Source organism: Chitinophaga eiseniae, assembly GCF_900167135.1.
Taxonomy (GTDB): Bacteria; Bacteroidota; Bacteroidia; order Chitinophagales; family Chitinophagaceae; genus Chitinophaga; species Chitinophaga eiseniae.
Genome location: NZ_FUWZ01000006.1, coordinates 345,029 through 460,371, shown reverse-complemented (window position 1 = coordinate 460,371; position 115,343 = coordinate 345,029). Strand labels below are relative to the sequence as shown.

General features: G+C 51.2%; 99 protein-coding genes and 1 pseudogene (2 of these 100 running past the window's edge). 51 read left to right on the top strand and 49 right to left on the bottom strand.

Annotation, left to right across the window (positions count from 1 at the left end):
- Nucleotides 1–632 carry the 5' portion of a hypothetical protein gene (locus tag B5D63_RS30930; RefSeq protein ID WP_078672742.1) on the bottom strand. Its footprint begins 637 nt before the window's first position, so 632 of the gene's 1,269 nt are visible here — the first part of the coding sequence; its start codon is at nucleotides 630–632; the stop codon falls past the left edge of the window.
- Nucleotides 633–847: 215 nt separating this feature from the next.
- Nucleotides 848–1,216 carry a hypothetical protein gene (locus B5D63_RS30925; protein WP_078672741.1) on the bottom strand — a complete coding sequence of 123 codons (369 nt, stop codon included), beginning with the start codon at nucleotides 1,214–1,216 and terminating at the stop codon, nucleotides 848–850.
- 253 nt (nucleotides 1,217–1,469) lie between these two features.
- Between B5D63_RS30925 and B5D63_RS30920 the strand changes: the two genes are divergently transcribed.
- The 5 genes from B5D63_RS30920 to B5D63_RS30900 all read left to right on the top strand — a co-directional run bounded on the left by B5D63_RS30920 (nucleotide 1,470) and on the right by B5D63_RS30900 (nucleotide 9,712).
- A complete protein-coding gene (locus B5D63_RS30920; RefSeq protein WP_159456236.1) occupies nucleotides 1,470–2,021 on the top strand; it encodes an RNA polymerase sigma-70 factor in 552 nt (183 codons plus the stop codon).
- 90 nt (nucleotides 2,022–2,111) lie between these two features.
- A complete protein-coding gene (locus B5D63_RS30915) occupies nucleotides 2,112–3,368 on the top strand; it encodes a FecR family protein (protein WP_078672739.1) in 1,257 nt (418 codons plus the stop codon).
- Nucleotides 3,369–3,484: 116 nt separating this feature from the next.
- Complete coding sequence (locus B5D63_RS30910; protein WP_078672738.1) at nucleotides 3,485–7,051, top strand: SusC/RagA family TonB-linked outer membrane protein; 3,567 nt, start codon at nucleotides 3,485–3,487, stop codon at nucleotides 7,049–7,051.
- Between the two features lie 10 nt (nucleotides 7,052–7,061).
- Entirely contained in the window at nucleotides 7,062–8,582 is a 1,521-nt protein-coding gene (locus B5D63_RS30905) for a RagB/SusD family nutrient uptake outer membrane protein (RefSeq protein WP_078672737.1), read from the top strand.
- 17 nt (nucleotides 8,583–8,599) lie between these two features.
- Nucleotides 8,600–9,712, top strand: a complete 1,113-nt coding sequence (locus tag B5D63_RS30900; protein WP_159456235.1) for a TlpA disulfide reductase family protein — start codon at nucleotides 8,600–8,602, stop codon at nucleotides 9,710–9,712.
- A gap of 99 nt (nucleotides 9,713–9,811) precedes the next feature.
- Here B5D63_RS30900 and B5D63_RS30895 read toward each other — a convergent pair whose 3' ends face one another.
- On the bottom strand, nucleotides 9,812–10,246 hold the full coding sequence (locus B5D63_RS30895) for a hypothetical protein (protein WP_078672735.1): 435 nt from the start codon (nucleotides 10,244–10,246) through the stop codon (nucleotides 9,812–9,814).
- A gap of 190 nt (nucleotides 10,247–10,436) precedes the next feature.
- Here B5D63_RS30895 and B5D63_RS30890 point away from each other — a divergent pair, with 190 nt between their 5' ends.
- Together B5D63_RS30890 and B5D63_RS30885 are read left to right on the top strand one after the other, a co-directional pair.
- Nucleotides 10,437–11,399 carry an ornithine cyclodeaminase family protein gene (locus B5D63_RS30890; protein WP_078672734.1) on the top strand — a complete coding sequence of 321 codons (963 nt, stop codon included), beginning with the start codon at nucleotides 10,437–10,439 and terminating at the stop codon, nucleotides 11,397–11,399.
- 40 nt (nucleotides 11,400–11,439) lie between these two features.
- Nucleotides 11,440–12,477: a proline racemase family protein gene (locus B5D63_RS30885; RefSeq protein WP_078672733.1), complete on the top strand. Its 1,038-nt coding sequence runs from the start codon at nucleotides 11,440–11,442 to the stop codon at nucleotides 12,475–12,477.
- Nucleotides 12,478–12,603: 126 nt separating this feature from the next.
- Here the strand turns inward: B5D63_RS30885 and B5D63_RS35860 are convergent, their stop codons facing one another.
- From B5D63_RS35860 to B5D63_RS30860, 8 genes are all read right to left on the bottom strand, one after another.
- On the bottom strand, nucleotides 12,604–12,789 hold the full coding sequence (locus B5D63_RS35860; RefSeq protein ID WP_200817131.1) for a class I lanthipeptide: 186 nt from the start codon (nucleotides 12,787–12,789) through the stop codon (nucleotides 12,604–12,606).
- A gap of 58 nt (nucleotides 12,790–12,847) precedes the next feature.
- Nucleotides 12,848–13,024: a class I lanthipeptide gene (locus tag B5D63_RS35195; protein ID WP_159456234.1), complete on the bottom strand. Its 177-nt coding sequence runs from the start codon at nucleotides 13,022–13,024 to the stop codon at nucleotides 12,848–12,850.
- Between the two features lie 285 nt (nucleotides 13,025–13,309).
- Complete coding sequence (locus tag B5D63_RS30880; RefSeq protein WP_078672732.1) at nucleotides 13,310–14,143, bottom strand: SDR family oxidoreductase; 834 nt, start codon at nucleotides 14,141–14,143, stop codon at nucleotides 13,310–13,312.
- Nucleotides 14,144–14,216: 73 nt separating this feature from the next.
- On the bottom strand, nucleotides 14,217–15,122 hold the full coding sequence (locus tag B5D63_RS30875) for a helix-turn-helix domain-containing protein (RefSeq protein ID WP_078672731.1): 906 nt from the start codon (nucleotides 15,120–15,122) through the stop codon (nucleotides 14,217–14,219).
- Between the two features lie 107 nt (nucleotides 15,123–15,229).
- A complete protein-coding gene (locus B5D63_RS30870) occupies nucleotides 15,230–16,813 on the bottom strand; it encodes a discoidin domain-containing protein (RefSeq protein WP_078672730.1) in 1,584 nt (527 codons plus the stop codon).
- Nucleotides 16,814–17,086: 273 nt separating this feature from the next.
- Complete coding sequence (locus B5D63_RS35190) at nucleotides 17,087–17,260, bottom strand: hypothetical protein (protein ID WP_159456233.1); 174 nt, start codon at nucleotides 17,258–17,260, stop codon at nucleotides 17,087–17,089.
- Between the two features lie 163 nt (nucleotides 17,261–17,423).
- Nucleotides 17,424–18,902, bottom strand: a complete 1,479-nt coding sequence (locus B5D63_RS30865) for a SusD/RagB family nutrient-binding outer membrane lipoprotein (protein WP_078672729.1) — start codon at nucleotides 18,900–18,902, stop codon at nucleotides 17,424–17,426.
- Nucleotides 18,903–18,912: 10 nt separating this feature from the next.
- Nucleotides 18,913–22,167: a SusC/RagA family TonB-linked outer membrane protein gene (locus tag B5D63_RS30860; RefSeq protein ID WP_078672728.1), complete on the bottom strand. Its 3,255-nt coding sequence runs from the start codon at nucleotides 22,165–22,167 to the stop codon at nucleotides 18,913–18,915.
- Between the two features lie 330 nt (nucleotides 22,168–22,497).
- On the opposite strand from B5D63_RS30860, the gene B5D63_RS30855 reads away from it, so the two are divergent.
- A complete protein-coding gene (locus B5D63_RS30855) occupies nucleotides 22,498–23,136 on the top strand; it encodes a class I SAM-dependent methyltransferase (protein ID WP_078672727.1) in 639 nt (212 codons plus the stop codon).
- A gap of 545 nt (nucleotides 23,137–23,681) precedes the next feature.
- Here B5D63_RS30855 and B5D63_RS34840 read toward each other — a convergent pair.
- The 7 genes from B5D63_RS34840 to B5D63_RS30820 form a co-directional block, all read right to left on the bottom strand.
- On the bottom strand, nucleotides 23,682–23,903 hold the full coding sequence (locus B5D63_RS34840; RefSeq protein WP_143313209.1) for a hypothetical protein: 222 nt from the start codon (nucleotides 23,901–23,903) through the stop codon (nucleotides 23,682–23,684).
- 338 nt (nucleotides 23,904–24,241) lie between these two features.
- The gene (locus B5D63_RS30845; protein WP_078672725.1) at nucleotides 24,242–26,398 is read right to left on the bottom strand and encodes a c-type cytochrome domain-containing protein; all 2,157 of its coding nucleotides are present in this window, start codon (nucleotides 26,396–26,398) and stop codon (nucleotides 24,242–24,244) included.
- Entirely contained in the window at nucleotides 26,398–27,423 is a 1,026-nt protein-coding gene (locus tag B5D63_RS30840) for an NHL repeat-containing protein (protein ID WP_078672724.1), read from the bottom strand. Before B5D63_RS30840 ends, B5D63_RS30845 begins: the two co-directional genes overlap by 1 nt.
- A gap of 13 nt (nucleotides 27,424–27,436) precedes the next feature.
- Nucleotides 27,437–28,891 (bottom strand): DUF1501 domain-containing protein, encoded by a 1,455-nt coding sequence (locus B5D63_RS30835; protein ID WP_078672723.1) that lies wholly within the window; start codon nucleotides 28,889–28,891, stop codon nucleotides 27,437–27,439.
- Between the two features lie 52 nt (nucleotides 28,892–28,943).
- A complete protein-coding gene (locus B5D63_RS30830) occupies nucleotides 28,944–31,262 on the bottom strand; it encodes a PSD1 and planctomycete cytochrome C domain-containing protein (protein WP_078672722.1) in 2,319 nt (772 codons plus the stop codon).
- 339 nt (nucleotides 31,263–31,601) lie between these two features.
- Complete coding sequence (locus tag B5D63_RS30825) at nucleotides 31,602–32,399, bottom strand: alpha/beta fold hydrolase (protein WP_078672721.1); 798 nt, start codon at nucleotides 32,397–32,399, stop codon at nucleotides 31,602–31,604.
- Between the two features lie 75 nt (nucleotides 32,400–32,474).
- Nucleotides 32,475–33,611, bottom strand: coding sequence for a glycoside hydrolase family 43 protein (locus B5D63_RS30820; protein WP_078672720.1), 1,137 nt, complete (start codon nucleotides 33,609–33,611; stop codon nucleotides 32,475–32,477).
- Nucleotides 33,612–33,845: 234 nt separating this feature from the next.
- Between B5D63_RS30820 and B5D63_RS30815 the strand changes: the two genes are divergently transcribed.
- On the top strand, nucleotides 33,846–34,307 hold the full coding sequence (locus B5D63_RS30815; RefSeq protein ID WP_078672719.1) for a hypothetical protein: 462 nt from the start codon (nucleotides 33,846–33,848) through the stop codon (nucleotides 34,305–34,307).
- The gene (locus B5D63_RS30810; RefSeq protein WP_078672718.1) at nucleotides 34,291–34,797 is read left to right on the top strand and encodes a hypothetical protein; all 507 of its coding nucleotides are present in this window, start codon (nucleotides 34,291–34,293) and stop codon (nucleotides 34,795–34,797) included. Before B5D63_RS30815 ends, B5D63_RS30810 begins: the two co-directional genes overlap by 17 nt.
- A 16-nt stretch (nucleotides 34,798–34,813) precedes the next feature.
- Here the strand turns inward: B5D63_RS30810 and B5D63_RS30805 are convergent, their stop codons facing one another.
- Entirely contained in the window at nucleotides 34,814–35,758 is a 945-nt protein-coding gene (locus tag B5D63_RS30805) for a terpene synthase family protein (RefSeq protein WP_078672717.1), read from the bottom strand.
- A 388-nt stretch (nucleotides 35,759–36,146) separates the two neighbouring features.
- On the opposite strand from B5D63_RS30805, the gene B5D63_RS30800 reads away from it, so the two are divergent.
- The 3 genes from B5D63_RS30800 to B5D63_RS30790 are packed head-to-tail and all read left to right on the top strand — an operon-like array spanning nucleotide 36,147 to nucleotide 38,576.
- The gene (locus tag B5D63_RS30800) at nucleotides 36,147–37,028 is read left to right on the top strand and encodes a pentapeptide repeat-containing protein (protein ID WP_078672716.1); all 882 of its coding nucleotides are present in this window, start codon (nucleotides 36,147–36,149) and stop codon (nucleotides 37,026–37,028) included.
- An 11-nt stretch (nucleotides 37,029–37,039) separates the two neighbouring features.
- Complete coding sequence (locus B5D63_RS30795) at nucleotides 37,040–37,807, top strand: ABC transporter ATP-binding protein (RefSeq protein WP_078672715.1); 768 nt, start codon at nucleotides 37,040–37,042, stop codon at nucleotides 37,805–37,807.
- A 1-nt stretch (nucleotide 37,808) separates the two neighbouring features.
- Nucleotides 37,809–38,576, top strand: coding sequence for an ABC transporter permease (locus B5D63_RS30790; protein ID WP_078672714.1), 768 nt, complete (start codon nucleotides 37,809–37,811; stop codon nucleotides 38,574–38,576).
- 7 nt (nucleotides 38,577–38,583) lie between these two features.
- Here the strand turns inward: B5D63_RS30790 and B5D63_RS30785 are convergent, their stop codons facing one another.
- A complete protein-coding gene (locus tag B5D63_RS30785) occupies nucleotides 38,584–38,832 on the bottom strand; it encodes an Imm51 family immunity protein (RefSeq protein ID WP_200817130.1) in 249 nt (82 codons plus the stop codon).
- Between the two features lie 40 nt (nucleotides 38,833–38,872).
- Here B5D63_RS30785 and B5D63_RS30780 point away from each other — a divergent pair, with 40 nt between their 5' ends.
- From B5D63_RS30780 to B5D63_RS30760, 5 genes are read left to right on the top strand one after another with little or no spacing between them, the layout of a single operon-like run.
- Nucleotides 38,873–39,202, top strand: a complete 330-nt coding sequence (locus tag B5D63_RS30780) for an ArsR/SmtB family transcription factor (RefSeq protein ID WP_078672713.1) — start codon at nucleotides 38,873–38,875, stop codon at nucleotides 39,200–39,202.
- Between the two features lie 55 nt (nucleotides 39,203–39,257).
- Nucleotides 39,258–40,097, top strand: a complete 840-nt coding sequence (locus B5D63_RS30775; protein ID WP_078672841.1) for an arsenite methyltransferase — start codon at nucleotides 39,258–39,260, stop codon at nucleotides 40,095–40,097.
- A 36-nt stretch (nucleotides 40,098–40,133) separates the two neighbouring features.
- Complete coding sequence (gene arsB / locus B5D63_RS30770; protein ID WP_078672712.1) at nucleotides 40,134–41,207, top strand: ACR3 family arsenite efflux transporter; 1,074 nt, start codon at nucleotides 40,134–40,136, stop codon at nucleotides 41,205–41,207.
- A 28-nt stretch (nucleotides 41,208–41,235) separates the two neighbouring features.
- Complete coding sequence (locus tag B5D63_RS30765) at nucleotides 41,236–41,649, top strand: arsenate reductase ArsC (RefSeq protein ID WP_078672711.1); 414 nt, start codon at nucleotides 41,236–41,238, stop codon at nucleotides 41,647–41,649.
- Nucleotides 41,649–42,209 carry a sigma-70 family RNA polymerase sigma factor gene (locus B5D63_RS30760; protein ID WP_078672710.1) on the top strand — a complete coding sequence of 187 codons (561 nt, stop codon included), beginning with the start codon at nucleotides 41,649–41,651 and terminating at the stop codon, nucleotides 42,207–42,209. The genes B5D63_RS30765 and B5D63_RS30760 overlap by 1 nt, the downstream gene beginning before the upstream one ends.
- 67 nt (nucleotides 42,210–42,276) lie before the next feature.
- On the opposite strand, the gene B5D63_RS30755 is transcribed toward B5D63_RS30760, so the two are convergent.
- The 5 genes from B5D63_RS30755 to B5D63_RS30735 all read right to left on the bottom strand — a co-directional run bounded on the left by B5D63_RS30755 (nucleotide 42,277) and on the right by B5D63_RS30735 (nucleotide 48,809).
- Nucleotides 42,277–43,203, bottom strand: a complete 927-nt coding sequence (locus B5D63_RS30755; protein ID WP_078672709.1) for a phosphatase PAP2 family protein — start codon at nucleotides 43,201–43,203, stop codon at nucleotides 42,277–42,279.
- A 132-nt stretch (nucleotides 43,204–43,335) separates the two neighbouring features.
- Nucleotides 43,336–43,518 (bottom strand): hypothetical protein, encoded by a 183-nt coding sequence (locus B5D63_RS30750; RefSeq protein WP_078672708.1) that lies wholly within the window; start codon nucleotides 43,516–43,518, stop codon nucleotides 43,336–43,338.
- A 36-nt stretch (nucleotides 43,519–43,554) separates the two neighbouring features.
- A complete protein-coding gene (locus tag B5D63_RS30745) occupies nucleotides 43,555–44,310 on the bottom strand; it encodes an SDR family oxidoreductase (protein ID WP_078672707.1) in 756 nt (251 codons plus the stop codon).
- A 153-nt stretch (nucleotides 44,311–44,463) separates the two neighbouring features.
- Nucleotides 44,464–46,575, bottom strand: coding sequence for a sigma-54-dependent Fis family transcriptional regulator (locus tag B5D63_RS30740; RefSeq protein WP_078672706.1), 2,112 nt, complete (start codon nucleotides 46,573–46,575; stop codon nucleotides 44,464–44,466).
- Between the two features lie 77 nt (nucleotides 46,576–46,652).
- Entirely contained in the window at nucleotides 46,653–48,809 is a 2,157-nt protein-coding gene (locus B5D63_RS30735) for a S9 family peptidase (protein WP_078672705.1), read from the bottom strand.
- Nucleotides 48,810–49,169: 360 nt separating this feature from the next.
- On the opposite strand from B5D63_RS30735, the gene B5D63_RS30730 reads away from it, so the two are divergent.
- The 9 genes and pseudogenes from B5D63_RS30730 to B5D63_RS30690 all read left to right on the top strand — a co-directional run bounded on the left by B5D63_RS30730 (nucleotide 49,170) and on the right by B5D63_RS30690 (nucleotide 60,499).
- Nucleotides 49,170–50,594, top strand: a complete 1,425-nt coding sequence (locus tag B5D63_RS30730; protein WP_078672704.1) for a T9SS type A sorting domain-containing protein — start codon at nucleotides 49,170–49,172, stop codon at nucleotides 50,592–50,594.
- 610 nt (nucleotides 50,595–51,204) lie between these two features.
- Nucleotides 51,205–54,351: a SusC/RagA family TonB-linked outer membrane protein gene (locus B5D63_RS30725; RefSeq protein WP_078672703.1), complete on the top strand. Its 3,147-nt coding sequence runs from the start codon at nucleotides 51,205–51,207 to the stop codon at nucleotides 54,349–54,351.
- Between the two features lie 21 nt (nucleotides 54,352–54,372).
- Complete coding sequence (locus B5D63_RS30720) at nucleotides 54,373–55,824, top strand: RagB/SusD family nutrient uptake outer membrane protein (protein WP_159456232.1); 1,452 nt, start codon at nucleotides 54,373–54,375, stop codon at nucleotides 55,822–55,824.
- A 124-nt stretch (nucleotides 55,825–55,948) separates the two neighbouring features.
- Nucleotides 55,949–56,605 (top strand): Imm19 family immunity protein, encoded by a 657-nt coding sequence (locus B5D63_RS30715; RefSeq protein ID WP_078672701.1) that lies wholly within the window; start codon nucleotides 55,949–55,951, stop codon nucleotides 56,603–56,605.
- 9 nt (nucleotides 56,606–56,614) lie between these two features.
- Nucleotides 56,615–57,355, top strand: a complete 741-nt coding sequence (locus B5D63_RS30710; RefSeq protein WP_078672700.1) for a DKNYY domain-containing protein — start codon at nucleotides 56,615–56,617, stop codon at nucleotides 57,353–57,355.
- Nucleotides 57,356–57,422: 67 nt separating this feature from the next.
- Nucleotides 57,423–57,476 (top strand): annotated as a pseudogene (locus B5D63_RS35855) (hypothetical protein); the annotation flags it as partial.
- A gap of 52 nt (nucleotides 57,477–57,528) precedes the next feature.
- The gene (locus B5D63_RS30700; protein WP_078672698.1) at nucleotides 57,529–58,314 is read left to right on the top strand and encodes an ATP-binding protein; all 786 of its coding nucleotides are present in this window, start codon (nucleotides 57,529–57,531) and stop codon (nucleotides 58,312–58,314) included.
- 86 nt (nucleotides 58,315–58,400) lie between these two features.
- Nucleotides 58,401–59,867 (top strand): adenosine deaminase family protein, encoded by a 1,467-nt coding sequence (locus B5D63_RS30695; RefSeq protein WP_078672697.1) that lies wholly within the window; start codon nucleotides 58,401–58,403, stop codon nucleotides 59,865–59,867.
- A 143-nt stretch (nucleotides 59,868–60,010) separates the two neighbouring features.
- Nucleotides 60,011–60,499: a hypothetical protein gene (locus B5D63_RS30690; RefSeq protein ID WP_143313207.1), complete on the top strand. Its 489-nt coding sequence runs from the start codon at nucleotides 60,011–60,013 to the stop codon at nucleotides 60,497–60,499.
- 99 nt (nucleotides 60,500–60,598) lie between these two features.
- Here B5D63_RS30690 and B5D63_RS30685 read toward each other — a convergent pair whose 3' ends face one another.
- On the bottom strand, nucleotides 60,599–62,083 hold the full coding sequence (locus tag B5D63_RS30685) for an FAD-binding oxidoreductase (RefSeq protein ID WP_078672695.1): 1,485 nt from the start codon (nucleotides 62,081–62,083) through the stop codon (nucleotides 60,599–60,601).
- Between the two features lie 222 nt (nucleotides 62,084–62,305).
- Here B5D63_RS30685 and B5D63_RS30680 point away from each other — a divergent pair, with 222 nt between their 5' ends.
- Nucleotides 62,306–62,896 carry a YdeI/OmpD-associated family protein gene (locus tag B5D63_RS30680; RefSeq protein ID WP_078672694.1) on the top strand — a complete coding sequence of 197 codons (591 nt, stop codon included), beginning with the start codon at nucleotides 62,306–62,308 and terminating at the stop codon, nucleotides 62,894–62,896.
- Nucleotides 62,897–62,948: 52 nt separating this feature from the next.
- Here the strand turns inward: B5D63_RS30680 and katG are convergent, their stop codons facing one another.
- Nucleotides 62,949–65,216, bottom strand: a complete 2,268-nt coding sequence (katG, locus tag B5D63_RS30675; RefSeq protein ID WP_078672693.1) for a catalase/peroxidase HPI — start codon at nucleotides 65,214–65,216, stop codon at nucleotides 62,949–62,951.
- A 351-nt stretch (nucleotides 65,217–65,567) separates the two neighbouring features.
- Here katG and B5D63_RS30670 point away from each other — a divergent pair, with 351 nt between their 5' ends.
- From B5D63_RS30670 to B5D63_RS30650, 5 genes are all read left to right on the top strand, one after another.
- Nucleotides 65,568–66,491 (top strand): bestrophin family protein, encoded by a 924-nt coding sequence (locus B5D63_RS30670; RefSeq protein WP_078672692.1) that lies wholly within the window; start codon nucleotides 65,568–65,570, stop codon nucleotides 66,489–66,491.
- Nucleotides 66,492–66,552: 61 nt separating this feature from the next.
- Nucleotides 66,553–67,776 (top strand): thioredoxin family protein, encoded by a 1,224-nt coding sequence (locus B5D63_RS30665; protein WP_078672691.1) that lies wholly within the window; start codon nucleotides 66,553–66,555, stop codon nucleotides 67,774–67,776.
- A 33-nt stretch (nucleotides 67,777–67,809) separates the two neighbouring features.
- On the top strand, nucleotides 67,810–68,367 hold the full coding sequence (locus B5D63_RS30660; RefSeq protein ID WP_078672690.1) for an SMI1/KNR4 family protein: 558 nt from the start codon (nucleotides 67,810–67,812) through the stop codon (nucleotides 68,365–68,367).
- Nucleotides 68,368–68,478: 111 nt separating this feature from the next.
- A complete protein-coding gene (locus tag B5D63_RS30655) occupies nucleotides 68,479–68,754 on the top strand; it encodes a TolB-like translocation protein (protein ID WP_078672689.1) in 276 nt (91 codons plus the stop codon).
- Nucleotides 68,755–68,828: 74 nt separating this feature from the next.
- On the top strand, nucleotides 68,829–69,926 hold the full coding sequence (locus B5D63_RS30650) for a serine hydrolase domain-containing protein (RefSeq protein WP_078672688.1): 1,098 nt from the start codon (nucleotides 68,829–68,831) through the stop codon (nucleotides 69,924–69,926).
- A gap of 5 nt (nucleotides 69,927–69,931) precedes the next feature.
- On the opposite strand, the gene B5D63_RS30645 is transcribed toward B5D63_RS30650, so the two are convergent.
- The 4 genes from B5D63_RS30645 to B5D63_RS30630 all read right to left on the bottom strand — a co-directional run bounded on the left by B5D63_RS30645 (nucleotide 69,932) and on the right by B5D63_RS30630 (nucleotide 73,093).
- Nucleotides 69,932–71,077, bottom strand: a complete 1,146-nt coding sequence (locus B5D63_RS30645) for an FAD-dependent monooxygenase (RefSeq protein ID WP_078672687.1) — start codon at nucleotides 71,075–71,077, stop codon at nucleotides 69,932–69,934.
- A gap of 138 nt (nucleotides 71,078–71,215) precedes the next feature.
- On the bottom strand, nucleotides 71,216–72,013 hold the full coding sequence (locus B5D63_RS30640) for a GNAT family N-acetyltransferase (protein WP_078672686.1): 798 nt from the start codon (nucleotides 72,011–72,013) through the stop codon (nucleotides 71,216–71,218).
- Between the two features lie 79 nt (nucleotides 72,014–72,092).
- The gene (locus B5D63_RS30635; protein WP_078672685.1) at nucleotides 72,093–72,494 is read right to left on the bottom strand and encodes a DUF302 domain-containing protein; all 402 of its coding nucleotides are present in this window, start codon (nucleotides 72,492–72,494) and stop codon (nucleotides 72,093–72,095) included.
- A 47-nt stretch (nucleotides 72,495–72,541) separates the two neighbouring features.
- A complete protein-coding gene (locus tag B5D63_RS30630) occupies nucleotides 72,542–73,093 on the bottom strand; it encodes a TetR/AcrR family transcriptional regulator (protein ID WP_159456231.1) in 552 nt (183 codons plus the stop codon).
- A 220-nt stretch (nucleotides 73,094–73,313) separates the two neighbouring features.
- On the opposite strand from B5D63_RS30630, the gene B5D63_RS30625 reads away from it, so the two are divergent.
- Together B5D63_RS30625 and B5D63_RS30620 are read left to right on the top strand one after the other, a co-directional pair.
- Nucleotides 73,314–75,710 (top strand): ABC transporter permease, encoded by a 2,397-nt coding sequence (locus B5D63_RS30625; RefSeq protein ID WP_078672683.1) that lies wholly within the window; start codon nucleotides 73,314–73,316, stop codon nucleotides 75,708–75,710.
- Between the two features lie 241 nt (nucleotides 75,711–75,951).
- Entirely contained in the window at nucleotides 75,952–76,851 is a 900-nt protein-coding gene (locus B5D63_RS30620) for a DUF6892 domain-containing protein (RefSeq protein ID WP_078672682.1), read from the top strand.
- On the opposite strand, the gene B5D63_RS30615 is transcribed toward B5D63_RS30620, so the two are convergent.
- The gene (locus B5D63_RS30615) at nucleotides 76,843–77,865 is read right to left on the bottom strand and encodes a WG repeat-containing protein (RefSeq protein WP_078672681.1); all 1,023 of its coding nucleotides are present in this window, start codon (nucleotides 77,863–77,865) and stop codon (nucleotides 76,843–76,845) included. The genes B5D63_RS30620 and B5D63_RS30615 overlap by 9 nt on opposite strands.
- A 286-nt stretch (nucleotides 77,866–78,151) precedes the next feature.
- Here B5D63_RS30615 and B5D63_RS30610 point away from each other — a divergent pair, with 286 nt between their 5' ends.
- A complete protein-coding gene (locus tag B5D63_RS30610; RefSeq protein ID WP_078672680.1) occupies nucleotides 78,152–79,072 on the top strand; it encodes an SDR family oxidoreductase in 921 nt (306 codons plus the stop codon).
- A gap of 13 nt (nucleotides 79,073–79,085) precedes the next feature.
- Here B5D63_RS30610 and B5D63_RS30605 read toward each other — a convergent pair whose 3' ends face one another.
- The gene (locus B5D63_RS30605; RefSeq protein ID WP_078672679.1) at nucleotides 79,086–80,321 is read right to left on the bottom strand and encodes an amidohydrolase family protein; all 1,236 of its coding nucleotides are present in this window, start codon (nucleotides 80,319–80,321) and stop codon (nucleotides 79,086–79,088) included.
- A 63-nt stretch (nucleotides 80,322–80,384) separates the two neighbouring features.
- Here B5D63_RS30605 and B5D63_RS30600 point away from each other — a divergent pair, with 63 nt between their 5' ends.
- The 3 genes from B5D63_RS30600 (at nucleotide 80,385) to B5D63_RS30590 (ending at nucleotide 86,297) form a co-directional block, all read left to right on the top strand.
- Entirely contained in the window at nucleotides 80,385–81,272 is an 888-nt protein-coding gene (locus B5D63_RS30600) for a helix-turn-helix domain-containing protein (protein ID WP_078672840.1), read from the top strand.
- Nucleotides 81,273–81,353: 81 nt separating this feature from the next.
- The gene (gene ahr / locus B5D63_RS30595; RefSeq protein ID WP_078672678.1) at nucleotides 81,354–82,364 is read left to right on the top strand and encodes an NADPH-dependent aldehyde reductase Ahr; all 1,011 of its coding nucleotides are present in this window, start codon (nucleotides 81,354–81,356) and stop codon (nucleotides 82,362–82,364) included.
- Nucleotides 82,365–82,427: 63 nt separating this feature from the next.
- Nucleotides 82,428–86,297: a PAS domain S-box protein gene (locus B5D63_RS30590; protein ID WP_078672677.1), complete on the top strand. Its 3,870-nt coding sequence runs from the start codon at nucleotides 82,428–82,430 to the stop codon at nucleotides 86,295–86,297.
- A 2-nt stretch (nucleotides 86,298–86,299) separates the two neighbouring features.
- Here B5D63_RS30590 and B5D63_RS30585 read toward each other — a convergent pair whose 3' ends face one another.
- From B5D63_RS30585 to B5D63_RS30560, 6 genes are read right to left on the bottom strand one after another with little or no spacing between them, the layout of a single operon-like run.
- Entirely contained in the window at nucleotides 86,300–88,552 is a 2,253-nt protein-coding gene (locus tag B5D63_RS30585) for a DUF4838 domain-containing protein (protein WP_159456230.1), read from the bottom strand.
- A 20-nt stretch (nucleotides 88,553–88,572) separates the two neighbouring features.
- Entirely contained in the window at nucleotides 88,573–91,449 is a 2,877-nt protein-coding gene (locus B5D63_RS30580; RefSeq protein WP_078672675.1) for a tetratricopeptide repeat protein, read from the bottom strand.
- Between the two features lie 17 nt (nucleotides 91,450–91,466).
- Complete coding sequence (locus tag B5D63_RS30575) at nucleotides 91,467–92,963, bottom strand: glycosyltransferase family 2 protein (RefSeq protein ID WP_078672674.1); 1,497 nt, start codon at nucleotides 92,961–92,963, stop codon at nucleotides 91,467–91,469.
- 23 nt (nucleotides 92,964–92,986) lie between these two features.
- The gene (locus B5D63_RS30570; RefSeq protein ID WP_078672673.1) at nucleotides 92,987–94,441 is read right to left on the bottom strand and encodes a glycosyltransferase family 2 protein; all 1,455 of its coding nucleotides are present in this window, start codon (nucleotides 94,439–94,441) and stop codon (nucleotides 92,987–92,989) included.
- Between the two features lie 6 nt (nucleotides 94,442–94,447).
- Nucleotides 94,448–95,593 (bottom strand): HEAT repeat domain-containing protein, encoded by a 1,146-nt coding sequence (locus B5D63_RS30565; RefSeq protein ID WP_078672672.1) that lies wholly within the window; start codon nucleotides 95,591–95,593, stop codon nucleotides 94,448–94,450.
- A gap of 47 nt (nucleotides 95,594–95,640) precedes the next feature.
- A complete protein-coding gene (locus B5D63_RS30560) occupies nucleotides 95,641–96,018 on the bottom strand; it encodes a response regulator (protein ID WP_078672671.1) in 378 nt (125 codons plus the stop codon).
- Nucleotides 96,019–96,138: 120 nt separating this feature from the next.
- On the opposite strand from B5D63_RS30560, the gene B5D63_RS30555 reads away from it, so the two are divergent.
- Nucleotides 96,139–97,230 (top strand): sensor histidine kinase, encoded by a 1,092-nt coding sequence (locus B5D63_RS30555; RefSeq protein WP_078672670.1) that lies wholly within the window; start codon nucleotides 96,139–96,141, stop codon nucleotides 97,228–97,230.
- Nucleotides 97,231–97,273: 43 nt separating this feature from the next.
- Here the strand turns inward: B5D63_RS30555 and B5D63_RS30550 are convergent, their stop codons facing one another.
- Genes B5D63_RS30550 through B5D63_RS30540 form a run of 3 tightly spaced genes read right to left on the bottom strand, consistent with a single transcriptional unit; the run spans nucleotide 97,274 to nucleotide 101,223 of the window.
- Nucleotides 97,274–98,863, bottom strand: coding sequence for an MFS transporter (locus B5D63_RS30550; RefSeq protein ID WP_078672669.1), 1,590 nt, complete (start codon nucleotides 98,861–98,863; stop codon nucleotides 97,274–97,276).
- 6 nt (nucleotides 98,864–98,869) lie between these two features.
- Nucleotides 98,870–99,919, bottom strand: coding sequence for an HlyD family secretion protein (locus B5D63_RS30545; RefSeq protein WP_078672668.1), 1,050 nt, complete (start codon nucleotides 99,917–99,919; stop codon nucleotides 98,870–98,872).
- Complete coding sequence (locus B5D63_RS30540; RefSeq protein ID WP_078672667.1) at nucleotides 99,916–101,223, bottom strand: TolC family protein; 1,308 nt, start codon at nucleotides 101,221–101,223, stop codon at nucleotides 99,916–99,918. Before B5D63_RS30540 ends, B5D63_RS30545 begins: the two co-directional genes overlap by 4 nt.
- Nucleotides 101,224–101,312: 89 nt before the next feature.
- Between B5D63_RS30540 and B5D63_RS30535 the strand changes: the two genes are divergently transcribed.
- The 3 genes from B5D63_RS30535 (at nucleotide 101,313) to bla (ending at nucleotide 103,717) form a co-directional block, all read left to right on the top strand.
- Nucleotides 101,313–102,101 carry an AraC family transcriptional regulator gene (locus tag B5D63_RS30535; protein ID WP_078672666.1) on the top strand — a complete coding sequence of 263 codons (789 nt, stop codon included), beginning with the start codon at nucleotides 101,313–101,315 and terminating at the stop codon, nucleotides 102,099–102,101.
- A 7-nt stretch (nucleotides 102,102–102,108) separates the two neighbouring features.
- Nucleotides 102,109–102,624, top strand: coding sequence for a class I SAM-dependent methyltransferase (locus B5D63_RS30530; protein ID WP_078672665.1), 516 nt, complete (start codon nucleotides 102,109–102,111; stop codon nucleotides 102,622–102,624).
- A 340-nt stretch (nucleotides 102,625–102,964) separates the two neighbouring features.
- Entirely contained in the window at nucleotides 102,965–103,717 is a 753-nt protein-coding gene (gene bla, locus B5D63_RS30525; protein ID WP_159456229.1) for a subclass B1 metallo-beta-lactamase, read from the top strand.
- Nucleotides 103,718–103,822: 105 nt separating this feature from the next.
- Here bla and B5D63_RS30520 read toward each other — a convergent pair whose 3' ends face one another.
- Genes B5D63_RS30520 through B5D63_RS35630 form a run of 5 tightly spaced genes read right to left on the bottom strand, consistent with a single transcriptional unit; the run spans nucleotide 103,823 to nucleotide 109,377 of the window.
- Nucleotides 103,823–104,377: a hypothetical protein gene (locus B5D63_RS30520; RefSeq protein WP_078672663.1), complete on the bottom strand. Its 555-nt coding sequence runs from the start codon at nucleotides 104,375–104,377 to the stop codon at nucleotides 103,823–103,825.
- A 10-nt stretch (nucleotides 104,378–104,387) separates the two neighbouring features.
- Nucleotides 104,388–105,884, bottom strand: a complete 1,497-nt coding sequence (locus B5D63_RS30515; RefSeq protein ID WP_078672662.1) for a hypothetical protein — start codon at nucleotides 105,882–105,884, stop codon at nucleotides 104,388–104,390.
- Nucleotides 105,885–105,891: 7 nt separating this feature from the next.
- The gene (locus B5D63_RS30510; RefSeq protein WP_159456228.1) at nucleotides 105,892–108,375 is read right to left on the bottom strand and encodes a DUF4280 domain-containing protein; all 2,484 of its coding nucleotides are present in this window, start codon (nucleotides 108,373–108,375) and stop codon (nucleotides 105,892–105,894) included.
- Complete coding sequence (locus B5D63_RS35185; RefSeq protein ID WP_159456227.1) at nucleotides 108,368–109,243, bottom strand: hypothetical protein; 876 nt, start codon at nucleotides 109,241–109,243, stop codon at nucleotides 108,368–108,370. Before B5D63_RS35185 ends, B5D63_RS30510 begins: the two co-directional genes overlap by 8 nt.
- Nucleotides 109,243–109,377, bottom strand: a complete 135-nt coding sequence (locus tag B5D63_RS35630) for a hypothetical protein (protein ID WP_262488179.1) — start codon at nucleotides 109,375–109,377, stop codon at nucleotides 109,243–109,245. The genes B5D63_RS35185 and B5D63_RS35630 overlap by 1 nt, the downstream gene beginning before the upstream one ends.
- Before the next feature lie 143 nt (nucleotides 109,378–109,520).
- Between B5D63_RS35630 and B5D63_RS30505 the strand changes: the two genes are divergently transcribed.
- From B5D63_RS30505 to B5D63_RS30475, 7 genes are all read left to right on the top strand, one after another.
- The gene (locus B5D63_RS30505; protein WP_143313205.1) at nucleotides 109,521–109,859 is read left to right on the top strand and encodes an ArsR/SmtB family transcription factor; all 339 of its coding nucleotides are present in this window, start codon (nucleotides 109,521–109,523) and stop codon (nucleotides 109,857–109,859) included.
- Nucleotides 109,852–110,358 carry an SRPBCC family protein gene (locus tag B5D63_RS30500; protein ID WP_078672660.1) on the top strand — a complete coding sequence of 169 codons (507 nt, stop codon included), beginning with the start codon at nucleotides 109,852–109,854 and terminating at the stop codon, nucleotides 110,356–110,358. Before B5D63_RS30505 ends, B5D63_RS30500 begins: the two co-directional genes overlap by 8 nt.
- Nucleotides 110,355–110,675: a dihydrofolate reductase family protein gene (locus B5D63_RS35625; protein ID WP_078672659.1), complete on the top strand. Its 321-nt coding sequence runs from the start codon at nucleotides 110,355–110,357 to the stop codon at nucleotides 110,673–110,675. Before B5D63_RS30500 ends, B5D63_RS35625 begins: the two co-directional genes overlap by 4 nt.
- The gene (locus B5D63_RS35620) at nucleotides 110,657–110,917 is read left to right on the top strand and encodes a dihydrofolate reductase family protein (protein ID WP_159456226.1); all 261 of its coding nucleotides are present in this window, start codon (nucleotides 110,657–110,659) and stop codon (nucleotides 110,915–110,917) included. Before B5D63_RS35625 ends, B5D63_RS35620 begins: the two co-directional genes overlap by 19 nt.
- A gap of 248 nt (nucleotides 110,918–111,165) precedes the next feature.
- The gene (locus B5D63_RS30485) at nucleotides 111,166–111,849 is read left to right on the top strand and encodes an autotransporter outer membrane beta-barrel domain-containing protein (protein WP_078672657.1); all 684 of its coding nucleotides are present in this window, start codon (nucleotides 111,166–111,168) and stop codon (nucleotides 111,847–111,849) included.
- Nucleotides 111,850–111,939: 90 nt separating this feature from the next.
- Nucleotides 111,940–112,380: a DinB family protein gene (locus B5D63_RS30480; RefSeq protein WP_078672656.1), complete on the top strand. Its 441-nt coding sequence runs from the start codon at nucleotides 111,940–111,942 to the stop codon at nucleotides 112,378–112,380.
- A gap of 3 nt (nucleotides 112,381–112,383) precedes the next feature.
- Nucleotides 112,384–113,025, top strand: a complete 642-nt coding sequence (locus B5D63_RS30475; RefSeq protein ID WP_078672655.1) for a phosphatase PAP2 family protein — start codon at nucleotides 112,384–112,386, stop codon at nucleotides 113,023–113,025.
- A gap of 59 nt (nucleotides 113,026–113,084) precedes the next feature.
- Here B5D63_RS30475 and B5D63_RS30470 read toward each other — a convergent pair whose 3' ends face one another.
- Nucleotides 113,085–113,597: a hypothetical protein gene (locus B5D63_RS30470; protein WP_078672654.1), complete on the bottom strand. Its 513-nt coding sequence runs from the start codon at nucleotides 113,595–113,597 to the stop codon at nucleotides 113,085–113,087.
- 481 nt (nucleotides 113,598–114,078) lie between these two features.
- A complete protein-coding gene (locus B5D63_RS30465; protein WP_078672653.1) occupies nucleotides 114,079–114,597 on the bottom strand; it encodes an FUSC family protein in 519 nt (172 codons plus the stop codon).
- Between the two features lie 106 nt (nucleotides 114,598–114,703).
- On the opposite strand from B5D63_RS30465, the gene B5D63_RS30460 reads away from it, so the two are divergent.
- A protein-coding gene (locus B5D63_RS30460; protein ID WP_078672652.1) for a PCMD domain-containing protein crosses the window boundary here: on the top strand, nucleotides 114,704–115,343 show its 5' portion. It continues 422 nt past the right edge of the window; only the first 640 of its 1,062 coding nucleotides appear in the window; the start codon lies at nucleotides 114,704–114,706; its stop codon lies off the right edge, out of view.

Genomic DNA, 115,343 nt, shown 5'->3' with positions numbered 1-115,343 from the left:
TAGAGTACATTGTCGTCTATTAACCATGCCAGCGATATACCGGTATTCATGAAGAAGTTTACCACAGCATAGCGGCTGGCGCCAAAACCCAGCATCGGTTTGAATTCTGTCCCCAGTTCATACCCTATCACGGTGATACCGGTATCTTTAAGGTCGGCTGTATAAGTCTGATATTCGTTTTGTTGAACAAAACAATAAAACCCTCTCTGGTCAGCATCTTTCGCGGTAAGGCGATAGGGAAAATACACGGGAATTTTATCGCCGTTGGCGATGGGCGTAAGGTCATCGATGCCGGCGAAGCGCTGGTTGCTTCCCAGTATGCTTAGACCTTTCGCATACATACTTTTTATCCAGGCGCTTCTTCCCGACGAAACAATGGCCATTGGCGGTTTTCTGCCGGCAGCTTTTTCCGTTTGCACTATCTGTTGTATTTTCTTTGCCCGGAACTTCAGCAGGTATATATTCCTTCTGTCCTTTTTAAGAATATTGATCCGGTCAGTAGCGATTTTTTGGATAGTGTCTTTGTCGGCGTTAACATCGACCTTAAGACTATCCTTATCCAGGGGGCGGTATTTTTGATAGATATTCCCCTGAGGGTCATAGCCGGTGTTTATTTGTGCTTTAATGGCCATAATAATGGATTTGAGGGTACGAGCGTTTTAATAGCTATCGTTCTTAACCAGTGAGGGTGTCTGGCTAATGCGGTTCTTAGGTGTATCGTTGCTGATCGGTCCGGAATGGATAGTTATATTCCGTGTATCAGGATTTCATAGGTGGTAGTGATAGTTAGGACCGTTGATTATTTAGAAAATAAGGTCGTCTTGTGAAGCGAACTTCGGGAATTATTTCATCTTGACAAAAAAAAGTTTAGGAGGTACACGCTGTGAGCTGGCTGGGATATTCCCGGTAGACACCGGACATGGCTTACGGAAAAGAGCCGGCCAACACCGGGAGGTGTACCTTCCTCCGCTACCCGGGTAGCTATACCGGCGGCATAATTGAGCTGGTACGAGTAAGGGTACATGAAAGCGGCATCGTCCGGATGGATAGGGGTGCCTCTCCATGAGCTGGGATAATAGGTGTAAGTCCACGCAGCGGAAGGTTGACCGATGACGTTTCCATGGGTGGGTTTTTCGCCCTGGGCGCCGGAAGTGGAGTAGGAGGCAGCAGTGATACCCACTGCCACGAGGGTGATGAACAGTAATATTCTTTTCATGTGATACAGAGATTAAAGGGGGAATAGTGAATATAGTGATAAGTACCGCGGGCGGAATGCCGTAGACGCCAGCAGTGCTGCGGCCCGCAACGGTGGAAGCTGTATTGTGAGTTGGGGTGGCCCGCGTTATGCCGCCGGCTTTTTCCGCCGGCCGCTAGGATTATTTTGGAGTAAAATCTATATTTGAAAGATATATATGGGCTAAATTAATATATGAGCATTGCAAAATAGCAAGTCACATAGTGAGAAGGATTTGATAGTAAGTATAAACGAAGGCGATACTGTAGCATTTGACGGGCTTTTTATGGACATGTATCCGGCGCTCTGCCTGCTGTCGAACAGGATCGTGGGTGATGAATCTGCTGCTAAAGATATCGTGTCCGAAGTTTTTCTTCAGTTGTGGAAGACCAGGGAATTTCTGAATGAGGTAAAAAGCATCAGCGCCTATTTGTACGTAGCTACCCGTAATCGCTCCCTAAACCACCTGAAAAAACAGAAACGCAACGAAAAGAAATTACAGCTGGCCTACGAAAAGCAACTGGAGGAGACCTCATATGAGGATACTTTACAAAATGTTTTTAATGCGGAAGTCGTGCGGATGCTGCATAAAGCGATTTTAACACTGCCTCCCGAATGCACCAAGGTGGTGCAGTTAAATATCGAAGGACTAAGTACCAATGAAATTGCCTTGCAACTGGGCATTTCGCCTTCGGCTGTTAGCCATCAGAAAGCCAGGGCGATAAGATTGCTGCGGGGGAAAATTGTTCCCGGCGTGGTGCTTGTCTGCCTGCTCCTGGCAGATTAATCCCTCATTTTACCTTTTTTTAAAAAAAAGTTATGACGGAAGTCAAATCCGTCATACGACTGTTGTCATATACTAAACCGACCTTGCACGATGATCAATGAGGCTGATATGCCAGATGACGAGTTAGCCGCCCTGCTAAGGGCCGCAAAGCTGGCGGCTTATGAAAAACTGGAACAGCTGCCGGAAGCAGAAAGGGAAGAACTGGAGAAGTGGCTGCAACAAAAGGCGCAGCATCAGGAGTGGGAGGCTTTCCTGAACAATGGAGAAAATTTGTCAGCGCTGCATACAGAATATGCCACCTTTAAAGCAGCTGCAGCGGCAGCGCTGGAAGCCTTTCACCAGGAACGGCTGTTGCAGACCACATCAGCGGAACTTCCTGCCCGTATTCCATTCCTGCGTCGTCGCTGGTGGCGTTATGCTGCAGCTGTATTGTTGCTGGTAGCAGGTACCTGGTATTTTTGGCCGCAACAAGATACAACACCGCCGGCCCTGGCGTCGAAGCCGGCAACACAGATCAGGCCGGGCCAGGAAGGTGCGGTGCTTACCCTGGCAGATGGTTCCACCATCCTGCTCGATGCTGTGGGCAATGGGGTCGTTGCCCATCAAAGCGGGGCGGAACTGTCGGTGGAAGATGGACAGCTCGCGTATAAAGAAGCCGCGCAAACTTCTACGGAAGAAACATTTAATACGCTTGTCACCCCCAGGGGTCGGCAATTCAGGATTATCCTGCCGGATGGCACGGTGGCGTGGCTGAATGCTGCCAGCTCTATCCGTTTCCCTACACGGTTTACAAGCGATGTACGCCGTGTGGAGATCACCGGGGAGGTATACTTTGAGGCAGCGTCCGGGCAAAAAGAAGGAAAGGCTGTACCGTTCGTGGTCAATGCCGATAACAGGTTTGAGGTAACTGTATTGGGTACTCACTTTAACGTTAACGCCTACCCGGATGAACCGTCGCAGCATACCACCCTGCTGGAAGGAAAGGTGGCGGTGACCATGAACCGGCGCAACGGGAAGCAGCAGGTAATACTAAAGCCCGGCGAACAGGCCTCGCTCACGATGCACGGCAATGTGGTGGAAAAAATGCAGGTCAGGCCCGGCGATGTCGGAAAAGTAATGGCCTGGAAAAATGGCGTGTTTGATTTTGAAGACGCCAGGATCGATGAAGTGATGCGCCAGTTGAAAAGATGGTACGATATCGATGTTAAATATGAAGGAGGCATACCGGATATTGAATTTGTCGGAAAAATGACAAGGGATATTCCGCTGAGCGGATTATTGATTGCACTTGAAAAATCGAATGTTCATTTTCGTCTTGAAGGCAGAACGCTGATTGTCATGCCCTGATACCGCTAAAATAAAGAGCCGGAAACGATTGGCGTCGTTCCCGGCGGTATTTTAGTTGATTTATAAAAGGTCTCGCGAACCGTTTTTTATTCACAACCAAAACTAGATCACAAGTTATGCAAAAAACTGCTTATGGCGGCCTGTCTTTCCCTGCGCTGCGGGGAAGCAGGCTCCCGGCACAAATTTCAAAAGTAATGAGGCTGCTACCTGTGTTTTTGATCACGGCCCTTGTCTCCGTGAAAGCGGCTGTTTCTGCCCAGTCAGTCACGCTTTCCGGCAAAAATCTCACGCTGAAAAAAGTCTTTTCAGTCATCGAAAAACAAACGGGATACGTGCTGTTTAGCAATAAAGAATTGCTGTCCGGCTCAGGGACCGTTTCCCTCTCTGTTGTCGATGCTCCCTTAAAAAAGGTACTGGACCTGGTGCTGAAAGACCAGGGCCTGGGCTATGTGCTGCAGGGCAAAACCATTATCCTGTCAGGAAAACCTTCGTCAGCACCCGCTCCTGTTACAGCTGCACTGCCTGCGGCCACGGTAATTACAGGTAGGGTAACTGATATGGAAGGCGTTGCATTGTCCGGTGTGAGCATCCATGTAAAAGAAAGCCAGAAAGGAATAGCCACCGCGGCTGACGGAAGCTTTTCGGTGGCTGTCAATGAAGGAAATACCCTCCGGTTTACCTACGTAGGGTTTACACCACGGGAGATAACGGTAACCGCCGATATGCTGAAAGAAGGCCGGCCGGCGCTCATCGTAAAACTCAGCCGGGCCGCCACCAAACTTGATGAAGTAGCCGTTACCATCAACACCGGGTACCAGTCCATCTCCCGGGAAAGGATGACGGGCGCCTATTCCTCCCTGCAGACAAAACGCCTGGAAGGTAAACTGCAACCCAACCTGCTGACCATGCTGGAAGGACAGGCGGCCGGCGTGGCCATTACAAAAGACGGCAAGGTGGAAGTACGCGGCCGGTCTACCTTTCTGGCCAACGGAGATCCCCTGGTGGTGATTGACGGATTCCCGGCGCCGGGCGGACTGGAAACCGTGAACATCGACAACATTGAAACCATCACTGTATTAAAAGATGCCGTAGCTGCTTCCATTTACGGCGCCCGCTCTTCCAACGGTGTCATCGTGATCACCACCAAAACAGCCAAAACCGGAAAGCTGCAGATAAGCTATAAAGGCAGCACCGGTATGACGCTACGCCCCCGGTTATCTTATCTCAACAAATCCAGCGCCGCGGATTTTGTGGACGCGGAAGTGGACTACTACAACAGCGATGCCGCCAATATGCTTTGGGAATATGAGTCATCTACCTTCTATGGCCGCGTAACACAATTAATGGTGATGAAGGAGCAGGGGCTGCTTTCTGAAGCGGAAGTAAATGCGGAACTCGCCCAGCTGAAGAAAAACAATACGCAGGACCAGCTGGAACGGCACTTATTCCGGAAAAGTTTTACACAGCAGCATAACATCGCCATTGCTGCCGGTACGGAAAAATTCTCTACCAATGCAGCTGTCCGTTATATCGCCAATCAGGGTAATATGAAGGGCAACAGCAATGACCGGCTAATCCTTGATCTTAAAAACGACTGGCGGCCAGGCAAACGCGTGACCGTTAAAATGTTCTCCAATATCAATTTCAACAACAGCAAAATGCCCATGGAAGCAGGCGATATGCTGGATTATACCAATTGGAAAATCATGAAGCCGTACTACAATATTGTAGACGAGCACGGGAACCCGCAGAACATTCCCGCAGTAAGACCGGACCTCGTTGACCGCTATATTGAATACGGAGGGCTCAAATCCATGGAATACAATCCGCTGAACGACCTGGAAATGGCTACCACAAAGAACCAGGCGTTTCAGGCAAGATTGGGCGGCAGCATCGCGGTAAACATACTGGATGGCTTAAGTGCTGAAGTGGGCGGTTCATGGACAAGGGGCAGCGGCATCCTGCGCAATCTGCGCAACGCCAATTCCTTCTTTGTACGGTCACTGTATAATGCCGCTTCGTCGGTCTCCAACCCCGGCAAACATTACCTGCCTGAAGGCGCCATCCTGAATGAAACCCGTAGCCAGAGCGAAGCCTATACTTTCAGGGCGCAGGCAAACTATGGAAAAACGTTCAATAAGGTCCACCGGATTTCCGTCATCGCCGGCGGCGAGGTGAATAAAGACCTGATAGACAACAATGCCGCACCCAGCAGGGTAGGGTATAATGACCAGGCCGGAACATTCTCAACGTTCAATTACCTGGATTTTAACAGCTTCGCCTATAACACGGATTTCCTGTTCCCGGATGGAATGAACCCCGTCAGCAACGGTTCCTATTCCCTGCGCGACAACCGGTTCTTTTCCGTTTATGCCAACGGTTCCTATGAATACAACAACCGTTTTATCCTGAGTGGCAGCGCCCGCATTGATCAGGGAAACCTGTTCGGTACCAATCCGAAGTATCGCTATAAACCCAACTGGTCTGTTGGCGGCACCTACAAACTCGGACAGGAAAAATTCTTTAATGTCTCCTGGATAGATAAGCTGGACATACGCGGTTCCTATGGTATCAACGGAAATATCTCCTTCACGCAGGGACCTTTCCTGCTGATTACGCCGGGCAGCTTTTCCACATCAACGGGAGCCATTCCCTATACCATCGCTTCCCTGCCGGACAACAACCTGCGCTGGGAGCGTACCCTCATTACCAACATTGGAACCGATATACGTCTGATGGGAGGAAGGCTCAATCTGACCGTCGATTATTATAACAAAATGAGCAAAGACCTGCTGGCACCCGATTTTATCGACCCTACCTACGGCAGGTTCATGATTACCAGGAATGCGGGTTCTGCAAGGAATACCGGTGTTGAACTCTCCCTGGAGTCAGATGTGGTGAAGTCGAAGCACTTTGGCTGGAACCTCTTTTTTAACGGCAGTTACAACAAGAGCAAGGTGTTGCAGTTCAACTATAACTATCTCAACCCCAATTACCTGACCTTCAGCTATTCCAATACGATGCTGGGAAGCAATGGCGGAGCTGTGTTGAGAACAGGGTACCCGCTCGACGCGATTTTCGCTTATCAGTATGCCGGATTGGATAACACAGGTACACCACAATATTATTCCGATGAGAAAGAAAAAATATACGGAAACCAATTGGCCGTGAAAGATATGGTGTATGCGGGAACGGCCCGGCCCAAATTTATCTTTAGCCTCACCAATACCTTCAGCTACAAACGTTTCGACCTGTCGTTTATGATGATCGCCCAGATGGGAGCAGTGTTCCGCAGAGATGCTTTCAACGGAGACAATATCGACCATAAAGAGGTGGCCCTGCGCTGGCGTAAACCAGGAGATGAAAATCATACCATCTACCCCAAACTGGCCGCTTTCAGTACAGACGCATGGTATTTCCCGTATACGGAAGTGATGATTGAAAAATCCGACTTCCTGAAACTCAGGGACCTCACGCTGTCTTATAAACTGGACAATAAACTATGGGGCAACACAGGACTCAATAGCGCTAGGATTTATTTTCAGAGCCGCAACCTCTGGACTTTAACAGCCAACAAGGTGGGGGTAGATCCTGAAACAATTGAGCAGTCCGTGAATATGACCATCAAAAGAACATTGCCGCTGAGACCCGAATTCTATGTCGGATTTTCCGTAAACCTGTAACCTGATTATTATGACCAACCAAAAATACTTTATACTCATTGCCGTCGTTTTGCTGATGGGCTCCTGTAAACGATTTCTTGATGTGAAGCCCAAAGGAAAGCTCATTCCTTCATCGGTAACGGACTATGATCATTTGCTGGACAATACCGGTACGGTAGAATTCAACTTCCTCGACGGTAACAGAGGGTCTTTGCTCTCTTACCTGGGTGATAACCTCGAAATGACGGAAGGACAGGCCAAAGTAGGTTTTGTGCTCAACGGTCATCCGAACCGTGAACGTTATTTCGCGCATATCTTCCGTCAGCCTTACAAAAACCCTAATGTTGACGATCAATTCTGGAGTTCCGGTTCGATGGGTATCTACCAGCAGATATCTTATTTCAATAATGTTATTGAGGGTATCCGTGGTATTAGCCAGAAAACGGCAGAGGAGGAAAAGCTGGGCAGGATCTCCGTAGCACAGGCGCTGGTGGCAAGGGCATGGTGCTATTTTAATGCCAATATGATATATGGGCCGGTATACAAGCCAGGGACAGAAAACGGCGCTAAAACCATTCCTTACGTAGTGGATGTCGATATCAATAAACCTATTCCGGACCTGTCTTCCTCGGAAGAAGTAGCCAGCCGGGTGCTCGGTGAACTGCATGTCGCATTGCCTGATCTGCCGGCACGCTCCAGCTGGCCTTCCCGCGCTGAAAAAGCCACCGGCCATGCCATGCTGGCTTACTATCATCTCTTTACCCAGCGGTTCGATAGCGTGGCGTATTATGCAAATCTTGCGTGGACGGCGGCAGATGGCCCGGACAGAGTGTTGTATGATTTTAATAAATTTAAGCTTGCAGATCCTTCCAGACCGACCACTTCGCTGATTCTTTCTTCTCAGGATGGCAACACCAATCTTGTCAACAGCCGGGAAATCCTGTTCTACAGAGTGTCAGAAACCGGCGCCGGTCAGGGTGTCGCGCTCTCATATCCTTCTTCGGAGCTGATCGCCCTGTACGATCAGGTAACAGATCTCCGGTTCAATTTTTTCTATATCAATGCCCCGGGGTATAAAACAACTGTGGGTGGCGGCTATGACGACGGCATGCGCATCGGTAATTACCGTGCTCAAAAAACACAGCTGACAGATGGTTTCTCCTGGCCCGAAGTACTGCTTATGCGGGCAGAAGGTTATGCCAGGACCAACAGGCCTGATCTGGCGCTTGAGGACCTCAATACCCTGCGCCGGTACCGGTACAAAACCGGTACTCCCGCACTGACCGGCGGCACACCCGATGAGGTTATCCAATGGGTGCTCGAAGAAAGAAGACGGGAACTGCCGATCGGAGGCGTCAAACGATTTCTCGATCTGAAACGCTTTACGCTCGACAAGGGGAAACCCTGGTCCAAATTGCAGATTACCCATAGCATTGGTGGCCAGACCTACAAAGGCACTATCGACTCGAAGGATTTTATTCTGCCCATCAGTAACGTCGTGCTCAGGTTCAACCCGAATTGGGGCATTCCGCTGGAAACCCGTCCTTTTTAACCGATTAATTGATGAATATGCGAAAGTTATTACTGGTATTAATGACAGTGGGCATTGCTGCTACAACAAAGGCCCAGTCAAAGATTGTGATCAAAGGCACCGTGAAAGGAGACCTGAAAGGATACCATAAAGTATATGTATTTGGAGACGGTATCAAAGAAGATTCTGTTGAAATACAGGATGGCCGTTTCACCATACGTATTCCGTGGGTAAAAGATGCCGTCCCTTATCTCTACTCAGAATATGATACCAAAATGAGGTCCGGGCCACCGGCGTTTCCGGTTGTTGTTGATGGGCCGGGTACTATTTATATCGACCTGGCAGATGTGACCCAGGGGCTTCGCGCCGCTCCCATTCGCGGAAGCCGCTCTGCTGCCGCTTTTCAGGAGTTTGAGGAAGGAAGGGAGAAGTTAAGGACAGATATCAGGGCTGCGGTCAACGAGCGTTTCGCGGACAAACCCAAAAACGATTCAACTTTAAACAAGACATACCTGCAACTGATACAACAGCGCCTGATCCCGTATATTGGTGATTTCGTGGAGACAAATGCAGATGCTTACGCCGGTGCGTTTATCCTTGGCCGTTATCAGGCGATCCTTCCGCCGGAAGATCTTGAAAGGCTTTACAACAAACTAGCTCCTGCGCAGAAAGCTACTGGTCCGGCAAAAGAAGTGGCAGGCCGGTTGACCGGTATAAAACGTGCGGTCGCAGGTGTTGAAGTCACGGATTTCATCCTGAATTCGCCGGAAGATAAATCCGTTAGCTTCAGTAGCTTCCGGGGTAAATACGTGCTGATCGACTTCTGGGCGAGCTGGTGCGGGCCTTGCAAAGCTTCCTTTCCCTACATGAAGGAGTTGTACCAGCAGTATCGCGGCGATAAGTTCGAGATTTTAGGTATCTCCATAGACCAGGACAAGTCTGCCTGGCTCAACGAACTGAAAAAGCAGGAGTTGCCGTGGCCACAGGTACTGGATACTAAAAAGGTATCTGTGAACAGCTTTGCGGTAAACGCCGTTCCCACCGCTTACCTGATCAGCCCCGAGGGAAAGATACTGATGAAACAAGTTGGTATGGGTGAAGAAGGAAACGGAGAGATAGAAAAAAAGCTAAAAGAACTGTTTGGAAAATAACTAACAAACCCCGCGCTGGCCGCGGGGTTTTATTTTTGGGTAAAACTTCAGATCGTTGCGGTCAGGGAGACGACCGGCCGTAACGACAGGCCGTTCTTATTACTGCAAATCGATTACACCGGGGCAGCCTACTGCCAGGTAATTAACATTGGAGGTGAAGGAAGGCGCCGGGCTGTAGTAGTAAGACCATGTTCTGCAGCCGGAGGTGCAGGCAGGGTCGATTTTGGAACTCAACCATTCGCTCCTGCAGGAGGAAGTGAGTGCGAACATGGCATAGGTAGGGCCGCTCATCAATGTGGCTGTACTACTCGCATAATTAATCAGGTACGTATAGGCATACATAAAGTCGGCGTCTGCCGGCTCAATGGCCACACCTTTCCATTTACTGGGATAGTAAGTGGAGAGTAACTTAGCCTCATGGGCGTTGACAACGTTTTGCGGGATGGACTTGTCTCCCTGGGTACCGGACGTGGACCGGGTGGTGACGGTGATGCCTACCGCAACAAGGGCTACAAACAGCAGGATTTTTTTCATGTGTAATACAGGTTTTTAAGGTGAATAATGAAAATAAGGACAACTACTGCGGGGAGAATGCTGTAGGTAAACGATGGACAACTAAAAGGAGGCGTGGTTAATTCCGGTAAAGAAGCGGTTAACATTGGTGGGGTGGACAATATCAATAAGTAATACCTTGTTGCCGGATTTTAATTGGGGGATATCTGTCATGCTGGTATTAAACGATAACGATATTGCGGGCCTTCTGTCACTGAATGAAGTGCTGGCAACTGTAGAGGCGGCGCTGGTCGCCAATGAACAAAATAGCTGCCTGGTGCCCAAACGTATGCACATTGACTGGGGAGAGAATACGCTTCTTGCTATGCCCTCTTTTTCCAGTGATTATTTTGGTACGAAGCTGGTCGCAGTAATGCCGGGAAACCGTCAGGAACAGCTGGCGGTCACCAATGGCGCCATGCTGCTCAATGACGCGCAAACCGGTTTCCCGCTGGCCATCATGAATGCCGCTAAGTTGACGGCGTTGCGTACAGGCGCACTGGGAGCCATAGGGGTCAGGTATATGACGCCGCCTGACATTGATGCGGTCGGACTAATCGGTTGCGGAGTACAAGGGATACAGCAGGCTATCTTCGCCTGTGCGGTGCGCCCGGTAACGAAAATTTATTGCCTGCAGCGATCAGCAGCAGGTATGGAAGCATTTCGTACGGCGCTTCATGCGCAGTTCCCATCGGTAGCAGTGATGCCCTGTGAGAATGCGGAGACGGTCCTGCAACAGGCGAGCGTCATTATCGCTGCCAGCCGCTCTGCCACGCCGGTATTGCCGGATGATGCGCGTCTGCTGGAAAACAAACATTTCATTAGTATAGGTTCTTACAAACCTGATATGCAGGAGTTGCCCGACCAGGTTTTCCGGCTATCCGGGAAGCTGGCCATTGATTCGGTATTTGCCAAAACAGAAACCGGCGATATTATTAATCCGCTCAGAAAGGGACTCCTACAGGAGAAGGAGGTGTTTACCATCGGGAAACTTTTAACCGGTGAAGAGAAAGTGGATGTACACGGTACAACAGCCTACAAGTCCGCCGGCATGGCGCTTTTTGATTTGTTTATGGCAAAAGCGCTGTATGAAAAGGCCAAAGCAGGTCGTGTCGGTATGGATGTTTCTTTTTAAACCATCAACAACGTTTCTCCATCATTTATTTCCGTATAAAATGCAAACACTGCTGAATAACTTTTCCCTGGACGTACCCGCCGGGTGGTTAAAGATAGAAACGATCGATATGCATACCGGTGGCGAACCGCTGCGTGTTTTCATTTCCGGGTTGCCGGCTGTGGAAGGCGGCACCGTGCTTGAAAAAAGACGGTACTTCAAAGAGCGCCTCGATTTTATCCGTACCGGTATCATGTGGGAGCCCCGTGGCCATGCAGACATGTACGGCGCCGTTATCTCGCCTTCTTCAGATGCAGACCTGGACGTTTTTTTTCTGCACAACGAAGGTTACAGCACCATGTGCGGACATGCGGTCATTGCTTTGACAAGGCTGGTGTTGGAAACCGGTATTGTCAGAAAGGAAGGGGACCATCCTGAGCTGGTTTTCAATGTGCCGGCGGGTAAAATCTATGCCCGCGCCACAGTAAAAGATGGTAAAGTAGGCGATGTATCTTTTCGTAATGTACCGTCGTTTTTATATTTGGCAGACCAGGAAATAACAGTGCCCGGTATGGGGCGTGTGAAATTTGATGTGGCCTATGGCGGCGCTTTTTATGCATTCGTGGAGGCAGCGCACCTGCAACTTGATTTGGACGGGGCACACTATAACCAGCTTATCGATTACGGCCGCCGCATTAAGCATGCAGTGATGAATAACTTCACGATCAGGCATCCTTTTGAAGAGGACCTGAGCTTTCTATATGGAACTATTTTTACAGGGGGAGCCCGCGGGAAGGGACATCACAGCCGTAATGTGTGCATCTTTGCAGAGGGAGAGGTAGACCGCTCTGCAACAGGGTCCGGCGTCAGCGCAAGGGCAGCGCTGCATTACGCCAAAGGAACATTAAAGCAGCATGAAACGATTATTATCGAAAGTATTACCGGCAGCACGATGGGAGTAACGGTGAGAGAACTGACGCGCTTGGGACAACATAACGCTGTGGTGCCGGAAGTGAGTGGAACAGCTTTTGTTACCGGGCGCCATACCTTTTACTTCGATCCGGAAGACCCCTTTAAGGAAGGATTTATTTTCAGATAATATACCAACGCCTGTGCTGTAATCAAATAATGCGGGATAAAAGTATTGGAAAGACGGCCTGCCAGCTTACGCGGCAGGCCGTCTGGCATTAGCGATTCACTGCATTAATCCGGCAGTGCGCCGGGATTAATTGCAAAGAATTTGCGGGTTTGTTTCAGTGTAGCAACCTGCATTAGGCAACCAGGTAGGGCATCCCCAGGTAGTTCTGGGGCCTCCTCCGTTTAACTGAGACTGTGCCTGATTGTTCAGAGGAGCGATAATCTCCCGTTGAAGAATCAATTTCTTGCTTAAAGACAGTTTTTTCTTTTTCATTTTACGGGTTTGATGTGTGTAACAATGCGGGACAATCCCAGTTGTTGTTCCTCGGCGATCAAGGGCAGAGGTAGCATACAGGTCTTCCGGTAATAGGCCGGGTTTCGCATTCAAGGGTGCGGGTAGCCCGTGCAGCGCCACCGGCTAAAAGTGCCTGCTGAAAGGAAGTGAGGGTGGTTACCGCCTCTTTCTTCAGGATCAGTTTTTTCTTCAGATCGATGTTTTTCTTTTTCATAACATTGATTTTTTGTACAGACCTCCCCTGTCTTTTACGTGGAGTGGCGCCATGGGGTGGATGTTCAGCGCAAGAAGCTGGTGATGATTTTGTATGTTGGAAGGTGATGAGGGCATAGTGGGTTATTGATACGGGTTATTTTTCTGAGATAATTAAGATAAGCAATCTTTCTGAAACAAGACAGAAGTATTATAAAGAAAATCTTTGCCACTGGCGCTTCTGCTGCAGTCATTTTTTTTATGGAGAATAGCTGGTATATCCCGGATGCCTGGGCGCTTAACGGGTTTAAGCGGTGAAATCAGTATAGAAAGAATCGGCTTTCCATTCGCTCAGCTGTTCCTGCAACTGCGCTATCCTGGCCGTGGCACGATGGAAGGCATCACTGCCCAGAAAAAGGTCCGTAGCAGGGTTCGGACTGGATGTTAGTCTCAGGAAGATGTCTCCCATCTTATCCGGATCTCCCAATTGGGCGCCGTCCATACTGTTCATCTTTTCATGCGACGCCCGCAAATGGGCGTAATCGGTTATCATTTGGCGGCCAAAGGCGATGGAATCTGCTTTGACGAAATGGGTCCGGAACGCACCAGGCATCACATTGGTGACATGAATGCCCAAAGGCTTCAGATCGTTGGTCAGCGCAGCACTAAGACCGCTGACAGCGAATTTGGCGGCGCAGTATACCGTCCAGCCCACACCGGGCGCAAAACCAGCGATGGAAGAGATATTGATGATATGCCCCGACCGCTGTTGCCTCATATACGGTAAGGCCTGCTGTATTACCCGTACCACAGCGAAGAAATTAATTTCGAAATTTTCATTGATCTCCCCGGCGGTGAGTTCTTCCAATGCGCCTCCTAATCCATAACCTGCATTATTGATGACAACGTCCAACCGGCCGAATTTTTCAACGGTTTGTTTTATAGAGGCGGTAACGGACAGCTCGCTTTTCAGGTCCGTTTCCAGTGGCAGGAAATTATCGTTTCCCTTGAATCCTTCAAATGCGCTCAGTGTCCGCGAGGTAGCGGCCACACGTTGACCTTTGGCCAGTAATTCTTTTACGAGGGACAATCCCATTCCTTTGGATGCGCCGGTGATATACCAGATTTTTGTTTGGTTCATGCTCTTTTTTTAAGCAAAATTACCCCGCTGCCGGATAGCCTCTTTGTCGTATACAAACCAATATTTGTCAAATTCAAACCTGCCGGAAATCCGAAGGGCTCATAGTGGTCTGTTTCCTGAAAAAGTTGTTGAAATGCGCCTGGTCTTCGAATCCCAGCACATAACTGATCTCGGCAATGTTCCAGGTAGTATGTTTCAGCAGCGCTTTGGCCTCCGCCGTTAGCCGTTCGAAGATAAGATCAGTGGTAGTGCGCCCGGTCGTTTTTTTAATGGCGCGGTTGAGTGAGTTAACATGGACGGAGAGCTTGTCTGCGATGACTTTCGGAGAACGCAGCTCAAAACGCCGGGACGCCGATTCAATGGGAAACTGCCGTTCCAGCAGTTCGGTAAAAACGGCCGTTATCCGCGACGCGGCATCGGGATGCTCGTACCGGTTGCCGGCAGGCTGGAGCTTCATCGTTAAATAGATAAGCTCGCTTATGTAAGCCCTGATCAGTTCATATTTATAGGTGTAATCGGAATCCAGTTCCCGGATTACTTTCTCAAAAATGAGCGTTACCTCTCCGGCTTTTTCTTCGTCCAGGCTAAATACCGGCGGTGTACCTGTTGTAAACAGCGGCAGCTTGCCCAGTTCCAGTCGCAGGTTCTCTTTGAAAAACTCGTCCCGGAACACACAGAAATAACCGCTGGTGCCGGGTTTTAGCGGTTCATAAGTATAAGGTGCCTGCGGATGGAAGAAAAGCAGCGTGTTGCCGCTTACCGGAACGCTTTGATCGCCGTAGTGAAAGATATTATCTCCCCGGAACAACATGATCTTAAAAAAATCCCTGCGCACAAAAGTAGGGGAAGTGGCGCCCGTCCGGACCCTGTCCTCAATCCTGAAGACATTAAACTGCCCGATGTTTTTCTGCAAGTCCTCCGTCAGACTGCCGAATTTATCCCTGTAGAAGGCTTCCAGTGATGCGGTTGCTTTTGCCATAGACCGGTATGAACCGCTAAGTTGAAACTTTTTTCCGAGAGGACCATCAGGTCAAAAAAAATCCGGGTAGGTTTACCCGGATTTTTATATACGATGGTCTGTCTTCGTCAATCTTTATAGGTGCCCACTTCACACATGGCGGCGAACTGTTCGCCGTCATAGGAGCTTGTCATATTTAGTTTGAAGTAACGGAAGTTTTTGGTGGAGGGGAGCACAATGTGCTGCGGATTGGAGGTGGCCGCCAGGGTAAAATTCCCGATCGGTGTCCAGGTACTGTTGTTATTGCTGGACAGAATCTGTATATCCTTTACCATTCTGCTGTTCCGTTGTTTAAAGGTAAACCGGTTTACATCCAGCGTCTGACCCATGTCTATAGTGATGGTGTGCGGATAGCTGGTAGCAGCCGATGACCACCGGGAGTGCCAGAAGCTGCTGCCGGAGCCGTCTATGATATTGGCGGCGGCGCCGTTTTCCGCGGCCGTTTCTTCTGAACTGAAGGCGGCAACTGTCCATCCGGTTTTGTCATAAACAACTTTATCGCCAAAGGTGACCACGGGAACATCATTGACGAAGCTGTAGGAAGCTACATAACTGGTAATACTGCCGTTTTCATGGCACAGCCGGATCGTGAATTCATAGTTCGTATTTCCCTTGTCCCTGAAGTCGCTCACCGGCATACTGATACGGAAGCTATCAGTGCCTATCGGTTTGGAGGCGAAGGTGACCGAGTTATAGCCGCCATTATCGTTGCCGGTGTTACGGTTGTAATAAGCGATATCCTTCACCGCCTTGGTGGCCGAGAATTTACCGGAAACAATAATGCTGGCGGAACCGCTGTTGTACTCCGCATATACCCGTGTCACCTGGCAGCCGGGATCTGTGTACCAGTCGCTTCGCGTAACGGGGCTGAATACCTGGCCATTGGCCAGTATGGCCACATCTGCCGGGGAGAAATAAGTAGGCGCTTTTCCGAGGGTGCCGTTACCGTAGCCCATCAAGGTGGTGCCGTATTGGATATTCTGGGACTGGGCGCCGCCATTATGCGGGAGGTTAATGCCATGTCCCATTTCGTGGGCCATACCGCCGATCCATTTGGTAGAGAATTTATCGTCCGGTTTTCCCAGGTTGATGGTGTCCAGGCCGGTGTAGTCGAGTGCGAAGCACCAGCGGCCGATGCCGTAGAAAGGCCCGCCGCTGGGATCTCCGTTGGCGCCGTAGGAGTAGGTGGGGATGATCACCATGATATGATCACTTTTTTTCTCGGCAGGATGCGCGGCGAAATAGGCGTTTACTTCACTCATTACCGCACCGGAGCCGCCTTCGTAAGGGTAGCTGCTTTTGCCCAGCTGCCCGCGGACCAGCGATATCTTCAGCCGGCCGGCGGAATCTGTCTGCAAGCCCATTGTTCTGCCCGCGTATCCCCACTGGTTCATCCATTTGGTGGTGAACTGCTGCATATAGAGGAATACCCCGTTTAGCCTTTCCCGGTATCCCGGAACGGTATCAAGGTCGGATGGAACGAAATAGACAACGTTGAGCATGTAGGTGCCATTGGCTACGCCATTGACGGCCACCTGCGACTTTTTGTTGTCCAGTTTCTGAAGAGTAGCGGATTCGGGTTGTTTCTGACAGCTGGTGATTGCCACTGCCAATGCGAGGGCCACCACCATGAAAGGAGCGATTTTGGTCATTGTTTACTGTTTTGGATGAAGAATAAAGGTTTACCAGATAGTATGTTTACATAGTACCAACGGGTTTTTCGGTTGTTATAATGGGAAAACTTGTCAACGTGAAAACACAGGAGAAGGGGTAAATAGCCAATAACAAAAAGCTGGTCTTCTGCTATGACTGATATTCATTGTTCTGTCCAAAAATAAGGAATAGTTTTTATTTGTTGGGGATATTATTTTAAGGGGAAAATGACTATAACGGAAACCGCCGGTTATGCGGTTTCCGTTGTTTTATCAGCCTTGGCCCGGGTGTTCAGGCGCTACAGGACAGCCTCCGGTCACGTGGCATGTTCTCCCGATAGTGGTGAGACGGCCGCCCAGGATAGTTGCCTGCTGATGGTTGGTCATGGTCCCTACAATGTTTTTGGTCAACATCAGTTTTTTGGTCAACGACATTTTCTTTTTCATAACATTAAGATTTAAAAGATGATTCCACCCTGTCTTCTGCGCCATGGGTGGTTTTCAGCGCATCGTTATTTCTCCGGGGTCACCGCTGGCTGAAAAGAAGAGGCCGGCCTTCCTGCGAAGACCGACCTGTTTTGATGACCGTCTCTATATTCTCAAGAGTTTACTAATAAAGGTCCCAGAAATGTTTGGCTGCTTTACTGTCTTTTCCGCCGATAGACTGGACTGCTTTGTCGTAGTTGCTTTTATTCAGCTGTTGTTCGTCCACGGGGTAGGTCATGCGGGTGGGCACGACGGTGACTTCACGGTCGAGGGAGCCGTCAACTGGCGCCACGAAAAGGGCTTGTCCGTTGGGTTTTTTGAAGTCGAGACGCAGCCTTTCGAACCAGCCTTCCATGCCTTGCATGTACAGGGCGATCCACTTTTGTGTACCGATCACGTTCTTCCAGTCGCCGCCATTATAAGGAACACCGGCAATGTATGGGTCTATGGCGGCGGCGGCCACGCCACGGTCTTCCAGGGAGGCCCTGACCCCTTTTTTATAATATTCTTCGGCGGAGCCGGTGATGATGTTGCGTTCTATGGCTTCGGCCAGGATAAACGCCACTTCGGCATAGTCCATGTAAACGGCCGGCGCTTTGGCGTCCAGCACAGCGCTGCCGGGTAAGGAAATAGCGCTGTTGGGAATGGTTTCCCCGTTTTGCTGGTTAAGTCCGTAGGCTTTACCGATATACCTGCCGTTGTCTTTTGCCGGTGCTGCATAAACAGGCAGCCTGGGATCTTTGATATCGAGCATATAGTCGACCATGGTTTTACACATGCAGAAATCAATACGCGATTTGTAAGATTCGTTCAGCGGATTATTGTTCGGCGGCGCTTCCACATACCGGAAGATGGCATTGTCAGCGTTGGACGTAAATACCCCGGAGGTGACGGCATCGTTGATGCTCTGTTTGACGAGCGTCTGTAAAGAAGGTACGTCACTCACGCGGATGGCTATACGCAGCCGGAGGGAGTTGGCAAAACGTTTCCACTTGTTGACATCTCCGTTATAGATGATATCTGTTTTGGCAGGGAAAGATCCTTTGGACGGATCGAGTTTAGTCACCTGCTCACCGAGTATTTTCAGGAGATCGGTGTAAATGGTGATAGCCTTGTCGTATGGACTATTGGGCCGGTCGAGGCCGCCCTGGGAGGATTTGTAGGGAATGTCTTCATATACATCCACCAGCATATGATAGGTCCATACTTTTAAAATCTCGGCGATGGCTATCTGGTTGGGAGAATAATCAAAGGGCTTTTCTGTATTAATTCTGATGATCTCGTTGAGATCTTTGATGGTGCCGGCATACAGTATGTTCCAGAAAGTGTTGTTCTGGTTTTCGCGGATCTGGTAACGGCTCTCGTTGGAGTAAGTAGTGGCGGACCAGTACTGGGCGTAATGCATGCCGGTACGGCCGTTGTTCCATTCGTTCCAGACATTGTCAATGGCTTTTTTCTCGGCGGCAACCAGCAGGTACCCCGGATCGGTTGTCTTGGGGTTGTTCGGGTCCTGGTTGATCTCATCGAATTTTTTGGTACAGCCTGCCAGCAGGATTATTAGTACCGACGCGAAGCACAGTTCTTTGAATATTGTTTTTTTCATGGCTTTGCTTTTAGAAGGAAACGGATAAGTTAACACCGAAAGAGCGTACAGAGGGCAGTGCAGCGGCTTCAATGCCTTGTACGTTGCCAGCGGATATGGCCAGGCTGGTGGGATCGAGATGCGGGTTGGCGGTACTGATCAGCCATACGTTCCTCGCGGAGAAAGAGAGGCGAAGGTGTTGCAGCCTAAGGGCGGACACAAATGATTTCTCAAATGTATACCCCAGGTTGATCTCCTTCAGGTAGAGATAACCGGCATCCCACATATCGAGTTCCTGTACCACGTATCCGTTGTTATTATTGAAGTGATCATAAGCGGATATGACTTTCGTGTTTTTCTTGCCGTCTTCCGTATATCCGTCTGCCACGGTACCATTTTCCCGGATGCCGTTTTCAGCTGTTTCCGCCAGGATACCGGACTGCCGGCCGAACATCGTGGTGGTGGAGAAATACCGGCCACCGATCTGGAAATCGAAATTGACGCCCAGCGAAATGCCTTTGTAGCTCCACATGGAGGAAAAACCACCGGTGTAGTCGGGGAGCGCGTTGCCCAGCACCGACTGGCTGGCGTCCCTGATATAGAAACCGTCGGCGCCTACCAGCTTGTTACCGTTGGCGTCCCGTTTGATCGCATAACCAACGATGGAGCCGTAGGTTTCACCTTCGCGGGCGTTCACGGATACGGCAAAGGGGGCGTTGGCCAGCAGCAGGTTGGTCACGCGGATACCTTTCTCCGGATCGTCGTACAGTTTTTCGATTTTATTTTTATTACGGGCGATGTTAAAGCCCAGGTCCCAGGTGAACCCGCCCGGGGTCTGCAGGGGCGTTCCGGTGAGCGCCAGTTCAAACCCTTTGTTCCTGATCAGCCCCGCATTGATAATGGCGGTGGTATAGCCGGAAGAAGCGGAGATCGTCAGCGGGATGATCTGGTCCTTTGATTTTTTGTCATATACGCTGAAATCTACTCCCAGCCTGTTGTGCAGGAAGCGTAATTCCAGTCCTGCTTCAACTTCCGTGGTGATCTCCGGCCTGATGTTCGCATTGTTCAGCCGGTCGGGAACGGTGATGTGGGCGGTGGAGCCGAAGTTCTCTTCAGCCAGGTACGCCAGCGCCGTGCTGTACGGAATGGTGCCTTTACCTACCTGTGCCCATCCCAGCCGGAGTTTGCCGAAAGAGAGCCAGCTGGTGTTTTTCAGACCGCCTAGTTCGGAAAACACGAATGATCCGGATACAGACGGAAAGAAGTAGGAATTGTGGGCGGCCGGCAAGGTGCTGGACCATTCGTTTCTGCCGGTGACATCGAGGTAAAGCATGCCCTGGTAGCCCAGCGAGGCGCTGCCGAAAACGGCGTTTTCACGCAGCTTCTCCACACGGTCGTAGGCCCGTGCGGGTTGCCGGGAGTTGGCGAGGTTGTACCAGCCATCGATGTTTAACCCGTCTTTGCTTTCGCCGCCGGTGAATTTCAGGTAGTTTTCCCTTCTGTTGACACCCGCAAAGGCGGTCAGGGAGAAGTGGGTGCCTATAGACTTGTTGAAATTGATACGTCCTTCATAGTTGTTCTCTTTTATAAAGCGGGTGGCTTCAATGTAGGCGGGTATTCCCTGTGAGCCGATGGCCACTCTTTCCTGACGGCTGTCTGTATAGAAGTCGGTCATAAACTTACCGGTGATCGTCAGGTAATCGGTGAGTTTAAAGTTGATGCCTGCGTTGCCGAATACGCGGTCGCGCCGGTCTGTCTGATAGTTTTTATATCGTGTCCAGTACGGGTTGTCGGTATACCGGGGCGGCTGATCGTCCCATGCGCCGCGGTTCCACGAACGTTGCGACCCGTCGTACGCGTAGGCATAGTCTTTCATCTTTTCCATGTCCCAGTCGCGGTGCCCGAATTCGGTGAAACCCTGCATAACGTTCCTGCCGTGGTAGCCGGTGCCGGGCCTGCCAAGTGTATTGGTGCTGGCGTAATTGACGCCGATGAAGGCCTCCAGCCGGCGGGAGATGGCATAGTTGCCGTTGAAGCTGAGCGAATTGCGTTTGAGTTTGGAGTTGGGTAAAACAAATTTCTGATCAAGGTTGGTGTAGGAGAGGCGGAAAGCGCCTTTTTCATTGTTACCGGTAACGGCTACACTGTTGGTGAGTGTGAGGCCTGTCTCGAAGAAACTGCGATTGTTGTTGGGATGCGGTTCCCAGGGAGCCGATATGCCGAAGTCCGGGTTTTGTTTGTTTTTGTCCCATGACCAGAAGTGGCGAACGAGCCTGCCGTCCAGCCGCGGGCCCCAGGACACGTCGGGCTCATAATCCGGGACGAGGTCATAGGGGCCTTTGCCATCGTTGTCGTCATAGGTGGCTTTGCCGTCTTTGAATCCTTCCGGGTGTTCTTTTACATAGAGTTTGGTGAATTTATAACCGCCACCGTATTCATTCTGGTATTGCGGCATGATGTATACTTTTTCCATTTGCGCACCAAAGTTATAAGACACGCCAATGCCGCTGGCGGCGCCTGATTTAGACTTTTTAGTGGTGATGGCGATAACGCCGTTGGAGCCACGGGTGCCGTACAACGCGGACGCGGCGGCTCCTTTCAGCACTGACAAAGATTCGATGTCAGCGGGATTGATATCCTGTATGGCATTACCATAGTCATACCCACCGCGGCCACGTTCCTGGTCGAGGCTGCTGGTGGGATTATTACCGGTAAAAAAGCTGTTGTCCATCGGTACGCCGTCGACAACGAACAGCGGGTTGTTGTTGCCATAGATGGAGTTGATACCGCGGATGGTGATCCTGGCAGATCCTCCCATATTACCGGACGATCCGGTAACCTGAATGCCCGCTACTTTTCCGCTGAGTGCGTTGATGAAGTTGGCGTCTTTCGACTGGGTGAGTGCTGCCCCTTTTACTTCCTGGACGGAGTAGCCGAGCGATTTCTTTTCACGTTTTACGTTGAGCGCCGTAACGACTACTTCCTGCATGGTCTTTTCATCGGGCTGCAGGTCGATGCTGATATTGGCAGCATCTCCTACAGATATTTCTTTGGAGAGGTAACCGAGGCTTCGGACGACAAGCACGGCGTCTTTACCCATAACGGCTATTTTGAAATTGCCCTGCTGGTCTGTCGTGGTGCCGGTAGCAGCACCTTTCAGCTGGACGGTGGCGAAAGGAACAGGCGCATTGTTGCCCGTCACTTTCCCGGTTACCTGTCGCTGCTGGGCAGGCAATAGGAGGGTGATCGCCATGAGAATGGCAATAAGACATAACGTCTTTTTCATGATGGTTCAGATTTGGTTGAAAAATATAGAGGGTCCGGTCATTATGCCTGGTTCATAATTATCATTGGGTTTTCGTTGATAAAAAATGGGCTGTTTAACTGGGTTTCATATATCAATCATTGTGGCATTGGCTTGAGCTTACAGCCGTTGGTCGAAAAATAGGTCGGAGGATTACAGTCTTCTTTCTAAAGATAATAAAAGCAAGCGCTAAAATCCGGCACCGGATTGCTCCGTGCTGTAGAAAAAGCAAGCGGGCACATTTCTCCATATCGTTTTTAAAGCATATTTTCAGTAATCAAAATTTGTTAATACCGGAAACTCAGGCTTCATATGAACCCACAGGAAAAAATATTGCACTGTTATAACCAGGTGGCCGAAGACTATGCGGCGGAGCGCTGGGAAGAGCTCTCCAGAAAACATTTTGACCGCTTGTTGCTAAAGGAGTTTGCGTTTGCCAATAAAGAAAAGGGGCTGTGTGCCGACTTTGGCTGTGGGCCCGGGCAAACTACGCGGTTCCTGTATGATAATGGTATGAAAGACCTGGTGGGTACGGACTTATCGCCCGCTATGGTAGCTACAGCGCGCAGGCTTTCCCCACAGATAAAATTTGAGACCAGCGATCTGCTGAATACCGGTTACCCTTCCGCCTGCCTGGGTAGTGCGGTGGCATTCTATGCCATCGTACATTTCACGCATGAGCAGGTCGGCGCTTGTTTCAAAGAAATTTACCGGGTGCTGAAAACAGGTGGGGGCTTTTTATTTTCTTTTCACGCAGGAGACGAAGTTGTTCATTTTGATAAAGCGCATGATAAAGCAGTAGATGTTGACCTGTTCTTTTTTAAGACAGATATGATCATTACCTTACTCGAAGCGGCCGGATTTGGTATTGTTGATGCAGTAGAAAGGAGGCCCTATGAAGGGGTGGAATACCCTACGAGGAGGGCTTATATCTGGGCAGAGAAAAAATGAAGCCTTAAAGTGGATTAGCCTGTCGATGATATGAAAAAAAGGAAAAAGGAGGCGGGGCAGAAGGGGGCAGCGGTGGTACGATGTACCTTTAACCCTGCCCGGCACCGGAATACGTATCGATTTCCCGCTGTTAAGACGGGTGTCTGTGCTGCAACACCCCACTAAAAAGCCGTAAAATCACCATGCATGCTGCTTAGTATTTTTTCTGTTGCCCGGGCGCATATGGTTTGGCAGACTTTGACCCGGTCATTTTTTTTGCTTGCCCCGGAGGTACTTTTCCGCTGTTACCGGCTGTGTGTACCGTATAGCAGGAACTAAAAAGAATCACGACAACAGCCGTTAAAAGTAGATGTATTTTTTTCATAAAGTAATGTTTCCTCGCATATAATAGCCAGAACCATGCCATTGTTGAGGTTTACCATTTTGTTCTGCTGAAAATGATGATCTTATATATGTAATTTACCATCAGGCTTCAGGGTTATATTGACCTGAAGCCTGACGGGTATTGATAACGGTATCGCCGGAAGGCTGTTATCAGAAAGGGATTACCGTGACCATCCGTGCGGGCACGCTACCGTGCAGGTGGCAGAGGCACATGGGTCCACAGGCCCGGTAGGCGGGCCTGACGGGCCTGTAGTTCTGGAAGTAGTGACCGGAGGGGTAAGAGAGCCGGCATTACCACCAAGAATAAACTGTGCTCCGCTGTCGTTTAACTGAGCTACCTTGATCATCTTCAGACTTAACTTTTTTGCTGTCTTCTTCTTCATGTGATAGATATTATATACTGGATTAATGAAAAGACGTGGGTGAAATGTTGTCCCGGGGGAAGGATGGTATAAGCGGGCGATGTACGCCCGGCGAAAAAAAATCAGGCATTCGAGGGTTTGTATTTTGAGGGATGGTGTACTTAAAAGATGCTGCTTTTTTGCACACGGCGCAGATATGTAGCGATGGCCGTCCGTATCTGCGCTGCGTGCGGATACAAAGGTGCTAGGTTTAGAGCGGGGAGATGTAATAGAAATTAGCGGATTGTGTACAGATTTTAACTACTTGACACCAACTTATTTTGTAAAGAAAAAGAGAGTTGCCAGGGCAACTCTCTTTCTTAATTGAAAAGCAGCTCGTCTACAAAGAGCCAGGCACGGTTTCCTTTGCCCGGGTGCCATGGCGGCAGTGTGGCTTGTGTCATCATTATTTTCAGATAAGATACCTGTGTGAGCGGAAAGTCACAATCGATATCCAAGGTGGTAACGGGATCGTCTTTTTTATCCGCAGGAGGAGTGACCTTCTTTAGTAATTTAAGATGCCGTGGATCGTTGCCTCCCCATATTTCAACCTGGTGGGGCAGGAAGATATAGGCGCCGGTATTACGCAGCGCGCTGATGGTTACAGCTTTCAACGGTACTGGCTGAGGGAATTGTACAATCGCTTCCAATCCGTTTTTCGTATAGCCGAGCCATTTGCCGTTGTTATGGTCTGTTCCGCCTTTCTGGCCGTCGGTCAGGCTACGGCTGCCGTTGGCAATATACGACCCTTCCCCCGGGTTCCGCAGCAGGATACTATCCGGCGTATAGGTAGTTTTGCTGAAAGAGAGCTGTATAGGATCGCTGGCATACCATCCTTGTTTGCACGCGATGGCGCGTACCACGGTATTGCCGGTGATCAGCAGGCTATCTTTGAACACAGGCGAATGCAGGCTGTCGGGGGTGCTACCGTCGGTCGTGTAGCGGATCTCGGTCCCTCTCACGGGATGTTGCATTTTCAGTTGCAGGCTATGCTGGAAGACGGCAACCGGGTTGAGCACTATCGGCTGGTTCAGTTTCAGTTGTTCACCTTTATCGTTGGTGAAGCCTTTCACTACGGTCGCCTTAGGAAATACTTTTTGTGCCTGTTGCAGGTCCGCGGGAGACATACCGGTATTCCAGACATACAGTTCTTTCAGGGCCGGAGCGGCTTTCAGCGCTGTCAGCTGCTGCAGCGTAACGGGCGTGCCAGATAAGGAAAGACGTTGCAGATGAGGCAGTTTTCCCAGTGCGGCCAATGTTTGGCCGGTGATATTGGTGAAGCTCAGGTTGAGTACCCGCAGCTGTTTGAACTGCGCCACTACCTCCAGGTCTGCATCTTTCACCGGCATCTTCTGCAAATGCATCTCGATAAGCTGCTCTTTGACGGGCAACAGTTCACTGACGGATTTGATGTCGAACTTGTCTTTGTTATACCAGTTGGCCACCAGGGGAGCGGCGTGTAACGCTATCGGGTATACGACGCGGTAGTTATTGCTGAGCTGCTGTACCAGTTTGTCATCAGCTGCAGAAAAATTATACACCGGCGCTTCGGAGGCAGCAGGCTGCAGGCGTTGTGCTGCCAGCAGATACAGGCTATCGCGGGCCGGCAGCGTGGCTACGGCCGTTTTAAAGTCGGCGCCTCCTTTGATCCAGTAGTACAGCAACGCTACCTCATCCTCTGTCAGCTGTGGTTTGCCGGCGGGTGGCATATGTTTTTTATCATCTGCCGGAAGGTGCAGTCTTTCCATCAGCAGGCTGACAGCCGGATTGCCGGCAACGAACAATTTACCGCTCTTACCGCCAGCAAGCAGCTGTTGCGGCAGCTCCATGGACAGGCCGCCTTTTGCTTTACCGGCGTTGTGGCAGTTCATACACTTTTCTTCGAGGAGGGGCTTTACCAGGTGTTCATACACCAGCGCCTTGTCCAGCGGCACGGCGGTGTTGCGTGGCGTCACCGGCGCCAGCACGAAATTGTTGCCATGCGTAATGTCGGCGCCGTAATGGCCGGTAAGGAGCAATAACACCACGGTGACGAGCGCGCCTGCTTTCGGCAGCCAGGGCTTTGCGGCAGCGCGCAGCCAGTACAGCGCGGAAGCAGCCCATAAAACAGCCACGCCGCCCCATTTATGCCACAGCAGGCTGCCGTTGTCGGTATAACCTCCTTCCCGGGCAAGCAGCAGTCCCATAATAACAGTAACGGCCGTGGTAAGTGCCGCTGTCAGCAGGAGCAGTTCCGTGAAGCGGTTTTTCCAGCGGCTGGCTTCCGGCTCGCGCAGCTGTACAAACAGCAGCAGACTGCCCAGCAGGAGTAGTACGATCGGGAAATGCAGCACGAGGGGGTGCATACGCCCCAATACCTGTAGCCAGGCAGGCACTGTAAGATGGCTGCCGGCGATGAATAAAACCAGTATAAAAATGTTAGCGGCGAATAAAAACTGATTACCAGCGTTCTGCCATCGGATACGATTCCACTTCATTAGACCCTCCTGAGTTTATACGGGTACACTTTGCCCGCGGCCCACTGGGCCACATACACGTTTTCATCGTTGTCTACACATACATCATGCGGGTGAACGAAAATTTTCTCCGCCTGCTGCATGGGTTGCAGCTGTTGACCGTTATACACCGGCGCAGTGCCGCCGATATTGGAAACAACCTTGTTGTTTTTGTCGAGGATGGTCACAAAGCCGCTGCCGCTAAGATTCATATCGGGAGAGCGCAATACGGCCGCATAGAGATGATCGCCTTTGATCACCGGGCGGCATACGCAGGCGCCTGGCAGGGAAATCACTTCCAGCAGCTGACCATCCATGCTGAAACGTTTGAAACAGTTGCGGGTACGGTCGGTCACCAGCAGGGAAGGAGCGCCCTGACGACGGTCAACGCAGATACCGTGGGCGTTGTCCAGGTGTGCGTCGCCTTCGCCACGGCCGCCGAAAGTGTTTAACAGCTTACCCTGACGGTCGTAATGCATCACATACTGCGCACCATAACCGTCCGCGATATAGATATCGCCTTCGTCGGTAATGGTGGTTTCGGTAGGAACGAATTCTTCTTTCTTTTTGTAGTGGCCCGTTTCCGCCGGGTAGCTGATCGTCATTACGATCCTGCCGTCCATGGTGGTTTTATAGACCTCGTGTTTGTCTGTATCGGTGATGAACAGGTACTCGGTACCGTTTTCGTTGGCCAGCGTCAGCCCGTGAGCCCCGGGGAACGCATGTCCCCACGACTCCAGCAGTTTACCGGATTTATTGTAAACGAGGATGTTGTTCTTCGTTTCATTGGTGAGCAGGATAATGCGGCCTTTTTTATCCTGTACCATTTCATGGCAGTCCTTCACCGGGTGACGGCTGCTGTCGAGCGTACCCCAGCGCGTGTCGAGGGTATAACGCATATCGTGGTGGCCGTATACCGGTCCCTTGGGACGGGCAAACAGGTCATGGGAAATGTAAAAAGAGGCGGCTAGTAACGCAGACGATTGTACGAATTTTCTTCTTTCCATGTGTGATATTTTATCAGGCCATTAACCCGGGAATGACTTTTCCGGCCACGTCGGTAAGACGGTAGCGACGGCCCTGGTGTTTGAATGTTAGCTTTTCGTGGTCCAGCCCCATCAGGTGTAAAACGGTGGCGTGGAAATCATGAACGTGTACAGGATCTTTCACAATATTGTACCCGAACTCGTCAGTCTCGCCATATACGATACCGGGTTTTACACCGCCGCCGGCCATCCAGATGGAAAAGGCGCGTGGATGATGATCGCGGCCGTAATTGTCTGCGGTCATCTTACCCTGGCAATAGTTGGTCCTGCCAAATTCACCGCCCCATATCACGAGTGTTTCATCCAGCAGGCCGCGTTGTTTCAGGTCGGTGATGAGCGCGGCGGAAGCGCGGTCCACATCTTTGGCCTGCCCGGCCATTTCATTGGGCAGGTTGCCGTGCTGGTCCCATCCCTGGTGATAGAGCTGTACGAAGCGCACACCGCTTTCGGAAAGCTTGCGCGCCAGCAGGCAGTTGGCCGCGAAGGTGCCTGGAACAAGGCATTCAGGGCCGTATAGTTTGATGATGTCATCCGGTTCTTTCGAGAGGTCTGTCAGCTCCGGCACGGCCGTTTGCATACGGTAGGCCATTTCATACTGCTGGATCTTGGTGCTGATCTCCGGGTCGCCGAAGTCTTTATAGGACTGATCATTGAGTGCTGCCAGCTGGTCCAGCATCTGCCGGCGGTTGGCCATATCGATGCCTTCTGGATTGTTGAGGTAGAGCACGGGGCTGTCGCCGCTGCTGAACTGTACTCCCTGGTGGATGCTGTCGAGGAAACCGTTGGACCACAGTTTGGAATATACGCCCTGACCGTTGCCTTTACCACGGGAGAGCAACACACAGAAGGCAGGGAGGTTTTTATTTTCGCTGCCGAGGCCATAGCTCATCCAGGAGCCAAAGCTGGCACGGTTGCCCTGCTGTGCGCCCGTCTGGAAGAAAGTGAGCGCCGGGTCGTGGTTGATCGCCTCGGTGAACATGGAGCGCACGATGCAGATGTCATCCACGACTTGTGCGGTATGCGGGAAGAGGTCGCTCACCCAGGCCCTGGCCTGGCCATACTGCCGGAAATCATAATGAGAGCCTACCAGCGGAAACGACGATTGTCCGGCGGTCATGCCCGTGAGCCGCTGTCCCATTCGGATGGAGGGCGGCAGTTCCTGGCCCATCATCTCACGCAGTTTGGGTTTATAGTCGAAGCTCTCCAGTTGTGAGGGAGCGCCGTTCTGAAACAAATAGATGACTCTTTTAGCTTTAGGAGCAAAGTGCGGCATACCGGGGATGAAGGGCGCCTCACTGGCGTTGCTTTTTCCAAACAGGTCAGGTATCAGCAGGGAGCCGAGCGCTACGCTGCCGATGCCCAGGCTGATCCGGGAGAGGAACTTCCGGCGGTTCATATTCAGGTGACGCTCAAGGAATTCGTTTTTCATCTTGTTATTTTTTAAAGAGAAAAAATCTGTGGTGAGAAATGATCTTCGCGGTTTACGTTTTGGAAAGTGTTTCTTCCAGGTTGTAAATGGTGGTGATCACCTGCATCATAGCCGCCCAGGACGCCTGGTCCAGGTTGGTCGCCATGGGATATTCCCCGTGGTGTAACAGTTTGGAGGCATTGGCAGGTTGCTTTTTATAATAGGCTTGCTGTTGTTCGTAATATTTGAGCAGCGTGGCGGTTTCCTGCGCCTGCGGTGTGCGGCAAACGATCAGGCGGAAGGCCTGTTGTATGTTTTGTTCGGTGCCGGTGCTTTGTTGCAACAGGCGCGATGCCAGTACTCTGGATGCTTCCAGCACCGTGGGGTCGTTGAGCATGATGAGCGCTTGCAACGGGGTATTGGTGGCTGCGCGTTTTACTTCGCACTGGTCCCGGTTGCTGGCATCGAAGATCATCATTGATGGTGGTGGCACCGTTCTTTTGATGAAAGTATAGAGCCCGCGGCGGTAAAGGCTGGCGCCATGGTCCTGGCGGTAGGTGGACAGCTGTCCGCGGCCGGAGGTGGCCATTTCCCACAGTCCTTTAGGCTGGTACGGTTTTACGCTCGGACCGCCGATTTCGGGTACGAGCAGGCCGCTGCTTTGTAATACGAGGTCACGGACCGTTTCGGCAGGCAGCCGGAAACGCGGCCCCCTGGAAAGGTAAACGTTCTCCGGATCGGCTTTCAGTTTCTCCGGAGAGATCACGGCCGATTGCCGGTAGGTAGCCGACATGACCATCTGTTTCACCAGCCTTTTGATATTCCAGCCGTGCTGTACAAAGTCTGTCGCCAGCCAGTCCAGTAGCGCGGGATGGCTGGGAAGATCGCCCTGCATGCCAAAGTCGCCGGTGCTTTTGACGATGCCCCTGCCAAAAAATTCCTGCCATACCTGGTTCACGAAGACACGGGCGGTAAGCGGGTTTTTCGCATCAAACAACCAGTTGGCTAGACCCAGCCTGTTGGAAGGGTAGCTGTTGGTGCTGAATGGCAAGATAGACAGCGGCGTGCCTGGTGTAACTTCCGTGGTAGGATTGTCGTAGTTGCCGCGGCCCAGGATATAGGTCTTTCGGGTGCTGTCTCTTTCTCCCATTACGGATACGATCAGCCTGGCAGTGTCCTGTTTGTTGAGGAAGTGGAGTATACCGTTGAGATCTTCTTTGGTGATCTCCATGTAAGGTTTTTTCGCGTATGTCTCCGGGCCGCCGACGGTGGATTCCAGGCCTATCTCCTTGACATTATTGAAGAATGCGAACACCTCATAATATTCCCTCTGGGAGAAAGGATCGTATTTATGATCGTGGCAGTGGGCGCATTCGAGGGTGATGCCCAGCATACTTTTACCGAAGGTATTGGTACGGTCGGTCACGTATTCAATGCGGTATTCTTCATCTATGACGCCACCTTCTTCCGTGATCTTATGGTTACGGTTGAAGCCCGATGCCAGCAGCTGTTCACGGGTACCATCGGGGATCATATCGCCGGCGAGTTGCCAGGTCACAAAATCCTTATAAGAGAGATTTTTGTTAAAAGCGTGTATCACCCAGTCACGCCACGGCCACATGCTGCGGTAGTTATCGTCCTGGTATCCATGGGAATCCGCGTAACGTGCCACGTCCATCCAGTGGACCGCCATTTTCTCGCCATAGGCGCTGTCCTGCAGCAGTTCATCCACCATCAGCTCGTAGCCTTTGTCACTGCTGTCTTTGGCGAAACGTTCCATCCTGGCGAGGGTGGGAGGCAGTCCGGTGAGATCCAGGCAGAGGCGCTTCAGCAACCGTTCCCGGTCGGCCATAGGGTTTGGTGCGAGGCCTTTCCCGTTCATCTGTGACAGCGTAAAAAGGTCGATCTCGTTGCGTGCCCACTTGCGGTCCTCTACCTGTGGTAAGGCCGGTGACACTGGTGGTACAAACGCCCAGTGAGGTTTATACTTAGCGCCCTGTTTGATCCATTTCTCAATAAGTTTTACTTCAAAACTGCTCAATACCATATTACTGGACGGTGGTGGCATACGCATGGAGGTGTCGGCGGTGCTGATGCGCTGGTATAAAGCAGAGGCCATCGGATTGCCGGGTACCAGCGCGTGCGCGCCGGGATCGTCCCGCAGCGCTTTGTAGGCGCTGTCAGCAATGTCGAGGCGCAGGCCGGCTTCGCGTTTGTTGGCGTCGGGACCATGGCAGGCGAAACATTTGTCAGACAGGATAGGCCGTACGTGGAAGTTGTAGTCCACGATGTCCGGCATCTTTTCTTGCGACTGGTCCTGCGTGTCCTGGTGGTTACAGGCAGTAAGAATAGTGAGAACGCAGGCTGCTGCTTTTACATAACGTTGGAACATAATCTGATTATTCGTGTACAATTGTTCACTTACAATGTTGGATGGCATGCAGGTCCCTTTGCATAGGAAACGTACGCCCGGGTAGCGGGAATATCTATGCTATTTTGATTCTGATTGATGCTTTTTTTGCCTTTCTTAGCTATCCAACAATTCGTTCATATGTATGAACATAAACAAATATAGTATTTCTATTTACAAATCAATAGGAAGAAATAATTTTATTGACGAACGGCAGGCGCGATAAGATAAATAAATGATGGAAAGGGTTGGCGGCTGCGGCTAATAGCAGCTGCTGCAGCGGGATTACATGTGCGCAACGTTTTTTGTTTTATGGAGAGTTCAGGAAGTAATGGCATGCAAAAATGTTTTGACCATAGCTGTAAAACGTTCGGGTTGGTCTATATGAACACTATGGCCTGCCAGGGGAATTTGTTCTGCCTGCAATCCGGAATTTAGTTGCTGCAAAGCAGCCGCAACTTCCCATGTTACGACCCCTTTATCACCAAATATCAACAGCGATGGGACGGTTGTTTCGCGTATCAATTGCTGATAATCGGGGTTCGGTGGTGTGAGCACTTCAAAGGCCGCCATGTTTGTTTGCAGCCGGGCCCGGGCAAATAGTTCAATCGTCTCCGCTGAGCGGTGGGGGTGCCGGGTCCGTGCTGCATCCATCAGTTCGTCCAGTGACATATTCAGCGCCTTGCGATGTTGCTCCGCGACGTCGCTGTTGTGGACTTCCCGTTGTATTTCAGGGCTCAGGAATGTCGGGTCGGCCAGGACCAGGCCCCGTAAGAGATTGGGCGTGCGACTGGCCACCACGGCTGCGGTCATGCCGCCCATCGAATGTCCTATAAGCACGGGAGCGGGAAGCGCTAAAGCGGTGATCAGACCTGCAACATCATTGGCGTGGTCATCGTAACGGTACCCATGGTCCGGGGCGGCTGACTGACCATGCCCTCTGAGGTCCGGCATGATGATATCATAGTCCTTCTCCAGTTCGCGCGCTAAAGCGGACCAGCACAGTCCGTTGGTCATCAATCCATGTAACAGTATTACCGGAGGTTTATCTCCTCCTGTTCTGGTGTAATGCAGTAGAATGTTGTTGACGGTACATGTTCCGTTATGCCAGGGTGCCATAGGTAATTTTATGTATGAAGTTAATGTGGAGGGAAGCTATAACCCATGCTCCCTGCTGTCCAACAACGGGAGGCGCTATTTTCGTTGCGGCGCTATCTGTGATGTGGTGGTTGGGCCTTCCACCACCAGTTGCCCGTCTTTTAAAATCTTCATCCGGTCAATAAATACCACGCGTTCGTCGCCGGTGGCCAGGGTACGGGCATGGTATACGCAAAACATCTCTTTCCCATCCGGGGACCAGGTGATGCTGTTATGCCCGGTACCGGTCACCACGCCGCCCTTATCGTTGTTCTTCTGTAATACGGGGTTGTTAGCCGCTTTGAGGAAGGGGCCCAGCGGACTTTTGGAAGTGGCATATCCCACGGCATAGTTCTTACCACCGAAGTAGTTGGCGGAGTACATCATGTAGTAGGTGTCGCCCTTTTGGAAAATGGCCGAACCTTCCGTCCAGCGGCGGTTGACTTCTTTGGAGGTAACGGAGCGGCTTTCCCATTCCGTCTGCCGGTCGCCCATCTTTACCGGTGGACGCAACAGTAACACGGGTTCCCCGATAACACCGCTGAAATCCGGTTTGAGTTCCACGCCATATACCCAGCTTTCCTCTACGCTCTCGAACCAACCTTTTTTCCGCGCCCAGTCCGCCACTTCACTTTCTACCGGGTGTTTGTAACAGCAGCGGGAATAGTAGAGATAGATTTTACCGCTTTTGTCAAATAATACATTGGCATCTATGATGGGATAACCGGGGTCGAAGATGGGTTTGCCGGACAGGTCGGTGAATGGGCCGACGGGGGTATCGGCAACGGCCACACCTATACGAAAATTCTCCAGGTCCTTGCCGGGATTGTTTTTCCATTGTGCGCTGTAGAACAGGTAGTATTTGCCCTGGTGGGCGTATACTTCCGGGGCCCAGTAGGCGCCATTCCAGGCGGCGGTGGAGTCGCTCCAGCCGTTCCTGTTACCGGCGTAGTACACCTGTCCTTCTTCTTTCCAGTGGACCAGGTCGGGTGATGAATAGGCAGCAAAGCCGTTTTTGGCGCCGCCACCCGTCCCGTACATGTAGTATTGGCCACCCTCTGCCTGCAGCACATAAGGGTCGCCGAATTTTATGGGCAGCGGGTTTTTATAGGTGTGAGTTTGTGCTGTTCCGGTGCCGTACACAAGGAACGTGGCAACAAGGTATCCGATGGCGATTTTTAGCGTGTTGTTCATAAATGGATATGTCAGGCAGACAAATATAATCGCCGGAAGTTATAAATGAAAGCGATTTTCTGAGGTGACAGGGGAGCAGCAGCCCCGTCGGAAAAAAAATGCTGATTACTCTGCGAAAAACTTTAATTTGCCGCTCCCAACGGAAATGGATAAACTAAGCCGTTTCGGCAGGTTGGGGAGTAACCCAAATACGGACCATTTGAAATACCTATATTAAACCTGAATCGTTCACCAATGGAACAACCCAAATATTTTACCAGAGAAGGTAACGTGTACAAAATGAAGCCCCAGTTAGGGTTCAATATTGTTGTAATAGGACTGGCGCTGGCCTTCGTCGTTCTTGGTATCTACATAAAATCACCCGGCGTGATATGGATATTTGCCGCCTGCGGCGTGATCTTTGTCCTGAGCGCTTTTACCAAATCGCTGGTCATCGACATGGATAAAAAAGAGATCAGCGGAAGAATGGCGCTGATAAAACCTGTTTTTACCATACCAATAGCGGCTATACAACATTTTGAACTGTATTCCGTGCGGCAGAATTTTATTACCACCAATACCACCCTGAATATGTACTACCTGAAAGACGGTAAGGAGAAATCTGTATCCCTGGTGCAAGGGTTTACCGCCAGGGGGATACAGGGGGTTTTAAACGATATCGAAGAAATAATTTCAACAGATGAGTCTAAGGGATAAGCTACACGTGGAGATAATTCCCGGCAGGGTGTCATTGCAGCCCAACCGCAGACTGTTGTCCAGCCTGGCCTGGTACGCAGGGATCACTGCCGCCATCGCCATTTTCCTGGCTGTTTTTTACGTCCGGATAGGGGAGCCCGGCAGGATCGTATGTTTTGCCCTGATGATTTATTTCGTTGGCCATAGCCTGGTCGATTATGTGTTTCGGTTCAATGTGCGTTATGAATTTGACAGGGAGACCAATGCGGTGTACAAAGAAAATCCGCCTTTCGGAAAGAAGCGGCTCATGGCGCTGAATGAAATGGTGGTCTTCACCAAATCCGGGTCGGGAGAGTGGCACTACGCTATGGGAAAGAAAAAGCAGCAGTTCGTCAAAAACTATAAGATCAGCCCCGCTTTTGGCGGCGGAAAAGCGCAGGAACAGCGCGCAACGGAGTTTGAAGAAACCATTCTGAATCCTATCCTGGCGCTGGTACCGGCCCCTTTGTAAATAGCCGGTAACCATCTCACAAAACGGTGCGGCCATTGACCAGGGACTCGTCGGTATCGGACACCTGCTGGTACCGCATTTTACGGCTCTCCGTGCAGTATCTGACAGAGCCGGACTCGACATACTTAAAATAAAGCACTTCCCGCGGGTAATCGGCCGCCAGCCGGTCACACGCTTCCTCCATCTCCAGCTCGTAATCGTAGAACAACTGTATACATTTGCGGATGGCGGCATCCTCATCCAAACCCTCGGCACGTTGCATCACCCGGACGAGATTGGTGTATTCGGACTTCTCCTCCTTTTTCGCTTTTAAATTATAAAGGTCCAGCAATACGGCGATACACTTGCTGGAGCAGTCGAAAATATCCGCAAACCCGGGATGCCGGAAGGTCGATAGCTCGAGGTCGTCCTGTGTATCATATAATAACGAGAAAATGACCCACATCGCAATGTTGTAATGACGGCAGCGCAGGTATTCCTCCACCGTGAGCCGCTGTTCCTGCACTTCTGCTATGCGAAGCTGCATCATGCCCTCCAGGTATTTGATGATCTCGCTTCTGAATAAATCCAGCGTCCCTTCGTTCCAGTCAGTCCGGGAACAGAAAGCTGCTACCGGTGCAAAACGACTGTCGCCCGACGTACCCTCCGTGGCCGCTATAAACTGCTCCATCATCCGGCGGATATCGTCCAGGTCGGTAGAATTATCAAAATACAGGTCGTCTACCAGGGCCCAGTAGGCAAAGTAGCGGGCGACAGCCTTCAGCTTCTCCGTGTCCCCCAACGGGTAAATATAAATGCAATACAGGGCGCCGGCAGCCATGTAATCTCCATATTGCCGGGTGTTCTCATTGAGGATGTCGAAAGCAGTGGTGGTAAAAAATTGTTTGATGTCGGCGATGATATCGTTTTTCTGAGGGTGTTCCATCACCGGAAAACGGGATACGAATAAGGGAATTTCCATTTGGGCGGATGGTTTAAATAAATGGTTACCGAGTACAGATCACAGGAACAGGTAAAAACAGGCGTGCAAACATGATGGGTTGATAGCTAAGTTATTTTCCCAGACTGCAATATCACTTCAGGCTACAACAACCAGCAGTTGTTATGGCGGTTTTATTTTGAATATAGGTGCTTTCCCGACGGTATCCTGCAGTTGACTATCGGTCAATGGCAGTGTGTCCTGCCTGTACGTAGTATGTTAAAAGTGATTGATTTTCAATGAATACCACCGTCGGTTGTCAAAAAACAACCAGGAGTAGCGATGATACAACTAACAGGAGCGTTGCTTTTGATGGTCCTGATCAGAAGCCGGATATCTTTGCATTATCGAAAAACAAAACAGTACACAGATGGACATTAAGATCATCGGCAGCAAGATTGCCAAAGCAAGAAAACAGGTAGATATGTCGCAGGCGCAATTGGCTCAATTGCTTTTTATCAGTCCGCAGGCGGTAGGAAAATGGGAGCGGGGGGAGTCCATTCCGGATATCATTACGATGAACCGGTTGGCACAAGTCCTCCGGGTGGACCTCAATTATTTCTCAGAAGGTTTTCCGTCTGCTGCCGGCGAATCGGACCAGCCGCTGGCGGCAGACGTTGCTACGGAGCATGAGACGAAGCGTGCCTGGGATATGTCGCTCGGCAATTGGGTGGACGCTGACTTCTCCGGCCTGAAGAACCTGCATGAGAAATTCAGTGCGTCCAATATGCAGCGTTGCAGGTTCATCGGCTCGGAGATGGCCGGGTTGCTGCTGAAAGGCAACCATGTAAGCAGCTGCGATTTTTCCGGTTCCGATATGAACAACAGCCATTTTCAAAAGTCCCATTTAGACACCAATCTCTTTAAGGAATGCTCGCTGAGGGAAGCTGAATTCTCCGGAAGCCATATTAAGAGCTGCAATTTCTCCGGGGCGGATTTTACCGGGGCAAACTTCCATGCTGCCAGCTGCGCAAAGAATACGATGACAAACGCCATCCTGAACCGGACTTCCTTTGTCAGCACATCCCTGGCGGATATGGTGTTCGATGGCAACACGCTGGAGGACTGTTATTTTGACAACTGTTCTTTTTCCAGGGTGACCTTCCAGGACGCCAGGCTTCTGAATACTTTCTTCAAATGCAGGACATTAAAACCGCTCCGGTTTGTGAATTGTGAGGCTGACCGGATGACTTATGAATTCCTGAAAAACGGGAAAGCGGATATGAGCGGGATTACCTTGATAACACTATAAAACCAATATACATGTTACAAAATGAATTCGCTATTTCGGTAAAAGGATTAAAGAAATCCTACAAACACGTGCCGGTACTGGCAGACGTGAATTTCCAGGTCAGGGCGGGTACCATTTTCGCGTTGCTTGGTTCCAACGGCGCCGGCAAAACCACCATCGTCAGAATCCTGACCACCTTGCTCCGGGAGGACGGTGGAACTGCTATGGTAAACGGCTTCAACGTAGCGTCGCAGCCGGAAGAAGTGCGGCGGTCCATCAGTCTCACTGGTCAGTTTGCAGCGGTAGATGAGATATTGACCGGGAGGGAAAACCTGGTGATGATGGCGCAGTTACGGCACCTCACTGATCCGCGCCAGGTGGCCGACAGCCTGCTGCAGCGCTTCGGTCTCACCGACGCGGCTAACCGCCGGGCATCCACGTATTCCGGGGGAATGCGGCGCCGGCTGGACATCGCCATGAGCCTGGTGGGACAGTCCCGGCTTATCTTCCTGGACGAGCCCACCACCGGGCTGGACCCCGAGGCGCGCATAGAAGTGTGGAAAATTATCAAAGAGATGGCCAGCAGCGGCACCACTGTCTTCCTGACTACCCAGTATCTCGAAGAAGCAGAGCAGTTGGCCGACAGGATCGCTATTCTTCACAAAGGCCGCATTATCGTGAATGGCACGCTGGCAGAGCTGAAAGAGCTGTTCCCGCCTGCGAAAAAAGAATACATTGAAAAACAGCCGACGCTGGAAGAAATTTTTCTCAGCATCGTTGGCAAAAAGGAGGTCGTATAAAATGGAAGCAACAAAAAACTACTATTTCATGGATATGGGTGTTATGCTGGGACGTTCCATGCGCCATATCTTCCGCAGCATGGACACGATCATTACGGTGACTATCATGCCCATTGCGCTCATGCTGTTGTTTGTGTATGTGTTGGGCGGCGCCATTCAAAGCGGTGCTGACAACTATGTCAACTACCTGTTGCCGGGCATTATGCTTATCGCCGTGGCCAACAGTATCGGGTACGTATCTTTCCGCCTGTTTACCGATGTGCAGCGGGGAATATTCGAACGTTTCAATTCGATGCCTATTGCCCGTTCCGCGGCCCTGTGGGGCCATGTGCTGACGTCGCTGGTCTCCAATGTGATTTCGGTGTCCGTGATCGTGCTGGTGGCGTTGCTGATGGGTTTCCGTTCATCCGCGGGCGTGCTGTCATGGCTGGCGGTAGCAGGGATACTCGCGATGTTCACGCTGGCGCTGACCTGGGTGGCTGCTATCGCCGGGTTATCTGCAAAATCAGTGGATGGCGCCAGCGCCATTGCTTATCCGATCCACTTCCTGCCGTTGATCAGTTCTGCCTTTGTGCCCACCAATACGATGCCGGCAGGCGTGCGGGCCTTTGCCGAAAACCAGCCGCTGACGCCCATGGTGAATGCCATACGGGCACTGCTTTCCAATCAGCCGGTCAACGGAGAAATATGGGTGGCGCTGGCATGGTGCCTGGGAATTATGCTCGTGGCTTACGCCTTCGCAATGCGGGTGTACAATAAACGAGGGTAGCTGATGGCTAATCCGGTTCAGCCCGCGAAAACAAGTCCTTTATCAGGATGTCGTTTTCACACGCCTCTTTAAAGGAAAGCGCAAATTCTTTTAAGGCCTCTTTGTTGAGCGAATAGGCGCAAAACATATCCGCTTCGGGGTCAAATTTAACAATGCCGGCTAATGCCGGTTTTTGTTCTTCCTTTTGGTGGCCACAGTCCGGACACGTGACGATGGATTGCCATTCGATCGTTATAGAAGAAATTTTTCTTTCCAAAACCAAAATTAATCGTAATATTGCAATAATACAATTGATTATGGGCGCAACAAAAACAGATCTCTTTACGCAACAGCAGAATGAAATGGCCGCCATGGCCAAAGCTTTGGCGCACCCGGCACGTATTGCCATCCTGCAATACCTTGTGAAAAAGAATGCCTGCGTTTGTGGCGATTTGGTGGAAGAACTGGGGCTGGCACAAGCCACCACTTCCCAGCACCTCAAAGAGCTGAAGACAGCTGGCATCATACAGGGTTCCATAGAAGGGGTGAGCGTGTGCTATTGTATCAACCCAAAAGTCTGGAAACAGTACAAGGAGCTTTTTAATGCCTTCTTTAAAGACGTCGACCTGCAAAATACCTGCTGCTAATATTTTTTTGTCTTTATATATCGCAATATTGCAATAATACGATAATATGTATGTTATGACTACCGATGAACAAATGAAAGAGATCGTCAGACAGAAATACAGTGAGATCGCTTTACAGGACAAAGCCACCAACGCGGCCTCCTGTTGCGGTTCCGGCTGCTGTTCCACTGAAGTGTATAATATTATGAGCGACGATTACTCTTCGCTGGAAGGGTACAACCCGGATGCTGATCTGGGGCTGGGCTGCGGGCTGCCAACGCAGTTTGCGAAAATCAAAAAGGGAGATACGGTGATCGATCTTGGCTCAGGTGCCGGCAATGACTGTTTTATCGCCCGGCAGGAAACCGGCGAAGCAGGAAAAGTGATCGGAATCGATTTTACTCCCGCCATGATTGACAAAGCCAGGGCAAATGCGGAGAAACTACAGTTCAACAATGTGGAATTCCGCCAGGGGGATATCGAAAAAATGCCGGTGACTGCCAACACAGCAGACGTAGTGGTCAGCAACTGCGTGCTGAACCTGGTCCCCAATAAGAACGGTGTTATCAGCGAAATATACCGCGTGCTGAAACCCGGTGGGCATTTCAGTATTTCTGATATTGTATTGCAGGGTACGTTGCCCGCCACCATCCAACAGGCGGCTGAAATGTATGCCGGCTGCGTGTCTGGCGCCGTACAACAACAGGAATACCTGGACATGATCAAAAATAATGGATTTAAAAATATTACCATTCAGAAAGAAAAGACCATTACCATTCCGGACGATATCCTGGCCAACTACCTGAGCGCAGATGAAATCGCAGCATTTCGTTCAGGCACTACCGGTATATACAGCATCACCGTATACGCGGAAAAACCTGCAGATGCGGCTTGTTGTCCTCCGGGCTGCTGCTGACCGATTCCAAACTAATCACTTATATACCGTAACATCATGCAAAACTGTCACCCGGGCCAGCAGAAAAAGCTGCGTTTTTTAGACCGGTACCTCACATTATGGATATTTTTGGCAATGGCCCTCGGTGTTGGCATAGGGTATTTTTTCCCGTCATCATCCGGATTTATTAATTCCTTTTCATCCGGGACAACAAACATCCCGTTGGCCATTGGACTGATTCTGATGATGTATCCGCCACTGGCTAAAGTGAAATATGAGCATATGGGCGAGGTGTTCCGGAATACGAAAGTGTTATCGGTTTCACTGCTGCTGAACTGGATAATAGGGCCTATTCTCATGTTTGCGCTGGCGGTACTGTTTCTGCATGGTTACCCCGAATACATGACGGGGCTTATACTCATCGGCCTCGCCAGGTGTATTGCAATGGTAATCGTGTGGAATGAACTGGCAGACGGTAACAGGGAATACGCAGCAGGACTGGTCGCATTGAACAGTATTTTTCAGGTGTTGTTGTACAGTGTCTACGCTTATGTTTTTATCACCTGGTTGCCTACTGTCTTTGGTATGAAGGGCATCAATGTGGCTGTAACCATTGGAGGGATCGCTAAAAGCGTGGGCATCTATCTGGGCATTCCCTTTGCGGCTGGTATCATCAGCCGTTATGGCCTGATTGCATGGAAAGGCGAAAAGTGGTTTCAGGAAAAATATGTTCCGTTCATTTCGCCCGTCACGCTGATAGCACTGCTGTTTACCATCGTGGTGATGTTCAGCCTTAAAGGTGAGCTGATCGTGCAGATACCTTTCGACGTCATCAGAATAGCCATCCCGTTGGTCATCTATTTTGCTATTATGTTCCTGGTAAGTTTTCTGCTGGGCAAAACAACGGGAGCCGACTATTCCCGGAACACCGCCATCGCGTTCACTGCAGCCGGTAATAACTTTGAACTGGCTATTGCCGTGGCCATCGGCGTATTCGGCATCAATTCCGGTCAGGCTTTTGTAGGAGTGATCGGGCCGCTGGTGGAGGTGCCTGCCCTTATCGCCCTCGTGAACGTTGCCTTCTGGTTTCGAAGAAAATGGTATCCTTCCGATGCCACTGTAAACGCATGATATCTTCAGTCATCATATCTCATTAAACATGAAAAAAATATTGGTCCTTTGTACCGGCAACAGTTGCCGCAGTCAGATAGCCGAAGGCTATTTAAAATATTTCGCCGGGGAAAAGGCAGCAGTTTACAGCGCCGGTGTTGAAACACATGGCGTCAATCCGCGGGCCATCGCCACTATGGCGGAAGATGGCATCGATATCTCAGGCCACACCTCGAACAATATCACGGAATACCGCGATATACCCTTCGACTACGTGATTACTGTTTGTGATAACGCAAAAGAAAGATGCCCTTTCTTTCCCTCCACTGCACAGAAATTCCATGAGAACTTCCCGGACCCGGCCAAAGCTACAGGAACGGAAGACGAAATCATGCAGCAATTCAGAGCGGTACGGCAGATCATAAAAGACTATACGCAATCTTTCGTGGCAACTCACCTGTAATGCAACAACCGGTAACCGCCATATGGCAGCAATTCAGCAACGAGCTGGAGAAATTCATCTGCAGACAGACAGGGGACGATGCTGTATGCAAGGACCTCTTGCAGGAAGTATTTCTGAAAGTTTATATCAACCTCGCCAAAGTGAGTGCTGCCGATAATATCAGGGCTTACCTGTACCGTATGGCCAACAATGTCATTACAGATCATCACCGGCGTCGTCAGAAAGTGCGGCAGGTGTCGGTGGCATACGGCCCGGACCCTGCGGAGGAAGCCGTTCCTCCGGAAGAGGAGTATACGCTGGCCGGTTGTCTCAGACCGATGATGGAAACATTGCCCGAAATATACCGGCAGGCACTAATATTAACGGAGCTGGACGGTTATACGCAGAAACAATATGCGGACATTGCCGGAATATCTGTGTCCGGTGCTAAATCAAGGGTACAGCGGGCGAGAGAGCGGTTGAAAGAAATTATTCTGCAATGTTGTGAATATGAGTTTGATAAATACGGCAATATTCTGTCCTGTTGTGATAACTCATCTCCCCGCAGTAAGTTCTGTTGAAGCATTCCTGAATTATAAATAAAAAAGCGCCTTCCGGAAGGAGGCGCTTTTGAACATCCTGGTGGTATCAGAATGCCTGTTTCCTTTCCTTCCACTCTTTTCTCGCTTTCTCCAGGTCTGCAACGAACAGGGGATTTTTAGACCAGGCATTGAGCAGGTGCCAGCTAATCACCCGCGATGCTTCGTTATCACTGGGGTAGTGTATTCCCATCAATTCCCGTGACCACCGTACCTCTTCTGCCATTTTTAGGAATGCGGCCCTTTTTTCCGGGATTATCTCCGCAAATACAAATGCTTCTGAGAAGGCCCATAATGAATGGCCGCTGGCAAATGAGGGGGAGTTGATCCGTGCCAGCGGATGTAGTGCGGGTTCCAGGTGATAAGGACGCGGACGTCGGAAGCTCCATTTTAACCGGAATTCAGTTGCCCGTACATCCTGGATACATTTCAGCAGCAATGCCGCAGTTGCCGGAAAGTTCCTGTCGTTATACGATTCTCCGACAGGCGAGGCAATGTAGAATAGCTGTTGCCGGTTCAGCTGATAGTCAGGATCCTCCGGATTCAGTATGTTAGGCCAGGAGCCAATGTTGGCGATGTATTGGGCTCGTTCCGTTTCTTTGGGTGTTCTGTTTTTTTGGAGTTGTAGCATATAGTCCAGTTCCGCCCGGGTTTGGTCTGAGCTGTTGGCCGGTACATGGACCAGCGCGGCCAGTTTTGATTCCTCCTGCGGACTAAGGTACACAGTCCGCCACAGCATATTGCTGATGGCGCCTTTGCCATATTCCGTCCACGGGTACCTGATCGTATCCATCCATGCGCGTCTGTTGTTGGGCTGCGGACTCAATGCGGCGAGTGTTTTATAATGCTGCCCGATCGCTTCCAGGGGATGGACACGGCTGGTACTGATCCGGATGGCACTTAACAGCAGGCCGGTCACGGCAAAAGTTAAAAGGAAATACAAGGCCCTTCTCTGGTGTTTCATTTTCATCATCATAGCTTAGTAGTTTTAAAAGTGTATTTAACCTATGACGGGGAATGTCTGAAAAGGATGCAGCGAAAGTTCACTTTAGGACTAGTCCCTGGAAGCCGCCCCGAACGGGGGCGGCTTCCAGGGAAATGAATGTACCTATTCAATAGTTGCTCCAGCCGGAGCGTCGCCTCCAGCCGGAAGAAACAGGTCTTCCATGCGTAACGCATCATCCAGGAATTCGCCGCCTTCGTCCGTATTATGTGGAGCGGTGTGAAGCGGCACGAGTGAATGGTCGTCGTGCAGTTTTAGTTTAAACGGGTGCAGAAAAGTGAAATGCATAACTGTCGGTGTTAAGGGGTGAAATATAGCAACGACCTACGCTTTGGCTAACCGGCTGCTCAGCCAGTGCTCAAAATCGATGGCGCCCAGTTTGGCCTGTCCCGCGGGAACCAGTGCAGCATGACTGATGCGGGCGCCGTAATATTGCAGGTTCTGGTTGGCTTCCACCTGACGGGGATCATTGGTGGCTTCAAGGTAGCGAGTTACGAGTTCCGGCATGGTAAAACGGCCGGGGCCTGCAATCTCCTGTATCCCGTTGACAGGCGCTGACAGTGCCGCTTCTGCCACAAAGCTCGCCACATCTTCTGCTGCGATGGGTTGAAACTGAAGGTCGGATATATGCACCAGGTTACCATCCGTCGCTTGTTGCGCGATACCGCCAATGAATTCGAAAAACTGGGTGCTGCGGATGATGGTGTAGGGTACGCCGGACTGCCTGATCAGGTTTTCCTGTACATTTTTTGCGCGCATGTAGCCGCTTTCCTGCATGAGGTCCACGCCCACGATAGACAGCGCCAGATGATGTTTTACCCCGGCTTTGACTGCTGCTGCCAGCAGGTTGCGGCCGGCCGTCTGGAAAAATTCCAGCACCGCTTTGTCTTCAAAAGAAGGGGAGTTGGCCAGGTCTACCACTGCATCAGTATTAGCGAGTGCCTCGTCCAGTCCTTCCCCGGTAATAGTGTTGATGCCTGTAGCCGGTGACGCTGCGATCACCTCATGACCTGCCTGACGGATTTTAGCGACGACTTTACTACCGATGAGGCCTGTACCTCCGATGACTACGATTTTCATAAGTTTGAATTTTTAGTTTGCAGTCAGTAAGTCGAGTCGCGTGCCGAAATTGTAAGTGGTTGATAATCATTAAAAAACAGCAGATGTCGCATTTTCCCTTTCACTTCATATCGTGAAAGCACGAAAACATTCACGATATAAAGTGAGCGGTTATCAGGAGAAGTAGTCTGCTTTGGTAATGCCCAGTTTTTTCATTTTGGAATGGAGGGTATTACCGGGCACCTGTAGTATTTCTGCGGCGCCGCCGACGCCGGAGATCTTTCCGTGGCAGCGTTTGAGGATGTCAATGATATAGCTGCGTTCCACTTCTTCGAGCGACCGGTTGACCAGGTAGGCAGGACTTTGTTTTTCCGGTATATTTTTTTGGGGGATATAGACGTCTTTCAGGATTCCGTCTGTCGCGAGCAATACGCTGCGTTCTATCATATGCTCCAGTTCCCGCACGTTGCCGGGCCAGTTGTAGCTATGTAGCTGCTGCATAGCTTTGGAAGCGATCTGACTGATTTTCCTGCCGGCATTCCGGGCATATTTTTTCACGAAGAAATTTGCCAGTGGTTCGAGGTCTTCCGGCCGTTCCCGCAGCGGTGGCAGCGGAATGGGGAACACGTTTAGCCGGTAGTAGAGGTCCTCCCGGAACTGGCCCGCCCTGACGGCTTCTTCCAGGTTCCGGTTGGTGGCGGCAATCAGCCGCACGTCCACCCGGATGGTTTGTTTGCCGCCAACCCTTTCGAGTTCCCGCTCCTGGATAACGCGCAGCAGTTTAGCCTGCGCCTCCAATGGAAGTTCACCGATTTCATCAAGGAACAGGGTGCTCTGGTTGGCCAGTTCGAATTTGCCGATATGTTTCTCCGTAGCGCCGGTGAAGGCGCCCCGTTCGTGACCGAATAATTCGCTCTCTATCAGGTTGGCCGGCAATGCAGCGCAATTGACTTTTACCATCAGTTTGTCCTTACGGGTGGAAGCATTGTGAATGGCGCGGGCGATCAGTTCTTTGCCGGTGCCTGTTTCACCAAGCACGAGTACCGTGGTGCCTGATGCCGCCACCAGCGATATCAGCCGGTAAACTTCCTGCATGGCAGCACCGTTGCCTACTATTTCGGAGAAATTGTAGATGGTCCTGATCTGTTCTTTCAGATAGTCATTTTCATTTTCCAGTTGTTTTTTATAGGCCAGCAGTTTTTCGTTGGCCTGAATGTTGGCAATGGAGATGGATATCTGCGCGCAGATACCTTTCAGCAGCAACTTACTGAGTTTGTTGGCCAGCATCCAGATGGTGCCGATGTTGCGGTCACCCACCCGCAGGGGAAAACTGTACATGTTTTTCCGGCCGGTGGTAGCCCATAGCCTGGCATAATCGTTACCGCCTTTTATTTCCTCCGCAACGCTGAACACCAGCCCTTCTTTGCTGGCCAGCACCTTCGACGTGTACGGCTCTTCCACGGTGATCCGCGTGTTGGACATTTGCTCAAAAGCTTTGGCGCCACCAAATAAAGTGGGGTCGCACATAAACATTGAAAGATGAATGCCGTCGTCGTCAATCACCCGGATCATGGCCAGCTGCGTGTGCATCGTTTTATCCAATACCTTGAAGATAGCGGCCTGCAGCTCCGGCTTGGACCGGACCTTCGCTATTTCATTACTGAAGTCCAGCAGAAAAGATTTCTCTCTTTCTGTTTTATAGATCTCTTCGTTTTTGAGGATGTTGGAGACAGCGCCCGACAACTGGGGAACAATGCCATTGATCACGCTCCGGAATTCGTTGGTGAAACTTCCGGGTTTGTCGGTATACATATGGATAAAGCCCACCGGCTTGTCTTCCATCATGATCTTCGTCATCAGTATTTCCCGCACGCCTTCCTCGTAATTCACTTTAAGGAAGACTGGGCTGCCCGGTTGGTCCATTACCGCTTCCAACAGAAAGGAGATGGGGCCATTGGCCTGCAATACCGCCTGTATGAAAGGCTCGTTCAGCGGGAAACGGGCTTTGACCAGTTCTGCATATCTCGCGTGCGTCCGGATGGGTGAGTGTTCATTGTCCAGCAGAAAAGGGGTGTAAGTACCACCTTTTTCATCGATGAGGGTGACGATGGTGTGCGTGAAATAAAAATATCGTTTGAGCCGCCTGGAGAAAAGCAGCAGCAGGTCATTTTTATCCCTGACCCGGGTGATATCATTACCGAGGTCCAGCAACATCTTTCTTTCCTGTTCCAGCACGGCTTTAGAAAGAACAGGTTGCTCCGGTCCCTGTAATTTTTCTTTTTTCATGGATACGCGTTAAATCAGGCTAAATATAGTGAATAAGATTTTTTAAGCCTGAAGGAAGATGGCGCGCAGGTGCCTTCCTAAAAACTATTATGGGCGTTATTCCTGTCCGGCGGCACGGCTTTCAGCAGATGCCGCACAAAGAAGTCATTGCGTCTGGTCCGTCCATACGGACCGCCATCGCTGTGGCCCATTCCCGGTATAGGAAGGAACTCAAAGGTTTTATTGTTTTTGATCAGCGCGTTGACTACGCGATAGGTGGACTCCGGCGGCACATTGGTATCCGCTTCGCCCACTATCAGCAACAGGGCGCCTTTCAGTTTACCGGCGTGGGTAACGTTGGACTGTTCTTCATAGTGTTTTCCCACCGGATAACCCATCCATTGTTCATTCCACCACTGTTTGTCCACACGGTTATCGTGGCAGCCGCAGGAAGCTACCGCCGCTTTGTAAAACTCCGGATGAAAAAGCAGGCCGCCAAGCGCGTTTTGTCCGCCGGCGGAGGTGCCGTACAGTCCCACGCGGGAGGTGTCTGCGAAAGGATACTTTTTCCCCAGCGCCTTGATCCAAAGGATACGGTCGGGAAAGCCGGCGTCTGACAGGTTTTTCCAGCATATATCATGGAATGCCTTGGAACGGTTGGCAGTACCCATGCCGTCTATTTGCACCACCACAAAGCCCAGGTCCGCCAGGCGTTGCATGTCCGTATAGTAACTCATAAAACTCTTCGGCACAAATGCATCATGCGGACCGGCATAGATGTTTTCTATAATAGGATACAGCTGTGTGCTGTCGTAGTCCGAAGGGCGGCACATAATGCCCCAGATATCTGTTTTTCCGTCCCTGCCTTTGGCATGGAACGGGGTAGGGAAGGGAACACCGGTGGCTTGCCAGGCGCTGACATCGGCCCGTTCTGTTACCGTAATAAGTTTAGCGTCGGCCGTACGGCGCAGTTCATTCACCGGGGGAACGTTTACCTGTGAGTATTTATCGATATAGTATTTCCGGTCGGGCGAAAAGTATACCTGGTGGTTGCCTGCTGCCGGAGTGAGCTTAACAAGATGCTGACCATCGAAACCGATACGGTAATAATGGATAAAGTAAGGGTCTTCCCCCGGTTCCATACCCGCTGCACGAAACCATATCTCTCTTTTGACGGCGTCCACACTGTCGATACTACGTACCACCCATTCTCCGCGGGTGACCTGGTTTTTTACCGCTCCGGTGAGGGTATTGACGAGGTAGAGGTGCCGCCAGCCGTCTTTTTCGGATGTCCACAACATCTCGTTGGTCTCCGGCAGATAATGGGTGTAAAGCCGCGATTCATAAATAAAAGTGGGTACCTGCTCGTCTAAAACGGTCCGGGTGGCCCCGGTAAGCGCATCTGCCTCCATCACCCGGAAACGCTGATGGCCACGGTCTACCTTCTCATATAAAAAATAACGGGGCGCTTTATGCCGCCAATGCAATACAGGCGGGCCAAAGAAATCCAGCGCGTCAGCGTCTGTCCGGATTACTTTTTTATCCGTGATGGAAAAGATATACATCTGGTAGGACGGGAAAGGATCTCCGGGTTGTTTATAGGGGTGGGAGCGGAGCTGTCCGCGGGTGGTGCGGGCAACATCCGTCAGCACATAATAAACAGCCGAATCTGTGACAGGCCGGGTAAGATATCCCACTATATACCTGCTGTCGGGAGACCATGCCAGCGCTTCATAACGGGCTGCCTGACCAGTGTCGGCGCCGTTAGCGGTCAGCTGTGTCAGCGCACTGTCTCCGGCAGATTGAATATATACGTTGCCGTTAATGATACGGGCAATCCATTGTTTATCGGGAGATACGGGGTCTGTTTCAAAATCCTGCCATCGGGACGGCTCTCGTTGCGCTACCGGTGATGACGGTCTGCCGGCGACGATCAGCCGCTGCTGCTCGGCAGTATCCTTTACTTCTTTTTTGTGTCCGGTAGCAGCATGTACCAGGTAATAGGTTTTCGTCGTGTCCTCACTGTTGCCGACCATATACCAGAACCGCTCACCGCCGGGAAGCCAGCTGGCATCCACATTATGCCGGAATACTTTTTTGCGCGTAAGACTGTCCATTAGTTGTACTTTTTGGTAACGTCCCATGACCGCTGCATGGTCAGGCAGGTAAGGCGCCCGGGAAAGCTGTTGCGCCGAAAGAGCGGTGCAGGAAAGGCTGCCGGCTGCAGCCACGCTCCAAAATAAGCGGTACTTCATATTGCTATCGTATACTTTTCGCGCATAAATATAGTGATCGTTATGCAGGGATGTTAGCGGTTATTGATAGATCGTGTTCATATATTGACCTAAATGTGTATACAAAAATATCAAGTGTCATTTTTTTTTCCGGAATACTGAGATATTGTTTAGCTTAGACTCGTTACTATCGGACCATTTATCATAAAACCCGTGATACAGCCACTGAAATCATTGCTGATCTCTTATAGCTGTTAACCTGAGTGTCAGTATGTGCCGCCTGTTATTGTTATACCTGTATCCTTCTGAAGATGAAAAACTGATGCCATAAACATGCTATTCCGTCAATCCTTTTTTATTCATAAAACCCTTTAAAATGCCATGAAGTCTACTATTCTTTTTTGTTTCGCTTCCCTCTTTTCCATGTTGGCGCAGGCGCAGGTAACCGGCCCGACCACAGTATGCCCGAATACACAATACACATATTCGTATGTGACCACCAGGCCTTATAACACGATCAGCTATACGGTGATCGGTGGCTTCGGTATTGTTGAGCCAACAGGCGCCCAATGTTATATTAAGTTCCCGGATGATCAGCCAATAAAGCCTCGCGTGGTGGCGGATATACGGTGGGCTGACGGCAGCCAGTTCCGCGATACTTCACAGGCGATAACGGTACGGGGCATCGGAAGACCGATAGAGTATACCACCCTGACAAGAAGTTTTCCCTGTTCGTTCAGAGGCGCTACGACCATTACCGTCGATAATATTCCCAATGCCGATTCTGTTTATGTATCAAATGATGCCGGCTGGCCTGTTACCCGGATCAGCAACCATCAGTTTACCATGAATATTAACAACGGGGCCCAGGGCAATGTATCGATAGTCGCTAAAAATGACAGCTGCAACAAGTTCCGTGCATCCACGGTAGCCATAACACGTCCCAAACCTGCTATCGGCAATATTTCAGGACCGGGTGTTATCTGCAACAGCGGTGCCCAGACGCTCAGTGTGGCCGCATATCCTAGCGTCACATCGTACACCTGGACTGCCGATAACCCCAACATCCGGATCAACGGTCAGCCTTCTCCCGTTACCATTACAGGCGCCAGTGGCAACAATGTATCTATATCTTCTGCCGGCGGGGATTATCAAGCAAGCCTCAAAGTATTTGCGGTAGGCGAATGCGGCGCCAGCGATACGGCTGTGAAAACACTGGGAACAGGTACGCCGCCTATCAACTTTATCATGGGCTTTCCCCGTAACGGCATACACTTTGCCGGTGGGCAGACTTATGAGTTTTCCGTTGGACCACCGGCAAACTATGGTAACGTACTGGATATTGATTGGACGGTCATCGGCGGGACTATAGAAAGCTATCACAACGATAAAAAACTCATCTACGTGCAGATGAACAATGTTTCGGGTCCTACCTTACCCGGTTCGGTGTCCATGTATGTAAAATGGAAAAATGAATGCGGATGGAGCACCGAGCTCCACCGGACAGGGACGCTGGATAGTGGCGGTGGCAGCACGTTTACGGTAAGCCCCAATCCGGCAGGTAGCTATGTCTCCATCGATATGTCCGGTACATCTGCAGCTACGCTGAAAACGTCTGCGCAAGATGCCGCAGTTATCATCCTCTACGACATGTACTATAAAGAAATCAAACGAATGAGGTTGACTGCTGGTGCACGGAAAGCAATGATGAATGTACAGGACGTAAAAGACGGTACTTATATAATGCAGGTGATCACCGGTAAGGAAAAACAAAGTAAAGTAGTGATCGTATCCCATTCCCTGTAATGGCGTAAAAGGATAAACACTGTATGATACCGTCGTTTTGGGTAGATTGTATGGCATCGTATTGACTATTGTGTCAGATAGAAAATGGGCCCCCTTGCGTATAGGGGCGCCCGTTTTTTTTTTGTAACTAATCGTAAATAAATTTGGAAATTATAGTTTTGTTAAATTATCTTGCATTCAATAAAGTAGAACAAGTGCATTTGAGATCCTTTTTGTGAGAAGTTGTTTGCTGTAGCAATCAGATTATGTTGACTTGCTTATGATTGAAATAGCCAACTATGTTGACTAAGTCCAAGTGTATGGCTTATCCCTGGCCAACGATGGTATAACTAACTTTCTTCCTGAAGCGACCTTTTGCAATTTTTTTAGTCGAATTATTTAGAGCATTATTGAGTATTTTCCGGCAGGCATTTAAATTACTGTAGATGGTTTTTGCAGACTGTTTCACGATGAAACAGCATGAGAGAAGTACGTTTGATCCCTGCCCAAATTTAAACCGCTTAGAGAGGATAAATTAAAATCTAAATCAGTTTACAGCACAGCGCCAATATCGTGACTCATCCTCCCGGGTGAGACGGGTGAACATTTATCTAAACCAAAATCCATAACAATGAAGAGAGTTCTACTTCTATTGATGCTGCTATGTTCGGGAATAGCCGGACTGCAGGCTCAAAACAGGACGATTACAGGTACGGTCACAGACGCCAAGGGCGGTAACCCATTACCTGGCGTGACGGTACAGGTCAAAGGCGAGAGAACCGGGACCGTGACCTCTGCATCAGGCACATTCACCTTAGCGGTACAGGGCGAGAACAAAGTACTTCGTTTTTCATTTGTAGGTTACGAAGAACAGGAAGTGGCACTGGGCGCAGGTTCAGACATCCGAGTGGCCCTGAAGCCCGATGACAAGGTACTGGACGAAGTACTGGTAGTGGCTTATGGTACACAGAAAAGAGCCACCTTTACCGGGTCTGCCTCTGTCGTAAAAGCAGAAGTGCTCGCAGAAAGACCGGTAACCTCTTTCGAAAAAGCTTTACAGGGTAATGTTCCGGGTGTAACAGTACAAAGCGTGTCGGGGCAGCCAGGTGGCGCCACTACTATCCGTATTCGCGGCGTAGGCGGCTTTGGTACCAGCACCAACGCGAACGCCAATAGTACACCGTTGTACGTAGTGGACGGTATCGCAGTGGCCACTGGTGACTTCACACAAGCCTCTACCACTGCTGATGTACTGGCTACCCTCGATCCTAAAGATATTGAAACCGTAACGGTGCTGAAAGACGCTTCTGCTGCCGCCTTGTACGGTTCCCGTGCTGCCAATGGCGTGATCCTCATCACGACCAAAAAAGGTAAAGCCGGCAGAATGAGCGTAAACGTGACCGGCAGCAACGGTTGGTCCGGTATCGCTGTTGACAGGCACGACTTCCTGGGCAGTGAAGAATACTTCAAATACTGGTGGGATTCCTACTATAAACAAGGTGTTGCCGGCGGTGCTTCGCCTGCAGATGCGGCTAAACAAGCCAATGCGTCCACCATCGCGGCCCTGCAGGCCAATCCGTTCAATAACGCCAATCCTTATGGCGCTGACGGAAGGCTGACTTCCGGTACCGTTAAATACTATGATACTGATTGGAGAGATGCTGTCACCAGGACCGGTATAACCCAGGACTACGGTATCAGTGTTTCCGGTGGTACAGACAAAACCACTTATTATTTCGGTGCTGGTTATTTCAATCAGAAAGGCGTGATAATGGCGTCTGACTTCAAACGTTACAATGCCAAACTGAACCTGGAAACAAGGGCGACCGACTTCCTGAAATTCGGTGTGTTCTCCACTTTCTCTTCTACCGACCAGAACACACCTCCGGGTTCTACCGGTTCTGCTAACCCGATTTACTTTGCTGACAGGGTGGCTCCGGTGTATTCCCTGTATCAACGGGATGCTAACGGTAACCCCGTTCAGGACCCCTCCGGAAGTGGGCTGGCTTACAATTACCTCAATCCTGTCATGAAGGATTACAACCCCGTAGGCCTTAGCAAATCCAACATTCACAATGCTAAAACGCTGAGAGCTATCCTCTCCGCTTATGCCGAGGTGAATTTTCTGAAATACCTGACCTTCAAATCACAGGTGGGCGCTGATGTGGTAGACCTGCGGGAAAGCCGCTATTACAACCCGCTAAACGGCGACGGTAAAGCGGTAAACGGTCGTAGCAATAAATACGCGCCGAGAGATACCAGAACGACCATCGTCAATACCCTGACATTTGACAATACCTTCGATAAACACCATGTGAACGTACTGGTGGGCCAGGAAGCATTTAACTATGTTTATACTAATCTGACCGCCGGTTCTACAGGGTTTCCGTTTGAAGGTATTTCTGAGCTGGGCGCGGGATCTACGGCTACCAACCCAACTTCAGACCGCACACAGAAGAAATTTAACTCTTATTTCTCCCGTGTTAACTACGACTTCGAGAATAAGTACATCCTGTCTGCCAGCCTCCGTACAGACGGATCTTCTGTCTTCGGTGAGGAAAAAAGATATGGTACTTTCTGGTCAGTGGGTGGCGCCTGGATGATCTCTAAAGAGAACTTCATGAGCAGCACGGCCGGCTGGTTAAGAGAACTGAAGCTCAAAGGCAGCCACGGTGTGAGTGGTGCTGATAATATCGGCCGCTATGCCCGTCTGGACCTGTACGATGCAGGCGCCAACTATAACGGTCAGGCCGGTACGAAATATGCCCAGCTGGGCAACCCGCTCTTGCGCTGGGAAGGCGCTATCACTACCGATGTGGGGATTGAAGCCTATTTTATCGACAGGATCCGTGTGGAAGCAGGTTACTACCGTCGTGGCTCTGACGGACTGCTGTTTCAGAAGCCGCTGTCTATGACCACCGGTTTTGAGTCTGTGATAACTAACCTCGCTAAACTGAATAATACCGGCTTTGAGGCGGCAGTAGAGGCGAATGTAATTCGTAACAACGAATTTACGCTTGATCTGGGCGCTAACATCACTACCAACAAGAACAAAATTGTTGATCTCGGAGGCGTTGATTCCATCATTGCTCCTACTGGCAGCAAACTCTGGAAAGTAGGTGGCGACCGTTATGAGTTCTTCATCCCGGAATACGCCGGCGTAGATCCTCAGGATGGTAAGCCAATGTGGTACAGAAACGAAACCGACAACAACGGTAACCTCACCGGTAAACGTACCACCACCAAACAGTATACACAGGCAAGTCGCTATAAAATGGGCAGCTCCCTGCCTAAATTCTATGGTGGTTTCAATGTAAGAGCAACCTACAAAGGATTTGACCTGAGTGCGATGCTGTTCTTTAACTATGGTAACAAAATCTACGACTCTTATCTGCAGGCCATCTCCAACGATGGTTCCGCGAAAGGTACCAACATCGCCAGCGATGTGGCTGCCCGCGCCTGGCAGAAACCAGGAGACGTTACCGATGTACCGCGTTTCGTTGAAAACAACACTGACCTCGGCTCCAATACATCTTCCCGCTTCCTGTTTGATGGCGGCTATATGCGCCTGAAAACGGTAAACCTGGGCTACAGCCTTCCCAAATCCATCCTGAACAGTGCACATATCCAGCGCGCCAGAATTTACGTGGCTGCTGAGAACCTGTTCACATGGGCTAAACATAAAGGCATGGACCCTGAAATTGAAGTGGATGGCTTTTACGGCAATGATATCCCTAACGTAAAAACATTTACAGTAGGTGTTAACATTGGATTATAAACCATGCAAAAAAGTTTAATAATGAAGAAGAACTTATATATCACGTATATACTGGCTGCTGGTTTTGCATTCTCCAGCTGTAAGAAAACTTACCTCGATACGGCGCCTGTGCTGTCGGTAGAGTCCTCGGATGCATTCAGCTCACCGTCACGCGTAAACGCTGCTATGATCGGTCTGTACGATCTGATGCAGCCCAGCCAGTTCACCAACCACATCTTCCTGACGGTGGACGTAAAAGGCGGCGATCAGCTGATAAAAAGCACTGGCAACTATAACCGCTTCGTTACCGAGTACCAGTTTACAGAAATAGCTAACGGCGGCTCAGGCGCACTCTCCTTTGTTTTCTGGAAAAGAGCGTTTGAAATGATCTCCAGCTGCAACCAGGCGATCGTTAACCTGCCTAAGTCTCCTATCGCGGAAGACGTAAAAACAGATTACCTCGCGGAAGCCAGGACATTAAGGGCATGGGCCAATCATCAACTGGTACGCCTGTACGCTCAGCCGTATTCCGTAAGCCCTGATGGCCTCGGCATTCCGAAAGTAGACAAACCGCTGAAAGCGGAAGACCCTACACCGGCACGCTCTTCTGTGAAGGAAATCTACGCCTTCATGCTGGAAGACTTGAAGTTCGCTGAACAGAACCTGAAAAAAAGCCGTACCAACGCTTTCCGTATCACCATCAACGCCGTATACGCACTGCAGGCACGCCTGTACCTCGATATGGGCAACTGGGCTGAAGCCAGCAATTATGCTAAAAAGGCTCGCGTAGGATATCCGCTGGACCCGGCTGCTACGCTGCTGAACGGTTTTGTGGATAAAACACCCGAATGGATCTGGGGCCTGGACTACCGCACAGATGATAACACCAGCTTCCTGATGCTGGCATCTTTCCAGGAACCGTATGATATCGGTTACAGTACCTTCCGCGCCTCCAAATCCTTCTTTGCCCTTTTTGCAGACAACGATATCCGCAAAAAACAGTTCTATGTGAACCTGGACAAGGTAGAAACCACCGTCGGCGATGCGCTGCAACGCGATGACGTAGTGGCAACCAAAGATGGTTACCTGATGAACAAGTTCTACTACAGAAGCACCCTCGATCTGGACATGCCGATGATCCGCTCTGCTGAAATGTACCTGATCGAAGCAGAAGCCGAGTCTGAACTGAATAACGACGCAGCTGCACAAACTGCCCTGTTCGAAGTACAGAAGAGAGCGATCACCGGTGCGGTGAAATCCACCAACACCGGCGAAGCACTGAAAACCGAAATCGAAAACGAACGCAGAAAAGAACTGCACGGCGAAGGTTTCCGTTTCTTTGATATCATCAGGCGCAAGAAAACGCTGGTGAGAACGGCTGCCGACCACTGGAGACCGATCACCCAGGCTTCCGGTAACGGCCGCAATATCCTGCCGATTCCGCAGCGCGAAATCGACATCAGTCACCTGGAACAGAACCCGGCTTACAAATAAGCTGTCTTCAAATAATCGTGTAAAGCCCGCGCAGTTGCGCGGGCTTTACTTTTTATATACCTTTACGGCGGCCATACCGGAAAAATGGCTGTTGTTGATCCGATACCCGAAAAATATATAACGAATGCAACTCGATTTATCCGATAAAAATTTCTGCCTGTTCTTACTCACCCAGTTCCCTTTTGCCAGCGATGATGAAACAGAAACCATGCTGACAGACTATCTGCCGGAACACTTTTCCATGCCGCCCGGTGAATGGTGGGAAGAACTAACCGGTAAAACAGCAGAACCGTGGCAGGGATATACCTACGTCCATCGCCTCAACGAGACCGTGACTTTTTTCGCGGAGTTTCATCCCTGTGAAACCATCTATTTCTTTAATGATACCTATCTGGGTAATACCGGCGGGAATTTTCATCTCTCCCTGTTAAGATGGACAGAGCTGCAAACCCTTGTCAGCAAAGACGAAACAGCCCCGTCGCTGTTATTTTTCCTGTTGCTTCCGCTGGTGGCCGGAAACCAGTCGGAACGCGCTGAAATAGAGGTTGCCATAACCAACCGCCTGAAAGAGATGGCACTGGACTTGCCTGCGGACCAAATAAAGGTTCTCACGCGGTTCCTGAGCAGTCATCTCATCTTCGAAGAGGAAGAAGGAAATATATTTGAACATACACCGGATATCGGCTGGGTTATCAACAGAAATCATTCTGAAAGAAATCGTCAGAACAGGGGGGAAGACCTGCTCGCCATAAATCAGCTGATCGGATCAGCCGTCGTATAAACGAAACTTATGTGGGAAAAACCAACAACATGGCCATCTGCTAAAATGCTTCCTGCGGGAAACGGCTACTATATCATCGACGGTCAGGGTGTCTGTTACAATACATACCCCGTTAAACAGGCCGATGCGGAAACATTTGTCTGCCACTTTGATTTTGCAAAGGACAAAGCCCGTTGTTACCGGATGGGAGAGCCTTTTAAAGATGCAGACCCCGCTTCCTTTGAAGTCCTGAACTACTATTTTGCCAAAGACAAATATCATATTTACAATATCGGCGGTGCCGATAAAAAAGTAGACCATGAAACGTTTGAAGTGCTGGACACCGGCTTTCAGCTGAACGAACAGGGGCGTCCCCAAAAGATCACGTCCTATGCAAAAGACAAGAACGTCCTGTGGATGATGGAGTATTATTCGCAGAAACCTATCGCTATCAAAGGGATCGATACCGCTACTTTCGGGCGGATCAACGGCAGTTACGCCAAAGACAGCCGTTATGTGCTGTGGCGGGGTAAAAAGCTGAAGAAAGCCGACCCGCGGACCTTTACGGCATTCAATACCAACTACGGCAAAGACAAGACTACGGTGTTTTTCCAGGAACTTGCACTGGCCGGTGCCGACCATGCCACATTTGAGACTGTGGAAACCAACGTCACCATTGCAAAAGATAAAAACCGCTTTTATCACTTCGGGGAAGAAATTACAGCAGCTGCGTTTGCGGAATGCCTCAAAGATGTGCTGAACGGCGGGTAATGCGCCGGATACCCGCAACAACGTTTGTCCCTGCCGGCTCGTCTCCTGGAGCAATGATGTCTATTCGCTGAAAAAGGAGCTGGAAGACCATGAGGCCATGAACCTGGTGCTTGTTATTAAAGAAGAGTTCAACTGCTCTACGGAGGAAGCGATCGACCGGGCAGTCGATATCCATGAGCGGGACCTGTCTGCCTTCCTGGAACTGTCCAACAACCTTACTGGGGAACCTCATCGAAAACGCTATCAAGTACAACCGGGAGGGAAGCAACATCTCCGTCAGGATACAGGAAACAGCTGCTACCTTCAGGATGGTTATTGAAGACCAGGGGCCGGGAATGTCCGCCGAACAGGCTGACCGGATATTTGATCTGTATGCTACCAGCAATCCCGGGACCGGCAGCGGCATAGGCCTCTATGTTACGAAAAAGCTGGTGACGCTGCTGGGCGGTACCATTCAGGTATCCAGCAAGCTGGGAAAAGGCACCCTCTTCACCCTGGTGTTCCCGCTGCATCCCACGTACGAAGAAGAAGAACATACCCGGTACAATGACTACTTCGATGGCCGTGGTTTAAAGGCGCTCGTTATAGAAGATGATTCCTTCACGCAGAAATACCTCAGTAAGTTCCTGGAAACCTATCTCGGCTTCGAGGTGGATATAGCGGGTAATGGGGCTAAGGCGCTGGAAATGAGCCATAACGGCGACTACGCTATTATTTTCCTGGATGCCTATCTGCCCGATATACGACTGGCCGCCTTGATGTCAGCATTCTCCAAAGAAAAACAGCAGGGCCCCATCGTGCTGACTTCCGGTGCCTCAAAGGAGAGTATCAGGGAAGAACTCAGCCCGGAAGAACAGTTGTTGCTCAGTAATATTAAAGGGTTCCTCTCCAAGCCTTATTCCTTCGATGAAATCAGTACTTTCCTGATGGAGAATGTAGCGCAGCAAAAAAAACTATAGCCCCCAGGTGTGTGCTGTAACGCTATTTCCGTGTCTTTCCCTTCTTTTGGTGAAGCAAAGGCTTACTTGACTTTAAGTATAACACTATGAAGAGAAAAATGCTGCAGAATGTAGCTGTTGCGGCCGGTGTAGCCGGCTTGATGGCACTGACGACCATTCCTGAAGACCAGGATATTTCCCGCCAGGTAGGCGACTATTTTGAAGAGGTTCGCCGTGATCCGTTGCTGCTGACCACCTTTTTTACGGCCATGCCCAAAGGCGGAGATCTCCATCACCATTTTTCAGGGTCAATGTACGGGGAGACCTACTGGCAGATCCTGTCGGACCATGACGGCTGGATAAATACATCCACCGTTGATGTCGACACGCCGGGCGTCGCGCATACCTTACCCTGGAAACGTTTTACAGCGCTGCCGCGCGATGCCCGGTTTGACTCACTTAAACAGGCATTTTTGCGGACGGTGTCCGCGAAAGACTATGAAGTATCGCTACGCCCATCTGACGAACATTTTTTCGGCACCTTCGGGAAGATGTCTTTTATAGCCTCCTTTGGGATGGAGCAAGGGTTGCGCGAACTGAGGCAGCGGGCGGTCAGCGAAAATGTACAATATATCGAAACCCAGACGGGGCAGCCGGATATGCGGATCAACCTGCCGGAGAACGAAGGATGGGAGAAATCGCTGGAGGGCGTCTCCCTGAAAGATAGCCTGGCGGTATTCGGCATCCTTGACAAGTTGAGGGATTCGCTGCTGGCGCATGGAGCAACCCATTGGGCTGACAGTTGCCGCCGCCGGATGGCGGAGGTACACCGCAATGCTAACGTGGACGATAGTACGTTTATGGTACGGTATCAACTCAGCGCTTCCAGGGCAGGCGCTCCGTTAAGTGTGTACCGGCGGCTACTGCTGGCTTTTGAAATTGCAGACCGGGACTCGCTGGTAGTGGGCGTGAACCTGGTATCCCGGGAAGACGGGGAAGTATCGATGAGGGACTACCAGCTGCATATGCTCATGTTTGCGCACCTGGACCGCAGTTACTACCGACGCGTACCCTATTCACTGCATGCCGGGGAGCTGACTGCCGGTATGGTCAGGCCGGAACAACTACGTACCCATATTACCGAAGCGGTGATGGTAGCCGGCGCAAGAAGGATTGGACATGGTGTTGATATTGCTTATGAATCGGCCTGGAAGCCGCTGCTCGATCTCATGGCCCGCAAAAAGATCGCGATCGAAATCAATTTAAGCAGTAATGAATTTATTTTAAAAGTAAAAAATGAGCAGCACCCGGTATTGTTGTATTTTACCCGCAAGGTGCCCGTTGTTATCAGCACAGATGACGCCGGCGTGCTCCGGACAGATCTTACCCGGCAATACGTACTGCTGGCCACCCGTTACCCGTCGCTGCACTATGCGGATATAAAGCAGATGGTGAGGAACAGTATCCGGTATAGCTTTATAAAGCCGGCTGTGGTGAAGGAACAGAAGCTGCGCGAACTGGATGCGGCATTCGCAAGGTTTGAGCAGCAGGTGCTCCGGCACCGTGCCAGGTAAGCCATCTGTTGATTACCGCCAGAACGCAATACAGATAACCCTTTCCAAAAACATGTAGTCTAAAATGCTGGTTTCCCGGTATTGTCCTGGGTAGCTGATGATCCTACCTTTGGATCATTCATTTTAACCTTCAATACACATAAATGGGAACTAGAAAAGCAAAAAACATTGTTTGGGGACTGTGCCTTGCGGCAATGGCCAGTGTAGTATTTACCGGTTGCAGCAAAAAAGATGATCCGGCGCCAGCCAATAAAATTACGATTAAATATACAGTGACAGCGACAGGAGTTACCGCCGAAGATGATATTGACATCTGGGCAAATGCCGGCAATCATGATGCCAGCCAGTATGGTGCCTCCGTATGGAAGATCAACGGCGCAGACCAGGGGAATGCAGATGACGTTCACGTGGATGATACGAAGTTCCTGGGGGCTACGAAGACATATGTTTTTGAAACGGTCAAACCATTCGATTTCGGCAGTTTAAGTGTAGCAGTAAGCAATAGGGAAGGTGCGCCGATTATTTTAAGTTATAAGGCAGAAATCAACGGAACGGTGCAGACAAATGCACAGAATGTTTCTGTTGCAGCAGGAACACGTCATGACAAACAATTCACTTACAAAGGTCAGTAATTGGTTTACTTCAGCGGTTTGGCTGATTCATAATTGTTACAATAAATAGCAAAACAAGCAAACAAGCGAAGCGGTGCACGTCTGTGCGCCGCTTCGCTATTATAGGGCTGCCTGTATGGATAATGCGTGATGAAAGATATTCAGTGGGTCCCATTTGGCTTTCACCTGTTGCAGCCGCGGATAGTTGTCTTTATAGTAGAGCGTATGCCACGGTGTGCCGGACAGGTTCCATGCGGCATCGGCCAGGTCGGTGTCCGGATGATTGATCATAGCTCCGTCGGTTTGTTCGTTCGGCACGGGTACGCCACCGGTACCGGGAAAAAGGTCTCTGTAAAAATGCCGGACCCATTCCAGGCTAACGGCTGCGCTTTTGGGATCTATCCATCCTGTGTTGCAGGCCACGTCCATAATACAAGTCCGCTGGGCGGTGGCGGTAGCATCTGCGGCAATGGAGTTGACTTTACCGCCGTAGGTGGCCATGCCCAGGCCGCCGCCGATGGGGACGGCTGCATGGAGATACCGGTAGGCAGTTGCCATCTGGCTGTCTGTCAGCGGTTGGCGGAACCAGGCGTCTTTCACTTTGGATTGTATGTTGTCCAGGCCCGGCTGAAACAGTTCGGGGAACGGGTTGAGCGCAAAGCGCAACCAGGGCGTTTCTCCTATCTGCAGCGAATAAGGGACGCCCACCGGTACCGCCACATCGGCCAGATGAAGGTCTATCAGCTGGCGGGCATGGACGCCGGTAGCCAGTCCTTTGATATCCACCCGGCCAATATTCCGGTGGTTGAGAAATAGTATGCTGAATAAAGGTAGGCTAGGGGAGTCGGGGTGACTGTTTTCCAGGCACCACGTGCCGAAGTTCTTCGTCAGCCGGTTAAATGCACTTTCATCCAACTGCTGCCAGTCCCACGACACCCGGAAAGTAGTTACGGATGATGGTGCTTTGGGCAATGCGGTGTAAGGGTCGTTGCCAGTAGCAGTTGTCGCTCGCAGCCAGTAGCGGGTGACAATTCCGAAATTACCTCCTCCGCCGCCGGTATGCGCCCACCAGAGCTCCCGGTTGGGATCATCCGTTTCCCGCGTGGCAATAATCGCGTGCGCTTTCCCGGAAGCATCGACCGTTACGATTTCTACTGCATAAAGATAATCTGCTGCCAGCCCGTATTCCCGGCAGAGAAAACCAAAGGCGCCGCCCAGCACATGCCCGCCTACGCCAATGCCGGGGTGTTCGCCCGCAGGTAACACCAAGCCCCAGCCAAGAAAAAGTTTCCTGTACATTTCTCCCACGGTGGCTCCGGCCTCTACGGCAAAAGCAGCCCGTTCGGCGTCGTAATAAATATGGGTCATCATCGAGAGGTCCAGCAATACCTGCACGGCAGGATCTGTTACAAAGCCTTCCAGGCAGTGGCCGCCACTGCGTACCACGAGCCTGCGCCCGCTGCTGACCGCCTCCTGTACGGCCGCTTTTACTTCGTCAGTAGATGCAGGCAATACAATGTATTCGGGTTTTCCGGCAAAACGTTTGTTGAATCGTTTTTCTGCGAGATCAGCATAACGTGTATCCTGCGGCGTGATTTTTTCCATAGCATTCGTTTAATAAAGATATGTTTGTCGTGGATAGCACTTTGTAAGATTCGCCGGAGACGGCGCACATGACGTTGAATAAAGATAATACTTGCCGGAAAAATTACAAACGTAAACCCGATGAAGAAACAGGGAGCATGATAAATTAATGAATACGGTATATATTGCAGCCGAAAACCAATACGACAACCAAATAACAATTCAGCCCAAAACTATATTTCTATGGCAAAAACCGGTGCGGAAAAAGTAGATGCATTCATGGAGCGTTCCGAAACATGGCGTGAGGAGTTTGAAAAACTGAGAGATATACTACTCGATTGTCAGTTGACAGAAGAATTAAAATGGGGGGTTCCCTGTTACACCTATAACGGCACAAACGTGGTGCTGATGCACGGATTTAAGGAGTATTGTGCGTTGTTGTTCTTTAAAGGCGCATTGATGGCCGATCCGGAAGGCATCCTCGTGATACAGTCAGAGAATGTGCAAGCCACCCGCCAGATCCGTTTTACGAACGTAAAGGAGATTGTAAAAATGACACGTATGCTGAAAGCTTACGTATTTGAAGCCATCGAAATAGAAAAAGCAGGTTACCAGGTGCAGTATAAAAAGACAGAAGAATTTAATATGCCGGATGAGTTCCGGCAAAAACTGGATAAATTACCGGCCCTGAAAAAAGCATTTGAGGCGTTAACACCGGGACGGCAAAGGGGGTATCTGCTTTATTTCTCGGCTGCCAAACAAGCCAAAACACGGATGTCCAGGATCGAAAAATACATGGAACATATTCTTGATGGAAAAGGATTAAATGACTAAAACAAAACAGCCTCCGTCAGGGAGGCTGTTTTGTTTCCTTTATTCCATACCATTAACGGTGCAAATCGAAGCGGTCCAGGTTCATCACTTTATTCCACGCCGCCACGAAGTCAGTCACAAATTTCTGCTGCCCGTCTGCGCTGGCATATACTTCGGCCACGCAGCGCAGTTCTGCGTTGGCGCCAAATACCAGGTCGGCGCGGGTACCTGTCCATTTTACTTCCCCCGTGCTGCGGTCGCTGCCCTCGTAGATTTCTTTATCAGGGCCGGTTGCTTTCCAGGCGGTCCTCATATCGAGCAGGTTAACGAAGAAGTCGTTCGTCAGCTGACCCGGCCGGTTAGTGAAGACACCGTGTCTGGAACCGTCGAAATTGGTTTCAAGTACACGCAGGCCACCTAGCAAGACTGTTAACTCGGGAGCGGTGAGTGTCAGTAACTGCGCTTTGTCGATCAGCAGCTCTTCTGTGGATACCGGGATTTTAGCCTTGCGGTAGTTTCGGAAACCGTCTGCCAGCGGTTCCAGGAAGCCAACAGACTCCACATCGGTCTGGTCCTGGGAGGCATCCATACGGCCGGGCGTAAACGGCACGGTGATATTGTGCCCTGCGTCTTTGGCGGCTTTTTCAATGCCTGCGGCACCGGCCAGTACAATGAGGTCAGCCAGGGAGACTTTCTTCGTGCCGTTAAATTCTTTCTGAATAGCTTCCAGCTCGCTTAGTACTTTTTCCAGTTGAGAAGGATTGTTGACCTGCCAGTATTTCTGGGGGGCCAACCGGATACGGGCGCCGTTGGCGCCGCCGCGTTTGTCGGAGCCGCGGAAAGTGGAGGCGGAGGCCCATGCAGTGGATACCAGTTCAGACACGGTCAGGCCGGAGTCCAGTATTTTAGATTTTAATGCGGTAATGTCACTTTCATCGATCAGCGGATGATCTACTTCCGGGATGGGGTCCTGCCAGAGCAGGACTTCAGCCGGCACATCAGCGCCAAGATAGCGGCTGCGCGGGCCCATGTCGCGGTGTGTCAGTTTAAACCAGGCTCTTGCAAAAGCGTCTGCAAATTCGTCCGGGTGTTCGAGGAAACGTCTGGAGATCTTTTCATATATCGGATCAAAACGCAGGGACAAGTCAGTGGTGAGCATCGTGGGGAGGTGCTTTTTGTTGCCATCATAGGCATCGGGGATGATGCTGTCGGCATTTTTAGCTACCCACTGGTGTGCGCCGGCCGGACTTTTGGTCAGCTGCCATTCGAAGGCGAACAGGTTTTCGAGGAAGTTATTGCTCCATTGTGTGGGTGTTTTCGTCCAGATAACTTCCAGGCCGCTCGTGATGGTGTCGGCGCCTTTGCCGGTACCGTGGCTGTTGGCCCAGCCAAGTCCCTGCAGCTCCATATCCGCCGCTTCCGGCTCTTTGCCTACATGGGTGGAAGGGGCGGCGCCGTGGGTTTTACCGAAGCTGTGACCTCCTGCGATGAGGGCAACGGTTTCTTCGTCGTTCATGGCCATACGGCCGAAGGTGTCACGGATATCTTTAGCCGCAGCGATAGGGTCGGGGTTGCCGTCCGGACCTTCGGGATTTACATAGATAAGCCCCATCTGAACGGCCGCCAGCGGTTTTTCCAGGTTACGCGAGTGGACGTCGCCGTCTGCGTCTTCATCTGTCACCGTTACGCCGTGGTTTTCCGCCACGCCCGGGGAACCATGCGCATAACGGAGATCACCGCCCAGCCAGGTGGTTTCTGCGCCCCAGTATACGGATTCATCTGGTTCCCAGGCATCTTCGCGGCCGCCGGCAAAACCGAATGTTTTAAAGCCCATGGACTCCAGCGCAACATTGCCGGTAAGGATCAGCAGGTCGGCCCAGGAGAGCTTTTTACCATATTTCTGTTTAATGGGCCACAGCAGCCTGCGTGCTTTGTCCAGGCTTACATTGTCGGGCCAGCTGTTCAGTGGTGCAAACCGCTGCTGTCCGGACCCTGCGCCGCCTCGGCCATCACCTACGCGATAGGTGCCGGCACTATGCCAGGCCATACGAATGAACAATGGACCATAGTGACCGAAATCTGCCGGCCACCAATCCTGAGAATCGGTCATCAGCGCATGAAGATCTTTTTTTACGGCTTCCAGGTCCAGGGTTTTGAATGCTTCGGCATAGTTGAAATCTTTATCCATCGGATCTGATAAAGACGAATTTTGACGGAGCAGACTAACTTTCAACTGGTTGGGCCACCAGTCAGGGTTCCTGGTGCCGCCACCGCCAACATTATGCTTCATTGTGCCATTATGAAATGGGCATTTACTGATGTCTTTTACTTCTTTTTCCATTTGTTTCAATTTTGGTATGGAAGGAATATGTGCTTGCACCTTTTCAGATGCGGTCCGGTAAAAGTAAAGGCATTAGGGATATAGGAAAAATCAATTAGTTCTATAATCTGATAGTTAAAAACTATTCTTTATGCGGGCTGTCGGAAAAGGAATCATCTGTCGATATGGATACACACCACGCTGCGACACGGTTTACCGTGTCCTGCTTCTAATATACTAAATTTCAGGATTATTCTCCGCAGTTGTAACGTATGGCGCTGCGGTTTTGGAAAGTGCTGGTGACGCTAACAAAACAGATCACCGCTAATCGAAAACTAATGATTAGCTTTAATCGCAAAATAAGCAGCTTGCATGATCACAAGGCAACGCACCCACTGGTTTAGAATGTTGTTTATCTGGCACGGGTCGGTATTGAAAAAGATTGTGCCCCAGCTAACGATCATCGCTGTGTTCTCCCTGATGATCCTCTATTTCAATGGTACCATCTATGATTATAAAGTCCATCTCAACCCTACCATATTTACACTGATCGGCCTGGCGCTGGCCATCTTTATGGGATTCTGCAACACGGCCAGCTACGACCGCTGGTGGGAGGGCCGCAAGCTGTGGGGATCGCTGGTCATAGAATCACGGTCATTGACCAGGCAGATACTGACGCTGGTGAAGGATACCTCACCACGGGCCGGAGAAAATAAAGCCGGCTTTATCAGGATGATCGCTGCTTTTGCATGGGCCCTGAATGACCAGTTGCGCGGCAAATCCGATACTACACAACTTTCAAGGCTGCTGACTGAAAAACAATACAATGATCTCCGGGAAAAGAAGTATAAGCCGGTGGCCATCCTCGACATGATGGGCGCATGGATCGGCGAACAACATCAGCAGCAAAGAATAGACACTATCACCCTCAGTACGCTTGACCGTCAGTTGAACCTGCTCTCACAGGTAGTCGGTGGCTGTGAAAGAATTTCCAATACGCCTTTACCATTCGCCTATAGCGTTTTACTGCACCGGACGGTTTACTTCTACTGTTTCTGGCTGCCTTTCGGACTGGTAGACAGCCTGGGATGGATGATGCCACTGATTGTGCTGCTGATCAGCTATACATTTATTGCCCTTGATGCTATTGTGCAGGAGATTGCTGAACCATTCGGGGAAGAAGAAAATGACCTGCCGCTGAACAGTATTTGCAAAACGATTGAATATTCCGTATTCGAGCAGGCGGACCTTCCGCGGGAGACGCCGTCCGCCGTTAGCACCTATTTTATAGATTGATGTTTCCTCCCGTTTTTTTCTATATTTTACCTGCGATTCCACCACCCGTTACTCGTTTACAATGAAAAAGCTGGCCTTCTTTTGTTTTCTCGTCCTCGTCTGTTCCTCTGTCTTTGCACAAACCGGCATCCCGTTTTTTAAAGGCTCCTGGAAAGAACTATTGAAGGAAGCCCGACAACAAGACAAGATGATCTTTGTTGATGTGTATACGGAATGGTGCGGTCCCTGCAAATACATGGACAGGGAGGTGTTTACGGATCGGAGGGTGGCACAGAAATATGAGGCGCCCTTCATTGCCTATAAACTGGACGCGGAGAAGGGGGAAGGCGTGACGCTGGCCCGGAAGTATAACGTGGGCGCCTATCCGACGTTTCTGTTCCTGAACAGTGATGGCTACCTGGTACATAAGGCAGTCGGCGAAAGAGAGAAGGCTCCCTTTATCCAACTGGCGGATGCTGCGGTACGGGCGGGGGCTGACAAAAACAATCCTGGTAATCTTGAAAAGATCTTCAAGGAAGGAAACCGGGAACCTGAATTTCTCAAACAGTACCTCCGCAGCCTGGCAGCCGCCGACCTGGACAACAGCGAAGTGCTGGATGCCTATTTTACCACTATTCCCTTGCCGGTATTGAAGGATGATAGCACGTTGCTGTTTTTGGCCCGTCAGATCAACGGCGCGCGTTCTGCAGCACTGATCTACCTCATGGACCACTATCATCTTATGAGCGACGCCTCCAAAGTACAGGTGGGTGACCGCCTTTTTGAGAAACTGATCAGAAAGAGCGCCGGTGTAGCCTTCACAGAGCGGCGGCTGGTTGAGTATAACGCATTGCTCACGTTCGGAAAGCGGTTGTATGGCCTTAATGCCGGCCAGCAGGCGTTCCTGAACCGCCTCGACCTCCTCTATAGCGCACTGGTCAGGGATTACAGCCTGCTGAAAAAAGCAGGTTACAGGATGGCGGAGCGCCCTTTCGGCGTTTCCATGGATTCCATCCGCCAGGAAGACAAACGACGGTATGATAAAATCATACAGCCATTTTTGAGCGGTGAGAAAGACAGCACTAAAATGCCGGGCTTTGCAGAAGAACGGAAAATCGCCACCCGGATTTATTCGAGAGAAATCAGTGATCTGCTGTATACGGCAGCCCATGCTTTTGCACAATTACCGTCGTCGGAGAAACAAGCATTGGCAGATGCCCTGTTGTGGGCCAGGCGGTGTAATGCATTGATGCCTGATACCAAAGTATTTGTAGATTTGATAGAGGAACTGGAAAAGAAAAAATGATAAAAGATTTGATGCTAATTAAATAGTCATACCATGCAAAATACGTTAGCCACACTGGACCAGCACCTTTCGCAATTAAGACCGGAGCTTTACGCCAACCTGAACGCTCCGTTGACAGAAGATGCTATTGCCGCATTGGAAAAGAGTTACGGCATCGCTTTGCCTGCCGATGTAAAAACCTTGTATCAATGGAAAAACGGCCAGCGGGATGATTATTACGAGGCGTTTGTCAATAATTCGACATTCCTGCCTTTGCAGGAAGCGCTGGAGATCGCCAAAGAGCTGACAGGTATGATAGGATATGATTTTGAGATAGAAAACTGGTGGCATGCTGCCTGGATACCACTTTTTCATAATGGCGGTGGCGATTATATCTGTTACGATACCGGCGGCGTTTTCACCGGTAAGCAGGGACAACTGCTGAAGTTCTGGCACGACGACGGCGAACGGAAGGTGATAGCACCCGGACTGGAAGCTTTTTTGCAGATCATTAATCAATATTACGAAGATACCGATCCGGCGGCTTTTGATGAGTTTTTTACGCTGGAGCATTACCCGGAGGGGTATCCCAAAGCTTTTTATGTGGAGTAGGGTATACACCTGGGGCGATGTGGTGACACAGATGATTTCAGCGACCGGAATCACCTCGCGGCCAGTCATGATGGCCAACGGCTGGCGTTTGCCGGAGGGAAACATATCTGGATGATGAATACGGATGGCAGCAACAGGGTACAGGTCACCACCAGTAACGAAGAAGAAGGATACCCGGTGTTCTCTCCGGATGGAAAATACCTGCTGCCGGGCACCAACTATGACGGAGAAAATAACGCCATACAAAACTGGAATTTAACGATCATCCCGGCGGACGGTCAGCAGTATAATGTAACGGACGGAGCGGACAGCCGGGTCATACAGCTGAAGGTGAAAGGGAGCGACATGCTGCAGGAAAACTGTGATGACCTCATGACATGGCGATAGGCTTAATGATGAAGTTTCCTTGTCTGAAATAATCCCTGTTCTGCGGTATTTTCTGGATATATTCAGTATAAAAAATGCGTCCCTGTATCCTGTCACTATTGCTACTGCTGTCATGGGCGGTAAACGCCCAATCACTGTCATCCCGCCTCGATAGCCTGCTGAAAGACTATCACCGGAAAGGGCAACTGGATGGAACCATACTGGTGGCCCGCAAGGGCAAGGTGGTGTATCAGGGGCATTTCGGATATGCCAACCGCCAGTTTAACATCCCAATCGGACCGGATACACGGTTTCCCATCGCTTCCATCACTAAACTATATACGGCTGTTCTGGTGATGCAGCTGCAGGAGGAAAAGAAGCTGGATATTCATCAGCCGGTATCGGCGTATTTGCCAGAGCTACTGCCGGTCGCAGGAAAAAAGATAACCCTGCAACAATTGCTGCTGCACAGTTCCGGTCTGCCCGGGGATAAGGTGGCTGACTACTATGCCCGTTCGACGCCGCGTCCGGCGAACTTCATCCGGAAGAACGTCAAAGACTCAACGTTGTTTGAACCGGGTAGCCGTTTCCGTTATAACAACGTAGATTATATACTGTTAGGCGCGGTAATAGAAAAGGTTACCGGTAAGCATTGGGAGCAGGTATTGAAAGAAAAGGTCCTGGCCCCTTTGCAACTAGCCAATACCGGTGTTGTAGTACAACAGGATATTATCCCACGGCTGGCATACGGGTATCACAACTATACTTTCGGTACCGGTACCGCACAGGACACGCTCTTCAATGATGAAACACCTTACTTTGAAAACTATGCTACCGCCGGTTCGCTGTATGCCACGGCACTGGAGCTTTTAAAGCTCGATGAGGCGCTGTATGGGCACAAGTTACTAAGTCCGGCGGCACTGGCAGTGATGTACACGCCGGCTACGGAACTGGGATATAACAAGTATTCCCGGGGATATCCGGCATTGGGCAGTTATATCAATTCCGTTCCCGGCATCAGGCAGGGCAAAGCGGTCAAAGTGATCGAAAGAAGAGGAAATATTAATGGCTTTAACAGCAGTTTGCTGCGGTGTGTGGAAGATCACAACACCATCATCCTGCTATGCAATACCGACACCGGCAATATGGAGAAAATAGGGGATGACATTCTCCGCGCGCTGTACCGGGAATAGATAACTTACAGGTCAATGTTATAGATAAAATCCAACTGCCGTTTAGCGACGCCGGTGGGAACGCTGCGTAAAAGGAAATTGCGGATACCCACCGCGCAGGCGCCTTTCCAGTTGGTAACCTGCGCCAGCTGCCAGGATATCCGGACGATCTTATGGGTGCGTGCCAGCCGTTTGGCGGCATAGTGCCGGAAGGCGGCTTCATGGTCAGGATGGGAAGACAGGCAGTCTGCCAGCACATAGGCATCCTCAATAGCCTGGCTGGCGCCTTGTCCCAGATTGGGCGTGGTGGCATGCGCCGCATCGCCCAGTAATACTACCCGTCCTTTATGCCATTTGCGGATCGGCGCCAGATCGTAAAGATCGGAATGTATCAGGAGAGAAGGGGTAAGATGTGCTGTGACTTCCTGCATATGGCCGCTGAAATCCGCCAGGTCCCGCCGGATCAGCGCCAATGCTTCTTCTCCGGTGAAGGGGGTGTTTTCCGGTAGCTTTTTGGTAAACCAGAAGTACACTTCGTTACCACCTACATGCATAAACGAAGCTCTTACACCATTGCCTTTGCCCCATACTTCAGCGGAATTCAGCTGCTCTGCCGCGGGCAGGTCCATGTTAATGGTGGCACGCCAGCAGGTCTGCCCGGAGTAACGATAACCCTGGCTGCCGATATAATATTCCCGTACCGCAGATCTGATGCCGTCCGCCGCGATCAGGATATCTCCTTTAGCTTCGCTTCCGTCGTCAAAGCACGCAATCACACTATCCGGAGCTTCCGTGACGGCAATACATTTTTTACCGGTGCTGACCGGCTGTTGCAGCTGCTCCAGCAGCGCAGCCTGTAAAGTGGCCCGGTGTATAGGCAGGCTGCGGCAACCGTATTGTTGTTCCAGCAGGTTGTTGTCGATCTGTTGTAAAATATTTCCTTTGTAATCTTTGATATACACCTTTTCCAGGTGTCCGCCCCGGCGGGCCAGGTCGTCTGCTATGCCCAGCCGCTGATATACTTTCATGGCGTTGGCGCCCAGTAACAGGCCGGCGCCGACTGCTTTGTATTCTGGCGCCGCTTCATATACCTCGTAATGCCAACCCCGTTGCTGTAAGGCAATGGCAGTCGTGAGGCCGCCTATGCCGCCACCGATGATGATCGCTTTCATAAAATATAAATTTAGGCCAAATGTACTAATTTTTTCGAAAAAGGCACAACCGGACTGAATTTTATAAAGAAAGGTTTTTTTGAAACTTGTCAGCCAAGGTAATCACTTTTAGTGGCGGACCATCATTTTTGAGACGAATTATACCCGCAGCTTATAAAACGGTAGTTCTTTTGATATTTCAAATCCCAGTTGCTGTGCCAGTTTGCGCGAGCCTGTGTTACTACCCCGGCAGGCCCATATCGGCTCCAGGCCTTTCTCCAGGCAATAGTCAATCAGTGCGGCGCAGGAGTGATAAGCCAGTCCCTTGCCACGATAGGGGGCACAGGTTTCGATGCCTATTTCCAATACTGCGGTATCTATAAAAGCGGCAAAAGCAATAGCTGCGAGCGCCTGGTCATAATACACACTATAGCCGATACTACGGCTGACAAATTCGTCGGCATTATTCCAGAAAGAAGCAGGAATAACGGTGCCGGTCATACCGTTGAAAGCTTCGCGGGTAACGGTCGTGATCTGTACAGGAGCATCTGCAGGCACAGCTTTGCGTTGTGCAAGGTAGGTGTCTGCGTTGAATGTAAAATTGAGCCGGCTGTCTACTTCCACCTGTTGGGGCTTTTCGGAGAAAAGCTGGTCCAGCACCGGGTCCCAGCTGGCAGGGAATGCCTGCAGCCATTCATCACTTTGTCGTTGTCCCCCGGCATTAAAAGCGTAGTCCCTGATCTCGCGGTGAAACGCCCCGTCGTTGCTGTCTCCCCATAGTAACGACATGCCATAGGGATGTACAATGTAATAAGCGCCGGGATGGGACGGATTATCCGTATATACTTTACCGTTAACTTTTCCTTCCAATACGGCCCGGGCGAACAATGTATTGATAGGCGCGGACTTCAGCGCCTCCGCCAGTAGAGGATAGGCAGTTGGGTCTAATGGTTTCATGGTGCATACTTTTCCCTGCAAGTATACGGATAAATAGGTCCGTTCCTGTAGTCCGATGTAAAGAAGAAGCGTAGTCCGGTCAGGAGGAAAATGTGGCCTGCACCTGTGCGAGTACCCTTGCCTGTTGCTCCCGGATGGAGGATACGATCGGGCTGATGTTCTCCGTGTATCCCTGAAAGTGATGATCGATATTGATGTAACGGATACAGGTCTGCTGCGGTGACATCTCCTGTATCAGCAGTTTTAGCGGCGCTTCTGTCACGGCGGCGGCATCCTGCTGCCACAGGGCATAGAGATAGGAGGGGTGAAAGAAAAACAACTGCCGCGCGTTGGGAACGTGGTATCCATGGCCTGCGAGTATCTGCCGCGGATTGATTTCATGCAGCAACAACCAGCCGTTGTCCGTGATCGCTGTTTTGGCAGCTGCTGTAACAGTCTCAAACGGGTGATCAAGCAATAGGGTATGATAGGCGTTTTTCATCGCTTAAAAATAATGATAGACAAACTTGTCCGTTATGGGTAAAAAATTTATACTGATAATAATTGTTTTACTTGTTTAACAGCTGTTTTAACCGGCCAGAGATCGCGGTGGACCATACTCTCCACAATAGCGCTTTCAAACAAAAGATAGGCGGTATCACCGGTCAGTGGTGCTTTCCCGGCATCTGTTGCCAGCTGGCGGACATATTGCCGCAGCTGCTGTTTATGCGCTTTGATCTGTGCCTGCAGCAGCGGACTTTCACCTGCCAGCTCCGCCTGCATATTGATAAAGCGGCATCCGCGGAAGTCGTTGGCCGGAAGACTGGCTTCCAGGAAACTAAAAATTGCCAGCAACCGCGCGGCCGGTTTCTTTTCTTTTTCCACCACCGCAATAAATGCCCGGAACCACGTAGCCCGCGCCTCTTTCAGATAGGCCAGCGCTAACGCTTCCCGGGAACCGAAATGCGTGTACAGACTGGCCTTTGCCACGCCGGCCTCGTCCAGCAGCTGGTTGATGCCGGTGGCCTGGTACCCCTGTTTGTAGAACAACCGCGCAGCGGTAGACAACAATTTCTCTTTTGGATTTCCTGGTCTCGCCATAACATCAAATGTAAAATTATTTTCATTATAGACAATATTGTCTATAATATTTTTCAGCCGGCTGACCGGATATACCTGGTTTCGTTGTCCGCTTCCGGACAACCGCCGTTCATATGTGGACGGGCCTGCGAGACGAAAAACGCCTGAAATTGCCTGTAATAGCGTATTTTCAGGAAGCGGCAGCATTCTTGTTGCACGGGGAGTCAAAAATATCGATGTCATGCTGAGGAATTATTTCAAGATCGCCTGGCGTAACCTGTTACGCAACCCGGGATATTCCTTTATTAACATATTCGGACTGGCCACAGGGCTGGCCTGTTTTATCCTGATCCTGCTGTTTGTACAGCATGAATGGTCGTTCGACCGTTTTAATACGAACGCGGACGGTATATTCCGGGTAATACAGCAACGCCCTGTTTCCAAAGGGCAGTCTTACTGGTCCACCACTTCTCCGGCGCTGGCCGGCGCATTGGTGCGGGAGTTTCCGGAAATAAAGGCGGCCACTACCGTAGAGCAAACCTTCAACCCGCTGTTAAATGTGGGTGACAAGTATTTTAAAGAACAGGGTATTTTCGCCGACACCACCTTCCTCCGTCTTTTCAGCTTCCCTTTCCTGGAAGGCGACCGTGAAACAGCGCTTAAAACGCCCGGCGGCATTGTTTTAACAGCATCTATGGCACGCAGGATATTCGGTGAAGAAGACCCTATGGGAAAAACTATCCTGTACCAGGGAAACCAGCCGCACACGGTCACCGGTATTATGGCGGATGTTCCCGCAGCATCGCACCTGCAGTTTCAGTACATCCTCCCCATTACCGCCGATCCTCACTATGTGGACTGTTCGGTGAAAGAGCCCTGGATGAACAATGGCGTCTATACGTACGCCCTGTTGGATAACCCGGCCTCGGCGCCGCAACTGGAGCAAAGACTGCATGCCTACATTGATGAAAACCTGTCCCGCTGGCGGCCGGAGGACCGTCTCCGGTTCCTGCTGCAACCGCTTAACGACATCCATCTGCGCTCGCAACACCTTGATACGCTGGACTTTGAAAAAAGCGGCAGTGATAAATACGTGTACCTTTTTCTGGTCATCGGCTTTGTCATCCTGCTGCTGGCCTGCGTAAACTATACCAACCTGGCCGTGGCCCGTTCCGCCCGCAGGGCCCAGGAAATAGGGATGCGCAAAGTGGCGGGGGCCATGCGTGGCCAGCTGATGGCCCAGTTCCTGGGAGAATCGCTGATCATGACAACACTGGCGCTGGTACTGGCATTGGGACTGGTACACCTGTTGCTGCCGTTTTTTAGCCAGCTGATGGACCGCTCTCTCCGCATGGACTATTTCGGCAATCCCTTCCTGCTGCCCGGCTTGTTGCTGCTCGTAATGCTGGTCAGCCTTCTGTCCGGCAGTTACCCCGCCTTCCTGATGACGGCCCTTCGTCCGGCACAGGTGCTCAAAGGCAAAAAGAGTGTCCGCGCCGGCAGCTTCTCGCTGCAACGGGTACTGATCGTAGGACAGTACGCCGTGTCCATTATCCTGGTGGCCGGCAGCTTTATTATCTACCGGCAGATGCAGCTGGTGCAGCGTCAAAACCTGGGATACAACCGCGAACATGTGCTTGCCATAAGGGTAAACGACGAAGCGCTAAGCAGCCATTACAGCACGCTCCGCAAAGAACTGCTCAATCACCCCGGTATTTTGGCCATGAGTTATTCCCAATACCTCCCGACCGATTTTCATACCAATCAGAGCATGACGAACTGGCCCGGCAGCAACGGAGAAAGACTGTCTACCCGCACAACGACGATTGACTATGATTTTCCGGATGTTTATGGCCTTAGCATCGTGGCCGGGCGCGGGTTCTCCCGCGACTTTGGCGCCGATACGCTCGGCGCCCCACTGGCCGTTATCAACGAAACAGCGGCCAAAGCCGTCGGCTGGACGCCGGAAGAGGCCATCGGAAAACCTTTCGATTATTCTGATGGTCACGGAAGAAGAACGGTCATCGGGGTGGTACGGGATTTTCATTTCAATTCTATCCACCACATATCTGGCCCGCTGGTGCTGACACTTGATCCAACCCCTTCGGGCTACATCTCCGCACGGATACGGCCGGAAGACCTGCAGGGCACCCTTGCGCTCTTCGGACAGGCGGTGAAACGATACACCCGTTACCCCTTCGAATACCAGTTCCTCGATGATAAATTCGATCAGCTGTATAAAAAAGATACCCGCCTGGGTAAAATGTTTGGCGGCTTTACTATCCTGGCCATCCTAATCGCTTCCCTCGGTCTTTTCGGACTGGCGGCATATACCACGGAGCAGCGCCGTAAGGAAATCGGCGTGCGGAAAGTGCTGGGAGCTACGGTGGTGAATATTGTAGGGCTGCTGAGCAAAGATTACATCAAACTGGTGCTCTTTGGTTTTATCATCGCCATGCCGGTAGCCTGGTATATCATGGACCGGTGGCTGGAAGACTTTGTCTACCGTATACAAATACAATGGTGGATGCTGGCATTAGCCGGTCTGCTGGCCCTGATCATCGCCTTGCTGACGGTGAGCTACCAGTCTGTCAGAGCGGCTTTGATGAACCCGGTCAAATCACTGAAAACAGAATAACCAACCCATCCTGTTCCCCTAAAACAGCAACGATGAAGCAAATGCTTCATCGTTGCTGTTTTATTAACTGTTCCTTTGCATGCCTGCTTTCCGGATAAGTTTCCGCCGCCATCCTGAAAATACGGCAGCATTTAAAAAGTATTTCGGCTATCTGCCCAGTGAGTTAAAACGCTGATAACGTTTGCCGGTATACGAAAAAATGCGATATTCGCCCTGTTTGTTAACAGGAAAAACTGCATCTATGCAAATCACCATCACCAATAACAGCTTCACCCTGAACGGCGTGGAGATGTCGTTCCCTCTGGATATTCAACAGCTGAAAACCTTGTTGGGAGAAGCCCGGCACGTATCTAAAAAATACAACCACATCTATACCTGGGACGCTCTCGGTCTGCTGGCTTATTCCAAAAACGGGGCTGTAGCGGAAGACCTCCATCTCGATTATATTACCGATGATATGGATTTCTCTCCTGCTATGGTTTTTACCGGCGTCTTTACGATCAACGGACTGGACTACCGGGCCTATTTTGATAAACATAGACAGTCGGCCAGGAAGGTAAATAAGAGGGATGAGGGAGGAACGCTCACTGTTGGTAAATTCGATGTATACGTAGATGTGGAAGACGGTATCATGAAGAGTTTTAGCATCGGCCTGTACGAGCCGCCGGCGCCCAAAGCCTATTCCGATAAGTACAAACATCCGCCGGTGGCAGCGGAGAAGATGGTGTTTGCCGACTTCAACTTCAAACTGGCAGTGATACAGGAACTGATGTACAACAAAGCACTGCTGAAACCAGCTTTTGATTTGTATGAATTTGTGGAGAACTACGCCGGCCGTGAGATAGATATCGAAGAGGAAGGATACGGGTTCATACCGGAAGTGACAGCCTACTTTGAAGCGTTGGAGATTGACAAAAAATATGCGCCTGAAATTACAGCGATCTCCCAGGATGGCGGTGATAATATCTACGGCCAGTTATTGAGGTTCTGGGATGGGGAAGATGACACCTTCAATATTAATAATTTTGACGATATCAGACATTTCCCCAACCTGAAGCGGATGAACCTTTTTCACGCCGATAATCTTTCGGAAATTGCTGCACGGCTGGCTGAGAAAGGGATCACCGTCGAATCAATTTGACGGTCCCCATTCCTTTAACCGGGCATCAGCGTCAAACCGGAAAGGCGTGTCTGTATGTTCCTGCATAAAGTCTTTGGCTGTTTTTAGTTCCTCTATGATCCACTGCCGTAGGGGTACCGGTTCTTCACCGTCGGACCAGGGCTGGTACCGGTAGTTTTTGCCATCCGGGCTTACAATAAACTGTATCCTGTCTTCCCTTTGCTGCCGGGAAAAACCTTGCACGGTATAGTAAGGGAAATCCCGTGTAGGCCGCTCCGTTATTTCAAACTGAAGCAGCAGGTCTTTGCGCGGAGCGTCGTTATAAACATTTACCAGGTGGATATCGTTGATCACCTCCAGCCGCTGCAGGCTGTCGATGATCTGTTGTTCGCCTACGCTGTAGCGGAACGGATAAGGATAATAAGCTCCTTCATATTTGTAATCCTTTGCCTGTCCGGCTGGAAGCGGGTTTACCCGTTCTCCTTTTTTATTGATAAGATAACAGACAGATTTTTTCGAAACAGCATCTATCCACCAGTGTTCTCCGCCGGAATCGTAATGTTTCACCCAGCCGCCTTCATACACAACAGCGTAGCCATAGTTGAAAGGGCTGGCGAAGTCCCATTTCGCCGGAAGGACCTTGTTCCCGCTTTTGTCAGCGAATCCTACTTTACCATTGGCCACATAACGGCGCAGTCCTTCTTCCCAGTAATCTGGACCGTTGTCATAAGACAGCGGATAGTAGAGGAACCTGCCTGTGCGGTCATATACTTCGCCACCCGCAACAGCAGGGCATAGTTTAGGTGTTTTGGGTGAAACAGATACATCGGGGAACTCAATGGTAGGGCCGGTGATCGGTTGGTCGAACGCATAGTTGATGGCCCCGGAAAATTTCGCCGGAACAATAATCTTTCCCTGGTCATTTTTTACACCGACTTTACTGCTGTCGGCCGTGGGGAAATAGTAAAGTTTATCCTGGGCAGAAACAACGGCAGTAGCGCATAACAGGCTGAGGGTAACAAAGCTCTTTCTCATTTTTCTTTTGTGGTTTTTCAGTTGAAAAAATAAGGAAAAACGAGGACACCGCTTTGTTTTATTATGTTAAAGTTTTTTGGCGGATTGAATAACGTGGTCTGCCGGGAGGGGCGCTACAAGATCAGCTGCCCAGGTAAATCTTTCGGGCATGTTTTTCATATATGGTTACGGTTTGATAATTCAAAGATACAGGTAAAAGTTATTTCACTATCTTGCGGCGTGAACCTATAGCATCCGTATCACGACGGTCAATATCGTTGAATAACCTTTTACAAAATAAGCTTTCATGGAAAACAGGAAACCCCTTGCCGGCAAAGTGGCATTAGTCGCCGGTGGAACGCGCGGCGCCGGCAGAGGCATTGCGGTCGAACTGGGCGCCGCAGGCGCCACGGTCTATGTAACAGGCAGGACTACACGCCAGCAGCAATCGGAATACAAACGTCCGGAAACTATCGAAGATACGGCAGAACTGGTAACAGCAGCCGGCGGACAGGGTATCGCCGTGCAGGTGGACCACCTGGTGCCGGCGCAGGTGGAACAACTTATACAACGTATCGACCGCGAACAGGGTCGGCTGGATATCCTGGTCAATGACATCTGGGGTGGGGAAAATCTTATGGAGTGGAAAAAACCGGTATGGGAACACACGCTGGGCAATGGCCTGCACTTGTTCCATCTGCCGGTTGATACCCATCTGATCACGGCGCATTATGCACTGGCGCTGATGATACGACGTCCTGGCGGACTGCTGGTAGAAGTGACCGATGGTACGGCGGAATATAACAACCGCAACTACCGCCTCAATGTGTTTTATGACCTGGCGAAAACGGCCACCATCAGAATGGCCTGGGCACATGCACAGGACCTGGCGCCCCATGGTTGTTCCGCCGTAGCGGTCACACCAGGATGGATGCGTTCTGAAATTATGCTGGAGGCATTTGAGCTGAAAGAAGAAAACTGGCGGGACGCCATTCAGAAAGAACCCCATTTCGCTATCTCTGAAACACCCCGTTACGTAGGCAGGGCGGTGGCGGCGCTGGCGGCGGACGATGGTAAGCAGCGATGGAATGGCCAGTCGTTGTCCAGTGGGCAACTGGCAAAGGTATATGGTTTTACAGATGTGGACGGCTCGCAGCCTGACTGCTGGCGTTACCTGGTGGAAGTGCAGGAAGCTGGTAAACCAGCCGATACAACGGGTTACAGATAAGACAACCTCTTTTTTATTTGACAGCTTCTTTCGCCTCATAGATGATCTTTCCCTGGCGGATGGTGTATGCCACCGCCGCAAAATTCTTCACGTCGTCATGAGGATCGGCTTTCAGCAGTACCAGGTCGGCATCGAGCCCTTTGGCAACACGCCCGCAACGCTGTGCCATGCCGAAACGTTTAGCCGGCGCCGTGGTCAGCGATGTCAGTATCTGATCAAAGGTGAGCCCGGCAGCGCCCAGGAAACGGAGTTCATCTGCTGTATCAAAATCGGAGATATAACCTACATCGGTGCCGAACAGGATCTCTCCGCCTGCTTTGGCGTACATGCCTATCTGTTCTATGGCGGTCTTCACCAGCGGATGATCTTCCGGCGAGGTTACCTTGTTTCTTTCCAGTTCCCATTTGTATAGTTTCAGCGTAGGGATCACCGCGACATGATGTCGCTTCAGTAAATCCACATCGGCCTGTTGCCAGCCGATGTAGCCATCAGGCGCCACATGGGCCAGGATGTCCACCCCACCGGCAACGGCTACACGCCAGCCGGTATCGGAAGTAGGATGCGCAAAAACGGGTTTGTGATACTTGTGCGCTGTACTGGTAGCGGCTTTTACAATGTCCAGCGGCATGGCCACCACTTTGTTGTTGCCCACCGGCGACGCTGACCATATCTTGACAGCATCGGCGCCGGCATCGAGTTGTTTCTGAACGTAAGCTACTGCTGCTGCCGGTGTACTGATCTCCGGCAGTTTTATCGGGTGTACGTAAAAAGGGCTGCCGTTCGGTGGCACGAAAGGCTCACCGGCAGATAACAGGGCAGGACCGTCTACCTCGCCGGACCGTAGCCGGTCCCGCAACGCCCGTAGATTACGGAAATTGAGCGTCGCCAGATCAAAAGCATAGGTGAAGCCGTAGCGGGTAAGCATGTCCGTCATCTGACGGGTCAGCTGTGCAGCCGGCAGGCTGTCGGCATGTTCCCATACAGCACTCATAAAATGTACATGAGAGTTCCAGAAACCGGCCATCAATACCAGCCCTTTGCAATCCACTACCCGCAGGTGTGCAGGGATTTTTATCTGGTGCTGACTGCCAACCGCCGTGATCTTACCGGCTTTGATCAGCACCACGCCATTTTCCAGTGGCGGCGCTCCGGGCGACGGATAGATGCGGGCGCCTGCAAGCGCCAGGTCCGATTGTGCGTTGGCTGACAGGAAAAAGCAACAGAGTATCGCTAATAGATACGTTTTCATATGAGGGGTGTTGAGAAGATTCAAGGTACGTTTTTATTCTTTGATTTGTTTAGTTTTGACATCATGGGAAAACAGGAAACCATCGCGGCGTTTTATGACAGCAGAGGCATCATCGGAGAAGGAGCCCGTTTGTTCAATGTCTTCGAAAACGGGGGCCATTGCACGGTGCCACATATCTACAACCGGCGGGATTATTACAAAGTTTCCCTGTTGCAGGGGCAGAGCAGGTTGAGCTGGCACGATCAGGAGATATTAATAGACCGCCCCGCCCTGGTATTCTTCAACCCGCATACCCCTTTCGGCTGGGAACCGGTTTCGGCTGAACAACCCGGTTTTTTCTGCATGTTCCAAAAGACTTTTTTGCAGCCTGCGGAACGGAGCGAAAGCATACGTCAGGCGCCGCTCTTCAAGGCCGGCAGCAGCCCCGTTTTTTTCCTGGACCCCGCACAGGAACAACGCGTCAGTGGCATCTTTCAACAGATGCTCGAAGAAATGCGGTCAGACTATCTCTATAAGTATGAGTTGCTGCGCAACTACCTGCAGCTGCTGATACATGAAGCGCTGAAGATAAAACCGCATACCATCAGTATCCGGCAGCAGAATGCGGCCGAACGCATCACCGCCGGCTTTTTTGAACGCATGGAACGGGAGTTTCCGATCGACGCTCCCGGGCGCCAGCTGGAACTACGCTCCGCCGGCGACTATGCGAAAGCACTGGCGGTGCATGTTAATCACCTGAACCATGCGGTGCGGGAGGTAACAGGCAAACCCACGACCATGCACATTGCCGAACGGATACTGACAGAGGCGAAAGCGCTGCTGCGCCACACCGACTGGCCCGTAGCCACCATTGCCCATAGCCTGGGCTTCGAATCTCCCAACTACTTCTACAACTTCTTCAAAAAACAGACAGGGCAGCCCCCCGGACAGGTGCGCATGTCCATCCTTTGATTTTTGTACTTTTTGCTTTGAAAGCGTGAGACAGCATACCCGTCAGCCCTATAATTTTACAGGCTGAAAAAATGCTGTTATATGACGAAAGTTACGGGCTACGCTGCCAAAGCGCCTCACGAAAGACTGGAAAAATTTGAATATGCATTACCGGAAATCGGTCCGGAACACGTCGACGTCCGGGTAGCCTATTGCGGCCTGTGTCATTCCGATCTGAGTATGATCAACAACGACTGGGGCTTTACACAATACCCGCTGGTACCCGGTCATGAAATAGTGGGAGAAGTTATCCGCACCGGAAGCCTGGTGAAGGGGGTAAAGCCTGGCGATAAAGTCGGCCTTAGCTGGTTCTCCGAATCGTGTATGCATTGCCAGCACTGCCTGGAAGGCAACCAGCAGTTATGTGCTACCGCGGAACAGGTGGTAGTGGGCCGCCATGGCGGTTTTGCAGATATTGTGCGGGGCCACTGGTCCTGGATCATACCGCTCCCGGAGAAAATGGATATGGCGAAAGCCGGACCGCTCCTGTGTGCCGGACTGACCGTCTTCAACCCCCTGATCATCGAAGGCGTAAAACCAACCGACCGGGTGGGCGTGATCGGTATTGGCGGCCTCGGACACCTGGCGTTGCAATTCCTGAAACACTGGGGCTGCGAGGTGGTGGCCTTTAGTTCCAATCCTTCCAAGTACGAAGAAATTCTGCAGATGGGCGCATCCCGTGTGGTCGATTCCAGGAATCCGGAGGAACTGAAAACAGTACAGGGCCAGCTGGATTTTATTTTAAGCACGGTGAACGTACCGCTGGACTGGCAGGTGTTCCTGGGATGCCTCGCGCCGAAAGGTAAACTGCATACGGTGGGTATCATTCCGGAACCGATTCCGGTGCCTGTCTTCGATATGATAGCAGGACAGAAATCCGTGGCGGGAAGCCCTGGCGGCGGCCCTGCCATGATGCGCAAAATGCTCGACTTCTGCGTGCGGCATAATATTTATCCTGTCGTGGAGGAATTTCCGATGGTGCAGGTGAACGAAGCCATCCGTCATCTGGAGCAAGGCAAGGCGCGCTACCGCGTTGTCTTAAAGAACAATTGATCCACAGAAAGTAGGTGGGGAATGTGTTTAGTTTTCGTAAATTGACGGCATTAACCACCTACTATGTTGAACCAGTCGGCTGCTGCACGCAACGAGGAAATGGAACATTTCCGCAAGTTTTTTCTATTGTCCAATGATTTGTTCTGCCTTGTAGGCAGCAACGGTACCTTTGAAATGGTGAACCCCGCCTTCTCCAGGGCGCTGGGCTGGAAACCCGAGGAAATACTGGGCCGCCCCGTGTTTGATATCATTCACCCGGAAGATGTGGACAGTTCCGGGGAACAACTGAAAGGGCTAAACGAAGGTATCGATACGGTCAACTTTGTCAACCGGATGCGGACAACAGCCGGCGAATATGTATGGCTGCAATGGATGGCTTCTCCCGAAGTGTCCAGCGGACATATATTTGCGGTGGGCAGGGATATCTCACAGGTAGTCCGCCAGGAACGCCAGCTGCAGGAAAGCGAACACCAGTTCAGGGTGTTTTTTAATAACTCCAGAGGCATGATGTGCATGCATGACCTCGATGGAAAACTACTGGCAGTAAACCGCGCCAGCGCTGAAAGTCTCGGTTATCAACCTGCGGAGCTGATCGGCAGAATGCTCTGGGAGATTGTACCCCCGGCTTTCAGGGAAGGTGTTCAGGAATACCTGGGCACCATCGAAAGCGAAAAACAGGTGACTGGCCTGATGCGTACCCTTCATCGTGATGGCAGCACACGGATCTGGCTGTATAATAATGTACTCGAATATTCTATCGACGGAAATCCCTATATCATTGCTAATGCGCTGGATATTACAGAGCGTCATGCCCTGGAGAAAGACCTGAAATGGACCACTGAGATGCTGGAGCAGACCAACAGCGTAGCACGTATTGGCTTCTGGCATCTCGACCTGGAAAAACAACTGCCTTATTGGTCAGATGTGACGCGCCATATCCATGAAGTAGGAGATGACTTTGTGCCGACACTGGAGGGGGCGCTGGCGTTTTACAAAGAACCTTATCGCGCTGTCATTGAGAATGCCGTGAACAGAGGTATCGAATTCAATGAACCCTGGGATGTTGAACTGGAAATCGTTACCGCCAAAGGTAGAAATATATGGGTCCGCTCTATCGGCAGCCCGGAATTCCGGGACGGCAGGTGTGTCCGGTTGTATGGCACCTTCCAGGACATCGACCGGCAAAAACGGCTGGAAGAAGAGATACAGCGGTCCCGCAAGCTGCTGGAGGATATCCTGCAATCGGCCACAGACGTCAGCGTCATTGCAACAGCTTTGGACGGGACCATTACGTTGTTTAACAGGGGAGCGGAAAACCTGCTGGGGTATTCTTCCCGGGAAATGGTCGGCAAACAAACACCTGTCTCATTCCATGAACCGGCGGAACTGTCGGAAAGAGCTGCCGCTAAAGGTGTGGGCCTTGTAGACATATTTGCGAAGGAAGCAGTTGATCAGCGCCCCGGCGCGCAACAGGAGTGGACCTACATCCGGAAAGGCGGCTCTGCGGTGAACGTTTCGCTTGTTATCTCCGCTATCCACAATATGAACAATGAGCTTACCGGCTATCTTCATATCGCCACCGATATCACAGACAGGAAAAAAGCAGAACAACTGCTGCTCGACGAAAAAGCCAAACTGTCCGCTTTCGTGAAACATACTCCCGCAGCGGTGGTGATGCTGGACAAGCGTCTTCGTATTATTGCCTATAGTAATGCGTGGCAGGAAGACAACCAGCTGAAGGGCCAGCAGCTCTACGGGAAAATGGTCTATGACCTGCTGCCCAATATCCCCGCAGGATTCAAACAGATCTACCGGGACACACTGGCAGGTAAAGTGGACAAGAACGGTGAATTCATCTGGCGGCCGCCGGGATGGGAACATGATCAGCACCTGCACTGGGAGGTACGGCCCTGGTTCCATCACGACGGCGGCATAGGCGGGATCACCATCCTGACAGAAGATGTGACGGCCAACGCCATGCACCAGGAAGAACTGCAGCAAGCCAAACAGCTGGCGGAACAGGCCAGTGTGGCCAAATCGGAATTCCTCGCCAACATGAGCCACGAAATCAGGACCCCGCTCAACGGCATTATCGGGTTTACAGACCTCGTATTGAAAACACGGCTCAACGAGGTGCAGCATCAATACCTTTCCATCGTTAACCAAAGCGCCAGCACTCTCCTTAATATCATCAACGATATCCTCGACTTCTCGAAGATCGAGGCCGGCAAACTGGAACTGGATATCCAGAAACAGGACATCTTCGAAGTCAGCAGCCAGGTGAGCGATATGGTGAAGTTCCAGGCTCAGAGCAAAGGCCTGGAAATGATCTATGACGTTTCCGCAGACCTGCCCCGGTTTATCTGGACCGACCAGCTGCGGCTGAAACAGATATTGGTCAACCTCCTTTCCAACGCCGTTAAATTTACGGAGAAAGGAGAAGTCGGCCTGAAGATCTATCCCGTATCGCCGGCGAATGCAGCATTCTATCGTACGCTCCGTTTCGAGGTGTCAGACACCGGTATCGGTATCCGCAAGGAACGACAGGAAAAAATATTCGAAGCCTTCTCCCAGGAAGATATATCCATCACCAAAAGATATGGTGGTACCGGGCTGGGCCTCACCATCTCCAACAAGCTGCTGGCATTGATGAACAGCCGGCTGCAGCTGGAGAGCATCCCCGGCGAAGGAAGCACCTTCTTTTTTGAAATAACCGTGGAAACAGCCGACGGACCACCGGTGACCTGGCAACATATTGAAGCGGTGAAAAAAATACTGGTGACAGATGACAATGAACATAACCGTACTATCCTGCAACAGATGCTGTTGCTGAAAGGAATTGAAACAGACATGGCCCGCAGCGGCTTTGAAGCACTGCAGCTGCTCATGGAAGGGCGCACCTACGACGCCGTTTTGATGGACTACCACATGCCGGTGATGGATGGCCTCGAAACACTCCGTAAAATGCGGCAGATGGCCGACCAGCTGGGTACCTGGACACCGGTCGTATTGTTGTACAGCTCTTCAGATGACGAAACAGTGCAACGTGTATGTGAAGAACTGAAAGTAGAACAGCGGCTGGTGAAACCGGTCAAAATGCAGGACCTGTACAACGCCCTGGCGCACCTGTCGCTGAAAGATCCCGAACTCATGAACACCGCGCCCGACGCTGCCCACAAGCGACAGCCGGAACGCACTTCGTTAAAGGTGTTACTGGCGGAAGACAATAACGTCAACATGTTGCTCATTAAAACGATCATCACCCGTTCGGTGCCGATGTCTACCATCGTGGAGGCAAGGACCGGACTGGAGGCGGTGGCGCTGTATGCTCAGGAACAGCCGGACCTGGTGTTTATGGATATACAGATGCCCGAGATGAACGGATATGACGCTACCCGCCGTATCCGGGAACTGCATCCGCAGCAGCATACCCCCATTGTGGCACTCACCGCCGGCAACACCAAAGGCGAACGCGAAAGATGTATCGCAGCCGGTATGGACGACTTTCTTTCCAAACCCTTCGTGGAAGATGAGATACTGGCGCTGGTCAATAAATGGGGGAGCGGCGAAGAACAGGCTGTGCGGGAAACGGCAGGTAACCAACCACTGGAACTTTCCGTACTCATGGGGTACCTGGGCAGCGAAACAAAGCGGGACCCGCTGCTGCGTGAAACCCTTTCCCTGTTGCTGGACGACTGCAAATCAGTAAAACAGGAAATGGAAGGACAGGACATGAGCCAAAAACCTAAAAGAATCAGGGAGATATGCCATAGTATGCGGAGCGTGACTACCTACGCCGGCCTTACCGGGCTGGAAAAAGCGATCCGCGATACTGAAGCAAACGGCCCTGCAACAGAACAGTTACAGGTATTGGCGGCAGAGCTGGACAAAGCGATCGTAGCGGTACAGCTGGCGCTGGACCAGCTGCCCTGATATTACTGCACATAGATCTCATCACAACAGATAGCCGGCCGTTTGGTCTCCGGAGCTTCCCGCCAAACGGGCATCTCCGTTGGGCAAACGCCGGTGACCCGGATATAACGTACAGCCTTTCCGGTTAGCCGGAAAGACACCGGTGTGTTTTTGACATCATAGTCTTCTCCCTGCAGCGGTGTAAGGGTCTGCTCACCCGCATCAGTAAAATGGACACCGTCGTCGGACACCGCCACCGTAACGCGGGACGGGTTAAAAATATAATGCCTGGCATCCTGCAGAAAATGCATGAAGACGGTATTGACCGGTTTGGCCGCACCCAGGTCAATGACAGCTACAAGGTCCTTTCCATACAGGTACAGCCAGTTGAGACTGAAATCTTTACCGCCTTCCAGTCCGTCGGTAAGCGTCTGCGCTCCTTTGCCGGGAAACTCAGGCGGTGGCGGGTTTACCAGCGATACCTGCGCCCTGAATGCCAGGCTGCTGATCCATTTACGGGCAAACAGACTGTCCCATTCCTGCTGGTAACCATCGGGACTAACGCCGCCTTCGGCCAGCGCAGTAACGCCTGCTTCTTTGCAGCGTGCCGTAAACTTCCGCACCCGCTCCGGCCAGCGTGGATTTACCGTATATTCTTTGCCGTTAGCTTCGAGGTATCCGTGTGGTTCTGTGCCAGAAAAACGGGCCTGCTGCAGCACTGTGTATTCCAGTGGCAACCGTGCCGCATATACGCGTTTTAAGTGCGCTGGCTGCCCTTCCGCCGCCGCTTCGGCTTTATCAAGCAACTGGCTGTATTTGTCAATCGCCAGCGGGGAAAGATAATCCCGGTGATTGTTCACCGGATTGCCGTAGATATCAAGCGGGGCATGTGTTTGCTGAAGAGTGGATGCCAGCGCATCTATATATTGCCGGATATTTTTACCGGCCTTTCCGTAATATCCCTGTAAGAAGTCATCCTGCACTTTGTCTGCATCCGCTTTGGGATTCCAGAGGTATTTGGCCTGCACATAAGCGTTGAACTCCGCCATGTCGCTGTGTGTGTCGCCGCTGCCCTGGGAGAAAACGCCGCTCACTTTATGATCGGAGAAGTATTGCAGGTTAGGCTTTAGCTGTGGGTAGTCCGGAAAAGGCGCCAGGTAGTTGGTGAACTGCGTAGTGTAATCCCATACAAACAGCCGGGAGGTTGCCGCGCCCCAGGCCTCCAGGTTTTTGCGGAAGCCGGCAGCCGACGGGGTCTTGCTCAGCGGCTCCTGCCGCAGCGCATCAATGGAGCTGAGCATGATGATCACATTGTCGGCGGGTTTGGTCTGCAGCGGCGGCTTGGAAGAATACAGGTAGGAGAGCGTGGTAAACTGCTGCTCCGGAAACTGTGCGGCCACTTTGTTCACGAAACGTATCAGGGAGCCGGAAGGACCGCCTTCTTCTGTGTCCACTTTGCGACAAAGGTCGCAGGTGCAGTATCCGCCGCCATCTTCCTGGGAGATGGACCAATACATAGCGTCCGGGTTACCGGCAATGGCCTTGCGCAGGGAATCCACCACCAGGCGGAATACGGTTTCATTGCTGAGGCACAGCTGTGTCGGCTGCCGTATGCCTTTCACCAGCGCAAAGTACTCCGGATGTGCCGCAAACCAGGTGCGGGGTGGTACCAGTTTAAAGAACGAATGCCCCCATAGTCCCCACAGATCTTCAAAACGATGCAGCTTATGCCATTCCAGGTATTCATTGTCAAATGCAGCGGGGTAGTAGGTTTCACGATAGGTGAAAGCGGGCTCCTGTAAATCGTGGAGCTGCGCCGGCACACGCACGTCTTTGGTAACAGGCACGGTGGCCGGCGCCTGGCTGTATTTACGACAGCCCAGATACTGCTCCAGCAAAGTATAAACGCCGTATACCACCCCTTTGCCACTGCCGCCGATAATATATACATCGCGTGCATCGGTAGCCAGCATAAAACCTTCCGGCTTTATTTTGCCGGTATTGATATTGGCGGCATGATCCGTATGACCGATATAAATAGCCGGTTGGTCTTTATCTTTTAAACTGTTCTCTTTAACAATATTCAACGTAGCACCGGACATCCGTTTTACATAGTCCTTCAGTACCTCCGCGGCATGCTGGTCGTTTTTGCCGGCGTCGGCAGGCAATACGATCACATAGTTGCTTTTGCCGCCCGATACCAGCGCAATATCGCCGCCGGTAAGAGACTGGCAGCCATAACCCAACAGCGTCATGATGTAAAGAAAATATGTCATCGTCCTGTGCATAAAAATGGTTAGAATTTTCGTTGTACCGTCACAAAGATATCGTACTGGTTCTGAAAAACGGTGGGACTGATTTTCTGGTTGATCCAGGTGCCATACAGTCCCAGGGTGGTGCGGTACCGGATGGTTTTCTGGTAGCCGGCGCCCACGCTGCGGGTCAGCAACCCGGACAACTGCGGGAACTGCACCAGGCGGCTGCGGTCATCCGGAGAAGTTCCCAGCCCCGCGATGAGTGACAGGTAGTCCTGGTCCCGGTTCATATAATACCTGGTCGTCAGGTTGAAGGAGGTGTAAAAATTGGGCTGGTCACTGATGAAGTAAGCCCGGAAGTTCACGTAAAAATCATCGAACCTGTTGGCGACAGATACCACGCCGGAGTAGATGTTGGCGCTGTCTGTTTTCAGGTAACGGCCACCCAGTTCTCCTTCAAAGCTTTTACCAAACGTATGGAAGATGGAATATGCCAGCCTGGCAGTGGGGAACACATCTGAATTGGCATAACTGGCAAGGGCATACGAATAGGTACGACGGGAATGCGTATAGTACAATTCTGCTTCTCCCATGATACCGGTGCCCTCGGCCGCCCGTCCGCCATAGTTCAGCCGTGCGGCATAACTGCCCCGTTTGATGAAGCGCCGGTATTCGGCGGTGGCGATGTTGTACCAGCGGCTGGTGCCATAGTCGTAGCTGGAGCGCAAAAAGAACAGGCCGAACTGATTTTTCAGTGTTTTGCTGCGCAGATAATCCGCATAATCGCTGTGGGCCGTGGTGTTGTTGTAGCGCAGGAGGGAGTCTGCAGCCAGTGAGGCGGCTGAAAAGTCTTTTTTGTTTTCAAGGGTAACTACCCTTTTCTCCAGGAAAGCAGGATTGTTCGGGTAATACCGGAGGCCCTGGCCGGCATATGCCAACGCGCTGTCATAGGCGCCTTTGCCGTTGTACAGGTTGATCGTATACAATAAAGCGGCGGAGTCTTTCCGGTTGATGGCCAGCACCTGCCTGAAAGTCTGCAGCGCGCTGTCCGGCTGCTGATTCCGCTGTGCGGCGGTTCCTGCGGCCAGTAGGTTGTCCGTATAGGCGTTACGGTATTTTATGGTAAAGGGGTATCGCTGCCGCAGGCTGTCGAGAATAGCACCTGCAGCTGCATATTGCTGACGGGTACTGAGGATGCCGGCTTTTTTGAACAGCAGGTCACGGTTGTGCGGATCGCGGGCTAACGCCTGGTCCAGCCAGGATAATGCACTGTCCGGCTGTTGCATGGCGCTTTCGGCGTTGACGAGGTACTGCAGGGCTTCCGGCTGACCGGGCTGTAGTGCCAGCACCGCCTGGAACTGTTTTTTCGCCTGCTCGTACTCTTCGTTTTGTAACAATATCCTGCCTGCGCTGAGATGAATGTCCTGCAGTAAGGCAGTGTATTGTCCGTTGACAGGATAGCGCTGCAGCAATGATTCCAGGATAGCTGTCGCCTGGTCGTACTGTCCCATGTCTGCCAGTATGTTGGCTTTTTTCAGCAGGAAACGTGCGTTGTCAGGATGCTGTTGCAGTGCCCTGTCCAGCACGGCGACGGCCTGCGCCGGTTTTTTCTGCAGCAGGTAGGTATTGGACAGGAGGTCCGGCGCCGTCGTGTCGCCGGGGGTAACACGCAGGGCGTTTTCGAATTGTTGAAGCGCTTCGGGGTATTGTTGCTGGGCAAGATATTCCCGTCCGCTGGCGAGGTAGAGGCGGCCAAGGCGTTCGCGTTCGGTGGCGTTGCCGGGCTGGCGTTGCAGCAGTTTCTCCGCCAGTATGGCGGCCTCCGTATATTTACGATCGCTCTCCAGCATATCTGCTTTCAGGCCCAGCAGCCGGAGATCGTCCGGATGATTTTTCAGGCCCAGGTTGATCCAGTTCAGCGCTTCCCGGTAGGCGCCGCGGGACATGCTCAGCCCGATCAGCTTCTGTAAAGCTTCGGCGTTACCGGGGTTCTTTTCCAGTATGCCCTGGTAAAGCGCGTAAGGATCGGTGTTGGTATAGTAGGCGGCAGCTTCCATGCGTAAGGGTACCTGCTGGCTGCGGGCTTTATTGTCTCCCGGAAAACGTTTAACAATGTTTTCCAGGTGGCTGATCGCTTCGGGATAGCGGTGCATCGCACGCAGCATCTCCAGCTTGGTCATCTGCAAATCGTAGGAGTTAGGGTGGCTGGCCAGTTCGGCTTCTATCCGTTCCAGCGCGGCGTTGTAGTTGTTGTCGCGTATATCCATGCCCGTAAGTGCCTGCCGTGCCTCCTGGTTGGAGGGATCGGTCATCAGCGCTTTTTCGTAATTGCTGCGGGCGAGGTTGTTATAGTTGTTTTTACGGAAGTAGGCGCCCGCCAGCAGGAAGTGGCCGGTGACGGCCTTTTGCACGACGGTGTCGGCGTCATACCTGTCCAGCAGCGTATTGGCGTAGTTGCTGCCCTGGTAAAACTTACGGGCTTCATCCATCACGCCCAGTTTCTTCAGCATAAACTCGCGGTCGCCGTTGAAATATCCCAATGCCATATCTGCATAACATTCGGCTTCCTCGTATTGTTGTTGCGCCAGTTCAATATTGATGGCATACAGATAGGCGTCCCTGTATCGGGGGGCGGTGGTCAATACCTGCCGGATATACTTTCGGGCGCTGTCGTGCTGATTGGTAAGCTGGTACAGTCTTCCCAGCAGCAGCTGCTGGTCCACAAAGTCCGGCTGCAGGTCCAGTGCCTGGCGGGAGAGGCGGATCGCCTCGGGGTACTGTTTGGCCCGTGTGGCTTTGACGGCGTCGTCGTAAAGCGTTTCAGCAGCCCTGCTTTTACGGTTGTTCTGCGCCATGGCCGGCAGTACTGCAACGGTGGCGGCGATCAGGAAAACATATTTCAACACGGGTGTCCTCATCTATAAAAAAGTTTGTACTAAGCGTTTGCGGTTTTCTTTTTACCAAAGCCCTGGCGCTGCATATTGCCCCAGGAGTGTTTTTTGCCGGTCAGGAAATAATAATAGCCCTTCAATGCAAAAAAGACGATCAGCGGATGATAGAACAACGGTTCCAGAAAAGCCATCAGGGCCAGTCCTATCACTTCCCGCCAGGTCTTGTAATAATGGAAGGTCATATGGTCCCACCACACCGCCAGCGTGGTGATCATCACGGAATACAGGTATACAAAAAGTAATAATATCAGGGCGTAATGCCAGTTGATCTGGCTGGTGACGATCAGGTAGATATAAAACAGGATGCCGGTGAACTCAATAATGGGCGCCAGGAATTCAAAAAAGAAATTGTAGGGCAGCACCACCATCCCCAGTTGTTTGTATCTCGGGTGAAAAAGGACTTTGCGGTGCATGGTGATGATCTCCGCCAGGCCACGGCCCCAGCGGGTACGTTGGCGGCCGAACACTTTCAGGTTCGGCGGGCCTTCCGTCCAGCACTGGGAAGTGGGAATATAGCGGATGGCGTATTTTAGTTTGTTGTCGATCATGTAGGTACACATGCGGGTCACGATGTCCATATCTTCTGCGAAGGACTGGCTGTCGTACCCGCCGGCTTTAATGGCCACTTCTTTATCGAACAGGCCGAGGCCGCCGGATACGTTAGGGACGCAGTTGATCAGGCTCCAGCCCATTTTGCCGAGCACATAGGCGCGGATGTATTCCATTTCCTGGAAGCGGGGCAGCCACTGCCGGGGCGGCCTCACACGGGTGATCACCCCTTCGTCCACCTCGCAGGAGTTGGCCAGCCGTAAAGTAGCGCCGGTCGCAATCACCCGCACACTGTCTTCTTCAAAGTGTACATAACCACATTCCGGACAGGGTTCACCCACGGCTTTGACCCGTTGGTGTTCTTCGTCCATAAAAGGTTTGATGAGCCTCAACAGGGTGTCTTTTTCCAGGATACTGTCCACATCGGTGCAGAGAAAATAATCGTATGCGGCGGCGTTGATGCCGGCATTGGAAGCATCCGCTTTGCTCTTGCCGTTCACCTTATCAATGACCAGCAGTTTATCGTAAACATTGTTGACAGATTTGAAGACACGTTTCACTGGCTGCGATTTGATCCGCTCGTTGTAGGCGAAGTCCACTTCCTGTAACTCAAATTCTCTGATGAGCTTATCGAGGGTGTCGTCGGTACTGCCATCGTTGATGATGATCACTTCGTATTTGGGATACACCAGCGTCAGCAGGGAACGCACGTTGGCGATGATGGTCACGCCTTCGTTGAAAGCCGGCGCAATTACCGAGATGCCGGGCGCCAGGGGGGAGTCCAGCATCTTCGTATAGTCCACATAGCTATGGCTGCGCTGGAACCGCAGAATGCCCCGCAACGAGAGCAGGGCCAGCAAGGCATACATCAGCAGCATCACGCAGCCAAACACAAAAATGAAGCCTTCATAAAAATCTTTAAACCATTCCACTATATCGGCAATTTAAAAACTGATCAATTGGCAGCGGCGGTGCCGGAAGCCTGTTGCTGGAAACCACGCCGCTGCATGTTACCCCAGCTGCTCTTTTTCTTACTGAGGAAATGATAATACCCCCGCAGCGAAAAAAACACGATCAGCGGGTGATACAAAAACATTTCCATCAGCGGGGTGGCGCAGAGATAGATCACTTCCCGCCAGCTCTTATAATAACGGAACGTCAGCTGGTCCCACAGGATAGCCAGGGTGGTGATCATCACGGAATACGTATATATGAATAACAGCAGTAACAGCGCTGTGGGCCAGTTGATCAGCCCCAGCACCGCGCCGGCGATATAAAATATAATACCTACCGCTTCTACAATAGGCGCCAGCAGCTCGAAAAAGAAGTTGTACGGAAAAATGACCATGCCCATACGGCCATAACGGGGATGCATAAACATACTGAAGTGCGCATGCATCAGCTGTGCCAGGCCCCTGGCCCAGCGGGTACGCTGCCGGCCGAAGATACGTACTGTTACCGGCGCTTCTGTCCAGCAAAGCGTACGGGGAACATACCGGATGGCATAGTCGATTTTGTTGTCGCAGGCGTAACGGCACATACGGGTCATCAGTTCCATGTCTTCCCCGAAAGAGCTGAAGTCATACCCGCCGCAGCGGATAGCCACCTCCTTGTCAAACAATCCAAGACCGCCGGACACGTTAGGAACACAATTGATCAGGCTCCAGCCCATTTTACCCAGTACAAAGGCGCGGATATATTCCACTTCCTGGAAACGGGGCAACAGCTGTCGTGGCGGCCGCATCCGGGTCATCACCCCCTGGTCGAACTCGCAGGAGTTGGCGATACGGAGTGTGGCGCCGGTGGCGATCACACGTTTGTGCGGTTCCTGCATCACCGGTTTGATAAGCTCCATCAACGTATGCTCATGTAGGATACAGTCCACGTCGGTACATACAAAATAGTCATATGATGCAGCGTTAATACCCGCATTCACCGCATCTGCCTTGCTCTTGCCGTTCACCTTATCAATGATGGTGAGCAGCGCATATGCGGGATTAGTGGATTTATAGATATGACGCACCGGCTGCGTAGGGATCTTCACATTATAGGCGAAGTCCACCGGCACGAGTTCAAAAGCTTCGATGAGTTGCTCCAGGCTGTTGTCTGTGCTGCCGTCATTGATGACGATGATTTCATAACGGGGATAGATCAACGTCATGAGCGAGCGCACGTTATAGATGATCGTCAGCCCTTCGTTAAAGGCAGGGGCCAGCACGGTGATACCCGGCGCCAGCGGGGATTTGAGGAGTACCTCCACTTGCTGTGACGCTCCCTTTTTGGCGTAGGCCCGCACGGCAATGATGGAAAACAGCGCTAACAGGGCGTAGGTACCCAGCAGCACGGCGCCGTAAACAAAAATACCGGCCTCAAATATATTCCTGAGTATTTCCCAGAAGGTAATGTCCATCAGCAGCTAGAATTTGATTAACGGGTTCATACAATGTTTCAGGATCAGTTTGTTCTCCCGGGTAGCGGTATCTACCAACTCCTGGATAACGGGGCCGGCGGCCCATTGATTGTTGATCAGCGATTTGGCGGCGTGTTTACGGATCTCGAAATCCGAGGAATGCAGGAACTCCTGCCGGAGGAATTCTACCTGTTTCCCACTACTGATGCGCCCGAAAGCCTTCAGTATTTCTGTCCTGCAATGGTGCGGCTGACTGTCGTACATGCTCAGCAGTTTATCTTCCACATGTTCAATCCTCAGCTTACCGAGGCAATTGATGGCATTGGCCCTCAGGTAGTGGTCGCGGGTGTCCAGCAGCTTTATAACAGCAGGCACGGCGCTTAACTGCTGGTAGTGTTCTACCAGCTTCAGGCAGAAAGAGATAATGCTTTTATTGGAAGAGTAGGTGATCCACTGGGCGAAGTTCGGAATGGAGATACGGTCTGTGGTGGAGATAATACGGAACAGCTCCACCTGGTCCCAGAGCAGCAACGGCTCCGTGGCGACGTCAAAAAATTTGAAAGGCTCGTTTTTGCTCAGTTTGATATAGGCGTGCCGGGCAGTGGCGCGTAACTCACGGTTACGGCTATTCGTTAACGGAAGGATGATCACATCGGCGATAGGCACGTCCATATTGGTGAGCTCTCCGAGCGCCTGTATTTTATGGTTCCAGCGGCTGGACTTCAGCTTCTTAAGCGAGTCCTTGTCGAGCCCCAGCTGCAGGTAGAGACTACGCAGCTGGCCGCCCATGGCGCCCTGCACGTTGTCGCGGTATTGCATCAGCCGCTGTATCAGCACCTGCCGCGCCCACCTCTTTTCAAAAACAGGTTTGTCAAATACTTCCACCGGAACAGCAGCCTCTACCGGTTCATCGGTATACAGCGCTTCGTTCATTAATATATGTTCGGTGAGCAAATCATCGATCATCGGGTGTAAAGCCGCCAGCTTTTTGTCCCGCCGGTAGCTCCGGTAGCGGTTGATCAGGATGGAGATATAGGCGATGGCCGTCATCGAAACGGCTATCACGGTAAAAGCTACCGCGATCTGAATGACGAGCGGGGCATAACGGAACTGATCCACCGTAGCCGAAAAAAAAGCCGGTATGGTTTTCATGGTCGCAGGAAATGGTCAATAAAAATAACGCGTGGCAATGGGGATAATTACTGATACTGCATCAGCAACCGTTTTACCCGGATCAGCAGTTCACCGGGGATGACCGGCTTCTTGAGAAAGTCGTCCGCCCCCAGCTTAAACCCTTCCAGGATCATATCCTCGTTGCCCGCATTGGAAACAATGATAACGGCAATTGGTTTGCCTTCCTTTCTGCCTTTCACCCTACTGAGGATCTCAAAGCCATTGGCGTACGGCATCATGATGTCTGTAATGATCAGGTCGTATCCATAGTTGGTTTCTTCCAGCTTTTTGATAGCCTCTTTCCCATTGACAACATGGTCCAGCTGATAGGCTTCCTTATGAAGGATCCGCTCAATAATTTTGGGCATTACTTCATCATCTTCAATAACAAGAATCTTATACATATACTCGATTAGCGGTTACTCATGGCGGTTATGGTCACTGTATTCAGTATAATAAAGATAGGGATTATATGTAAATGTCTGCATTTTTAAGCCCTATATTTGCGATGGATTATTTTAGTTATGACCACGAAGTTTAAGATATTACTGGTAGATGACCACAAAGCCAATCTTTTGGTATTGCAGCGTATGCTCGAAACAGAAGGACGGACATTTGTACTGGCCACCACCGGCCGGGAAGCCCTGGATATCGCCAGGGAGCAGGATGATATAGGCCTGGTAATGCTCGACGTGCAGATGCCGGACATGGACGGCTATGAGGTGGCCCGCCAGCTGAAAGCTCATCCGCAGACAAAAGATATCTCCGTCATTTTTGTAACGGCCACCAACAAAGACGAAGAAGATATGCTGAAAGGTTTTGAGAAAGGGGCGGTAGACTACCTTCCCAAACCCCTGCACAAACATCTTACCCGCGCCAAAGTGGATGTCTTCGAACGGCTGTATTATTCTCAGCGCGAGTTGAAAATGGCGCTGAAAGCCAAAGAGCAGATCAACGGGCAACTGGAGCGTTTTATGCACGTGGTGGCCCACGACCTGAAATCACCGCTGTCCGGCATTACCAGCCTGCTGCTGATCCTCCGTGAAGAAGAGGAGCTGCAGCAGTCCACGGAACTGCTTTCTTTCGTAGACATGGCGGTAGACGCTTCCCATAAGCTGGCAGATATGATCTCCGCTATCCTGGAATACAGCCGCGCGCACCAGGACAACCAGCCGGAGGAACTGGTAGCAGTGAAAGAATTGCTGGCTACACTGGTACAGCTGTTGTTCCCGCCGGCCAATGTGCATATACAGATAACTGACGACCTCCCTGTTTTATATACCAGCCGCCAGAAGCTGCAACAGGTATTCCAGAACCTGATCAGCAACGCTATTAAATATGTGGATAAACCGCAGGTGGAAATCAGTATAGGCGGAGAGGATAAAGGCGAATACTATGAGTTTTTTGTTAAGGACAATGGGCCAGGGATAGCCGACAAAGACAACGAACGGATTTTCCGCCTGTTTGAAAAAGTAGACAACGACGATGACAATGGCAAAGGGACCGGTATTGGTCTCAATATCCTGAAACTGCTGGTGGAAACACAAGGCGGCAAAGTATGGGTGGAATCGGTAAAAGGAGAGGGCAGCTGTTTTTATTTCCAGTGGAGAAAGTAATTATCTAAACAGATATCCCCGGGCTTACTGCCCGGGGAATGCTTCAATATGGCGTAAACGCCTTCCGGGGGCGCAATACCTGTTGTTTGACCCATGGTCCCGCTATTATAACGGTCATCAATACACTTAAGCCGATAATCATCCAGGCATAATAATCCATCGATGCGCGTAAACCTGTTTGCTCCTGCAACAGGTGTTTGGCTGCGCCGTCCGCCAGCTGCCGGGCAGTGGCCATGTCCCGGCCATTTGCCAGGAAATGTTGCCGGAACTGTTCCAGCACATCTTCCCGCATGGGATTAATGTCGGTGAACTGCTCCCTGAATTTATTGTAATGGATGCTCCTGGCATACAGTTGGAAATAGTTGGCGAAAGCGAGGCTGCCGCAGAAGCCGGTGAAACGGGCGGCGATACCGATGAAAGATACGCTGCCGGCCATCGCAGCCGGAACGGTCCCCACCACATACATCACAATAGGAACAAACAACGCCCCTGTTCCAAAGCCTTGTATCCACATGGGCACCAAAAACTGGCTGGTGCCGGCGACCCGGGAAAACAAAAAGTACATCCAGATATGAAACAACAGCAGGAACAGAAAGCCGTTGCCCAGTATCCAGCGTGTATCCGTTTGGTTAAGTACCAGTCGCGATGCCACCACCATGCCGATTACGATACCGGCGATGTTGCTCAGCCATATCGGAGTAAGGTGTATCGGATCTACCTGTAGCACGCCTTGCAAATAGGCATATACATGCCCGGTGGTACCCTTAAAGGTGTAATAGGCAATGAGCAGCAGCAACCCATTTCTGAAGCCGGCAAAACGAAACAACCGGAGGTTCACCAACGGGCGTTTTAAAGCGAACTGCCTTACACAGAAAAGGAGCCCGCTGGACAGCGCAATGAGCAGCAACCAGCGCAGCTGCGGGTTGGAAAACCAGTTGAGCTGCTGGCCGTAAACAAAGATATAACCCGCTATACACAGCAGCGTAGCGTATAAAACAGCGCTGGGCCAATCGAGCTGGTACAACGGGAATTTCTTCCGGAAGCGCACATTGTTTGTAATCAGGAGTATCAGCAGGATGCCGGGGATCTCCAGCAGCACAAGGAAATAAAACAGGTGGTTGAATTCAACATAATGTAATAACCAGCTACAGAAGAGCGCACCGCCGGGGATGGAAACCTGCAGGCTGCCGTAGAAAACGGAATAGCCTATCACGCGCGCCCTGTCAGTACGTAGCCGGGAGAAGATCATATGCAGGCAGATGCTGCAAAAAGGAGCGCACATCACCCCCTGTATAAAACGACAGATCATGAACACCGATATGTTCCGGCTGCTGGCGCATATAAAACAGGTCAGCGTATTCATAACTGCGCCAATAATAAGATAGGGCCGGGGCTTCATATACTTCACCAGCCGGTCGTCTACCGGCAGAAAAGCCACCAGCATGGCATACATCAGTATAACGGAATACTGTACGTCCGCAGGCTCCATGCCATAGTAGCCGGCGGTTTCCGCGCCATTGCTGAAATAAAGCGCAAAGATGCCCAGTGCGGGCAGCAACACCAGGAAGATGCTCACACGGATCAGCCATTCAGGGACCCAGGGTTTAAAAAGTGGTAATATAACAGAGGACATAAGCGGCTATTTACTGACAGAGACATTGGCATTCATACCGGCAACGAAACGTGCCTGCACGGTAGGGTTTTCCAGCAGACGGATACGTACAGGTATCCGCTGGATGATCTTGACGAAGTTCCCGGTGGCATTGTCCGGCGGCAGCAGCGAATAGCGGGAGCCGGTAGCGGGCGACAGGGAGGCGATCTCGCCGTGAAAGGTCTCTCCGGGAAAAGCGTCTACCGTAATGGTTACCGGTTGACCGGCCCGGAACTGCTGTACCTGCGTCTCCTTGAAATTGGCCACCACCCACTTCGGCGTGTCATCGTTGGAGATGAAAGTGAGCGGCTGCCCCGCCTGTATCAGTTGCCCTTCCTGTATGTTCTTGCGGCCTACGCGCCCGTTGTAGGGTGCGCGGATAACGGTATAGCCTACACTGAGCTGGTGTTGCTCGGCCACCGCTTCGCGGCGTTTGATTTCCGCCGTCACGGCGGCTGACTGCCGGGCTGCTTCTGCGATACGGGCTTCGGCGGAGGCATGATCACGCAAGGCAGCCTGGTATTCGGAGGTGGCAATGTCCAGGGCGGCTTTTACATTGTCATACCGCTGTTGCGTGGTGGACTCCTCAGCCAGCAGGTTGGCGAACCGCTGATATTCCTGTTGCTGGTGCGCCAGACGCGCTTTGGCGGCGTCGATACGGGCAGCGGAAACAGCGGCCTCGTTTCTCAGGGTGGTGATACGGCTTTCCAGCAAGGCTGTCTGGGCCCGGGCGTTTTCCAGGGCTGCCGCCGCTTCGGAGGCTTGCGCTGCATAGTCCCGGTCGTCTATGATCACCAGCGTGTCGCCGGCTTTCACGAATTGGTTTTCTTCAAAACGTATTCGGGAGATATAGCCTGATACACGGGCGCTGATGGGATTGATATAGGCTTCTATTTGCGCGTCGTTGGTTTCTTCATAGCGAAGGAGGCGCATGCAGTACCACACCCCCCAGCAGCAGAGGCCTGCGGCTGTAAAGAGCGCTGCCGCCCGCGTGCCGTAGAGGATAAACCGGTCGGTCGTTGTCAGTTGTTTGTTCATATTCTTCCTGTTAATCTGAGTAGTTGATAATGTTGTACCTGTACTTTCACCAGGGCGGTGGTGAGGTTGAATTTGGATTGCAGCAGCTGTGTTTCTGCGTCCAGCAGGTCGCTCAACAGTGATTGCTGGTTGAAATAGGCGTTGCGCAGGATGCGCAGGCTCTCCGTGGCCTGCAACATATTGCTGCGCGCCACCGCTGTCTGCTGGATGGCTTCCTGGTAATGCAGGAAAGCCGCGTGTATGTCCTGGCGTAGTTTGTCCTGTATGCTGGCCGTCAGTGTCTGCTGTTGCTGCCACGCAATGCGGGCGGCCCGGGTTTTATGCCGGTTCTGATAAAAGGCGGCAACGGGCACACTGAGGCTCAGGCCTGCCTGGCCGGCGGACCAGGGCACCCTGGAATACGGATAATATGATGTTTGCGGATAGGTGTAACGGTATTCCGCGAAGAACCCGAGCTTTGGCAGTGGTGCGGCTTTTACCTGGTCCAGCTTTAATGCGCCGAGACTGGTATGTTTCAGCGCCAGTTTGTATTCAAGGGCATCCTGGCTGGTCGTGTCGGGGGCTGGCGCAGCAGTTGGCGATAATTCCACGATAGGGTACAATGCGCCGGTATCGGGCCTGCCCATCAGGTAGTGGAGTTGCTGCGTGCCGATCGCGATGTTGTTGTTGATCTCCGTCAGTGACAGTTGCTGATTGGCAATCTTCACCTCTTCCCGCAGCACATCGCTTTTTAGTACCAGCCCGTTTTTATACAGGTGCTTTATTTCGGAGAGCTGCAGCTCGCCGGCACGGATATCCTGTTCCAGCAGCATTTTGAACTGCTGATAGCGGTATAGGTCGAGGAAATGTACCGCAGCTTCATAACGAATATCGGCTACGGAGCGTTGCAGCCTTGTAACGGAGATGGACTGTTCCGCTTTGGCCATGGCAATTTCCCGCGTGGTCTGTCCGCCATTGTACAGGTTGACGTACAGGTTACTGCCGGCGGCATAGTGCTCATGTGAAACGGGAAACTGCGTAGGGGCGTGCAGGATACCATCGGTGTACAGGGGCATATTGCTCAGGCGGGAGTAGGTACCGTCCACATTGAGCGACGGCAGTCGGGTGTCGCGGGCCGCCAGCACTCTCTCCGCGCTGCCCGCCAGTTCCTGTTGCTGCACGCTGATCTGCCGGTTACCGGCTTCAGCCTGCTCCCATACCATGGCCAGCGTAATGTCGCCCGGACGGGGCTGCTGGCCGTAAACGGGCCATGGATAAGCGATGACCAGCAGCAGGGATAAACGTAATGTATCGTATTTCATCATCTACAGAAAAATGGTTAGTGCAAAATTGACGATTGAGGGAAAGTCTTATTTGGTATAATAGGCCAAATATTTACTAATTTTGGCCACGTATGGATGTCTTCAAAAAATTCAGGAACGAAATAGACAGCAACCCGGAGGCGATCTATGTATTGAATGAACCGCTGGAGAACCGCTTCCCCATGCACTGTCATGATAAAAGCCAGATATTGCTGGTGGAAGGAGGCATTGCCTACCTGAATACGCACGATAAACAATACTACATTCCCGCACAGCATTATGTATGGATCCCGCCGGGAGTGGACCACAACATCAAATTCAACAGCTCTTCGCTGGTGATCCATAATATCTATTTTATGGATGAAGAAGATGCCAGCGATCCTTTTTACGGCCGGCTGAGCATTTACCCGGTAACAGGCGTGGTGAATGAAATCCTGCAGCTTTCTGCGGCGTGGCGGGGTGATATCCTGCCAGGGTCCTGGCAGCATGAAGTATTAACAACGTTGAAGCATATACTGCCGCATACCAGTGGCCAGCCTTTTTCCATCCTGTTGCCCACCACGGAAGACAGCCGTATGCAGGATATTCTCCGCTATCTGCATGACAATGTCAGTGAACCGCTGATGTTGCCGGAGGTGGCGGCACACTTCGGCCACAGCGTACGGAACCTGACAAGGCTCTTCAAACAAACGCTGAACACTTCATTCCTGCAATATGTAAAAATGCTGAAGATGATACGGGCCATGGAACTGTTGTTGCAAACGGAAATGAATGTGAGTGAAGTGGCTTATGAGGTGGGGTATTCGGGGATCACTGCGTTCAGTAATACTTTTCAGCAAATGCTTAACATGCGGCCCAGCGATTTCCGGCTGCTGAAATAAAAAATCAATGGAACTAAAGGAAGCCATACAACTGATTAAAGCGGATTATACAGCGGGCGCCTGGGCAGACCTTGGCTGCGGCAGTGGTTTGTTTACCTACGCGCTGGCTAACCTGTTGCCCGCCGGCAGCACCATTTACGCGGTTGACGCAGCGCCGGTAAAGCTGACTGCACGTCCCCATCCGGCGCAACAAAAGATCGTCCCGCTACAACTTGATTTTGTTCAAAATACCTTGCCGGTAGAAGGCTTACAAGGCATTCTTATGGCTAATTCGTTGCATTACGTGAAAGATAAACAGGCGCTGCTCCGTCAGCTGAGCAGCCGGCTGGCGCCTGGCGCCCAGTGGATATTCGTGGAGTATGATACCGACGTCGCCAATGCGTGGGTGCCATACCCCGTCCGGCGGAATGCGCTGCAACAACTGCTGGTGGCCGAAGGATTTTCACGGGTTACCTTCCTCGGTGAACGGCCGTCGGTGTATCGTTCCGGCAGGATGTACGCCCTGACGGCAATGAGGATATAGAGGATACAACAAAAAGCATAGCGAAGCCGCTATGCTTTTCTTTTGTAACAAGTCATCGGTTAACCCTTATCTATCCATGTTGATTCGTCGCTTGCTTTGGTCTTTGGTCTTTCCAGGTTTTGGTATGTTGTTATTTCGCACCGGCTCTTTCCGGAATACCGGCCATTTCTTTAAATCCCCGCTGCCGATCCAAAATTACACCGGTCCTGCTCCCTGGAATGGTAATAATTATCACTATCATGGTACTTTTCGTTACTTTCTGTGTAAGCGCTTTTTTGTGATATGCATAAACTTACCTAACATTGCATCGCCGACACACTCATTAAATCCAGACCATTTCATGAAACGACTGCAATATATAACGGGCATCGCCCTGATGGCTGCTTTACTGCCCTCTGCCCTAAAAGCGCAAACACAAAACGAACCACTTCACATCAGCCATCTGGCTGGTAACTGTTACGTATATACGACAATGGGCACGCTGGAAGACGGCTCCCGTTTTCCGTCCAATAGCATGTACGTCATAACCCGCCAGGGAGCGGTTATGATAGACGTTCCCTGGGATACTTCCCAACTGACGCCGCTGCTGGACACCATCCGGCAAAGGCACGGTAAAGCGGTGATCGCCTGCATTGCCACCCATTTTCATGATGACCGCACCGCCGGTCTCAACGCGCTGGCCGCAATAGGCATCAAGACCTATTCCACCGCCCATACACTGGCGCTGTGTAAAAAAGAAAACAACGATCAGGCGCAATATATCATTCCGGAAGACACCACTTTCCGTTTCGGCGACCGCCGGCTGGAAGTATTTTACCCGGGCGCAGGACACAGTCCGGACAACATTGTCATTTGGGTACCGGATGACAATGTGTTGTATGGCGGCTGCTTTGTTAAAAGCACCGATTCCCGCGACCTGGGCAACCTGTCAGATGCCAGCCCGCGGGAATGGAAGAAATCCATGCTGAAACTTAAAGCCCGTTATCCGCGGCCAGTGGCTACGGTGCCCGGGCATGGTCCGCTGGACAGCCGTCATAACGCCTGCGATCATACGCTGGAACTCATAAAAGCATACGAGGAGAAACATCCGTAATGAAAATGGATAAATAATGGGGCCGTTAATCAGACAGAGGAGGAGGTCCGTAAGCAGGGGCGATAGGTTATCCCCGGGACGATCGTCCCGGGGATAAGGCTCGGTTTAATCTCCCGTGTATTTCTTTATGCTGACAGGCTTCAGCTGTTTTCCTTTTTTAACAATGGTTTTAGCTGCGTCTGCGTTGAGGGCGTCTTCTGTGGTGGTAACGACCTTATTCAGCAGCCAGTCCTTTTTAGCGGGCACATAACAGAAGGTGGTCTCGGTGCGGGTCCTTTCCCGGCTGCCATAATATTGTTCAATGGTAAAAGAACAGTTGTCGATGGTCGTGCTGACATAAGGGTCGCCCAGTGTGCCGCCAATGTCGGCCGGGAGGATAATGTCCTTGTTGGTCACCGCCAGCGACAGCTGATGCTGGTGGTTGCTCAGCAGGATCATGAAGGGCCGCGATTCCGGCGCGTCGGAGGAGGGGGACGCTGCTTTAGGCTGCAGTACCAGTACTACGTCCGGAACATGATCGCCATTGAGGTCGCCGTTTACCACGTCCCTGACTTCGTACCCGGCTGGAATGAACTTTTTGTAAGCTTCATCGCCTGCAGGCTGCTGCGCCCGTGTAACCGTTGTAGTGAGTAGTGCCAGAAAAAGGAAAGCTATTTTCATGCTGCTGTTTTTAATGTTTTGGAGCGGGTTTGCCGGGAGGCGTCTGTCCAGGGACCGGTTTGCCAGCCGCCCCGGCCTGGCCCGGAGCTGCCGGTGGCGCTTTGGACTTGTCGTCTTTTTTGCCTTTGGCAGCGTCCTGTTTACCATTCCCGCCAAATTCGTCCAGTACTGCCTGTGCGTCTGGATCGGCGTCAACGGAGATGCAATTTGCGTCAAATTTCTTTGTTTTTTTACTATAGGCGCATACGGACTGTGCGGATGCTGCCTTGGTCAGCGCGTCTTTGAGCTTTTGTTTGAATTTTTCGTCCTTCGAGTTTTCCAGCAGGTACCGGTAGTGATCGTATACCAGCAATTCTTTGCGTCCGTTCAGTAGTTTGGTATAACGGTCCTTGGTGCCGTGGTTGCCGCCGTTGATCACATTGGTCACGCCGGCGAAATTTTCATCATCTGACTTGCTCTCAAGTTTTGAGCCGCTTTTATAGGTGCTCCAGAACCATACCGCGCTTTGTACGGCATACTTTGGATCGGCCTTGTCGCTCAGCAGGTCGGAGTTACATTTTTTAACTCCTTTTTCTTCCGAGGTGGCAGTGAAATCCAGCGTGCTTTTTTCGTTGTTGAAACCGGTCTTCTGGGCAAACTCGGTAAATGACGTATAGGCGGGCTTGTGAGTGAGCTGAATAATGCCGTGGCCGCGGAAGTTGTAGCCGTCGTCGTTGTCTTTGCTGTTCCCGTCTCTGCCACCGTATTTGCGGTTGCCTACAATCCGCTCGTCCGCCCTGTGTTTGACAAGGTTAAGTTCAATTTTACTTTTACCGTCGCTGCTGGTAAGTTTGACAGTGCTTTCCTTGTTGGTGTTACCATATATATAGGCGGGGTTCAGGCTGTAGTCTTTGTACTGATCAGCCACCGGGGCGGCAGGTGCGGCCGCCGGCGCCGCGGTTTTGGCGTCCTTGCCTTTAGCGGCGGGCTTGGGAGCCGCCACGGAAAAGTGGGATTTGTGGGCGGCAATATTGGCGTCCGTAAGGGCGATGAATTCGTCTTTCTTCCAGTAGCTGGTCAGCGTAGAAGGACGGTAGTTGAGGTCTTCTTCCAATACACTGAAGCTGCCGGATTCGTGCAGGGCCTGCGCTATAAAGTGTGCTTTACGCACGCAGGTATCTATTTTATGGTCTGCCTTGTAGAGGTTCAGGTATTCCAGCAGCTTGGTCACCATAGCCTCGTTTTTGGCGTCGATAGTGGTGATAGCCTTTATCTGGGCCAGCGTGATATCGTCCTTACAATGCGGGCATTTGGTATCGTCGGTCTGTTCTTCTTTTTCGTTGACGGCGGTACCATCATATTCACTGTCTTTTTTTTCATCCTTTTCCTCTCCGTCTTCCTCTTCATTCAGTCCTTTAAAATCGGTGTCGTAGCCGTCTTTGTCCGCATCCGGCGTGGCGTCTGCGGGCGCCGCTGCGGGCGTGGGTTGTGTGCGGTTGGGGTCCGGTACTGGTTTAATGCGCGCCATGGGTATGTTATTTCGTTTGAAGTAATTGGATGATCGCCTGCGTGCCGGCAGCCGCCTTTTTATCGTTCTGGGGCTGTGCACGCCTTTTCCGCGCAATGTCCAGCGCAGTGAGTTGCTGGGCGCTGCCGCCATCAGTCATATCGTCTTCATGATAAAACCAGGTAGTGCGTTGCTTGGCGGGAACGCCGGCGGCCAGCAGTTTTTTTACGGCGGCCAGATCGTTCTGGTATACGGCATAGTGCAGCAGGTTAAACCCTGCATCCTGGTAAAGGCGGTAGTGGTGTTGCTCCAGTATCTCCAGCTGTTTAACAGAAATCGTATAGTCGCGGGCGTATTGGTGACGGATGGCGTCTGTCACGCCCCCGGTACCGGCGCCCTGGTCCAGCAGCCAGGAGAGCAGGGCAGACGGACAGTTGCCACGCAGCGCGGCGGCAGCCAGCCGGTTACCTTTGGCCGTGCCGATACTGAACCTGCTTTGTTGTACAATGCTTTTGAACTGATCTGCCGGAGGATCGGTCAACAGCAGCAGCTCCAGGTCTTCCGCCGAAAGATGATAACCATGCCTTATCAGCAGCAGGGCATAGCGGGCCTGTTTGCGTTTGATGCGTTCATAACTGTTTTCACCCTTACAATCGTCAAAAAAATGATGCTTCGGGTTTTTGTTATAGTCGATCACATAGGTGAAAGGCGTATAGCGTTTAATGCGTATCGGCAGCGTGCCCAGGTCGCTGTACTGCACACTGGTGTCCGGCAGGATGACGGCGTTGGGGTTATACCCTTTGGCCAGCAGCTGTAACAGCCGGGTACTGTCGCCGCTGTCGATGGCTTTCATGAAAGCATCGGCCGTATCGACACGGAGTGTATGGATGGCCGTTACCGGCAGCAACCGTGCAAAAGAGGGCGCGGCAAAGCTCAGTTGCAGCAATACCAGGATCAGCAGGGACCGTATGCCGCGGTTGCCGAAGGGATTGAGCGGTTGCCACACGCCGCCGGGTTGTTGGGGATTGGGACGCAGCGGGTTGGATGGCAATTGTGCAGGGAGTTGCCATGGTGATTGCTGTCCGGCTGGTTGTGTACCTCTTCGCTGGTCTATAGCCCTTTTCCATGGGTCATATATCTCCACCTTGCTCAGTTCAGGCAGCGGGTCTACTTTCACGAAGAACAGCGCTTCTTCTTTGGCGTCGAACTTTTTCCTGGCCATCTTGCCGGTGCCTGTCTGCACACGGTAGATATTGAGCAGCTCGGGGATCTTATCGATCAGCTTATCATTGAGTGCTGTGAAATAGGCGCTTTTACCGCCGGTGAGCGTCTGAAAATAACCACCTTTGCCGTCGCGGATACCGAGACAGCCTTCCAGGTCGGCGGAGACAAAAGGGTCTATGGATATACCGGCGCGACTTACATCGCCCCGTTTTTTCGCTTCCACGATCGTAAGCGCGCTGGTATCGGTTTTGTCCAGCACCACCCTGAAACGGGGCGTGCTGGATACGGTATAGTTAAGGGCGTAATATTCGGGTTGACCGTTAAATCCGGTAGGTGGTACGGGGCCACCGTTTTTCATATAGTCGGTATTGTTATCCCGGGTATGCCTTGCTATCTCCAGCATGAGGGCTGCCTTGCCGTGGTTGTTGGCGTTGATGTCCTGTTCTGCTTTTTGTTTGGCATCACCCGCATTTTCGCCTTTGTAGACATATAGTTTGTAGGTAGGGTAAGCATTGGTGAATACGCCGTTGCGCAGGTAGAGCGGATAGGCGGAATGCAGCTTCTCGTCTGCGGAAGCAAGCTTGTTGCCATAGTCCGCCGTTTGGGATACGCCTTTTTTATAGGTGGTCTGCACGCCTTTTTCCGTATGGTAAAAGATCGTATTGTTGCCCGGGTCCGGCTGTAGCTGCGCGATAACGGCAGCGGTGAGTTTGGCGAGTTTAAAGGTTTTACCTTCCACCTTGTACCATAGGTCGGCCGCTGGCACATCGTTGTATACTTCATTGCTGGCGAGCCATACGACTTCCTTGTTTTTCACTTCCAGTGGGGCGGCGATGGGCAGGTCCTGCGCGGGTGGGTTGATGTTCTGTACGGTGGACTGTTGTTTGCCGCTGGTGATGGTGATTTTGCCACCACCGGCAGAGCACTGGTTGGTGGAGCGTTCGAGGATAAAGTGGGCCTGGTCGCCCATGTTTACATCGGCGGCGATATCCTGCCATTCCATCAGGGCAGGTTGACAGGGACTATTGCGCTGAGCGGAGCAGGTACCGAAATTAGGCGTAATGGTTTTGTCTTTGGAGGTGGCTTTCAGCACGTCCTGCAGAAAAACGCCGGGGTTGGCGGTCACCTTGAGTTTAGCGGGACTGCTGCCACAGGAACATTTAACGTCAGCCATATCGCGGACATACTTGTTGCCTGCGGTGGAGGATTTTTTTTCCTCTTTTTTCTCTTTGGCCTTGTCCTGTTGGGCGCCCTGCTTTTTTCCCTTCTGTTGAGGTTTTTTAGACATGGTGTGATGATTCAATCGGGTTAATATGAAATCTGCATTTACGCTGATAAACCGTTCCCATAGCAATGTTGTACTGAAGGAGCGCTTTCTGCGGGATGCATGTCTGTTCGTCCAGGGTATAGTGACCGGCATACCGTTGCAGCAGCAGGTCAGTCTGTTCCTGTTCGGAGAGTGACAGTTCGTGGTAAGCGTAATGGCCTACCGCTGTAGTGTCCAGCCGGGGTTCGTCTATGTTGCCGCTGATGTCTACCCGGATGCTGTCCGGCAGGTTTTTAATGGTCCTTGTTTCCTGCACGGGTAAGGCCGCACTGCCAAAGACCGGGAAAATATCCCGCTGTGTGGTGTGCCTGCCCGTATAGGCATATTGAATATTAATATGATTAAGGAACAAACCATACAGGTTGTATTGGAGGAGGGAGGCGGTAAGCGCCTGCTTGTTGCGCAGCCGGTTGTCATATCCTTCCGTGAACTGTTGTATTTCCGTGCCTTTATAATCGTTCCATAACTGCTCTTTTACAATGGTCCATTTATCGAGGATGTCTTCCCAGTTGGCCAGTGTAAGCGTTCCGGTAGGTTCATGCAGATAAAAATGCACCTCGCGGGTAACGTCGCTTACGGCGCGGACGATATATTCCAGGTGCGAGGACTGATGATCGAGCAGCAAACGGTCTTCCCCGGCGCGGATGGAATATACGGCCCGCTCCTCCGGTGATGCTGCCGGAAGATATTCCAGTTCCAGTTCCCGGGTAAATTCGTTCTCGGTAGTTTGTTCTTTTACCCTGGTGTAGCTGGCCATGGTAAAGCGATAAGCCTGCCGGTAGGGTGCTTTCAGCCGAAGGTCGGTATTGGTGAACAGGATCGAAGACATCAGGACCGGGATTGAGGTTTGCGGGAGATGTCATCGCTGGTAACGGCAAAAGGGTCCCTTCGCGGATGACAGGGAATATAACCGGTGATACGCCGGGTAGCGGCGTGGCTTTTCAGACTGGTTAGCGTCGTCATGGGTGTTGTTTCAGGTTAACAGGTCGTTGCAGCTTCCACTTTATGCAGTACAACGAACCAGATATGAAAATAATGTTTTTTTATGAAGAAAAATTTGCGCAAGTAAATGCTTGCTTATATATTTGCAATCAAATACTTGCATATTGGAAATCAGGAGAGACGTTTTTCAGGCGATAGCCGACCCTACGCGGCGGCAGATTATTGAAATGGTGGCCCGTCAGCCATTGAATGTGAACGCGATAGCGGAGAATTTTGACGTGAGCCGCCAGGCGGTCTCGCTGCATGTCAAAATCCTGACGGAGTGTGGTCTGATCGTTATCAAAAAGCAGGGGAGAGAGCGGTATTGTGAGGCCCGGCTGGAGCAGCTGCAGGAGGTAACTACCTGGGTAGACCACTGCCGGCAGTTCTGGGCTACACAGTTCAAGTCGCTCGACAATTATTTACAAAAAATGCAAACCGGAAAAAATCAGACCAATGAATAACCATACATCCACAGATTTTACAATGGAATACCGGTTCAAAGCTACGCGGGAGCAGGTATTTGGTGCTTTTTCCAATGCTGAAGCGCTGAACGAATGGTGGGGGCCTGTCGAAATGCGCAACAGCGTGATCAGCCTGGATTTCAGGCCGGGCGGTATTTTCCATTTCAAAATGGAAGGGCAGGGGCAGGTGAATTACGGCCGTTTCCTGTTCCGGGATATCCAGCCGCCGCACCTGCTGGAATTCACCAATGCTTTTGCAGATGAGCAGGCGCGGGTGGTGAAAGCACCTTTTGATATGCCCTTTCCGCTGGAGGTCCTGTACCGGATCACCTTGCGGGAGGAAGGAGAAGAAACAATATTATCGCTTACCGGCAGCCCGCTGGAGGCCAGCAGGGAGGAAACAGCCTCCTTCCTGGCCATCAACGGCAGTATGCAGGAAGGCTTTGGCGGCACATTTGGTCAACTGGCCATTTATCTCCATAAAACAAACAGCATATGAGAAAACTGAAACTGCAGATGCAGATTTCCCTCGATGGCTTTGTGGCAGCAGGCCCCAACGATGAACAGCACTGGGTTACCTGGGCATGGGAGGAAATCCGGAAAGAAGTATTGGAACTGGCGGATAGCTGCGATACCATCCTGATCGGCCGAAAACTGGCAGTAGACTATATTCCCTACTGGGAGGGTGTTTATACCCGGCCGGATGATCCGATGTATGAAGTAGCGCAGCGTATTGTACCAATGCAAAAGGTTGTTTTCAGCAAAACAACGGACCAATCCTCCTGGAGGACACTACCGTGGCCAACGATCTGGTGACTGAAGTGAACCGGCTGAAACAACAACCCGGAAAGGACCTGGTGGTATACGGCGGCACGTCATTGGTATCGGACCTGTTGAAAGAGAACCTCATAGACGAATATTACTTTTTCGTAAACCCGGTGGCGTTAGGGCACGGCGACCAGGTTTTTGGCGGACTGTCCGACTTCCGGCAACTGACGCTGAAAAACAGTATCCGGTACGACTGCGGTATTGTACTGATGCAGTACGCGCCACGGTGAAATGATCGACAGTAGTGATTCCCGCAAAGTTTCGTTGCTGTGCTGTCAAGCATAAATGCGGGCCGTTGCATGCCGCACCGCCGCATCGTATAAGGGTAACAGTTATAGGGTTGTCTAGATAGTTAAAAAGACGAAAATATGGGTGACAATATTTATTTTACACTGTTATTGATCTAACGTATCATGTCATATCAAGCTATATTAATACCTGCAACCTATCAACTTTAATCAGCTATATACTGTTTTCAATGAAAAAATGGTCCCTTGTACTTATGATAAGCGCCATGACGCTGGGCGCGCGTGCGCAGGAGCAAGAAACGCCCCGTTTCCGGATCGTGGTGAACGGCGGCTACAGCTACCGCGTAGGTAAACTGCCCTCCGGCTTCTCCGGAGAAACCCGCGATTATATGAAAAAACTGAAATCCGGTTTTAATATAGGCGCAGATGTTCAATACTATTTTAATGACTCATGGGGCATCGGGCTCAAATACCTGCGGTTCCAATCTTCCGGAAGCGCTGTTATCCCTGTGGAAACGCCTACGGACTACGGACGCGCCGCTACGTCGGATAACATCGGCATCAGTTTTTACGGTCCTACTTTTCTGGGACGCGTATATACGACAAATGACAACAGCCAGGCGTTTATCATAGGAGCGTCACTGGGATATATGCGATATAAGGATAATGGTAAGGTAGCCACCTACCCGGTGGTGATTACCGGAGGCACAGTAGGCTCCGGAGTAGACGTTGGTTACGACATCCGGATCGCGCGTAAATTATATGCAGGCGCCCAGCTATCCTACTTTGCCGGAAGCTTAAGTAAATACACCATCGAACAGGGCAACCAGACAACGACGAGAGACTTAAAAGACGATGAAAGAGAAAACCTGTCGCACCTTAGTATATCTGCAGGGCTGCGGTTCCACCTTTAATCTGTCTCATTCCTTATACAATCCCGATATAGCCCCTCTACTCGTTCACCAAATGTGAGACGTTGCCAATTGTTCCTTATCTTAGCGCTTATGCTTACAGAAATATTAATCAATCTATTTGAACGGGACCTGAGCCGGTTGGAAGATGAAATCACCGCTTATGAAACCGAAGAGGCCATCTGGCGCGTGCCGGAAGGCATTAAGAATTCCGCGGGTAATTTGTGTCTGCATTTGTGCGGCAACCTGCAGCATTTCATTGGCGCCATATTGGGTCAGTCAGGCTATGTAAGGGAAAGGGACCGTGAGTTCAGCGATAAAAATGTGCCGCGGCAAGACCTGTTAGCACTGGTGGGCGTTACACGTCGTGTAGTGCTGACCGTTATCGTCGGGCTGACACCCGAAGTGATGGCCAGGCAATATCCTGAGCGCGTGCCGGGAGACATGACTACTGACAGTTTCCTGGTACATCTGTACGGGCATCTGAACTATCATCTCGGCCAGATCAACTATCACCGCAGGTTAACGCAATAGCCTATGCTACAGCCAACGTTTGCGCAGCGGCTGCTGCAGGTGTACCAGCAGCTGAAAATGCTGATATGGCCGTTTATAGGACTGGTGACCATCGTGTTGATGCTTCGTAGTATTTACAGCAGGGAAGAAGTCTACTTTTATGTCAACAGGCTACATACCAGCTGGGGTGACTGGTTCTTTCCCCGCATCACTGAACTGGGTAGTACCGGGGCTTGTGTGGTGCTCACTGCATTGCTGTTTTATTTTAACAAGCGACAAGGTATTGTACTCGCGGCAGCTTACCTGTTTAACTCCATGGTAAATTTCGCATTGAAATTTATGGTGGCATTTCCCCGGCCCAGCCGTTTTTTTTCGGAAAAGCTGCACGACATTTACTTTGTGCCTGGCGTAGAGGTACTGGATAACTTCAGAAGCTTTCCTTCCGGACACAGCGTGTGTGCCTTCACTGCAGCCACCGTGTTCTCCTACTATGTAAAAAATAAATACTGGTCGTGGTTGTTTCTGTTGCTGGCAGCAATGGTGGCCTATTCCCGGATGTATATGAGCCAGCATTTCCTGGAAGATGTGACCGCAGGCGCCACGGAAGCTGTACTACTGACGATGCTGTGGATTACCCTGATAAAAGATAAAGCCCCCGCGAATTAACGGCATACAACACCACAGACAGATGACGAATGAGATACCATATGCATCCGTCATCTTTTTTATGCCTGGTTGTCCAGCAGAAGTATCTGGTAAAGGAGGCCCGGTTTTAGTTCCGCTGGATCTATTCCGCCAGTATGAGGTGGGGGAGGCGTTATGTTATGATAGTAATGGGGAGCCGGCGTGTAACGCGCCCAGAGAATTTCGTAACCGATGTAGATGGAAGTCCCGTCCCCTTGTACATGATCTGCGTGACCCAGCCGCCGCTCATCGCCGGGCGCCAGGTTTTCGATAAGGCGTATGCTGCTGGTAGTGCCCATCGGCGTACGTACGATCTGTCGCATGGCAACTGTCACAAAACGATGTGTAGATACATTACGGACGTTACGCAGATAACGTGAAATAGTAAAAGCACTGTCTGATATACCGGTGATGGCAACATCTGAGATGGCATCGTCGCCCTGTGGCGGCGCAGGCAGCTGCGGGACAACAGGAAAGGAAAAAAGGCCGGCTTTATAGACGGCATATGCTATTGTACAGACAATCAGAAAAGAAAGGGTCAGGACAATGTACATAAATGGGTTATGGTTAAATCTTGGTCGTCAAATATACTACGACTTGATTCCCCAAATGTAAATCCGATGTTAATGCATCGTTATTTGATAATATTATTTTCAGGATAATAGATATAGAATTAACGGTACGGCTTTTTTAACAGGATTAACAATTGACTCACAAAAAAAACAGAAAGAAACCCCCAATTTTGCCTGACGTTTTTTTAGGGTGTTTGTAACCTTGTGCTGTCTTTAGTTTTACGTATCATTAAGTGTCTGTATTACCCCTATTTTTATGAATACTGGTTGTTACCGCTTCCGCATAAACGGTGTTACGTTCTATGTGTGCCGGTGACCGGGAGAGTACCGCTATGGCCGGTAAGCTGCCTGTATGATCACGTATGTAGCAGCGTTATCGGCCATATAGCGATACTTTAGCCAATAACAGAGGATCAGGTATGACAGTAAAAGCATACTATCAAAGTGTTGTGCCCCTGGAGGGCTACTCCCCGCCGCGGTCCGTCGTTTTGGACAGGATCATCTCAGCGGTTTGTTTCGTATAGCGGTTATGGAAGATAAACGTGATCACCAACCCCAGTACGCAACCTGTCAGCACTGATATAACACGTCCTACAGCAGTATCCCATAAATGTGCTCCCGCTTCGTGGGTCATCACGATGATCGTAGCTGCCAGCGCAGTGCGGGTCGCCGCTTCCAGGCTAAACAGATTGCAGAGCACTACGGTAATGCATACTGCAATACTCATCGTGATCAACAGGTTGGGATGAAACAGCAACAACAGGAATCCAGATATCGCCCCAATCACATTGGCCTTAATACGGGTCACCGCCAGCGTAAGAGCGTCGGAGCCATCCGGCGATAATACCAGCATCACCGAAATTAACACCCATACCACATCCTGGTAGTCCAGCAACCAGGACAGGAATAAAACCACCAGTACGCCACTGACACATTTGGCAGCGTAGATCAGTATCCGTTGTATGCGCGCGCTGTTCATCATATCGCAATGTTAGGACTTTTGTCACATATACCGCTAAACATATATATAGCGGATTGAAGTTTAGTTTACCTACCTTTGCGCCTATTTCGTTAACCAACTGATAACCATGAGACTACGGAAATTATGCTACCTCGCGGGGCTCATCGGGTCATTACAGGCCTGTATTAAGGATGCACCCATGAACCCGGAGGCTGACATTGAAAAGGTAACCTTCGACAAAAGCCTGATGACAGGTGATGTATTCATTGACCAGGCGAATGGCCTGATTATGCTGTATCTGACGCCCGAAGCCTATGAAAAAGGAATTGCGCCTCAACTGACACTTTCCTCCGGCGCCAGCGTTATGCCGGCTTCCGGCGATTCCATCCGCTTTAACAGTACGGAAGTACACCAGTATGTGGTAACGTCGGCCGACGGGCACAACAAAAAGACCTACAAGGTGGTAGGCGTAAACATCGGGACCTGGAAATGGGACTTCGAAAAATGGATACAGAACGAAGACTATGGGTACCAACATCCGATCGGCGACGAAGATAGCGCCACGGTTTGGTCTTCCGGTAACCCCGGGATTGCTTTTTCCGGTGTAGGTGAAGACCCGCAGGCATATCCGCTGAGGACCACCACAGATGCCTACCACGGAAAATATGCCGCTGAAATGGTGACCCGTGAAGGTACTGTGCTGTCTGGCTGGGTAGGGATTAAACTCTTTGCCGGTTCCCTTTTCCTCGGTGTATTTGACATCGAAA

Excerpts from the sequence above, each read along its gene's own strand:
- B5D63_RS30925 (WP_078672741.1), bottom strand. The coding sequence starts at position 1,216 with ATGAAAAGAATATTACTGTTCATCACCCTCGTGGCAGTGGGTATCACT.
- B5D63_RS30915 (WP_078672739.1), top strand. The coding sequence starts at position 2,112 with ATGATCAATGAGGCTGATATGCCAGATGACGAGTTAGCCGCCCTGCTA.
- B5D63_RS30910 (WP_078672738.1), top strand. The coding sequence starts at position 3,485 with ATGCAAAAAACTGCTTATGGCGGCCTGTCTTTCCCTGCGCTGCGGGGA.
- B5D63_RS30905 (WP_078672737.1), top strand. The coding sequence starts at position 7,062 with ATGACCAACCAAAAATACTTTATACTCATTGCCGTCGTTTTGCTGATG.
- B5D63_RS30900 (WP_159456235.1), top strand. The coding sequence starts at position 8,600 with ATGCGAAAGTTATTACTGGTATTAATGACAGTGGGCATTGCTGCTACA.
- B5D63_RS30895 (WP_078672735.1), bottom strand. The coding sequence starts at position 10,246 with ATGAAAAAAATCCTGCTGTTTGTAGCCCTTGTTGCGGTAGGCATCACC.
- B5D63_RS30890 (WP_078672734.1), top strand. The coding sequence starts at position 10,437 with ATGCTGGTATTAAACGATAACGATATTGCGGGCCTTCTGTCACTGAAT.
- B5D63_RS30885 (WP_078672733.1), top strand. The coding sequence starts at position 11,440 with ATGCAAACACTGCTGAATAACTTTTCCCTGGACGTACCCGCCGGGTGG.
- B5D63_RS35860 (WP_200817131.1), bottom strand. The coding sequence starts at position 12,789 with ATGAAAAAGAAAAAACTGTCTTTAAGCAAGAAATTGATTCTTCAACGG.
- B5D63_RS35195 (WP_159456234.1), bottom strand. The coding sequence starts at position 13,024 with ATGAAAAAGAAAAACATCGATCTGAAGAAAAAACTGATCCTGAAGAAA.
- B5D63_RS30880 (WP_078672732.1), bottom strand. The coding sequence starts at position 14,143 with ATGAACCAAACAAAAATCTGGTATATCACCGGCGCATCCAAAGGAATG.
- B5D63_RS30875 (WP_078672731.1), bottom strand. The coding sequence starts at position 15,122 with ATGGCAAAAGCAACCGCATCACTGGAAGCCTTCTACAGGGATAAATTC.
- B5D63_RS30870 (WP_078672730.1), bottom strand. The coding sequence starts at position 16,813 with ATGACCAAAATCGCTCCTTTCATGGTGGTGGCCCTCGCATTGGCAGTG.
- B5D63_RS35190 (WP_159456233.1), bottom strand. The coding sequence starts at position 17,260 with ATGAAAAAGAAAATGTCGTTGACCAAAAAACTGATGTTGACCAAAAAC.
- B5D63_RS30865 (WP_078672729.1), bottom strand. The coding sequence starts at position 18,902 with ATGAAAAAAACAATATTCAAAGAACTGTGCTTCGCGTCGGTACTAATA.
- B5D63_RS30860 (WP_078672728.1), bottom strand. The coding sequence starts at position 22,167 with ATGAAAAAGACGTTATGTCTTATTGCCATTCTCATGGCGATCACCCTC.
- B5D63_RS30855 (WP_078672727.1), top strand. The coding sequence starts at position 22,498 with ATGAACCCACAGGAAAAAATATTGCACTGTTATAACCAGGTGGCCGAA.
- B5D63_RS34840 (WP_143313209.1), bottom strand. The coding sequence starts at position 23,903 with ATGAAGAAGAAGACAGCAAAAAAGTTAAGTCTGAAGATGATCAAGGTA.
- B5D63_RS30845 (WP_078672725.1), bottom strand. The coding sequence starts at position 26,398 with ATGAAGTGGAATCGTATCCGATGGCAGAACGCTGGTAATCAGTTTTTA.
- B5D63_RS30840 (WP_078672724.1), bottom strand. The coding sequence starts at position 27,423 with ATGGAAAGAAGAAAATTCGTACAATCGTCTGCGTTACTAGCCGCCTCT.
- B5D63_RS30835 (WP_078672723.1), bottom strand. The coding sequence starts at position 28,891 with ATGAAAAACGAATTCCTTGAGCGTCACCTGAATATGAACCGCCGGAAG.
- B5D63_RS30830 (WP_078672722.1), bottom strand. The coding sequence starts at position 31,262 with ATGTTCCAACGTTATGTAAAAGCAGCAGCCTGCGTTCTCACTATTCTT.
- B5D63_RS30825 (WP_078672721.1), bottom strand. The coding sequence starts at position 32,399 with ATGGCACCCTGGCATAACGGAACATGTACCGTCAACAACATTCTACTG.
- B5D63_RS30820 (WP_078672720.1), bottom strand. The coding sequence starts at position 33,611 with ATGAACAACACGCTAAAAATCGCCATCGGATACCTTGTTGCCACGTTC.
- B5D63_RS30815 (WP_078672719.1), top strand. The coding sequence starts at position 33,846 with ATGGAACAACCCAAATATTTTACCAGAGAAGGTAACGTGTACAAAATG.
- B5D63_RS30810 (WP_078672718.1), top strand. The coding sequence starts at position 34,291 with ATGAGTCTAAGGGATAAGCTACACGTGGAGATAATTCCCGGCAGGGTG.
- B5D63_RS30805 (WP_078672717.1), bottom strand. The coding sequence starts at position 35,758 with ATGGAAATTCCCTTATTCGTATCCCGTTTTCCGGTGATGGAACACCCT.
- B5D63_RS30800 (WP_078672716.1), top strand. The coding sequence starts at position 36,147 with ATGGACATTAAGATCATCGGCAGCAAGATTGCCAAAGCAAGAAAACAG.
- B5D63_RS30795 (WP_078672715.1), top strand. The coding sequence starts at position 37,040 with ATGTTACAAAATGAATTCGCTATTTCGGTAAAAGGATTAAAGAAATCC.
- B5D63_RS30790 (WP_078672714.1), top strand. The coding sequence starts at position 37,809 with ATGGAAGCAACAAAAAACTACTATTTCATGGATATGGGTGTTATGCTG.
- B5D63_RS30780 (WP_078672713.1), top strand. The coding sequence starts at position 38,873 with ATGGGCGCAACAAAAACAGATCTCTTTACGCAACAGCAGAATGAAATG.
- B5D63_RS30775 (WP_078672841.1), top strand. The coding sequence starts at position 39,258 with ATGACTACCGATGAACAAATGAAAGAGATCGTCAGACAGAAATACAGT.
- arsB (WP_078672712.1), top strand. The coding sequence starts at position 40,134 with ATGCAAAACTGTCACCCGGGCCAGCAGAAAAAGCTGCGTTTTTTAGAC.
- B5D63_RS30765 (WP_078672711.1), top strand. The coding sequence starts at position 41,236 with ATGAAAAAAATATTGGTCCTTTGTACCGGCAACAGTTGCCGCAGTCAG.
- B5D63_RS30760 (WP_078672710.1), top strand. The coding sequence starts at position 41,649 with ATGCAACAACCGGTAACCGCCATATGGCAGCAATTCAGCAACGAGCTG.
- B5D63_RS30755 (WP_078672709.1), bottom strand. The coding sequence starts at position 43,203 with ATGATGATGAAAATGAAACACCAGAGAAGGGCCTTGTATTTCCTTTTA.
- B5D63_RS30750 (WP_078672708.1), bottom strand. The coding sequence starts at position 43,518 with ATGCATTTCACTTTTCTGCACCCGTTTAAACTAAAACTGCACGACGAC.
- B5D63_RS30745 (WP_078672707.1), bottom strand. The coding sequence starts at position 44,310 with ATGAAAATCGTAGTCATCGGAGGTACAGGCCTCATCGGTAGTAAAGTC.
- B5D63_RS30740 (WP_078672706.1), bottom strand. The coding sequence starts at position 46,575 with ATGAAAAAAGAAAAATTACAGGGACCGGAGCAACCTGTTCTTTCTAAA.
- B5D63_RS30735 (WP_078672705.1), bottom strand. The coding sequence starts at position 48,809 with ATGAAGTACCGCTTATTTTGGAGCGTGGCTGCAGCCGGCAGCCTTTCC.
- B5D63_RS30730 (WP_078672704.1), top strand. The coding sequence starts at position 49,170 with ATGAAGTCTACTATTCTTTTTTGTTTCGCTTCCCTCTTTTCCATGTTG.
- B5D63_RS30725 (WP_078672703.1), top strand. The coding sequence starts at position 51,205 with ATGAAGAGAGTTCTACTTCTATTGATGCTGCTATGTTCGGGAATAGCC.
- B5D63_RS30720 (WP_159456232.1), top strand. The coding sequence starts at position 54,373 with ATGAAGAAGAACTTATATATCACGTATATACTGGCTGCTGGTTTTGCA.
- B5D63_RS30715 (WP_078672701.1), top strand. The coding sequence starts at position 55,949 with ATGCAACTCGATTTATCCGATAAAAATTTCTGCCTGTTCTTACTCACC.
- B5D63_RS30710 (WP_078672700.1), top strand. The coding sequence starts at position 56,615 with ATGTGGGAAAAACCAACAACATGGCCATCTGCTAAAATGCTTCCTGCG.
- B5D63_RS30700 (WP_078672698.1), top strand. The coding sequence starts at position 57,529 with ATGAGCGGGACCTGTCTGCCTTCCTGGAACTGTCCAACAACCTTACTG.
- B5D63_RS30695 (WP_078672697.1), top strand. The coding sequence starts at position 58,401 with ATGAAGAGAAAAATGCTGCAGAATGTAGCTGTTGCGGCCGGTGTAGCC.
- B5D63_RS30690 (WP_143313207.1), top strand. The coding sequence starts at position 60,011 with ATGGGAACTAGAAAAGCAAAAAACATTGTTTGGGGACTGTGCCTTGCG.
- B5D63_RS30685 (WP_078672695.1), bottom strand. The coding sequence starts at position 62,083 with ATGGAAAAAATCACGCCGCAGGATACACGTTATGCTGATCTCGCAGAA.
- B5D63_RS30680 (WP_078672694.1), top strand. The coding sequence starts at position 62,306 with ATGGCAAAAACCGGTGCGGAAAAAGTAGATGCATTCATGGAGCGTTCC.
- katG (WP_078672693.1), bottom strand. The coding sequence starts at position 65,216 with ATGGAAAAAGAAGTAAAAGACATCAGTAAATGCCCATTTCATAATGGC.
- B5D63_RS30670 (WP_078672692.1), top strand. The coding sequence starts at position 65,568 with ATGATCACAAGGCAACGCACCCACTGGTTTAGAATGTTGTTTATCTGG.
- B5D63_RS30665 (WP_078672691.1), top strand. The coding sequence starts at position 66,553 with ATGAAAAAGCTGGCCTTCTTTTGTTTTCTCGTCCTCGTCTGTTCCTCT.
- B5D63_RS30660 (WP_078672690.1), top strand. The coding sequence starts at position 67,810 with ATGCAAAATACGTTAGCCACACTGGACCAGCACCTTTCGCAATTAAGA.
- B5D63_RS30655 (WP_078672689.1), top strand. The coding sequence starts at position 68,479 with ATGATGAATACGGATGGCAGCAACAGGGTACAGGTCACCACCAGTAAC.
- B5D63_RS30650 (WP_078672688.1), top strand. The coding sequence starts at position 68,829 with ATGCGTCCCTGTATCCTGTCACTATTGCTACTGCTGTCATGGGCGGTA.
- B5D63_RS30645 (WP_078672687.1), bottom strand. The coding sequence starts at position 71,077 with ATGAAAGCGATCATCATCGGTGGCGGCATAGGCGGCCTCACGACTGCC.
- B5D63_RS30640 (WP_078672686.1), bottom strand. The coding sequence starts at position 72,013 with ATGAAACCATTAGACCCAACTGCCTATCCTCTACTGGCGGAGGCGCTG.
- B5D63_RS30635 (WP_078672685.1), bottom strand. The coding sequence starts at position 72,494 with ATGAAAAACGCCTATCATACCCTATTGCTTGATCACCCGTTTGAGACT.
- B5D63_RS30630 (WP_159456231.1), bottom strand. The coding sequence starts at position 73,093 with ATGGCGAGACCAGGAAATCCAAAAGAGAAATTGTTGTCTACCGCTGCG.
- B5D63_RS30625 (WP_078672683.1), top strand. The coding sequence starts at position 73,314 with ATGCTGAGGAATTATTTCAAGATCGCCTGGCGTAACCTGTTACGCAAC.
- B5D63_RS30620 (WP_078672682.1), top strand. The coding sequence starts at position 75,952 with ATGCAAATCACCATCACCAATAACAGCTTCACCCTGAACGGCGTGGAG.
- B5D63_RS30615 (WP_078672681.1), bottom strand. The coding sequence starts at position 77,865 with ATGAGAAAGAGCTTTGTTACCCTCAGCCTGTTATGCGCTACTGCCGTT.
- B5D63_RS30610 (WP_078672680.1), top strand. The coding sequence starts at position 78,152 with ATGGAAAACAGGAAACCCCTTGCCGGCAAAGTGGCATTAGTCGCCGGT.
- B5D63_RS30605 (WP_078672679.1), bottom strand. The coding sequence starts at position 80,321 with ATGAAAACGTATCTATTAGCGATACTCTGTTGCTTTTTCCTGTCAGCC.
- B5D63_RS30600 (WP_078672840.1), top strand. The coding sequence starts at position 80,385 with ATGGGAAAACAGGAAACCATCGCGGCGTTTTATGACAGCAGAGGCATC.
- ahr (WP_078672678.1), top strand. The coding sequence starts at position 81,354 with ATGACGAAAGTTACGGGCTACGCTGCCAAAGCGCCTCACGAAAGACTG.
- B5D63_RS30590 (WP_078672677.1), top strand. The coding sequence starts at position 82,428 with ATGTTGAACCAGTCGGCTGCTGCACGCAACGAGGAAATGGAACATTTC.
- B5D63_RS30585 (WP_159456230.1), bottom strand. The coding sequence starts at position 88,552 with ATGACATATTTTCTTTACATCATGACGCTGTTGGGTTATGGCTGCCAG.
- B5D63_RS30580 (WP_078672675.1), bottom strand. The coding sequence starts at position 91,449 with ATGAGGACACCCGTGTTGAAATATGTTTTCCTGATCGCCGCCACCGTT.
- B5D63_RS30570 (WP_078672673.1), bottom strand. The coding sequence starts at position 94,441 with ATGGACATTACCTTCTGGGAAATACTCAGGAATATATTTGAGGCCGGT.
- B5D63_RS30565 (WP_078672672.1), bottom strand. The coding sequence starts at position 95,593 with ATGAAAACCATACCGGCTTTTTTTTCGGCTACGGTGGATCAGTTCCGT.
- B5D63_RS30560 (WP_078672671.1), bottom strand. The coding sequence starts at position 96,018 with ATGTATAAGATTCTTGTTATTGAAGATGATGAAGTAATGCCCAAAATT.
- B5D63_RS30555 (WP_078672670.1), top strand. The coding sequence starts at position 96,139 with ATGACCACGAAGTTTAAGATATTACTGGTAGATGACCACAAAGCCAAT.
- B5D63_RS30550 (WP_078672669.1), bottom strand. The coding sequence starts at position 98,863 with ATGTCCTCTGTTATATTACCACTTTTTAAACCCTGGGTCCCTGAATGG.
- B5D63_RS30545 (WP_078672668.1), bottom strand. The coding sequence starts at position 99,919 with ATGAACAAACAACTGACAACGACCGACCGGTTTATCCTCTACGGCACG.
- B5D63_RS30540 (WP_078672667.1), bottom strand. The coding sequence starts at position 101,223 with ATGATGAAATACGATACATTACGTTTATCCCTGCTGCTGGTCATCGCT.
- B5D63_RS30535 (WP_078672666.1), top strand. The coding sequence starts at position 101,313 with ATGGATGTCTTCAAAAAATTCAGGAACGAAATAGACAGCAACCCGGAG.
- B5D63_RS30530 (WP_078672665.1), top strand. The coding sequence starts at position 102,109 with ATGGAACTAAAGGAAGCCATACAACTGATTAAAGCGGATTATACAGCG.
- bla (WP_159456229.1), top strand. The coding sequence starts at position 102,965 with ATGAAACGACTGCAATATATAACGGGCATCGCCCTGATGGCTGCTTTA.
- B5D63_RS30520 (WP_078672663.1), bottom strand. The coding sequence starts at position 104,377 with ATGAAAATAGCTTTCCTTTTTCTGGCACTACTCACTACAACGGTTACA.
- B5D63_RS30515 (WP_078672662.1), bottom strand. The coding sequence starts at position 105,884 with ATGGCGCGCATTAAACCAGTACCGGACCCCAACCGCACACAACCCACG.
- B5D63_RS30510 (WP_159456228.1), bottom strand. The coding sequence starts at position 108,375 with ATGTCTAAAAAACCTCAACAGAAGGGAAAAAAGCAGGGCGCCCAACAG.
- B5D63_RS35185 (WP_159456227.1), bottom strand. The coding sequence starts at position 109,243 with ATGTCTTCGATCCTGTTCACCAATACCGACCTTCGGCTGAAAGCACCC.
- B5D63_RS35630 (WP_262488179.1), bottom strand. The coding sequence starts at position 109,377 with ATGACGACGCTAACCAGTCTGAAAAGCCACGCCGCTACCCGGCGTATC.
- B5D63_RS30500 (WP_078672660.1), top strand. The coding sequence starts at position 109,852 with ATGAATAACCATACATCCACAGATTTTACAATGGAATACCGGTTCAAA.
- B5D63_RS35625 (WP_078672659.1), top strand. The coding sequence starts at position 110,355 with ATGAGAAAACTGAAACTGCAGATGCAGATTTCCCTCGATGGCTTTGTG.
- B5D63_RS30485 (WP_078672657.1), top strand. The coding sequence starts at position 111,166 with ATGAAAAAATGGTCCCTTGTACTTATGATAAGCGCCATGACGCTGGGC.
- B5D63_RS30480 (WP_078672656.1), top strand. The coding sequence starts at position 111,940 with ATGCTTACAGAAATATTAATCAATCTATTTGAACGGGACCTGAGCCGG.
- B5D63_RS30475 (WP_078672655.1), top strand. The coding sequence starts at position 112,384 with ATGCTACAGCCAACGTTTGCGCAGCGGCTGCTGCAGGTGTACCAGCAG.
- B5D63_RS30470 (WP_078672654.1), bottom strand. The coding sequence starts at position 113,597 with ATGTACATTGTCCTGACCCTTTCTTTTCTGATTGTCTGTACAATAGCA.
- B5D63_RS30465 (WP_078672653.1), bottom strand. The coding sequence starts at position 114,597 with ATGATGAACAGCGCGCGCATACAACGGATACTGATCTACGCTGCCAAA.